The sequence below is a fragment of the Mesorhizobium sp. M1078 genome (assembly GCF_040318615.1).
Classification (GTDB): Bacteria; Pseudomonadota; Alphaproteobacteria; order Rhizobiales; family Rhizobiaceae; genus Mesorhizobium.
In genome coordinates this window covers 1-115343 of record NZ_JAMYMP010000010.1, presented here as the reverse complement: position 1 = coordinate 115343, position 115343 = coordinate 1, and the positions used below count along the sequence as shown (strand labels likewise).

The following is a 115343-nucleotide window of genomic DNA, read 5'->3' as shown; positions in this document are numbered from 1 at the left end:
AGCTTCGCCCTCGTGCTCTTCGTGCGACATTTCAAGGAAGCCATCCCCTTGCAGACGACGGCGATGGACGAGGTGGCGACGATCCTCGGCGGGGCGGATCATCTGGAACAGGCGATACTCAACCTCAAGGCCCGCACAAAGCCAACGCTGATCGGGGTTTGCACGACCGCGCTGGTGGAAACCCGGGGCGAAGACTGCGCAGGAATTATCGCCAATATCAGGCTGAAGCGCACCAAAGAACTCGCGGGTACGGAGGTGGTGCTAGCCAACACACCGGATTTCGACGGCGCGATCGAAGAGGGCTGGGCCAACGCTGTCACCGCTATGATCGAAAGGATTACGCGGCCCGGCGAGCAGGCGCGGCAGTCGAAGAAAATCGTGATCCTGCCTGGCTGGAACCTCACTGTGGCTGACATCGAGCATCTGCGTGAGATGGTTGAGAGCTTTGGACTGAAGCCGGTGATTTTACCGGACGTCGCCGGCTCGCTCGACGGTACGGTGCCCGACCGTTGGGTCACGACCACCTATGGCGGCACCAGCGTCGAGGATATCCGCGAGCTTGGCACGGCCGAGCGATGCATTGTCGTCGGTGAGCATATGCGCCGCCCGGCCGAGCTGCTGCAGAGGTTAACCGGCGTACCTTACGTGCTGTTTCGGTCGCTGACTGGATTGAAGGACGCAGACCGGTTCGTCTCGCACCTATCGGCGGTTTCGGGCGCGGCGGCGCCGGCTGGGGTACGCCGTCGCCGGGCGCAGTTGCAGGACGCGTTGCTCGACGGACATTTCCACTTTGGAGGTAAGAAAATTGCGATCGCTGCAGAACCAGACCAACTCTACCAACTCGCGAGCTTCTTCACCGGCATGGGCTCCGAAATCGCGGCGGCGGTCACCACGGCCGCTATGTCGAAAATTCTGGAGGAAGTACCGGCGCAGTCGGTTCAAATTGGCGATCTCGGCGATTTGGAAGCTCTCGGCGCCGACGCTGATCTTTTCGTTACTCATTCCCACGGCCGCCAGGCGGCGCAGCGCCTCGCCATTCCGCTCATGCGGGTCGGCTTCCCGATCTTCGACCGGCTCGGCAGCCAGCACAAGCTCACAATCCTCTACCAGGGGACCCGCGACCTGATCTTCGAGGTTGCCAACATTTTTGAAGCCAACCGGCACGCGCCAACGCCTGAAGCGCCTGACCCACTCCGTAAACGAGAAATCCCAGATGAGCTCCGTTCGTCGCCTCTCGCTCGTCACTGACGAGGTTCACGCACCGACGCCGGAACGCCAAGCCGGCGCATTGCGCGTGGCGATCGCCACGCAGGACATGAAGAACCTCAACGCCCATTTCGGGTCGGCCAGGCGCTTTGCTGTCTACGACGTGATGCGCGAGGAGTGGAATCTCGTGGAAGCCGTGGCCTTCGATGACGTTTCCGACGAGAGCGGGACGCACCGAACTGAGGGCGATGACCGCATCACCCCGAAGGTGGAGGCACTGAAGGGCTGTCATCTGCTGTTTTGTCTGGCGATCGGCGGACCTTCGGCAGCCAAACTTGTGTCGGCAAAAATTCATCCGATCAAAGTGCCGCAGCCCCAAACCGTCCAAGAGGTGCTGTTGCGCACGCAGATGATGCTCAGGACGTGTCCTCCCCCTTGGCTGCGCAAAGTGCTGGCGCAGGCAGGTGTCGCTGAACAGAAACCCTCCTTCGAGGACGAAAGCTGAAATGAGGAGTGGGCGAAATGTTTGAAGGCGCTGGTAGCCCTGCCGCCACCGAGGACGAGGCGGCCCTTGCCACCCCGTTCGTCAAATGCCTCGTGCGGCTGATCCGTGCCAATGATTCCCACGGGTCATGGGAAGGCAAATCGGACGCCGAGCTGCTGGGCGACTTCATCATCACCAGGGAACAGCGCCGTGCAATTCCAATCATCGGCGATCCCGATCCGGACGTGCTGTGGAGGCTCGATAAGTTCTACACCGCCGTCGGGCTTGCGATTGAGGAACGCTCCGGCCTGATGGCATCGCCGATGATTGAGATGAGCCATGAGGGCTTCGGGCGCGTGCTCTTCACGGCCGGGCGGTTGGTCGTTCTGTCAAAGACCCTGCGCGACGTCCATCGGTTCGGCTTCGAGACGTTCTGGAAACTCGCCGCCGCCGGTACCCAACTGGCCGGGGATGCCACCGCAGCCATTGAGGCTTATCCCGAATTGGCGCGGGCGTGATGGAACCGATTTTCGATCGAGGGGATCATGTCAGGCCTTGAGGACATGCCATGGCCAGCCCATTCAACCGAGGCGGTCGATGCCGATTTGGTTCTCGGGGTAGCGCTGATGAAGCCACTGGTCCTGATCTGTTCGCAAGATGCTGAGTTGTATCTGTTCCTCAGCCACATTCTGGGAGTGGACGGCTTTACGAGTGAGCCGGCAGGCGGGGTGAAGGAAGCACTTGCATTGGCCGATGAACGGGAGCTCCAGGCGGTAGTGCTGGACTGCGGGCCAGCAAGCGCGACAGGCTCTACAATCTGCGCCCGGCTCAAGGGGGAGCCCCGGACCGGCGGCCTGCCCGTTATTGCGTTGATCGCGCCCGGCGCCGAGAACCAGCACCTCGATCTCTTGAAGGCAGGTGTTGACGAGAGCTTTGTGCGGCCCTTCGCACCGGCCAAGCTGCTTGACTGTCTACGCACGAAGTTGGCGCTGCCACAGCCGGGTTCAAACGGGATAAAAAACGGCAGTTGGCTCTGCTGCGGCAGCCTTGAGATGAAGCTCGATGCTCACCGGGTTCGAGGTAATGGCCACGACATTCATCTTGGACCTCTCGAATTCAACCTGCTGCGGCAATTTCTTGAGGCTCCCGGCAAGGTCTTCAGCCGAGACGAGCTGATCGACGCGGCTTGGCCGAACAATATACATATCGGTGAACGCACTGTCGACGTCCATATTAGCCGGATCAGAAAGGCGCTGAAGGCGGCCTCGCCAGGTAGCGTCATTCGTACCGTCAGGTCTGCCGGCTACTCGCTCGAGAAGCCGGACGACTGAATACGTACGGATAGTGGTGCCACTCTCCATCTTCGTTGTGCTGAAGGCAATTCTTGCGGGTTCGAAAACGCGCTACGGCGCGACATACTCAGGGGGAAGCAGTCAGATGGCCTTGAAAAGCCTACTCAGTGTAGCGGGAGCTGACCACTCCGATCGGGACGTCAGAACAGCTGCAAGCTTGTGCGCCGAGGTCGGCGCACATTTATCCGTCCTGATTATATCGCATGCGCCGCTCGTTATGTCGCCTCGGCCGCTAGGCGATGGCATCCCCGAATGGCCCAGACAACGCGCACACGCCATTGCCGCACTGGATAAACGGTACAGGCAAATCGAGAGATTTTCACAGGACACGGCCAGTCTGGAAAACAGATCCAGGGAAATTCACAAACTGCTGAGAGCCACGTGGCGGTGCTATGATGTCGATATTGCCAACTGCGATCAGGCCAGCGTCGGTGACGCGGTGCGACAGCGGGCGCTTTGCAACGACCTGACAATCGTCGGGCCCGCACTTCTCGACGACATTAACCTGGGACCCTTAGTTATCAACGGCAGCCTGTTCGATACCGGAAAGCCGCTGCTTGTCGTGCCGGAGGGCGCTGAGGCGACTCTGTCTCCACGGCGCGTTCTGGTCGGCTGGGATTCGCGAGTCGAGGCGTCCCGTTCGGTTCGGGAAGCGCTGGACCTCCTATCCGGTGCTGAGGAAGTTCGCGTCGCACTCGTCGATCCGGAGGCGACCTGCACCGGAAACGGCGCCGAGCCGGGAGCCGACATCGCTGCCTATCTCACTCGGCACGGTGCTCGGGTGTCGGTCGACCGGCTGGCGAGCCGTGGCAAACCGGTGGCCACGGTGCTAGCGCAGCACGCAATCGACACGTCTGCCGACCTGATCGTCATGGGCGCTTATGGCAGCCGCCGGCTCCGCGAGCGGCTCTTCGGAAGCGTGACGAGATGGATAGTTGGCAAGCCGTCTTTGCCGCTGTTTTTGGCCCGCTGACCGGTTCTGAAGTAGCACCGATGCTGTTCCAAGCTCTACTCCGCTGATCACCTACCCTGATACCAAGTCGGAGCAAGGTCGCCGCAAACGAGCAGGTTTCGCGAAGCTCATGAGCAACTTGCAAGCGCCGTCGCGAAGAACATTCCCGGACGCCCCTAACGCGCTCGGTGCTGCTCGCCGAGACAACCCGTAACGCGCAGACAAACGGCCGGGCAGAAGCCCAGGCGTCCTCAATGCGCTCAACACCAATACTCGAGCCGGCGTCAGGTCGAGAAAAGAGTCGTTTCAGCGCGGCAGGCCGCGTTCGGACCGTAGCCTCAGCGTATTGGCGTTATCACGATTTCCTTCACCATTGGCCGGGAACGGAACACGGCAACGACCGTGCAGCGGCCAAGGCACCGACCTTCGAGTCCGACGGTCGGGCTCTTGCCGGCCCTCGGCGCGAACGGTGGCATCAATCACGTGTCATCGCCCTGGGATGGTAGCCGGGTCAGCGGCGGGGGCGGCCGCATCTTCGGCGTTTTCATACTGCCCGGCCCACCGCGTGGCGACCGAGCGGTCTTGAGGCCGGTCAATTCCGACAGCGCTCACATCGCACCATGTGGTCCCTGTAGGTCCTGCGAAGGGACACAGAACAACAAAAGTAGGACCCGTGAGAGTTCACCGGCCCGGCACAGGCCGGCATTCATCCTGGCCCTCTTCGCCACAATCACATCTGACGATGACGGTACTCGCGACCCGCAGCCGGACATAACCGGCTTCTTCGTGAAACTCTGGCGTTGCGAGCCAGGAATTCAAGCGCAAAGCGGAAGAGGTAGGGCAGAGGCGATGCTCGGAGGGAGCGGCCCCTGCAATCGCAATGGCGTTCCGCTGAGCGACCGGAACGGCAACAAGCTCAAGCAAGCCTTGAGGCGGACGGTGATGACGTGGCTGGCGCTAGCCAACGCAGTCATGATGTCCATCTGTTCGTCCCTATATGTCGAGACGTCCGTGGCCACGCTTCTGTGCCGACGCGAAGCGGGTGATGCGTGTCCAAGACCTGACAATGGCAGAAAACATGTCGCGACTAGTACAACCGGCCCTAGTCGCCCCGGGAGCTTTTTTAAGTACAATCAAGCGTTTACTGCACGCTGAGCGCGTTGGCACGGCCTTTGCGAATTGAGATTCAGCAACACTGGCTGAGGCTGACTGCACGCAGATGCGCAAGACGAGCGATGCTCTCCCTTCCTCGAACCCTCGTGCTCCGTCTCAAAAGGGGAACAAGCTCGCGCATAAGGTCACGCGACCTTTGGCAACAGCTTTGGAAAGCGACTTGGTGTTGCAGATGGGGTCACCGGCTCCTTCAATCAAAGTGGAGGACTGGCTGCGTGGCGAGCCCCTTGCGACCTTCCAGCGCGGCAAAGTCTATATCGTCGAATTTCGGGCAACTTGGTGCGAACTGTGTGCGGCGGAGATGCTCGAGCTGATGCAGCTACAGGAGAAATACAAGGACAGCGGACTCGAGATCGTCGGGATCGCGGCTGATGAAGACGTTCCAACGGCCGTCGAGGCCCGGACCAAGTTGGACGCGTGGTTGGCCGAAAAGTGCCCGGATCTGAATCATCGGATTGCGTTCGACTTCACAGGCGAAATGAAGAAGCTTTGGAGGGAACCCAGCTTTTGCGTCGGGGTTCCGACCTCGTTCGTAGTCGACCGAGACGGCTGCATCGCCTTTATCGGTCATCCGAGCCAACTAGGTGAGGTTTTGCCGAAAGTGCTCAACGGCAGCTGGCGTACCAGCAACAAAGCGAAAGCGGCCGATCAGCAGCGGATCGCAACAAGCGAACCCCTGGCGCGCGGACAAGCGTTGAAGAAGCCGATCGATGACAGGTTCTGGGCGGCGGTGACGTTGGAAGATTGGAAGACGGCGCTCTGGGCTATCGAAGAGGGCATTGCCTTGATGCCGGACGACCTCAATTTCCGCCTGGCTCATGCGCATCTGTTGCTTCACAAAATCCAAGACATGTGGACCGGCTTGCCCGTGATGCGGCAATTGGTTCGCGACGCGATCGACAAAAATACCGAGGATTGGATGGTTTCGGCGCTAGACCAACTTTTCCATCCGGCCAATGACCATTCGCGCCTTCCCCCTGCTGAGCGCTTCGCGATGGGCAAGGAGCTGTCCGAACACATCCTGGCGCTGAATCCCCCGCAAGGCGACAGTCCTAAGTTCCGGTCCTATCCCGCGGTCGCCCGGTACTATCACGAGAACGGCAACAATGATCGCGCGATCGAGTTGGTCGAACTGGCACTGACGTCGCTGGATGGTGCGGAGCCTATCCCAGCCGAATTGAAAGAGCAGCATCTGCCGGATTTGCTGGAGGCCCTCGCCAGGTACAGGGGTGCGAAGGCTTGTTGCGGCGCTCTCTTTGCGGCTCGGCAAAACAGTTTCCCGAGGGTGCCAGATCGCGGTCGGCCGAGGAAGAAAGATAAAAAAGGGTAATTGGTCGAAATGGCTTACTGGCCAATTCGTCCATTTCCCTGGCGTGACCGCAGGAAGGAGGTCCATGCAGCACTTGGTCCAACGTTTGCAGCAGGATCGAGGCTCGAATCTTCATGGCCTCCCGCATTGCGGCGGAAGCGATCTTCGACGCGAATCCGCGTGGAAGACTTCGCAGTCAAGGACGTGTTCAAGGTCGAGGGACATCAATTGCGTGGAATCAGCGGGGCCGAGCCAAGCGTCGGCTGCGCAAGCGTGCCCGAAGTAGGCGCCCCAGAAAAAAGACATCGTGCTTCGAGGAAGAGGACTGAAATGAGCAAAAGGCGAGATGTCTGATGCCCCGGTCAGCCCGGCTGTCAACGAGGACGAGGCGGCCCTTGCCACCCCGTTCGTCAAATGCCTGGTGCGGATGATCCGTGCTCTATGGGAAGGCAAATCTGACGCCACGCTGCTGGCCGACTTCATCATCACCAGAAAAGCGCCAAGCGATCCGTGGCATGGGCTACCCCGATCCGGACGTGCTGTCGAGGCTCGATTTGTTTTACATCGCCGTCGGGCTTGCCATTGCGGACCGTCTCCGCCCGGTGACATCGCCAATCGTGGAGATGAAACCGTAAGGACTTCGGGCCGTGCTTTTCATGGTCGGGCAACTCGTCTTTCTGTCCAGACGTCCATGGGTTCGGCTTCGAGACGTTCAGGAAGATCGCGGAGGCCGGTACGAAACTGGTCGACGATTCGACTTCAGCCATCGAAGCCTAGCCCGACGTGGCACGGGCGTGAAGAAACCGATTTCGAGGAAGGATTTATGTGAAAGCTAGACGAGATGGAAGAAAGTCCGAAGGCTTCAGCTGCGCGCTTTGCCAAGAGCAATTGCGACCTTGCAGAGGATCTCCCGGGAAAATGGACTGAGATAGAGGAAGTTGCTCAGGAAAGTCGGCGGTTTTTTCCGAGTTCGATGGTGCCAAGAGAGCGCTCGCTGCAATGAAGAAGTTACGATGACGAACACATTTATCACCCGCGACGGCTCCGGATGGGTGCCGGAATATCTCACCGCTATAGACGGCACGACCTGCATCGGCTGCGGCCGCTGTTTCAAAGTCTGCTCTCGCGAGGTCATGCATCTTTACGGCGTCGATGACGCGGGTGAAATCCTCGGCGCCTGCGACGGCGAAGACGACGATTTCGATGGCGAGCTCAATCGCATGATCATGGTCGTCGATCATGCCGGCCGCTGCATTGGCTGCGGGGCCTGCGCCCGCGTCTGCCCGAAGAACTGCCAGACCCATGTTGCGGCCGATCAGGTCGCAGCGTGATCTGAGGAGACAAAACCAGGAGAACGGCGTTGCCCTTTAGAATGTTTTGTCAAGTCCTAGGGGTGGTGCTGTGCAGCACCGCACTGACTGTCTACTTCGCATCTCATTCAATCGGCACAGTAGTCGTCACGACCCTGGCTTGTTCCCTGCTCCTTCAGCTGGCGTATTTCGCAAGCGTGCTCTTACTGATCTGGCGGTCTGGCTGCATTAGCCGAGCTGGCCAAAGGGCTGAGCATTTCGGCAGTTGCAAGGAAGTTGGATCCGAGCCGCCAGACCTTGATGAGGTGACGAATGAATCCGCAGATTTGCTCCAGCGCGATCAAATGCTGGCCATATCGCTGCTGCTGCCTTGAGATGCCATGACAAGGTTAGTGCTCAAGCTGGCACCACTTTGTACCAACCATAAGTATTGAGCAGTTCTCGAAGGAACACTTTGCTTAAGAAGTCGATTGGCAACCGCAATCCGGTCATTCGAGTATTCCAGTAGATGCAGTTGTTGAATGCCATACCATCGTAGCCCTCTCGCAGTACGCCGGCGTGCGGTTGCAACTCTCAATGACGAACGAGGCGCTGGAAATAGTAATGGGACTCTTCGGCGCCGGATAACGCAGATGACGCCAAACCAAAGACACCTCTAGAATGACTCATGCATGGCTTATTCAGCTCCATCGCGTGTTGCCGGAGAAAACATGCTGGAAAAGCTCGAACGCTATCCGCTCACCTTTGGGCCCACGCCCACTGAAAAGCTCGACCGCCTCTCCAAGCAGCTGGGGGGCGGGTTGGAAATCTACGCCGAGCGCGAGGACTGCAACTCCGGTCTCGCGTTTGGCGGAAACAAGCTCCGTCAGCTCGAATACATCATCCCCGACGCGATCGTGTCAAATGCCGACGCTTGTCTCCATCGGCGGCGTGCAGTCCAACCACACGCGGATGGTCGCCGCGGTCGCCGCCAAGATCGGCATGAAATGTCTACTGGTTCAAGAGAGCTGGGTACCCCCATGAGGATGCCGTCTACGACCGGGTCATTCTCCTGAGCGGCATCATGGGTGCAGAGGTGTGCCTGGTCGACCAGGGATGCGATACCGGCATCCGCCGCAGTTGGGAACAGGCGCTCTACGAGATAAAAGGCAAGGGGCGGCAGACCCTGTGGAGTGCTCCCCGTTTCACCGGCAGTCGGCTTAGGTTGAGATAGCCCTGATGAACTGCCGAGGGGAAGCCACCTTGAGCGCGGAGTGTGGATGGATTTCGTTATAATCGTCGATCCATCCGTCGATCTGCCGGAGTGCGGTTTCGGCATCCGGAAGGGGTGAGATGCGGACGTAGTCCCGCTTGAGGGTTTTGACGAAGGCTTCTGACATGCCGTTGACTGGGGCTGGCGACGGGTGTGAAGCACGGCACAAGGTTCAGGGCCTGGGCGAACAGTCTCGTGTCCCTTGCGGTGTAGGCCGAGCCGTTGTCGGAAAGGTGCTCGATGGCGTGTGGCGCCCGGGTTGCGCCGAAGCGTTTCTCGAGGCCTCCAGCATCATATCGCGGACATCGGAGCCGGATATTCCGGCGTTGGCGACAGCCGCCCAGGCGATGATCTCCCTGTCGAAGGCATCTATGATGAAGGCGAGCCGGATCAGCTCGCCTTCCAGCAGGCAAACTCCAAACCGTCGGAGCACCAGCACAGGTTCGAGCGCATGACCATGACCTTGCCATCATGGACACGGCCCTTGCGAACGGCGGTGTGTTTCTCCACGAGCATGGCGTAGTTGCCCATGATGCGGTGGATACGCTTGGCGTTGACGGGCGCCTGATCGGCGGCTCGCCTTTCCCGGTTGAGAAGGGCGGCGATCCGCCGATAGCCATAGGTCGGTCGTGCATCGACCAGCCTGCGAATGGCTGACAGCAATTCAGCATCCTCGGCCTTGCGATAGGGACCACGCGGCTTCGACTTGCCCTTCAGTCGTTCGGCCAAATTGGCGCGGGAAACACCCAGAGTGTCGGCCACCGTCTTCATCGGGAACCGTCCTTCGGCAACAAGATCGGCCGCGAGATCTGTTTTTTTGAGTGAGCTTTCGAGAGGGCCTCGCGCAGAATCTCGACTTCCAGCGTCTTGCGGCCAAGCATGCGTTCAAGTTCGCGCACGCGCTCTTCGAGCTTCTTTACCTCGGAATTGCCGACGACAGGCTTGTCTGAATCCACGGCGGCTGCACCTCCCTCGCTCAACAACCTGCGCCAACGATAAAGAAGGTTGGGCGCAACGCCATGACGCCGCGGTCGACGATACCGTCTCGCCGGCCTCAAAACTCTCCTCGATGATCTGCAGCTTTTGCTCGGTTGTCCATCGCCGGCGGCGGACGTCGCCTGTGATCACTTCGATGCGTCGATACTCGTTGGAGATAAGCCTATCCTCAAGCCTGTGCTTGAGCCTTTCTGCTTATGCCGACTGTCCGGTCGAAACGGGGGGCAGTTCACCCTGTGCGATACCAGTCGGGGCGTCTGTTCACCCGAACGGCGGCCTCGGTTATCTGGGGTTCGCGGTGAAAGTGCGCGCCCAGGAAAAACAGCTTGGGTTTGCCTTCGACTATATCGTCGTTTGCACGGTCACCGGGTCAACGCATGCCGGGATGCTCGTCGCATTTGCAAGGACGGTCGACAGCGCAACGTGATCGGAATCGATGCCTCTGCCACCCGGCGAGAACCAAGGCGCGGGTGCTAAAGATTGCCCAACCTACAGCGGAGCTCGTCAATCTCGGAACGGAACCCGTCGAGCATGACGTGGTGTTGCTCGAAGACTAGAGCACGTCCTGTTCAATCTGGGTCATACCCGGCTGCCTTGAAGTAGTTGGCGCATTCGTCAGGGGTGAAGCGTTCGAGGATCGCGCCGACCGTATCCCAGAGCGCGGCGATTGTCCTCTCGGCCTTGGCGCGCATCAGCGCCTTCAGCTTGGCGAAGGCGTTTTCGATCGGATTGAAGTCGGGACTGTAGGGCGGCAGGTAGAGCAGGCTCGCACCCGCCGCTTCTATTGCGTCGCGAGCGCCCGCCGCCTTGTGGACGGGCAAGTTGTCCATCACGACGACGTCGCCGCGTTCGAGGGTCGGAACCAGCACTTGGCTGACATAGGCGAGGAACACAGTGCCGTTCATGGCGCCGTCGTAGACGAAGGGGGCGGTCATGCCGGTCAGCCGCAGCGCTCCGGTGAAGGTGGTGGTCTTCCAATGCCCGTGCGGCACGCCAGCCCGGCAGCGTTCGCCGCGCGGCGCTCTTCCGCGCAGGCGCGCCATCTTCGTGGAGAGGCCCGTCTCGTCGATGAACACCAGCTGTCAATGACCACGGAATCGGGACCCTGGTTTTTCGCGCAAGAATGAGGACCCTGTTTGAGGGGTGATTTTCGTCCCTCATTCCATGAAAAATCACACACCAGCTTCGCCGGATCGAGATCGAGCTGGCCGTCGAACCAGTCCCGGCGTCGCTTCAGGATGTCGGGGCGGTCCTGCTCCAGTGCGTGCGCGGACTTTTTTTGAATGTCCAGCCGTGCCCGCCGAGCCAGGCGCTCAAGGCGCTGCGGCTGATCCGAACCGACTGCTCGACCTCCAGCCGCGCCACCATCTCGTTCAGCGTGATGTCCTTGCGCTCCTCGATCAGCCCGACGATGAAGGCGTCATGCGCATCGAGGCTGGACGCGCGGCGGCGACCCTGCGGCCGCGGCCCAGTCTCGCCGATCTTCGCCCGAGCAATCCAGCGGATCGCACTTGATATACCCACACCAAACCGCGCCGCGGCTTGGCGCGCCGACATACCTTCGTCCAAAGCCTTCAACACACGCCACCGCAGATCGCCACTCAGTGCTTTCCCATTATCCACCTCCGTCGAGATGAATGTTGAATCAGCACACAACGCGGACGTCACTTCACAATCGATTCATCGATGGCAGGACGTGCTCTAGGCATACCCGCACTATGGCATTCCGTCCGAGAAAAAAGGAGGCCATCCGCCTGTGCGCGCGGCTCGAGGGCATGATACTGATCCCGTCTACGAGGGCAAATCGAATGCAAGGGATGATCGACCTCGTCCAGAAGGGCTTCTTTCCGGAGCGATCGAGAGTCCTATCCGCGCATCTCGGCGGCACGCCGGCGATCAATGGTTACAGCCACACCTTCCGCAATGGCTGACGCTCGACAGATTGAGATTGCGCTATCCTGCCGTGCCGGCGACGCGCTCAAAGTTTTCGAAGGTCTTAGCAAATCGAGGAAGTCAGCTGTTGACTGCCCCCAAGGCGAAGAGGATCGAGTTCATCCGGAATGTCTTAATCGGTGGAGTGAAAAGCCAAAGGACACCAGAAGGAGCTAGTCAAGAGATTAGAAAGTCTTTCTTTCCATTGGGGTCTGCGAGAGCCCCGTTGCAAACTCTAGACTTTCCTGGAGACCGGAGAAGTTGGAGTGAGGGCCCTTCAAAGGCGGCTCGGATCTATGGCTTCAGCAATCCGCCGAAAGCTATACCGTGACCCGGGGCTCGAACTTAACACGATCAAGGCTGATCATACTCCTAAATTTTCGCACGTTGGGGTTGGTATAGAGCTTTGTCTTGACAAAGACGTCAAAGGCATCGACGTCCTCGACCGCTACGACCAGGACGAAATCGGCGTCGCCCGTCACCATGTAGCATTGAGTTACCTCCTTGGCCGCGCGCATCGCGCGCTTGAAGTCGTCGACAAGGTCCAGACGTTCACGGTCAAGTTCAACTGTCACAACAATGGTAAGCGATTTGCCAAGAGCCTTCGGATTCACGAGTGAGATATCCGCAACGATTACGCCCTCCGCACGCAACTTGTTCACTCGACGCATGCATGAGGCGGCTGAAGAACCGACGAGTTCCGCGAGGTCGGCAAAGGAGTGCCGATTGTTCCTCTGTAGCGCCGTCAGGATCCTTTTGTCTAGGTCGTCCACCGTCTGATGCCCGGCCATACTTGAGATTTAATATTTGCTTCTCAATCTTAACAATTTCATAGTTCTCCGCAACGTTTGTTTCAAACCACCCGCAAAAGTGAAACAAACAAGCATTCATGATCTGGCAGTTAATCAAATATGCGCTCCTTCCGGATTCAACCCAGATCTGTCGGAAGTGGGTCTCGTAAGCTGACGGCATTTCAAACCCGCGCTTTGTGTGATCCGCATGTCAGCAGTGGACGCGTTTTTGGCTAGACGGCCGCACTCTGCCGTTTCCAGCATGCGCCAGCACATTCCTCATGAAGTGAGGCGTGCCCGTTGAAGAAGTTCGCTTGGGCGAACCGCTTTGAGATGAGACGGGATCCGCCTTCGCATGAGGGTTTGGCGTGACCCTCAGACCGCTCGTCTTGCTACCGACGGCTCGATCCGGAGCAGCGGAATACCAGCCGAAGGAACTGGACCAAATATGCGGCTGCCAGCCGCTTGAGGTTCACGGCCGGAGGCGTGAGAGTAGGCCTGGATTTTCATATCGGGAAGGCCGCGCCTGGAGCACTGACTACCTCGCTCCTCGGAGAGCTTCGCCATTAACCTGGATTCGTAGCCCTGTCTCCGTAGCGTCTCGCCGCTCGCATGGATCCGGCGATTTGAACATGCGAAGAAGCCTCTCTTGGAGGGGCTCACGCAACGGGTTGCTGGCTGGCTTGAGGTCGCAGGTCCGACAGGCGGCGGGCAGCGTTCGATCGTGTCCCGCGGCGTGGTGTAGTTGGCGGCATTGGTCGCCGTGCTCTCCGGCATGGGCCGGGCTGATCAGCGTGCCACGGCTGGCAGGCTGATCATGGGATCATCACTCATTTGGCTGATGGTTTCCAGGGTCATGTATCTGGCCCGCGTCTCCCAGTCCCGGTCGCGGTACCCATTGCGCTGGGCGAGCCGCAGCGGCTTCTTCTCGCCATAGCCGGCGCCGGTGGGCGCGCCGACCTCCGTTTCCATCGGCCGCTCGGCGGCAAAGCCGATCATCTCCCGCAGAAGATCGGCATCCGGGGTCTTCTCCACGACCGTGCGCAGGTTCATCATGTCGTCGGTCATCGGTGGTCCTTCCGAAATGGGTTGGCGTCAACAACCAAACCCTACCGGAAAGCGCCGATGACCACCGAAACGCCGCTCACTCGCTACAGCGCTACTAACGGCGCGCTCGCGAGCGGCTTCGTAACCGCCGAGCTACACCACCTGATGGACACGACCCAGCGTTCGACGAGGCGCGGCTCTCGTGGAGAGTCTTCGGCCCTGCGCGCGGATGGCCGAGGTGGCACGCAGGCACGGGGCCCGCCGCTGCCAGGTCTATGACTGGCCCGAGCGGCCTGATCGGAAGGCACGGCTCGCGTTGCCTTAAGGCATGGCCTCGGCCACCGGCTTTGCGGCGCTTGCGATGGGAGAGCCGGCGCGGAACCACGCGGCGGAGGCTTGCATCGAGAGCGTCTTGGGCGACGCCGTGATCTGGGCGGGGCATGACGTCGATGCCGGGCATCTGTCGCGGATGATCCGCGATGTACGTGGGGGCCCAACGATCCCGCCGGACTGCCAGATACCAGCGTATGCAAAGCAGGATCACTGAATGCTCAAACCGGTGTCCCTTGAACGTCGCCAACTCGCTGAGACGTTCCATACGGCGCCGCCGGCAATCAGGGGTGCAACAGATACTACAAGTAATTTCATAGAATCTTTGCAACCGCAAATCACTGCCAATGGTACGTTCACCCCAAAGTCTGAGGCCAAACAGTTAGGCACCTAGGTACTTGAAAGTATCCAAATGAAAAACGACCCGCACTCCGATGATCCAAGTCTCATCTCCTGGCAGCAAATCGAATGACAGCGCACGTTTTTGGGGAAGTGATATGCCGATCCAGCATTACACCTATTCCATCGACCCTGCAGGAAGCAGGGGGAGCATCACGACTACAGAATTTCTAGAAGCCGCCGCCGATGCAGTTTGGATGCCATACATGTGCCACCAGACGTTCGGAGGCACGGCTGAGCTTATCGCCGAGGATGGACAACAGCCAGGAATTCATTATGGCGAGGCTCTTTGTTGCGGCACATTCGGCGAGCTGCTCCAAGGCCAGTTGCCGACCGGCTCCCTTCCCGGCGATCCTCACTTCTTGGTCACGATGCCCATCGCGGTCTTTGCGCGAGCTCACTTTATGCCGATTGAAGGCACACGATCCGTAACCGTTTATCCACCACATAAACTCAAGGCAAAACGACTAGCTGAGAATCTCGTGATTGCTCTCGGTGTCTCAGGAGGAAGCCTCCTTTTGCAATCCGAGCTCCCCGAAGGCAAAGGGCTGGCGAGTTCGTCTGCGGATCTTGTTGCGGCTGCACGGTCAATCGCCTGCTGCTTCAAGCGGAGAGTCCGGACATCATTGATTGAGAAGCTAATGGCGGAGATAGAGCCATCCGACGGGGTGATGTACCCAGGAGTGGTCGCATATCAGCAGCGAGCATGTAGCCTTCTCTCCTTCCTAGGTCAAATGCCGCCGCTTGCAATCGTTGGTATCGATGAAAGAGGGACCATCGAAACCGTCGACTATGATCAACGGCGAGGTGAAATCCCCACCAGTCGCAGAGCAGAATATCACCAATTACTCGACCGCGCACGGATAGCAATTCCGCGGGGGGACACGGCCACGATAGGCAGAATAGCTATGGCCAGCGCGCTCCTGCATCAGGAGCGGGCTCCAAAGGAGCATCTAAACCCGACGCTGAAAGCATCCGAGGCCGTTGACGCTCTCGGGGTCATAGTCGCGCACAGCGGCACAATGATTGGAATCCTGCTTGATCGAATGGCGTCTGACTTTCCACGAAAGCTTAGGTCCGTGCTGGCGCATGTATCGCCGCACGACAACTCGCCAAAAATATATCTGACCCTGTGACTGGCCGCCGGTGAGGTAAGCCATATGGACGCTGTTCGCAAACGTCTGCCATTCTCCAGCTATTCCGATGCCTATGTTCTCCCCAGCATTATTAGGTGTGAGACAAACCTCTATGTAGCGCAGTTCGCGTTCATGAAGCTTCTCCCTGCCAAGTACATCATTGAGCAGGCCCTGGCTCGAGGGACTTTGACGCACGGCATGAAAGTTCTCGAGACCTCGAGCGGAACCTTCGCACTGGGTTTGGCCGTAGTTTGCCGGGAACGTGGATTCCAGCTTGAAATCTTCACGGACCCCGTGATGGACAAAGGCCTCGAAAACAGGTTGATCTCCTTGGGGGCCAAAGCCTTCATAATAACTGAAAAGGCGAAGCAGGGTGGTTATCAAACAAGCCGCCTCGACGCATTACATGCCAGGATGAGACAGTTGGGCCGCTCCTGTTTCTGGCCCCGGCAATACGAAACACCCGACAACCCCGCAGCCTATAAGCTCTTCGCCGATCAGATATCGGAGATGTTGGACGCCGACGTAACGTTGGTCGGTTCTGTGGGATCAGGCGGCTCTACTTGCGGAACGATCGAGCGCCTCCGCCAAAAAGCCCCTGGCGCGCGCCTTATTGGAGTGGACACTTTCAATAGCGTCATTTTTGGCCAACAGGATGGCGAACGGAAACTGCGGGGGCTGGGGAACAGTCTTGTCCCCAAGAACGTGAGGCATGAACTATATGACGAGGTGCATCTCGTCTCGGCTCCGCTCGCATTTGCTGCAACGCGAACCCTCCACGAGCGGTACGCCGTTTTCGCCGGTCCGACCTCCGGAGCAAGCTACATCGTCGGGTGTTGGCGCGCTCGACAGTATCCAGGAGAGACCGTAGTCGTCATATGTCCTGATGAAGGCCACCGCTACGTCGAAGCCGTTTACGACCACGGGTGGCTTAAGCAGAACGGATGTCTGCATGCAGGTGTTCTGCTGGACGAGCCGGCAACCGAAAATCACCCTTCGACCGCTCTCCCGCCATGGAACCGATATCTCTGGAAGCGGAGAAGCCGGGAAGCTGTCCTAAACGTTCTGGAGGACGCGTCATGATGAACCGAGGTAGCTTCCTTTTCGTGGAAAGCAACACGACGGGCACTGGCGAACTGTTGATAAACCGGGCCCGACTCCTAGGCTTTGAGCCCTACCTCGTCACGCGCGATCCTGCGCGCTATCCATCTCTTAAGGACTCGGTCGCCCAAGTGATCGAAGCTGAGACCCGCAGCCCGGATGAACTCATCGGGGTCGCCGCCAAATTAGGCAGGCTGGCAGGTATATACTCGTCGTCGGATTATTTTGTGGAAGCAGCGTCACGTGTCGCGACGGCGATGGGGCTACCAGCAGCGAATTCGGAGGCCATCGCCACATGCCGCAACAAATGGAAGCAGGCGGCCGAATTGCGGCGACAATCAATCAGGGTCCCTGAAACTCGGCTGGCCACTTCCGCCAGCGACGTCGAGAATATACTTGCCCAAGCCACTCTGCCGGTGGTCGTCAAGCCAGTGTCCGGCAGTGGTAGTAGCGGCGTGAGGTTGTGCGACAGTGCCGCAGCCGCCATCAAGGCGTTCGAGAGTGCAAGGGGTGCACTGCTCGATCAAGTGGATCTGCCCAGTCCCGACATCCTCATCCAGCAATATGTCGAGGGTAAGGAATACTCTGCAGAGATAATTGCGTACGATGGGACGCTGCATTGTCTTGGAATTCTTGCCAAGCACAAAGGGCCGGCTCCCTGCTTCGTCGAGGTAGGGCACGACTTCCCGGCCCCGCTACCGGAGCCATCCCTCAAGGAATTGGCTTCTTTTGCCGCAGGCGCGGTGTCGGCCCTGGGCCTGAATTTCGGACCGGCTCATGTGGAGTTCGTGATAACGGAGTCGGGCCCCGTCATCATCGAGGTCAATCCCAGGCTGGCTGGAGGAATGATTCCAGTGATGCTCTCCCACGCCCTGGGAACGTCAATCCTTGACATGGTGATTAGACTTTACGCGGGAGAAGGGTTCACGCCTCCACGCGCGAGCGCAAGGGCGGGAGCCATCCGCTTCCGACTTGCTCACACGTCCGGCAAGCTCAAACGCCTCAGCTTTTCTCGAAATCCAGACCCGACCGTGCCCGAGGCGGGGCTACTGAAATCTGAGGGAGGCGACGTTCAAATAAAGGGCGACTTCAGAGACAGAGTAGCCTATGCGGTCGCCGTCGCTGATGAACTCGATGCCGCCGCCGCGGCAGCTGATCGGATGATCGATTCCATTGTGATCGATATCGAGACGGCCGCTGGCGGATCGGACAAGCAAGACCCTGGGTCGAGCGAGGGCAGGTGGACCCTGCATCCCGAAGCGATGAAGTTGCTCGCCCCGCCTATAGATATCTCGCGCGATGGCCGCCTTCTGCAGCACCAGGCGGCCGTAGACGAAGCACATCTGGTCATGCTGGCAGACCAGGGCTTGGTCAGCCAGGCAGCCGCTGCCGATCTCCTCAAGCACATCTTGAACCTTCAGGACGAGGGCTTTCAGTCTTTGGAGGGCCGCGAGGCTCCGCGTGGGCTCTATCTTGCTTATGAGGCCGAACTTGCCACCAGAGCTGGCCCGGAAAAGGCCGGCTGGCTGCACCTTGCGAGATCCCGCAACGACTTGAACGCGACCATTTCTCTTCTGTTCCTTCGGGAAGCCGCGTCTTCCATCTCTCAACAGATAGGAATTGCACAAGGTGCCCTGCTTCAGCGAGTGGAGGAAGCATCGAGCCTTGTGGCTCCGTTGTACAGTCAGTACCAGATCGCACTCCCCGGATCGCCAGGGCACTATCTGCTTGGCGTCTTTTTCGCTCTGGGGCGCGAGCGCCAGCGCCTCCATAGCCTTCTGGAAGACATCAGGAACTGCCCTATGGGAGCTGGTGCCGGCGGAGGCACCAGTATGCCGATTGATCCTTCGAAAACCGCAAGTCTTCTAGGATTTGAAGAGCCGTCGTTCAACTCTCTTGATGCGGTCGCGAGCCGCGACCATCAACTGCACGGGCTTTCAATCTTTGCTAGCATCTCAACCTTGCTCAGTCGTGTGGCCCAGGATCTGCAGGTCTGGACAACACGCGAGTTCGCTCTCATCGATGTTCCCCGAAATCTTGCCGGCGGCTCTTCCATGCTGCCGCAAAAGAAGAACCCGTTCCTGCTTGAACACATCAAGGGGTCGGCAAGCACCGTAATTGGCGCATACGTCTCTGCGGCAACGGCTACCTGCAAAGCGCCTTTCAGCAACTCGATTGAAGTAAGCAACTACGGCTGCTCTCCTCTCAGGCTTTCAGAGGAGGCCCTGCAGAGGGCCATCATCCTCACATCGCTTATCGTGAAGTACATGTCGTTCAACGTGAGGTCGATCCGCGATCATCTCGAAGACGGGTCATCAATGACGGCCATCGCCGCCGAACGGATGGCGTCGCGAGGCATCCCTTTCAGGGAGGCCCACACACAAATTGGCGAGATCGTCCAGCGCCTGTCTCAGGATAGCTGCGCCACACAGCGCCGAAGCAAGCTTGCCAGCCAACTCGCTGGCGTGTTCCCGGCGAGTCTTGAAGAGTGCAGGGATGCTCTGCAGTTCGGAGGAGGACCCGGAAGACGATCAACCGATGACCAGCTTTCCGTAGCAAAAACGCATTTTCGGGACATGGAGCTGAAATGCGCCGAGATATCGGAACGCTGGGCGCACGCCGAGGTGCACTGCAAAGGGAGGGTGAAAGAACTGATAGGCGCTAAACCACCTGGAAGATCGGATAGAGCTATGGCGGAAACTGGGTGATGACGGTTTGAGGAGAGCGGCGTATCGAGGCGGGTGATGAAGCCTGCCAGAACCTCTCAAGGAGAGCGATACGCCATGAATGAGACTACCAATGTCTTTCGTCTTCGTCAGCCTGACGAGTTTGATGATCCCCTGACGGATGTGCTTCGCACCGGGGCGCGCAAATTGCTGGCGCAGGCGATTGAGATCGAGGCCGAGACGTTTCTTGCCGAGATGCGGGATCTCAAGTTCAAGCTTGCCGATGGCCGTGACCGGATTGTCCGCCATGGTCACGGCCCGGAGCGGAGCATCCAGACGGGCATCGGTCCGGTGCCAGTCAGCCGGGTGAAGATCCGGGATCGCGGCGCGAATGGCGAGGTTGATCGGGTCCGGTTCGCCTCATCGATCCTGCCGAAATGGGCGCGTCGGACGCGAAGTCTGGATGCGTTGCTTCCCGTTCTCTACCTGCGCGCTGTTTCGACGGGCGATTTTCAGGAAGCGCAGAGTGCGCTTGTGGGCAAGGACGCGCCGAACCTTTCACCCTCGGTGATCACGCGGCTGACGGCGGAGTGGAACGCCGATTACGAGCGTTGGCAAAAGCGCGATCTTTCGGCGCGCCGCTATGTCTATGTGCGGGCGGACGGGGTCTACCTGCAGGCGCGGATGGAAGACCAAGCCGAATGCATGCTGGTCCTGATCGGCGCCACGCCCGAGGGCAAAAAGGAACTCGTCGGTTTCCAGACCGGCGTTCGCGAGAGTGCGCAAAGCTGGCGCGAGCTGCTGGTCGACGTGAAGCGGCGTGGCCTGAAGATCGCGCCCGATATTGCCGTCGGCGATGGCGCGCTTGGCTTCTGGAAGGCGCTCGACGAGGTCTTTCCCGGCACCAGGCACCAACGCTGCTGGGTGCACAAGACCGCCAACGTCCTGAACAAGGTGCCGCTCTCGGTGCAGGCCGACATGAAGACGGATTTGCGCGAGATTTACGGCGCGCCGACACGCTCAGCAGCCGAAATGGCGATCGATGTGTTCGCCGAGAAATACGGCGCGAAGTACAACAAGGCGGTCGACTGCCTGAAGAAGGATCGCGAGACGTTGCTGGCGTTCTACGATTTCCCCGCCGAACACTGGGATCATCTGCGAACGTCGAGAGCCTCTTTGCCACCGTTCGCCACCGAACGGTGCGCACAAAGGGATCCCTGTCGTCGAAGACCGCCAGGCTGATGGTCTTCAAGCTCGTCATGGCCGCCGCCAAATCCTGGCGTCGATTGAAGGGTCAAAATCAGTTGCCGAAACTGCTCGCAGGTGCCAGGTTCCAGGATGGGATCAGCAGTCATCGAAATGAAGCCGCAAAGCGCGGCTTGATCAACCCCCGTCACCCAAAATCCATCATAGCTCGATCGGATATAGGGACAAGGTGATCAACGAGGAGGCACAGTATTCAATTTGGTGTGCGAACCAGTAAGCGCCGTTCGGCTGGCGCTCTGTCGGGCTTCGTCGGGTCAAAAAACTTGCCTCGATCATTTGAAGAGATGGATCGACACGATGCTTTCGGGCCAGCTACTACTCCCGCTCTGATTATAACAGTCGCGTCACCTTCCACTTTCACCAAATCGCAACCAACCGACGTTGCCCGGCTCGGCCTTGTCGACCAGATGGTGAGGCGTATGAGGTTGGGCATGCAGTTGATGTTTCAAAACGCGCGACGCATCGCTGATGTCCGCGAAAACCGTCACGCTCAATCGCCTCGCCGTTTATCTCGGGATCAAGGTGTGCGAACAGAAGGGAATTGTGCAGGTTCATTGCGTGTGGCGCGATGATATCTCCATCGCCACAACGGTTTCGAACCCTCCGGCCGAGTGATTGACGATAAATGGCTCGATTCGCCTCGATTTAATCCAAGGTACGCTCCATTATTTATCGCCTGTCATGTTGGTAAGGGGGAGCGCTACAATAAGCGGAAAAAATATCAGTGTTAAAAGGATATTCTAGAATATTCATGAATTCTTCACACCCGCAAATAACTGACACTGGTACGATCACCCTCAGAGTCATGGCAAGGTTGGCTAAAGAAGCGCGACCGATGTAGGTTTAGGCCGCCACATTGATCTTACTGAGGAAAACGCCAATGGCAAGAAGACGAGCGCTCATCCTGATTGAAGGTCATAACACTAGTGGTCTGCCATATGTGCAGGCGGCTAACCGCCTCGGACTTCACGCAGTTAACTTGGTGTCAGATCCAGGCTGCTACGACTATCTTGCGGCGGAACAGGTTAATGCAATCCGTATCGACAGAAATGACCTCGATTCACTGATCCGCGAATGTTCGGGGCTACGTGCGACCTATGACATTGCCGGCATTACTGGATTTGCGGACTTCGACGAGTCCACGTCTGCCACAGTTGCAAAACTCTGCCGGCACTTCGATTTGCCGGGACCGGACCCCGTGTCTATTGAACGATCCTGCGATAAACTGACTCAACGTCAGCTCCTCGCCCACTCCGGTGTTCCAGTGCCAGCTTATCGCTTAGTAGCGGATGCGGCGGAGGCGGAAAGCTGTGCTGCGCAGATCGGGCTGCCGGTGATTGTCAAGCCGACCGTTGGCAGCGGCAGCAGTGGTGTCCGATTGTGCTGCGACGTCGATGAGCTAGTCGAACATGTTACACATCTGTTGGGCGGGAAGCACGTATGGCGATCTTCGCCGAAAATACTGGTTGAAGAGTTCGCACAAGGCCCCTTCTATAGCGTCGAGATCATGGGAAATCAGGTCGTTGGGATTGTCGCCGCTGACTTCGGCGCACCACCGCATTTCGTGTTCCGGCAGACGAACTTTCCGGCTCCGCTGAGTGCTGATGCATATAAACGTATTTCCGACGTTTCGTTGAGCTGTTTGCGAGCTCTGGGCCTTAACTGGGGGCCAACGAACATAGAACTTCGGTGGACGAAGCATGGCCCGATCGTCATCGAAGTCAATCCGCGCCTTGCTGGCGCGCTTGAGCCGCAATTGGTCCGTCTGGCTTACGGTATTGACCTCATCACGGAGCACCTCAAGCTCGTTATCGGGCAGGAATGCGATTTACGCAGAAGGCATTCGCGGTCTGCCGCTGCGCGATTCTTAATTCCTGATCACGAAGGCACCCTTGATTGGATCAAAGGCGACGATCGGGCTGCTGCTGTATCGGGTGTTATGGAGATCAAATTGTATGTTCAACCCATGATGCCGATCGTCAGAAGGGGCGATTACCGAGACTGCATTGGACATATCCTCGCGGTTTCACCCAGTCTTGCCCAGACGGAAACGATACTTCAGCGTGCCGCCGGTTTAATTCACTGGTCGATAACCCCCAAGCTTGTCGAACAGTAACAGTCATCCACCGTTAGCCGCAGCGCCTCGAGGCAAGCCGCGGCGAAACGATAAGTGGCGATCGTCGTTAAGGAATAATGAGACCTGTGCGCGGGTGGCTGGACCGGCGCATTGATCTGTGATTCCCTCGATCTGATCAAGGGATTGAGGGATGCGATGTCACGTCGGCGCATAGGTCAGGAAAAGTTCGGTTTCGCCGTTGATGGCGGCCGACATTCGTCTTTGGACGAGCTTGCCAGACAGATTGACTGGGCGTCGATCGAGCGCCACCTGGCCGTGATTCCTGCGCGGCCAAGGGCGAGCCCGCCTGGCCGCCAACGACCTTGTTCAAGGCGATGCTGCTGTCGATCTGATACGATCTGTCGTACATGAAGCTTGCCGAGGCGTTGGACGACAGAGGATCGTTCCGGCGGTTCTGCGGGTTCTCGGCTTGGGAGCCTACACCAGAGCGGACGGCTTTCGTGCGTTTTCGAAAAGCCCTTGCGGCCATGGTCTGGACAGGACTCTGTTCGACGAGATCACCCGCCAGCTCAAGGCCAAAGCGATCCGGGTTAAGACTGGCACGCTTGTCGATGCGACAATGCCTCGGGCAGTGAGAATGATGACGAAGGCCATTGGGTCAAGCATAAGGGCCGACCAGCAGTCCCTGGCTTCAAAGCCCATGTGGGTGCCGACGCCGATACTGCTTTGGTCGAGGAGATTGCGATCACGCCCGCCAACATTAACGACGGCAGATCCCGGCGAGGTGTTTGCCGACAGCGCCTATCGAGGCAATCATTTCGGCGACGCAGTGCGGGCAAAGGGCGGGACCCCTCGTGTGTCGCCACCGGCATGTGGGGTCGGGACGAAGCCGAAATACGGGCACGTCTTGAGGCTTGGAACCAACCGATCCACCGCATTCGTGGTCGCATCGAGAAAATCTTCGGCACATGGAAACGAAGCTATGGTCTTCGCCGGATGCGATGGCGAGGGCTTGCCAAGGCAGGCGTTCAAATTCGCCTCACTGCCATCGCCTACGATATGAAACGTAGTTTGAAGGTCATCGCTATGGCTGGATAGCGGGTAAAAACACCGCTGGCGCTCCCACAAGAACGCCGAAAGCCACAGCCAACGACATTGGCCTTGATATCTTCCCGCCCATGTCCTGATCTGCCGACAAAACCAAACAAATCAATGCAATGCGCGTCCCGCACACAGGTCTCACGACGGTCTTGGCTGCTGACTCTTTTGTGATTTTGGCAGATTTGCGCGCGGGAATTCTCTGTTGCCGAAGGAGATTCGGCGATTGGATCGGCGGTGAAAGTTGCGGACGGACCTTTTGTGAACGGTCGTCAGGAAGTGCGCATAAATGGTGCCAGCAGGGAGATACAGGGTTCCGCGGGATCGCATAGGGGACCTCGCCCCCGCAGCGCAGCGTAGCGCGGACCGCGCGTAGCGAAGCTGCGGGGGCGGGGTCCGGGAAAATTTTTCGCCGATGCTTTTTCGGTGAAGCGCGTGGGGCGCTGGCGGAGCCGCAGCGCGTGCTTTAATCTTTTCCCAGATCGTTAAAGCAGGCGCGGCGCCGACCCAACCTTGCAAGTTTACCCGGCGCCGCACCCTACACCGTGCGGAACACGAATGCCGGGCTATTATGGCGCAGATGACACCTCGCGTCCACGTCATGGACACCGCCACAGGGTGGCAGAAGAGGATACCGGACGCTTCTTCCTTTGCGAGTGTTGCCGGGCTCAAACACTGATCTAGATGTTGCGACCGTGGACAGATCTATTGTGCCGGTGGTTGCGCGTGTGTTGCGCGTGCCGAGCGGCGACGGGATGTTGCCAGGCGTGTCAATGACCACGGAATCGGGACCCTGTTGTTTCGCGCAAAAGGTGGACGAAAATCACCCCTCAAACAGGGTCCTCATTCCATGAAAAATCACAGCCGCTCAGAACGGTCACTCCTTGCACTCAGCCGTCATCCGACTGAACCGACTGCTCGAGCACTACGAAGCCAATGAGCTTCAGGCAGGGATCCTGGAGGTCCTGGCACTCGAAGGGCCAGCGCCCCATCCCAACGCTGTGCAGTTGATCCTTGAGCGCCGACGTGAACGGCGGCGCCAACCCCCGTTGCTGCATGTCGCGCTGCCTCAGCATGTGCAGGACAAGGACAGTCCCGTCAGGCCCGCCCGCCTAGGCTAGGCTAGACCTCTACGACCAACTCAAGGAAACCCCCGATGACCACTCCTGATCCGCAAGACGGGCGTGACCGCGCCGCGCGCCTGCATCTGCACGGGCTTGTGGCCCACTGGCAGGACGCCACTCAAGCCGGATGGGCGCTTACGCTCCTCGACTGGGAAGAGGACGAGCGCGCCAGGCGCAGTCAAGACCGGCGGTTGAAGGACGCCAAGATCGGTCGGTTCAAGCCGCTCTGCGACTTCGACTGGTCCTTTCCGACCCGATGCGACCGACAGGCCATCGAGGCTCTGATGAGGCTCGCCTTTATCCGCGACGCCGGCAACGCCGTCCTTATCGGACCCAACGGCGTCGGCAAGTCAACATTCGCCCGGAACAATCGCCTACCATGCTGTCCTGAATGGCCACAACGCCCTGTTTACACGCGCCGGACAGCTTCTCGGTGATCTGGCCGCCATCGACAGTGCCTCCGCCCTCCGCCGGCGTCTGGCACATTACGCCGCCCCCACGCTTCTCGTAATCGACGAGGTCGGATACCTGTCCTATACCAACCGCCACGCCGACCTGCTGTTCGAGCTCATCAGCCGACGCTATGAGACCAAGAGCACTCTCGTCACCACAAATCGAAACTTCGCCGACTGGCACGAGGTCTTTCCCAACGCAGCCTGCGTCGTGTCCATGGTCGATCGTCTCGTCCACAATGCCGAGGTGATCGCCATCGAAGGCCAATCCTACCGTCTCAAAGACGCGACCGAACGCTCCGAACAGCGCGCCGTCCAAAGAAGGCCGGCAAAGCCATGACAGCACCTGCAAAACCAGGCTTGCCGCTCTTCTTCCCGCTAGACATCCCAACAACATGGACACCCGACCAGGCGCTCGCCGTCTTCGAGCTCCTCACCGAGCTGCGCGACAAGATCTGGTCATGCTACGCCATCGACATCCAGCAGGAGATCCAGAGCCAACAGGTCCCAACTGACTAAACCCAAACAGCAGCCCCTACCTCTCTCACAGGAAACCCCAAACGCAAGCGCGAATTTCCCCGCACCTTTTGCTGTTGAGTGCTCTGATGCATGCAGGTGTCCACCAAAATAGGTGGACACCAGGTGATGGACGAAGATGAGCAGAAACTGCGGGTGAGGCTTGTCGGTAGGGACGGGCGACGCCGATACGACCCCGCATCGAAGGACCGTCTTGTCTTGGCCTGCCTTGAGCCTGGCGTGTCGGTATCGAGGCTTGCGCTCGAACATGGGGTCAATGCGAACCTTCTTCGGAAGTGGATAAAGAGGCGCGCGGAGACTTTTCCTCTCCAGCCAAGGTGAGCGCGTCGCTGCCGAACGGCGTGACGTTGACGCTGGAATGCGGTGATGTGGATGCGTTGGCAGCGGTAATCGGAGCGCTGGGTCATGTTCACACTGGGCGGACGGGCTTGCCGGCGAGCGAAGGGGCGACGGGAAAGAAGCGCGGCCGCAGGGCCTTGCCGGAAAACCTGCCGCGCGAGCGTGTTGAGTATGACCTTCCCGACGCCCAGAAGACTTGTCCTTGCTGCCGTCACCAGATGCATCGCATGGGCGAGGCCGTTACCGAGCAACTTCATATCGAGGTGAAGGCGAAGGTTCTGCAGAATGTGCGGTTCAAGTATGCTTGCCGTCATTGCGACCGTACCGGCATCAACACGCCGGTCGTGACCGCGCCGATGCCCGCGCAACCCTTGCCGGGCAGCATCGCCACGGCCTCGACGCTGGCCTTCGCGCTCGTTCACAAATACGTCGACGGCACACCGCTCTACCGCCTGGCGCAGGCCTTCGAGCGCGCAGGGCGTTCCTGTCAGCCGTGGCGCTCTGGGTCACTGGGTGATCGGCTCGAGCGAAAAGCATCTCGCCCGCATCTATGAGGTCTGAAGCTGCGGCTCAGATCGCAGCCCCTCATCCATGGCGACGAGACCACGGTCCAGGTGCTGAAGGAAATGGACAGAGAGGCCACCAGCACCTCGTACATGTGGGCATACCGGAGCGGCCACGACAGTGACGAGCCGATCGTGCTGCTCGATTATCAGCCGGGTCGCGGCCAGATACACCCGCAGACCTTCTTGGGCGACTACCGCGGCATCGTGATCAGCGACGGTATCCGCCTGGCGCACGCTGGAAGGAGCAACGCATCTTGGCTGCATGGCCCATTCGAGGCGGCGCTTCGTCGATGCCCTAAAGGCGAGGAAGAAAGGCGGCGGCCCGCCGGAACAGGCGCTCCGGTTCTTCGAACAGCTCTATCGGGTTGAAAGGCAGGCGCGGAACGAAATCCCCGATGACGGCGAAACGCGGGATGACTGCATTCGCCGCTTCCGCCAGCAACATAGTGTCCCGATCCTCCAGGCTCTCAAGGCATGGCTCGACGACATCGCCCTAAAAGTCTTGCCGGACAGCAAGCTCGGCGACGCCGTCTCCTACACCCTGAACCAATGGGGATATCTGACGCGTTACACCGAGGACCGATCGACAACAATCTTCTCGAGCGTGACATCAGAATCTTTGCCACTGGCCGGAAAAGTTGGCTGTTCAGCGATACCGTCGACGGAGCATCTACAGCCTGACGTTGACCTGCCGCGCCTGTGGCGTCGAGCCGTTAGCGTGGCTGCGCCACGTCCTCACCGAGTTGCCTCAACGCGCTGTCGATACTGATATCGACGACCTGCTGCCCTTCAACTTCGCCAAAGCAACAGCAGCCTGATCAGACCAGATACCGTTCCCGATTCGAAGGCCATCCGTCGAAAGCCCCCGCGTCAACGTGCAGCGAAAATAGCGCTTACCCCCAAACAGCACATGGCACCGCTTATGCGCACTTCTTGACGACCGCTAACACCTTTCGCCAGGGGAGCTTCGCTCATCTTGCCCGGAACTCAATGTGCCAGAGCAGCCGACTGTTGTCGATCGCGGCGGTCCTGGACGGTATGAGCCGGACCGATGCGGCGCGGATCGGCCGGACGGATCGCCAGACGCTACGCGACTGGGTGCATCGCTCAACGCGGCCGGCCCCGATAGTCTTGTCGACCGGTGGGCACAAGCTCGGCTTCTCCCACATGAGTGAGCGGGCGCGTCATCCGGCCCCCTACACCACGTCAGTGGGCACGATCGAACGCCCCCGACACTCTCTCAGGGAATTCCTTCCGCAGGAAATATCGCCGGGATCCTCGTGGATAATTAGACAGGTGACCAAACGTCTCGTATCCGAGAGACTGATAGAATGCTGGCGCCTGAAACTCGAAAGTGTCTAGCCACACGCCGACACATCCGCTGCGAAGAGCCCAACGCTCTGCAGACCTTACTAGCCGCGCGCCGATTTTCCGACCCCGCAATTCCTTGGGTACAAATATCAATTCGATGTACACCCAGTCATAGTAGCCCCTTGCCCAAAGTCCACCCGTGGTTTGGCCGCTTCCGGGATCCTTGATGAGGACAGCAAAGGCCTTGGGGTCGTAAACAGCGCCCATGCTTTCGTTATAGATATCTAATTGGTCCAAGATGGCTTGCCGGTCCGAATCGTCCGGCTGTTCTTTTATCTGGATCAATTTAGCCATTGTGATTGTTCCTTCGAAGACAGGGTGTTGCGTCTTGGCTGAGGCCCTGACGCGAGACTGCTAGTCTAGTAAATGGCAGGGCCCACCGAAAAAACCGGCTCTGATAAAATGATAAGTCCTCTTCTGCCGAACAACCTGACTGCTCGACGCACGACCGCCATGAATGACCACCCCTTAAACAAAGATTCCCTTCGGAACGAGCTTCGCCCTGGAATGGAAAAGCAGTTGTTGACGGGACCGACCCCCATTCACCTGCTGCCTGCGCAGACGCTATCGGCGCTCAACCTGACTCGACGCTTAGACGATTCCGCCAGGAGAACCGTCGCGAACGGCGAACGTCTTCGTTCCATCTTGACTGATCTCAACATCGTAGAACATGCGGTCGCGCACAGAATTGTCCCTGTCGAACGTGAGCACCCGCGGCTTGATCTCTGCGATCTGATGCTCGCTAATATATGCGGAGGAGCAAACGATTATCTCATCGCCGATCTGGCAGGTGCGAGCAGCGGCTCCGTTCAGCACACAGCAACCAGACCCCCTCTCACCGTAAATCACATACGTACTGATCCGCGCGCCAGTCGCTTTATTCCATATCTCAACGAACTCCAACGGAAGAATGCCTGCCTCGCTGCAATGATCCGGGTCCAGAGTTATTGAACCGTGGTAGTTCAAATCTGCTCCGGTTACGGTGATGCCGTGCAACTTGGCGGCGACGATTTTCCTCATTTGCAGGTCCTCCTTCAGCTATAGACCCACCACCCGACGGGCGACTGCAGCGTTTGGTCGAGGGCAGGAAGTGCCCGATATGTGAAGCCTCGGAACGATCGACGCAAACCTCGTGCCGATTTAGCTCATCAGCGTAGGACGGAATATTATGGTCCCATTCAGTCACTTAGTCTCGGCCAACTACAAGGTGGCCAACAAGCCTGTCGAGGTCCCGACAAAGCGGACACGAAGTGTCGGCACAATAGGTTGACATTGGAGGCCGGAAGCAAATACCGCCTGGGGAATGACTTCTCCGTAGGGGCGGCTCACGAAGGCATTGACGCGTCGGTTGCGCGACGGCTTGACAGGGCTATTCGGCTGTCAGGAAGTAATCGAGGGGGAAAGCACTAGTACACCTCGGCTGAAGTTACGACTCGTTGGGTTCCGGCAGCGCGCATTTGGTGATTGAACTAAACCGCTGCCGCGGTAGCTGATGCGCGGGTCTGGCCTGAGGAGGCCCCCGTCTGAGAAGCTTTGGTGTTGAGCCAACCTTCCAGACAGGAGAACCCCAGATGGCCCAGATAAGCCCTCTGCGTCAGCGGTTTAGTTCAATCAGATTTGCACGCCTGAGGGAATCCCACGCCGATTCAGCCTCAATTCATCCCGCTCTAGGCTAGCCTAACAATCAGTCATCGTGAGATATATTTTTGGCCAGTCGTTGAATGCCGATACATGAGCGAGCACAGACCGAAGCTTCCTCGGAAAGTCAGCCGCCATTCGATCAAGCAGGATTCCACTCATCGTGCCGCTGTGCGCGACTATGACCCCAAGAGCGTCAGTAGCCTCGGATGCATTCAGCATCGAGTCCAGATGCTTCTTTGGAGCTCGCTCCTGATGCAAGAGCGAACTGGCTGTGGCGATCCTGCCTATTGTGGCCGTATCACCCCGCGAAATCGCTTTCCGCGCGCGGTCTAGTAATTCGTGATATTTCGCCCGGTAGCTGGCCGAGGTTTCGCCTCGCCGTTGATCATAGTCGACGGTTTCCACCGTCCCTCCTTCATCGATACCTACAATCGCGAGCGGAGGCATTTGCCCAAGGAAGGAGAGAAGGCTACATTCTCGCTGCTGATAGGCGACTACCCCTGGGTACATCACTCCATCAGATGGCTCGATCTCCGCCATTAGTTTCTCGATCAATGACGTGCCGATTCTACGGTTGAAGCAGCGCGCGATTGACCGTGCAGCCGCAACAAGATCCGCGGACGAACTTGCCAATCCTTTACCTTCGGGGAGTTCCGATTGCAAAAGCAGAATTCCTCCTGAGGCTCCGATTGCACTCACGAGATTTTCAGCTAGCTGTTTTGCTTTGAGTTTATGGGACGGATAGACAGTCACGGACCGTGTGTCTGCAATCGGCGTGAAGTAAGCCCTCGCAAAGAGCGCGATGGGCATCGTGACCAGAAAGTGAGAATCCCGGGAAACGGAGCCCGCCGGCAATTGCCCTTGCAGCAACTCGCCGAATGTACCGCAGCAAAGAGCGCCGCAGGGGTGGCTCCTTGGCTCCTGCCCATAATCGGCTATTTTCTGACCTGAGTCGGCGCCGTCGAACGTCTGGTGGGACATGTACGGCCTCCAAACTTCATTAGCGGCCGCTTCGAGAAGTTCTCTAGTCGACATGCTGGGGCTCGCTTTGTAAACGTATGGAGTATGTCGAATTTTGGATCGCCATATTACGTTCTCTTCAGGTGCGTTGAGCGTGCTTCTAGATAACGCCGAGCCGATACTCGTCAGAACTTCCTCGTGTCTCGTTGCTGATATCCTTCTTAGTACTTGTCGTACTCGCTCCGTTCGATAAACATAGCATTGACAGCGAGTGCCGCTCATAAAACTTCTGTAAAATCACTTTCTAAGATCTGTTACGTATCTACTGCCGGCGGCGAGGCATGGAGCACCCGGCGAAACGCGTTAGGCCCGCGAGAGGACGCCGCTTGATCAATCAGTGATACTGCTTTGCCATTAATCAGATTGGCAAACGGTGCACCAAGCTCTCAACTTCTGTCGGCGCTGAAGATGGCTGCTGTTCTGCCTATCCAACATATAACGCGCGGGCCCGCCCCATCGTCGAAGGAGGCGGATTTCGGGGACGGCCGGTGGAAGGACTCCAGAAGCTGCCCGGATTACGCCAACCCGTGGTCTGTTGCGTCGGCAAGGTGAAGCGGTCACTTTGCTCATCAGAGGCGATTGGTGGTGGTTGGCGATGCGTGCCTTTTGCAAGAGCGATTACATCCGCGCAGTCGAGCGAAAGCTATAGCGTAGACCGTGGCTCGATTTTGGTATTGTCAAGGGCGATCATGCTCTTGAATTTTCGCACGTTCGAATCAGTATTTAGCTTCGTCTTAACAAACGACTTGAGCGCTTCGACGTCATCCACAGCCAGGATTAGCACGAAGTCGGCACTGCCGGTGGTCTGGTAGCACTGAGTTACCTCCGTGGCGGCTTGCATCAAGCGCTTGAATCTTTCGACGAGCTCGAGGCATATTCGATCAAGCTCCACTAGCACTATGACCGTGATCAATTTGCAATCGCTCCTTCAATTCGGGAAAAACTTGCCTTGGTTCGCTTTCTGACAATGCTGTCGAACTCCGGACATCCGCTGATCGGCTGCAGTGCATATTCGCCAGACGTTCTTGATCCCGCCGAAACTGACAGGCATCCGCGTGTTCGCCGCACTTCCTGCAGCAGAAGGATGACGGCCCAAGCCGAACCGCGACAAGGCTTGATGTGGGCACGAGAGCAGCGAGCCTGGCGTCGCCGATTCCAGACCCGCTACCAGTCCCCCGGCAGCAACGTCAACTCGTTCGTTCACACGCCAGGGAAACGCCGACCAAGGCCTCGAACGGGTCGGGCCGGGACCAGCACTGCAGATCAGGTAGCGGTGCCCATATCGCTCGGCCTCGGCTGAGCAATCAGCTTCAACGGGATCAGGTCCGTCCCCTGGGTGCTCTCGCGCTTTCGAAATCGGTGCCGAAGATTCCCATGGCGACCCGTTAGAAGTGGTATGTGAGGCCTGCACCAATCAGCCAAGGGTCAAGCTTAGCCTTGCCCTTGAGATCGGTGCCAGCCACTTTGACGGTAAAATCCGGTTTCAGGAAAAGCTTCTTGACGTCGAAGTTGACCCCCCAGTGCTGGTCCAGCATGTAGTCGATGCCGACCTGCAGCGCGGCGCCAAGGGTGTTCTTCACATGGAGAGCATCGGCGCTGCCGATACTCTGATTAGAAGACGGTGTAGTTCAGGCCGGCTCCGACATAAGGTCGGAAGGCTCCGAACTGGGTAATATGATACTGCAGCGTGAGGGTGGGTGGCAGCACCCATACCTTACCGACGTTCCCCAGCGCGCCGATCGCTCCGGTGCCGTCGACCCTGGCGGAGGTGGTGGCAAGTATGAGTTCGGCGGCGATGTTTTCTGTGAAGAAATAGGAGATGTCGAATTCCGGAGTTATGGTGTCTGAATACGAGAGATCGGAACCGGCGATCCCGCCGACGTAACCTGAATCGTTGGTTTTCACGCCCAGCGCGCGCACGCGGATCTGCCATGGACTCGCCGTCTCCACCGTCACTTGGTCTTGTGCGATGTAAGGTTGCGCAGAGTCTGCCGCCAAGGCCTGCTGGCTCACTCCTATGAGGATCATGAACGCTGTAGCGCCCCGCGCCGCAGCCATCCGCACCTTTGTCATCATGTTCTCTCCTCTGACAGCCCGTGGGCTCCGCCGTTTGCGCCCGCGATGACTGCTCATCACTCGCTCTCCGGACGCTGCCAATAGGGTTGCATTTGCCGTGCCAACGAGAAGAGCATTGGGAAACGGCACCTTTCGCTTCCGACGCACTCGTGTCGCGGAGCTAAACCTGTGTGTTTCGAGCTGATACTTGTCGTGTTTCTCACAAACGGACCAACGACCGCGGGCATCCTGCGCTATTCTGGTAGAGGATGATACCATCCGCATCGCGGGTTGTCCGGCGGCGAAATTCTCCCCGTCGACAGGCCGGCCGCCGCAGCGTAGAGCACGAAGACGCTTGGTCCCGAGGCTTGAGCGGCATCGAACTGTTCATTGCAAGCGTGACCCCCATTGGTGGGGCGCCATCGTGGAGGTCCCTGGACGTAGCTTGGCGGCGCTTCAACGGCCTTCTCAGCGTCCGCATCTGCTGGAGCACAGGCGTGAGCGATCACGTGCGGCAGGTACTGAGATGGCGCTGGCAAAGCGCGAACCGAGGCGAAAGAGAGCCTGCGCCATTTGACCACCAGGCAAACCAACGGCCGCGGCACTGGTGGCCGATAAGCTGCGGTCAAGAAGCTGAACTAGAGCACGTCCTGTTCAATCTGGGTCATACCCGGCTGCCTTGAAGTAGTTGGCGCATTCGTCAGGGGTTGAAGCGTTCGAGGATCGCGCCGACCGTATCCCAGAGCGCGGCGATTGTCCTCTCGGCCTTGGCGCGCATCAGCGCCTTCACTGCTCGACCTCCAGCCGCGCCACCATCTCGTTCAGCGTGATGTCCTTGCGCTCCTCGATCAGCCCGACGATGAAGGCGTCATGCGCATCGAGGCTGGACGCGCGGCGGCGACCCTGCGGCCGCGGCCCAGTCTCGCCGAATCTTCGCCCGAGCAATCCAGCGGATCGCACTTGATATACCCACACCAAACCGCGCCGCGGCTTGGCGCGCCGACATACCTTCGTCCAAAGCCTTCAACACACGCCACCGCAGATCGCCACTCAGTGCTTTTCCCATTATCCACCTCCGTCGAGATGAATGTTGAATCAGCACACAACGCGGACGTCACTTCACAATCGATTCATCGATGGCAGGACGTGCTCTAGATGTTTAGTCCCGGCATTTGCTGGAGCGGATTACGCTTGAAGCGTTCGGGCTGTTTGGCCCAAGCCTTGCAGATGAACTCATAAGGGGTGAGGCCTATGAGGGTCTTGAGCCTGCGCCCGGGGTCGTAGGCCGAGACCAAGTCGGCAAGGTGCTGGCGGAGTTGGTCGTGGCTCTCATAGTAGAAGCGCCTGACGGTGGCTTCCTTGATCGTGCGGTTCATCCTTTCGACCTAACCTAATCCGGGATCTGTGGTGCCTTTCGTCCTGCTGTTCTTGTTTTGGAACGGCCTTATGGTGAGCCCATCCGGGATTGTGGGGCGCCAGTAGCACGAAGGTGCAGGCAGGCCGTCAATAGAGCGTGGGCTGAGAGCCCGAGCTCGTTACATGGCCGCCCCTCGCGACTTTCCCGGATGCGCTGCGAGCGCGGATCAGTAGATGTCGTGTTGCCCGCCAGCTCCCGTCTTTGACCGAGCCAAGAAGGAGGAACGGGCATGCGCATCATCGGACTGGATATCCATCGCGCCTTCGCCGAGGCGGTAGCTTGGGAGGACGGCAGGCTCAGGCGGCTGGGCCGCGTCGACATGCGACGCGATCTGCTGGATGCCTTCGCCGCAAAGCTGTCGTTGGATGATGTCGTGGTGATCGAGGCCACTGGCAACGCGACCTCGGCCGCCGCGGTTGTCGCCGCATGTGAAGAAAGTGGTGATCGCAAACCCAAGCAGGTGCGCATCATCGGCTATGCCAAGATCAAGACGGACACGATCGATGCCAGCGTTCTGGCGCAGCTCTATGCCAGCGGCTTCCTGCCGGAAGTCTGGATTCCGGATGAGCCGACGCAGGCTCTGCGTCGACAGGTGACACGGCGCAATCAGATTGACCGGCAGAGATCTCGATTAAAGAACGTCATCCAGTCGATCCTTCATAGCCACCTGATCCCGTCCTGCCCGCATGCCGACCTGTGCGGCACCAAGCGCCGGTCATGGTTGAGGGAGCAGGTCGTACCGCAGGACGACCGTCTCGCGATCGACCGGCATTTGCGCGAGTTCGACCGATTGGGCGAAGACCTCCAGGTCATCGAGCGCGATCTAGCCCGCTCGGCTCTCGCGGATGAAGGCGTGAAGCGGCTGATGACCATTCCCGGGGTCGACATGACCGTCGCGCTGGCGATGAAGGCGGCGATCGGCGACGTGTCGCGCTTCGACGATCCGCAGAAGCTCGTGAACTATCTCGGGTTGAACCCAAGCGTCCGACCAGGTCCGGCCTACCATGGGCGGATCACCAAGCAGGGGCGTGGTCATGCGCGCGGCATGCTCGTCGAGGCGGCCTGGGCGGCCGCTCGTGCTCCCGGACCGTTGCGAGCCTTCTTCCTGCGCGTGCGAGCCCAGCGCGGACAGCATGTCGCGGCCGTGGCAACCGCACGCAAACTCTCTGTCGTGATCTGGCATCTGTTGATGAAGGGCGAGAGTTACGCGTGGGCTCGACCCTCCCTGCATGCCAAGAAGCTGCGCGATGTGGGACTCAAGGCCGGGAGCAAGGCTGTGCGCGGCCAAAAGGGGGCCGAATGCATGCTGGTCCTGATCGGCGCCACGCCCGAGGGCAGGAAAGAACTCGTCGGTTTCCAGACCGGCGTTCGCGAGAGCGCGCAGAGCTGGCGCGAGCTGCTGGTCGACGTGAAGCGGCGTGGCCTGAAGATCGCGCCCGATATTGCCGTCGGCGATGGCGCGCTCGGCTTCTGGAAGGCGCTCGACGAGGTCTTTCCCGGCACCAGGCACCAACGCTGCTGGGTGCACAAGACCGCCAACGTCCTGAACAAGGTGCCGCTCTCGGTGCAGGTCGACATGAAGACGGATTTGCGCGAGATTTACGGCGCGCCGACACGCTCAGCAGCCGAAATGGCGATCGATGTGTTCGCCGAGAATACGGTGTATCCATGCCGGCGCCTCACATTGATGCTAGGCCGGCATCGCAAACTGAGAACAATCAGCAATTTACTAGCAGGTCGCGTGACATATTGCTCAGCGACTTCGCACCATCATCGGTCACGCGAATGGTCTCACTGAAGATATAACCATCGGTCTTTTCAAAAATACCGATGATTAGGTGGAAGGTCATGTTGGCCTGAAGCACCGTCTCATCTCCCTCTTGGATGCTCGGGCCTCCGTCTGTCCAATCGATCCCTATTGAGTATCCAATTCTGGATTCCTTTCGCACGCCGCGAGGTGCAAATCGGCGTCGAAAAGCTCGCTCGACATCGGCGCTCTTCACTCCAGGTCGAATAGCGTCGAAGGCAGCAAGGAAACCATCAAGGCACGCTTGGTGCACGTGCCTCGATCTGGCATTTGGCTCACCCAAAAATACCGTCCGTGACAAGGCGCAGGCATAACGGCGACGGAAGGCGGCGATCTCGAAATTCGTCTGACAGCCCATCTTGTACTGTCCGTCAGTCCATGTGAGATGTACCGCGTTCGCAGGGGAGCCTACGTGCATGGAGAAAGGTCGGGTTATCGCGCCCGGAAATTCCGGAGTGCCAGAAATGAGTGCATGCGAAACGGTAGCGGCAACGTCGCATTCTCGAGCGCCCACCGAGATTGCGAGCCTACCGAGCTGCAAAGCCCTATCGACGATCTTTCCTGCCTGCTCAATGTAGCTCAGCTCAGCAGGTGATTTTATCGACTTCAGAGCGGAAACCACCCCATCGGCATCGATGAACTCCGATATGCCTAGCCTCTTGCTCAAAGCGGCATGGCCCTTGACTCCAAGCATCTTCCCTGACAGTTCAACCCCAATACGGCTCGACTTGCTGCGCTCGCGCACAACGTCGGCAATGGGCTGCCATGCGGTGAGCTGGCTCGAAGCGATGTATTTCTCCGGATAACTGAGGATGCGTGATTGCGGCAGATACGAGGTGGCCTCTGCACACACAACGTCCATTTCACGCACTATAAGCCACGGATCCTCCTCGTCCTGGCACACAAGAGCGAGTTGTGGAACGTAGTCTGAAAAGCCCTCGTAGCCACTCAGATAGTTCATATTTCCGTCATTTAAGACAAGCAGTACGTCGATGCCACGCTCGGCCATCTGCTGGCGCAGCCGGGCGGTGCGTGCACGATACTCTTCTTGACCGAATGCAGGCATGAGCAACTCTCTAGCATGGACTAAAAGCTTGTAGGACAGACAGTCGTATTATTTATGCGCCACAACTACGAGGCTCGAGCTATCGGATGTAAACGCTCCACCGTCCGGACCATAAGCCTCAATAGTCACGAACCCCGCGCTTCGCAACATGCGAACAAATTCAGAAAACCCATACTGTCTGAAAGAAAGGTGCGTTCGTCTAACGTATCCATCGCGGACGAAGATCCTTTCGATGTTCCGCCGGTCGCTAAGCACATCATTGCTCACTATATCGATTCTTAGATCGTCGTTATGCTGCCAGACGTAGAAAGGTGTCTCGTGCCGTAAGAACGCGAAGCGATTGGCATAGTCGATTAAAAGGCGCCCGCCCTTTCTAAGTGAAGAAGCGGCTTCACGAAGAACTCTCTCGTTGTCCGCATCATCGAAATAGCCAAACGTCGTGTACCACAGAAAAGCCGCCTCAAATTGATCTCGCCATGGGAGTGAGCGCATGTCGCCAAGAACATACTCAACATTTAGCCCCCGTTCAGCCGCGTCCGCTTCGGCTTTTTTTAGCAAGGCCGGCGAGATGTCAAGTCCGGCTACCCGCGCTCCTTTTTCTGCCAACCGGTTGCTAATCCGCCCATAACCGCATCCAAGTTCAAGAACCGAGCTGCCTCCTTTAAGAGAAAGAAGATCCCAAATTACTGTCGCCTGTTGATCGCTCAGAGTGGGTGTATTTACTACATTTCCAAAGTGAAAATAGTCTTCACTGAAATGCGCGATAATTTCTGGTAGAGAAACCGGGGTGCTCGTCTCGTCACGCATCCATCATACTCCCGACGTTCTGTACATTTTGACCGATTTTGCACAGCGCGAAGAATTTTTAAAGAAAACATTTGTTAATTGTTTATAACACCGTTAAACGTTTTGGTAATATTAATTGACCTTGCGGCATCCCATATTCTACCGGGCCCGATATGGCGCCTCTCGAATCCTTCACCATCGGGAACTTGGGTATCATCGCGGCCGGTGGCCTTCTCAACGTCGCGGCGCTGGTGGCCATCGTGCGGGAAGGTGAAGATACTCGACCGCTCGCAGCGGCTCGCTTCGAGGCATTACTTCTTGTGTAAGCTTTGAGAGTTGGCTTCGCTCGGCAGCGGCCCGCCAATGCCTTTCTCGACGCGTAATGCACCTTCGGATCCGTGTGAAGTCCGTCTCTTGCCGGGCTTGCGGCGTCTCTCTTCAGATCGTTCTGCGGTGCGGTCAGTTTTGCCTGAGCGTCTCCTTCGGGGTACGACAGGCTTCCCTTTGTTCGTAACTGTCATGCATGTCTGGCATGTCTGTCGGCAGCGCCACCTATGGTGAGGCACAAGGCCACAAGATCCTGAAATCGAGGACGCACAAAAGGGCTTCGATTGAAATGTGGCGACCTTTGCAACACTTGCGGGCTCGGAGTGTTCGAGGCTGATGACTAGCACTACTTTGGCAGATTTTTAGCGGAGAGGGTTCTGCGGCAGTGGGGACAACGGATTGGGGGCGGCTGCGCGAGCGCGGTGAGGATGGCTTGCCTGACGGCGCGTAGGCTCGGTTGGGGCGGCGGGCTAAGGATCCTTTTTTCCCCTTCCGCTTGTTTAGCGAGATTGCAGGAAGGCGCAGGCGATCAGAGCCTTCTCTGCTTTGGCTCAGTCGTCTCATGGCCTTGCGCGCTTGTAGGTTTGCCCAGACGTTCCATCCGGCCCTTTTTGCATGACCTTCGACCGAAGCATGACTCAGGCGGCCGAAGTCGTTCCGTCAAAAATCGTCTTTCGGTGAACGCGGCCTTCAAAAAGAGAAGCGTTTTGAAATGTGATGCACCCTTTGGCCGAATGAACGATCGACGCGCATCGGCAGTAAACAATGTGTTTAGTAATGCCGCTTCAAGCACGGCTGCCACGAAAGCCCTTCTAGCAGCCGCTGGATGAGCCTCACCGCGCAAGACCTGGAGCGTCGTCATGGGGTTGGAACAAAGAGCAGTGCGAAATAGCTTGGCCACCACAGCTCGGAGCGGATCGTCTTCGAGGTCAATGACGCGGCCGCGATTTTGCTGCGGGCCGCGATGGATGCCTGTCTCGGCGGTCGACGGCGCGATCAATGGGCGGCGGCTCCGGACCCGCAGAAACCGTCGAGTTTCGCCTCGAGGTCAGCTTTCGCGCCGACGCCCGCCTTTGTGCATCGGCGTCTGAATCGTCGAAGACGATGAAAGGCGCATTGCCGCCGAGCTCGAGGCTGACCTTCTTGATCTGGTGCGAGCACTGGCGCATGAGCAGCCGGCCAACCTCGGTCGAGCCGGTGAAGCTGATCTTGCGGACCTTGGCGTTTGTGCAGAGTTCGCGGCCGACGGCATCGCCCTCAGACGCGTAGATCAGGTTGACCACGCCTTCGGGAAAGCCAGCCTGGTGGGCGAGGGCAAACATTGCGCCGGCCACGAGCGGCGTCTGTTCAGCGGGTTTCAGCACGATCGTGCAGCCAGCCGCCAAGGCCGGCGAGATCTTGCGCGCCACCATGGAGGCCGGGAAATTCCATGGCGTGATCGTGCCGACGACGCCGATCGGCTGCTTGATCAGAGGCGACGATCCGTCGATGGCGCGGAGATCGTCTCGCCATAGATGCGGTTGGCCTCTTCGGCGTACCATTGCAGGTACGCCGCCGCATGCGCCACTTCCGATTTGGCCTCGGCAAGGGGCTTGCCCATTTCCGCGGTCAATATCGCGGCAAGGTCAACGGCGTGGTCGATGATCAGCTGATGCCAGCGCCCCACATCGGCGTTCGTCAATTGGTGGCTTGCTGGCGAGGCCGAGCCTGGCGGGCCCCCGTCATCAATATTCTCCTATACTTCAGATTGCTCTCGGCTTTTTTGCGCAAGCCTGCGCGCATGCAGCACTGGGTCGGTGTATCCGCCCGGCTGCTTGCGGCCTTTGAATACCAGATCCCTTGCCGCAAGGAAGGCAATCGAGTTGTCGAACTCCGGCGCCATCGGCTGGTAGAGCTTGTCACCGGCGTTCTGCTGGTCGACCATGCCCGCCAAGCGCTTCAGCGTCTCCATGACCTGATCGCGCGTGCAGACCCGATGATGTAGCCAGTTGGCGACATGCTGCGAGGATATACGGCAGGTGGCGCGGTCTTCCATCAGGCCGACATCGCTGATGTCCGGCACCTTCGAGCAGCCGACGCCCTGGTTGACCCAGCGCACCACATAGCCAAGAATCCCCTGGCAGTTGTTGTCAAGTTCCTTCTGGATGTCTTCCAGCGTCCAATTGGGGTGCGGCTCGACAGGGATCGACAATATGTCGTCGAGCTTGGCGCGCTCCCGCGCCTTCAGCTTTTCCTGCACCGCATGCACGTCGACCTTGTGGTAGTGCGTGGCGTGCAGCGTCGCCGCCGTCGGCGACGGCACCCAGGCGGTATTAGCGCCGGCCTTCGGGTGTCCGATCTTCTGCTCCAGCATCGCCGCCATCAGGTCCGGCATCGCCCACATGCCCTTGCCGATCTGCGCCCGGCCTTCCAGCCCGCAGGCCAGACCGATATCGACATTCCAGTTCTCGTATGCGCCGATCCATGCCGACTGCTTCATGTCGGACTTGCGGATCATCGGGCCTGCTTCCATCGAGGTGTGGATCTCGTCGCCAGTCCGGTCGAGGAAACCGGTGTTGATGAACACCACGCGCTCCTTCGCAGCGCGGATGCACTCCTTGAGGTTGACCGTAGTACGGCGCTCCTCGTCCATGATGCCCATCTTCATCGTGTTGGGCATCATGCCGAGCGCCTGCTCGACGCGGCCCAACAGTTCCACCGCGAAGGCGACCTCGACCGGCCCGTGCATCTTCGGCTTCACCACATACATGGAGCCTGCCGGCGAGTTGGCGCGGCGACCCTTGTCGCCGATGTCGTGCAGCGCGATGGCTGCCGTCATCATCGCGTCGATGATGCCTTCCGGCACCTCGTTGCCGTCGCGGTCGAGGATGGCCGGGTTGGTCATCAGGTGGCCTACATTGCGCACCAGCATCAGCGAGCGGGCGCGCAGCGAAAAAGGCTTTCCATCCGGGCCGGTGTACTCGATATCCGGCTCCAGCTTGCGGGTAAACGTCGTGCCGCCCTTGGTGACCTGCTCCTCCAGGTTGCCCTTCATCAGGCCGAGCCAGTTGCGGTAGACGGTGACTTTGTCCTCGGCGTCGACCGCCGCGACCGAATCCTCACAATCCATGATAGCAGTGATGGCGGACTCCAGACGCACGTCGGAGATGTCGGCGACATCGGCCTTACCGATCGGCGAGTTCGGATCGATGACAATCTCGATATGGATGCCATTGTTCCTCAGGAGAAAATGCGTCGGCTTCCCCGCTTCGCCCTTGTAGCCGGCGAACTGTTCCGGCGTCTTCAGCTTCACCGCCTTGCCGTCGGCCTTGGCGAGCGCCAACGCGCCGTCGGCGACGCTGATAACCTTGACTTTGCTCCAGCTGGCGCGAACGAGCGGAACGCTCTCATCGAGGAACTTCCGCGCCCAGGCGATCACCTTGTCGCCGCGCACGGGATTGTAGCTCTTGCCCTTCTCCGCGCCGTCATCCTCGGAGATCGCATCCGTGCCGTAGAGCGCTTCATAGAGCGAGCCCCAGCGCGCATTTGCGGCGTTCAGCGCATAGCGCGCGTTCATCACCGGCACGACGAGCTGCGGGCCGGCGATCGAAGCTATCTCGGGATCGACGTTCCTCGTCGAGATGCTGAAATTCGGCCCTTCCGGAACGATGTAGCCGATCTCGGTCAGAAGGGCTTTGTAGGCATCGAGATCATCGGGCGCCCCGTTCTGTCGATGCCAATTGTCGATCTTACTTTGAATGTCGTCCCGCAGCTTCAGCAGCTCGCGATTCCTCGGTGCAAGGTCGTGAATAATCGAAGAGAAGGCTGACCAGAATTCGGAGGCATCTATCCCGGTGCCGGGCAGTGCCTCGTTTGCCACGAAAGCGTGGAGCTCCTTCACAATTTTCAGATCACCTATTTCGACTCGGTTCTGCTTTGAATCGTCTCCATTCGAAATCTTCATGCGGCCAATCTCGCTTCGGCTGGGATCTCCTTGCCGATCACTTCAGCGAGTGCCGCTGAGGTTGCCGCTGACAAGGTCCAGCCCAAATGACCGTGCCCAGTGTTATAGAAGACACCTGGCGTTTTGCCTTTCCCGACCCTGGGCATCATGTTCGGCATCATTGGCCGGAGGCCCGCCCAAGGAATGACCCTATTGGTGGTGATCCCTGGGAAAAGGGTGCGGGTCCACTCGACGAGGGGCCTTACACGGTCATCTCTGATGTCGCGGTTGGCCCCATTGAATTCCGCAGTGCCAGCAACTCGAAAACGTGATTGTCCCAACCTGCTGGTGACGATTTTTGCTCGATCATCCAGAATGCTCACCCAAGGGGCTGACGCCTGAGAGCGTTCGTCGCTGAGGTCGACAGTGATCGAGTACCCTTTGACCGGATAGATGTTCAGGCGGTCCCCGAGCATTGCACCGATACCGCGACTATGGACGCCTGCGCACACCACAACCGCATCCCCGTCGAGATTTTCTGTCGCAGCACCGCTAGCCGAAGCATTTCGCGTGTAGCTGACGGTGAAGCGATTCCGCTTCGTTATGCGCACAACGTCGGCATCGTAAACAAAACTCGCACCTCGCCCCTCACAGACCCGAGCAAGCCCGCTCGTGTATTTGTGGATATCACCTGTGGAGTCGGAGGGTGTGTAGAACCCACCGTGGAAGGAACCGGTGAGTGCTGGTTCAATCGACGAGATTTCAGCAGGTCCTACCGCGTACCTGTCCAGGCCGCCCTCGACCAGCATCTCGTTGACTTTGGCGGCATGATCGAAGCCCGCCTTGTCATAATAGACGTGGAGGATACCCTTCCGAACGTGGTCGAAGTCGATCTTTTCGCGCTCGGCAATATCAAACATATGCTGCCGCGCCAATATCGCCAGCCGTGCAGTGGCGATGGTGTTCTCGCGATACCGCGATATGTTCGCCATAAACTCTGCGAGCCAGCTGTACTTGTGCCACGAGGGGGAGGGATTCATCAGAAGGGGGGCATCGCGGCGCGCCATCCATTTGATACCCTTGATGATCGTAGACCAGTGGTTCCACACTTCTGCGTTGCAGGCCGACAGTTGCCCTCCATTTGCAAACGATGTTTCCATCGCTGCATACCGTTGCTTTTCCAACACGACCACTTCGTAGCCGCTTTGAATGAGCGCGTAGGCGGTCGACACGCCGGTAATTCCGGCGCCGATAACAAGAATCTTCGGCATCTTCTGTCTCCAACAGATGAACGGTGGGGTGTAAGCTCCGGGCCAGTCCCCAAATCTGTCTTGATACCTGAGAGCTTATCCGGATCCGGCTTTCCCCTTCGGTGGACGCGTGCGCGTCTCTCTCCAGATCGTTCGGCGAGGCGGTCACTTATGCCTGAGAGTTTCCTTGGGGGGTTGCTCCGTCGGCGCTGGCGATGCCAGTCTCTCCCGCGTTACCTATGAACTTTCACATCATGCATCTGAAAGCTGTTAGATTTAAATCAATCTCTGTGCGCTCATGCAGATAAAACACCATCTTCCGCCCAGTTTCTGACCGGTTGAACCAGCTAGGCTCTGTGAAGCGGAAAATTCGGTCTATCAACCATCAGCGCGGTGGCATTTGATGAGAAATACGCGCAAGATAGTTTAGGGCGTCATCCCTAGCTCGGCTGCCACGTCGGCGAAAGCCTCGACGCACCGGTCGATGTCAGCGGTGGAATGGGCAGCCGACATCTGCGTTCTGATACGCGCTTGGGCTTTCGGAACGACCGGAAACGAGAAGCCTATCACGTAGATGCCACGTGCCAGCATCTTCTCCGCCATCGCCTGAGCAAGCGACGCGTCGCCCAACATAACCGGGATGATCGGATGATCGGCGCCGGCTAGGGTGAAGCCAGCCTTGGTCATCTTCGAACGGAAGCGATCGGCGTTGGCGTAGAGCTTTTCGCGCAAAGCGTCGCCTTGGTCGATCAGCTCGAACACCTTCAGCGACGCGCCTGCGATCGCCGGCATTAGCGTGTTTGAGAACAAGTAGGGCCGCGACCGCTGGCGCAACCAGTCGACCACCTCGCGCTTCGCCGACGTATAACCACCGGATGCGCCGCCCAGCGCCTTGCCAAGCGTGCCGGTAATGATGTCAACCCTTCCCTCGACCCCGCAATGGTCGGCCGAGCCGCGTCCGTGCCTGCCGACAAACCCGACTGCGTGGCTGTCGTCGACCATGACCATAGCCCCGTACTTCTCGGCGAGATCGCAGATACCGCCCAGGTTGGCGATGATGCCGTCCATGGAGAACACCCCGTCGGTCGCAATCAGTTTGAAGCGACTACCCTCCGCCTTCCTTAGTTCCTCCTCAAGGGCTGCCATGTCGTTGTTGGCGTAGCGGAAGCGCTTGGCCTTGGAGAGTCGCACGCCGTCAATGATCGAGGCGTGATTCAGCGCATCCGAGATGATCGCGTCCTCTTCGCCGAGCAGCGTTTCGAACAGACCGCCATTGGCATCGAAGCAGGAGGAATACAGGATCGTGTCCTCCAGTCCCAGAAACGAGGAGATGCGCGCCTCAAGCTGCTTGTGCTCCTCCTGCGTTCCACAGATGAAGCGTACCGAGGCCATTCCGTATCCGTAGCGGTCGAGGGCCACCTTCGCGGAGGCCCTCAGTTCCTCGTTGTCCGCCAAACCAAGATAATTGTTAGCGCAGAAATTCAAAACCTTTGCGCCGCTCGCCACCTCGATCTCTGCCGACTGCATCGAGGTAATCACCCTTTCGGGCTTGTAAAGCCCAGCCGACTTCAGACCGCGGATTTCTTTTTCGAGATGAGATATGAAAGTCGGGTTCAAGTTTATCCTATTTGTAACAGAGGGGAGTGGCGTCGGTCCTATTTGTATTGAATTGGTGTAGACCACATAGGGTCGCTGTGCTTTTTCCAGTACAGATCGGTAATTCGCTTGGTTATCGGTCCGACACTACCGTCTCCAACCAAACGGTCGTCAATCTTCGTCACCGGCATTATACCGCCAGCCGTCGAGGTGATGAAAACCTCGTCAGAACCCTTGAGTTCTTCCCGATCGATGTCGCCGGCGATAACATCGATACCCAACTCACCACAAAGATCGAACACGCTTTGTCGTGTGATACCCGCGAGAACTCCATGAGCAGGCGTCTTCAATTTCTGGCCTTTGACCGCGAAAACGTTGAAGCCTGGCCCTTCTGCGATGTTGCCGTTAGTATCAACGATAAGTGCAGTTTCTGCGCCGGAATCGTACGCATCAAACAGTCCTTTGACCAAATCCAGCCAATGATAATTCTTTATGCCCGGATCAACCGACGCTGGGGGAATACGAACAGTATCGCTGATCGCGACGTGAAGCCCGCGCTGCATCTGCGCCTTATTGGCGACCGAGCCATATGGAACAGCGAATGCAATGAACCTATTTTCCGCCTGACGCGGGTCTCGGCTGAACGTTGGCGAGCCCCCTCGTGTACAAATCATCTCGACATAAGCAGACTGATGTCCGGACAGCGCCACGCATGTAGAAAGGATGCTCTCGATCTCAGCATGAGTATATGGAATCTTCATTCGAAGTTTCGCCATTCCGCGATGGAATCGTTCCAAATGCTTATCGAGCCTGAAGAAGCGTCCATCCCACACGTGCACGGTATCGTAGGTCGCGTCGGAATGAAGGAACCCCCAATCCAGTACGGAGATTTTTGCTTCTGACATCGGAAGGTATTGGCCGTCCATGAAAGCGACGCCATGCGGATAGCGCCTTGGATCCTGATGGCGCTCGTCGATGGATGGAAACATCGTGACAGGTTGAGCTTCGGCAGATGTCATTTCCTGAGATCCTCAAATGGCCGCAGTATGGGCGCTCTGCTTTTGAGACCGCCGGGTACGGAGTCGAGACAGAACGCGATGGAAGTCGCTGACGTGGGCTGTTGGCCTGCCGACAGATGGCGGTGGTTCGCACAGCCGTGAAGCTATTTTGCAGATCCCAACGCGAGAATTTCGATCAAACCGGTCGGCTGATCGCAATGAACGCTTCAAAAAGGTTCGGATTTTGATCGGATAGCCTTTTGCATACGGCGGCTAAGTCAAGACGCGTGGCTCAAATTTGACCCGATCTAGTGCGATCATACTTTTGAACTTCCGCACGTTGGGATTGGTATAGAGTTTGGTTTTAACAAAGACATCGAAAGCCTCGACATCCTCGACGGCGACAATCAGAACAAAATCAGCATCACCGGTTACCATGTAGCACTGGGTTACTTCCTTCGCAGCGCGCATTGCCCGTTTGAAATCATCAACCAGGTCGAGTCGCTCTCGATCGAGCTCAACGTTGACAACAACCGTCAACGTCTTTCCCAGCGCTTTGGGGTCGACCAATGAGATATCCGCGGTGATAACGCCGTCAGCCCGCAGTTTGTTGACGCGGCGCATACACGAGGCTGCCGATGATCCGACTAGATCAGCGAGCTCCGAAAACGACAACCGATTGTTTTTCTGGAGGGTAGCGAGGATGCGCCGATCAAGATCGTCCAGCATATTTGGTGTCCAACGTTAGGCGAAGCACTCGATATCGCTCCCGGAATATGCGCTGCCGGCTCGAACGATGTAAGGGCATATCTCACCCCTCAGTGACGCAAGCATTTCACGTAGGCGATCACTTTGCTCACGACATTTCGAAACCGTTTCCTTTTTGAAGCGACAAAAGGTGAACGTTGCTGCATGCCTTTCGATATCGTGGCCTTAGGAGCCGACATGAGAAAAGCGGAAGATTTCTTGCATCTGGAAGCTGAAGTCACGGCTTGGCGTCGGCATATTCACAGCCATCCCGAACTGGATTTCGATGTTCAGGATACTGCTCGGTTCGTATGCGATAAACTGGAGTCGTTTGGCATAGACCACATCGAAACCGGCATTGGCGGAAGCGGCGTGATCGCCCTGATAGAGGGAGGCCTGGGTTAGGGCAGCACAATCGCCCTCCGGGCCGATATGGATGCATTGCCTATTCAGGAAACGACAAAGCTTCCATGGGCGTCACGTGCCGTCGGTAAGATGCATGCCTGCGGCCATGATGGGCATATGGCTATGCTGCTTGGCGCGGCGAAGTACCTTTCAGAGGCGCGAGACTTCAGAGGGCGTGTGGCACTGATCTTCCAGCCGGCGGAAGAGGTAGAATTCCCGTCCGGCGGCTTCAAAATGATCCAGGATGGGTTCCTGGATCGCTTGCAGATCTCGCAGGTATTTGGTCTCCACAATTGGCCAGGTCTGGATGTCGGAAAATATGCCATTTGCAGCGGGCCGCTAATGGCCTCGCAGGATGACTTTGACATCACGATTCAAGGCCGCGGTGGTCACGCTGCGAACCCGCACCTTGCCGTCGATCCCGTTGTAATAGCTGCTCACACCATAACGGGGCTGCAGTCTTTGGTTTCACGCTACACCGATCCCACGGATTCGCTTGTCATCTCGGTGACGAAGCTATCCGCTTCGAACGCGTACAACGTTATCGCTGACAAGGTAAAACTCGCGGGTACGGTCCGATCTCTTGCTCCCCACCTCCGCGTTTTTGCTGAGCAACAGATTGAGATTGTCGCGAGAAAGATAGCGCAGGCTTTCGGTGGCGACATTACCTATCGCTACCGCCCTTCAGTACCAGTCACAGTCAACGACGTGAAAGCGACCGATGTTGCAGCGCGGGCCGCGGAGGCAGCCAGCCAAACGGAAAGCGTCAACCGCCGTGTTAGGCCGGCCATGGGCGCCGAAGACTTCGCATATATGCTCGATGCGCGGCCAGGCGCTATGATTTTCCTTGGCAACGGAAAGACCGCTGCACTCCACAACCCAAATTACGACTTCAGCGACGCTGCTATCCCTTACGGCATCGCGTACTGGGTGAACGTTGTCGGAGCGACACTGGGCACGGCGAGTATGCGCTGAGGGTAGTCAGAAAATGCACGTACCTGGTTCTGATGTTTCATCCGACTATGATTTTTGACCGAAATGCTCTATTCGGCATGCAGTACCATCTCCGGGTTGGGTCAGCGGCTATTACGGGCTGCGGCTCGCTAGAAAAGAAAAGGGAACTCCGATGGTAACTAAGATAGGGGCCGCCTTACTGGTGGCAGGAATTGCCGGTCTGGCAGGTTCATTTGCAGCGCATGCGGGTCCGCTAGAGGACCGGGTTAAGGCAGGAGAGCCGATCAGAATCGGGTTCACCAACGGTCCGATCTACGCGTTTCTCGATGACAAAGGTCAGCCGAAGGGTTTCGTGAATACAATCGCGCTTGACGTCCTGAAAAGCATGGGGATCACAAAAATCGACCCTGTCCCCACCGAGTGGAGTGGCATGATCCCTGGTCTGCAGGCTGGCCGGTACGACATAATCACCGGCGGTATGTACATACTGGGCAGCCGTTGTAAGAACGTGACCTTCTCAGAACCGATCGCCAAAACTGGCGACGCGTTTCTGGTGCCGAAGGGGAATCCAAAGGGTATCCACAACTACAAAGATATCTTGAACAAGAATGCCACTTTTGTAACCTACTCGGGTGCCAGCCTGATCGAGGCTGCAAAGAAGGAAGGCGTTGCGGACGAACAGATCACACAGGTTCCAAGCGGAACGGAAGTCGTTGCGGCAGTCAAATCAGGACGCGCGGACGCTGGGGGCATGACCTACTTCGAGGTTAAGGGCGTTGCGGATGAATCGAAGGGAGAGCTAGAGGCGACCAATCCAAATGACCTCCCCGAGTGGACGCAGAACTGGATCGGCCTTGGCTTCCGATCGGAAGACGCCGATTTCCTGGCGCGGTTCAACGAGGCTTTGAAGAAATACATCGGGACGCCTGAAATGATCGAGGCGGTTAAGCCATACGGACTGACCGAGGTGAACCTGCCAGGCCCCACAACAACTGAGTGGGCATGTTCCAACCGCTGACATGAAGGCTATGCGGGCCCAGAGAGGCCCGCATAGCCGCTAGAGGTGGGAATATGAGTCTCCTGGATTTTTTCATCCAATATTCACCCCAGCTGTTCTCGGGTGCCTATATCACCGTTTTGGTGTTTGCCTGTTCTAGCATGCTGAGCATCGCGTTGGCGATTTCTGCTGGGCTTTCCAAAATGGCCCAGATCGCGCCTTTGCGCTGGGTTGCCAATATCTACGTGGAGCTCTTCAGAGGGACCTCACTCTTAGTACAGCTCTACTGGATTTTTTTCGTCCTACCTTTATTCGGTCTGACAATAGAGAAATTCACGGCTGGCTGTCTGGCAATTGGTTTGAACATCGGAGCGTATGGCGCCGAGTTAGTCAGAGGTGCGATTCTAGCTGTTCCGAAAGGTCAGACGGAGGCAGCGATCGCCCTGAACATGACGACCTCAACGCGAATTCGTCGCATCATCCTTCCTCAGGCCTTTCTGATCGCGCTACCCGCATGGGGAAACCTTCAGATCGAGCTTCTGAAGGCGACGGCGCTCGTTGCGTTGATATCCGTCGGCGATCTCATGTTTGAAGTCAGGCAGATTAACGGCGTCACTTATCTTTCCGCCCAAGCCTTCGGTGCAGCGCTGATCATATATTATGTCTTGGCAAGGTTTCTCCTTACACCCGCGATGCGCGTTCTAGAGATGGGAATGCGTCGAAAGCTGGGGGGCGCCTGATCATGTTCAACTGGGATTGGGAATTTACCTGGCAAATCCTACCTAGGCTTCTTTCGGCAACTGGAAACACTGTGATTGCTGCGCTGTTGGGCTATCTGATAGCGATGGCACTTGGGCTCGTATTCACCTTTATGCTGCGGACGAGGTCTCAAGTAATCACAGTTGTTGCGAGGGAGATAATCGACTTCATTCGCTCCACACCACTTCTAGTCCAAGTTTTTTTCGTTTTCTACGTCGGACCCCAGTTCGGAATCCGTTTGAGTCCGTGGGCGGCCGGTATGTTTGCTATTGGTGTGCACTACGCTTGCTATCTGTCTGAAGTTTATCGCGGCGGGATCGACGCGGTTGCACGTGGACAATTTGAAGCCGCAACCGCGCTGAATATGTCAGCGAAGCAAACTTATTTTCGGATAATACTGCCCCAAGCATTTCCACTCTGCATTCCAGGAATGGGAAACTATCTGATCGGAATATTCAAAGACACCCCTATGCTGTCAGTCATAGGTGTTGCTGAGCTGACGCACGCTGCCAATTCCATTGGCGGTGAGAGTTACCGGTTTCTTGAGCCGTTCACTCTGGTTGGCCTGATATTCCTCGTGATCTCTCTTCCATCAGCAGGATTGGTAAAGCTAGTCGATAGCTATGTCCGGCGCAGACAAGGAATTTAAAGATGCAGGACATGTCACAACTGCCGTTGAAACTTTCCGGCGATCAGAAGCCAATCGTCCGTTTCCGCAACGTCACCAAATCTTATGGTTCGCTCGTTGTGTTGGACAATCTGAATCTTGACATCGCAAGGGGCGAGACGGTGACCATTATCGGGCCTTCGGGTTCGGGCAAGACCACGGTTTTGCGGGTACTTATGACGCTCGATCCCATCAACAGTGGATGCATCTATGTCGACGGCGAACCTCTGACGCACATGGAAAGAAATGGGAGGCTTGTGCCGGCAGATCAAAAGCACGTTCGAGCTAGACGATCCGACATTGGGATGTGTTTTCAGCACTTCAATTTGTTCCCTCACATGACGGCTCTGGAAAACTGCATAGAGGGCCCAGTCCAAGTCTTGAAGTTGCCGAAAGCCGAAGCTCGGGATCGCTGCGTCGAACTGCTTGAAATGGTCGGCATGCTTGAGAAAAAGGACCAGCATCCTTCGCGGCTTTCAGGTGGTCAGCAGCAACGCGTTGCCATTGCTCGCGCCCTGGCGATGAGGCCGAAAGTCATGCTGTTTGATGAGGTCACCTCTGCTCTCGATCCCGAAGTGATCGGTGAGGTTACACATGTGATCCGCAAGCTCGTCGCGGAGCACAACCTGACAATGCTGCTAGTGACGCATCAGATGGGCTTCGCACGCGACATATCGGATCGAGTTTGTTTCTTCTACCGTGGCAAGATCGAGGAGCAGGGAAAACCCTCAGAACTGTTCCTCAACCCCATTAAAGAGCGGACGCAGCAGTTTTTGCGGGCAGTCAAAGAAGCCTACTGATCGAATATTCATGCAAGGTCCGACTTCAAGGAATGCTCTGCTGCGCCTGGCATTCGCTTTGAAGGTCAGCAGACGGCAATTTCCTTTATCAATAGGCGCCAGATAGGACTTGCTATGGGTAATTCTTCATCCTATGAAAATGACATTCCAGAACTATGTCAGTTCGACGCAGGAATGCTTGCGCAGTTGTACGGTATCGGCGACGTTTCTCCAGTTGAGGTCACACACGCTTGCCTTGAGCGCGCCAGCGACGTTCAGAAGAGGCTGAACGGCTTTACGTTCCTAGATGCCGACAGAGCTCTCAGTGCCGCGAAAGCATCTGAAGTGCGTTGGCGGGCTGGTGAGCCACAGTCACCTATCGATGGCGTTCCAACGACACTCAAAGACATTGTCCATGTAGAAAACTGGTCAGTCCGTTATGGCAGCACCACCACAGAGACGGCACCTTTCAGTCAGGACGCCCCGGCCGTAGCCGGACTTCGAAAAGCAGGTGCGGTTTTCATCGCCCAAACCACGATGCCTGAATTCGGATGGAAAGCGGTAACTGATAGCCCGGCTTTCGGCGTCACAAAAAACCCGTGGAACACCAACCTCACACCGGGCGGCTCGTCCGGGGGTGCGGCTGTCGCGGCTGCTACAGGAGTCGGAGCGCTGCACTTGGGCACCGACGGTGGCGGCTCGATCCGGGTTCCTGCATCCTTTACAGGGATCGTTGGGCACAAGCCGAGTTTCGGTCGAGTTGCTGCCTATCCACCCAGCGCATTTGGAACTGTCGCGCACATAGGACCGATGACGCGATCGGTCCGGGATTGCATCAACATGCTCGATGCCATGACGGGTCGCGATTTGCGTGACTGGACGCAGCCTTGCTTCGAATTTTCGCAATTGAGGTCTGAACCAATACCATGGGCGGGACGGCGCGTCGGATACTGGAAGGCGCCAGTGACCGGAAAACTAAGCGCCGAGGTAGCCGGCACGGTCGACGGTGTGGTTCAAAACCTGATAGCGGCCGGCGCAGAGGTACAGGAAGTGACCTTGCCTTTTGCCGATGACCTTCTGGAGGTATTCTACCGGCATTGGTACGTCGGTGCGGCGAACCGTCTGTCCGGATTTCCTGAATCGGTGCTGGAATCCGTGGACCCCGGACTTGTGAAGGCTGCGGATGTTGGACGGCGATACAGCGCTGTAGATCGAATATGGGCGGAGGTGCGACGCGCTCAGTTTGGAGCTGAAATGGACAGCTTGCTTTCGACGTTTGACGTAGTTCTATCGCCCACAGTGGCAGTCCTGCCCTTCGAAGCAGGTCGCGAGGTGCCCGCCGACAGCGATTTTGAAAGCTGGATCGAATGGGCATCATTCAGCTTTCCAATCAACCTCAGCCAACAGCCGGCCTGCTCGATCCCTGTTGGGTTTTCGAGGGAACATCTTCCCATCGGTATCCAGGTGATCGGCGCACGCGGCGACGACGCCGTAGTGCTGCGGGCAGGACTCGCGATCGAAGAAATGTGTCAGAGCACTTTTCTTAAGCCTGGCTCACGGTGGCCCGGTTGACAAGTTTTGGCCCACCATCACCACACAGGCGCGAAGATGCACCAGCGATGCTCCGACGGATAAGATGACCACTGACCGATATTATAAGGGCTTCAATAGAAGCGAGTACGAATCGCGGCTTATACGTGCCCAAGCATTGATGGGAGAGTACAAACTAGACGGCATTCTCCTCTCTTCAATGGATAACATACGATATACAGCCGGGATCGACTCTACTTTCTGGGAAAGTTACACGCGGCCCTGGTTTGTGCTCGTTCCAGCTGAGGGCGATCCGATCGCGATCATTCCGGAGATTGGTCGCGCGATTATGGAAACGACATGGGTCAAAAACATCAGATCCTGGCCGTCGCCTCGCCCTGAAGACGAGGGCACTTCGCTTCTCGTGGAAGCAATCTCCGCGCTTCCTCGCCGGCACGGAAGGATTGGTGCCGAACTTGGCATGGAGTTGCGTATCGGAATGCCGGTGGCGCAGTTCCTGGATATACGAAGCAAATTGCAGGGTGTCGAGATCGTAGACGGATCTCACCTCATTTGGCTTTTGCGTATGATTAAGAGTTCGGGCGAGGTTGCCAGGATCCAAAAAGCAATCGACATCGCTGCAGTCACTTTTGACGATGTCCCTAACTTTATCCGCATAGGTGATAGCGAACGGACCGTTCAGCGAGAATTTCGTGGTCGTCTGAATTCTGGGGGTGCGGGAGCGATCCCTGCGGTCATCGTCCGGTCCGACTTGGGAGGTCCGTTTGAGATAACTGGCGGGCCGCGCGATCGTCCGATCGCGAACGGAGATCTCCTTTTCATCGATACCGGAACGACGTTCGATGGGTACTTTTGCGACTACGATCGCAACTACCGTGTTGGAGATGTGAGCGACGCGCTAAAGCGCGCGCACGAGCAGGTCTGGAGGGCAAATGAAGCTGGCCTTGCCGCAGCAAGACCAGGTGTCCCAGCAGAATCTGTTTTTGCGGCTATGGCAACCGTCCTGTCGTCTCGCACTAACGATCTGAACAGCAATGGAAGGATGGGGCACGGTCTAGGACTTCGGGTGACCGAACCGCCATCCATCCGGCTCGGCGACCGAACTTTGCTGGCGCCGGGGATGGTTCTCTGCATCGAACCGGGTCTCGAATATGAACCAGGGAAGATCGTGCTTCACGAAGAAACTGTTCTGATAACACAAGACGGTGCAGAACTCCTCACTCCCAGAGCGCCACGCGAGCTTCCCACGATCGGCTGAGTGCCGCGCAGGTGGCGAAAGGACCAAATGTCACGCGGAGAACCCGATCGTGTTTCGGGCATGGAGATCGGCGTTCCGGCTGAAACTCCGAAGCGGGTGACCATCGCTCATCAGATAGGCTGAATGCGTACTCTTCACGTTCGATCAGAGACTCTGAGGAAGCGATCTTCTTCCTAACGCCCCGTTCATCGACCGCCAGCGCTTTCACAACATCTGGCATGCAAGCCATTAGCATCAAGCATGCAGCGACTGGATCTTCTCTAACCAACGCCACCCTCATCAGGCGCCGGATCTGAAAACCCCTCGGATGCGTTCGCAATGGTGGCCCAACCTAACCTTTGCAGATTCCGCTAGAGCATCGGGCGGGAAGTTTGAATCGAGGTTTCTTTTTTTTGATCGAACAGTGATTCACCGTTGGCTGGAGGTGGCGCCATGGGAAGAGCTGTTTCATCGGATTTGCGGTTGCGGATTGTGAAGGGGATTTCAGGAGGCAAGTCTCGGCGCGCCGTCGCGGCCCAGTTCGAGGTTGCCGCCTCGACGGCGGTACGCATTCATATAGCGCGGCATATGTGGAACGGCAACGCGGGCAAGCGCTTTTTCAGACATTTCACCCAGCCTCTCTCGCCTCGGGATTTCGTCCCGTGGGTCATCGTCTAATTGTGCACCTCGCCTCTGTCCGGCGTCGCGCCGGCCAGTCCGTCCTGGTCGTCGTTCGGCTCAGGCGCGTGCTGCGCCGCTTGCCGCACCAGTATTTCGATATGTCCCGCCCTTGGTGAGCAACGCCCAGATAATCCTCGCCATCTTGTTGGCGAGCGCGACCGCGACGACCTTGAAAGGCCGCCGTGCCAAAAGGGTGACTAGCCATCGCAGCGCTTTGTCGTTTCCCTTAACACGCTGCAAGACAGACGTCGCGCCACAAACGAGCAGCGAGCGGAGCGTCGGGTTGCCCATTTTCGATATGCCGCCGAGCCGCTCCTTGCCGCCGCTCGAATGAGGCTTTGGCGTCAGTCCCAGCCAGGCGGCGAAGTGACGGCCGGATTTGAACCCGCCGGGATCCAGGACCAGCGCTTTGACGGAAGCCGCCGTGATCGCTCCGACGCCCGGAATTGTGGTCAGCCGTCGCATGTCCTCATCGCGCTTCGCTTCGCCGACGATCCCTCGTTTGAGCTTGTCGATTTGACGCGTCAGCGCCTCGATCTGATAGGCGATCTCAGCCAAAGCCAGTCGAGCGGCTTTTGGCAGGCAAACGTCCTCCTCGTCCCGGACGATCTCGATCAACGCAGCCACTTTAGCCGTGCCGAGGGCGGCAATAACGCCCAACTCCGACAATGTGTCGAAGACGGTCGAAACCCGCTGATAAACGACGACAAGAGCTGAAGCGCTGGAAGAGCAAAGGCGGCCGACCGCGCGCTCTTCAACTAGCGCTGTAGCGGGCGGCCGCCTTTGCGGCGCGGTGCTGATCATGGGAGGTTGAAGGCGATAGACGCGGGGCACGTCTCCAGCCGCCCTGAGGCGGCTTTCGACGTACCCCGCCATGCGCCTGCCTGTGGTAGATCTGCGGGTAATCAGCGCCGCAGAAACAATCCGGCGTAACACCGATCTCAACTGGCAAGTCCGGGCTCGGTGTCACGCTCCACTGACGGTGCGCGACTGCATTATCGCATTGTCAGCGCATTCCGTCGACCTTTTCCCCGAACTCCCTGCGGCGCTCCGAAAGGATCGTCGCGGATGCTCACGGGCCGCGTCTTTCTGTGCGGCCGCTGCCGTTCGCAGGTAACGATCTGCCGCAGCTGCGACCGGGGACAGCGCTACTGCGGCCAGGACTGCGCCCGTGCTGCCCGCCGCGAGAGTGTGCGCGAGGCGGGGCGACGTTATCAGCCCAGCCGCCGTGGACGCCTGGCTCATGCGGTCCGGGCCCGACGATATCGGGCTCGGCACAATAAAGTGACGCATCATTCTCCACCTGCATCTCCTGCCGGTTCACTACTGGTCCAGTCCCTCGAACGATGTCGTCGCTGCTTTTGCTGACGTCGCCGGGCGGGCGACGACATCGGTCATGCCCACGCCGTGCTGTCGGCGCTGCGACTGTCGACTGTCGCCGTTCGTTCGCACCGGCTTCGTGCGTCGCCGGGGGCCTCGTTATGCCCGTGAAGCTGACTACGCAGACGGAGAGCCCGCATCATGACCATCAGCCCCGAACTGGAAGCGCAGATCCTGCGCCTGTATTACGCCGAGAAGTGGCGCTGCGGCACCATCGCCAGGCAATTGCATGTCCATCACACGACGGTGCATCGCGTTCTGGCCCAGGCGGGATTGCCCCGGCACAAGCCGCTGCAGAGAGCCTCAATCATTGACTCGTATCTTCCATTCATTGAGCAGACGCTGGAAAAGTTCCCCTCGCTGACCGCCAGCCGCCTTTATGCGATGGTGCGCGAGCGCGGCTACCGGGGCTTGCCGACGCACTTTCGGCACCTGGTCGCCCTGCACCGTCCACGCAAGCCGGCCGAGGCGTTCCTGCGGCTGCGCACATTGCCGGGCGAGCAGGGACAGGTCGACTGGGCCCACTTCGGGCACATCGAGATCGGCAACGCCCGCCGGCCGCTGATGGCGTTCGTGATGGTGCTTTCCTACTCACGCGACATCTACCTGCGCTTCTTCCTCGACGCCGCGCATGGAAAACTTCCTGCGCGGTCACGTCGGCGCGTTCAACACATGGTGCGGGCTGCCCAGGGTCCTGCTCTACGACAATCTCAAGAGTGCGGTGCTCGAGCGCCAGGGCGATGCGATCCGCTTCCATCCGACGCTGCTTGCCTTCGCCGGCTTCTATCGGTTCGAGCCACGTCCTGTCGCGGTTGCCCGGGGCAACGAAAAAGGCCGCGTCGAGCGCGCCATACGGCATATAAGGGAAGCATTCTTCATCGCCCGCAAGTTCACCGATCTCGACGATCTGAACGCCCAGGCCGAACAGTGGTGCCGCAACCAGGCAGCCGACCGGCCATGCCCCGAGGACCGGACGATGACGGTCCGCCAGGCGTTTGCGCAAGAGCAGCCACTGCTTCTGCCGCTGCCCGCCAACCCATACCCCGTCGAGGAGCAGGTCGCCGCCAAGGTTGGCAAAACGCCCTATGTGCGCTTCGACCTCAACGATTACTCGGTACCGCATGCTCATGTCAGGCGCACGCTCAGCGTGCGCGCCGATCTCGGCCTCGTCCGTGTCTTCGACGGCGCAAAGATGATCGCCAGTCACCGTCGCAGCTATGATCGCGACCAGCAGATCGAGGACCCTCAGCACCTCAAGGCACTCGTCGCAATCAAGCGCGAGGCGCGCCAGCATCGCGGCCTCAACAGCCTGACGCGCGCCGTGCCGGCCTGCCAGACCCTGATGATCCGGGCCGCCGAGCGTGGCTCCAATATCGGTGCGATCACAAACGCGATGCTGAAACTGCTTGACCTGTACCGCGCAGGAACTGCAGGCCGCCGTCGAGGAAGCTTTGCATGCCGGCGCCTCCCATTCGAGGTCGGTTCGCGACGTACTGGAACGCCGCCGGGTCGCCCGTGGTGCTCCGCCGCCGGTCGAAACGAGCCTGCCCGAACACGTGCGGCGCAAGGATACGACGGTACGGCCGCATCGCCTCGACAGCTACGACCAACTGACCCTTGGAGGCAAAGATGATGAATAATCCCGACATCCTGCTCAACCGGGCCAAGGCATTGCGCCTCAATGGCCTGATCACCCATTGGGACGAAATCGCTGGCGCGGACTGGCTGGCCGCCGTCCTTCAATGGGAAGAAGAGGAGCGCTCCGACAGTTCGATGCGGCGACGCACGCGTGCCGCCAGGCTCGGCCACTTCAAGCAACTGTCCGATTATGACTGGCACTGGCCTCGCCGCATCGACCGCGCCGCCGTCGAGGATCTGATGACCCTGTCCTTCATGAACGATGCCGCCAACATCGTCTTTATCGGCCCCAACGGCGTCGGGAAATCGACACTTGCTCGCAATGTCGCTCACCAGGCGCTCATCTGCGGTCACACCGTCCTCTTCCGAACCCCCAGCGAGATGCTCGGCGAACTCGCCGCCCTCGACAGCGACGCAGCCTTGCGCCGACGCCTTCACCACTACGCCGCCGCCGACGTTCTTGCGATCGACCAGGTCGGGTATCTGTCCTACTCGAACCGTCATGCGGACCTGCTGTTCGAGCTCATCAGCCGGCGCTACGAAAAACGCTCAACCATCATCACCACCAACAGACCCTTCGCTGATTGGTCGGAGGTCTTTCCCAATGCCGCCTGTGTCGTCAGCCTCGTCGACCGCCTCATGCACCGATCCGAGGTGATCTCCATCGAAGGCGATTCCTACCGCTTCAAGGAAGCGGCCGAGCGATCAAAGGCACAGCGCGAAAAACGCACCAGCCGCTCCTCCGGCGAAAAGGTGCCCGCGGCATGAAACCAGATCCTCAACCGTCCGGCCTCAGTCGTGGTATCCACTTCCTCATCAATCCCGAATGGACACCCCAACAGGCGCTCGCTGTCTTCGAGCTCCTCAACGATCTCGCCGATAGCATCTGGTCTCACTACGGCGTCCAACTCCAGGAACTTATCCAGGAGCAGCAACGAACACCGACCGATCACAGCGATATCGAAAAAGCCCCGTCCTCGTTCTAAAGCACACATCCTCGACACTCGGCGGCCTGCAAAGGCCGCCTTTTTGTTCCGTCCACAAGCACCAAACGCTTGTCGTCGTTTAAACGCGCTTTTGAAAAGCCATCAACACAAATGCCCGCGAAGCGCGTTGATCGCCTGAGTTTGCTGGCGGATCAAAAGGGCGCGCGTCCTCAGCACCATGGCCGCTGCTTGTTGATCAGCCGATTTGATCGGAACGAAACGCATGGTCTTGCGGGTGACGGCTTCGCTGATCGCTTCGGCGTCGGCGGCGTCCGTCTTGCCCCGTTTTACGAAGGGCTTCACATAAATCGGCGGGATCAAACGCACGTCGTGACCGAGCGCCGCGATCTCACGCGCCCAATAATGCGAACCGCCGCACGCCTCCAACCAACTAGACACGGCGGAAGCTTTTCGAAAAAGCCCAGCAGCTCGGCTCGACGCAGTTTGCGATTGAAAATCGGTGCGCCTTCGGCATCGGCGCCATGAGTTTGAAAAACGTTCTTGGCCAAATCCAGGCCGATGGTGCTAACCTGCTTCACGGAACGGCTCCCTTCCTTGTGGCGTTGCTCGCAACGACCACGTTTTGGCACTTAGATACTGTCGGTAGCGGGGCCGTGTTCCACACCATCAATCTGGGGTTCTTCCGCATATTTGGTGCAGGGACTACTTTTTCGGATGTCCCTTTGTCCGGTTGGGTCAAGCGGCTGCCAGCAGTCGGCTCCGGAGGAGTGGATAGGCGGCGCGCCCGTACATCTGTCGCTTGATCGTCTTGAGGCGGTTGATCTGGCCTTCGACCGGGTTGTGCTCCAGGGCTGGGTGATTGCCGCCCGGACAGCCTCAATGTCACGGCCGATGCCTGCTGCAAGGGAGGCCAGCTCACTACCCGTGGCATCGGCGATCCATTGCTCGAGACCGGCATCATCGTCGCCGCGTATCACTGCAGCAAAACGGCGGGCGAGTTCGCCCGCGATCGAAAGCTCCGGCGCATTTTCATGGAGATGGTGGAGGAACCGCTCGGTCTGCTCATCGAGAGATGTCGGGTGTTCGCTCAGCAGCCATGCACAGTTCCGACGCGATGGCGGCCGCCATCGCGAATTTGGTGGAGCGGTCGGTGGCCGCTCCTTGCGGGCGGCGGTCCACCTGTAGACGGTCGCCCTGCTGCCTGCAAAGCCGCGGTGCTTGATTTCGGTCCACAGCTGCAGCCCGTTGTGCTGGCCTTCCTCCCAGCGCTTCTCGAGGTAGTCTCGAAAAGGATCCATGAGGACGGAGCGCGCCGGCGGCCGCCGGTGCTCAGGCTCACCGCCCGCTGCAAGCCAGCGTTCGACAGTTCTGACGTTCATGCCAATCCGGGGGGCAATCTCGCGCGGCGACAGGCCGGAGTCCCGCAGGTCAAGGATCTCGGCATAGAGCTCACGGCGCTGGTTGCGCCGCGACCGACGCAAGCAATCAAGTTTCGGGGAAGTTTCTGCCTGTGGTTCCGGCTCGGCTTCGGCGTTTCCCGCCATCTCGGGCACCATGGCCTTTCCGGCGGAGCTGACCGCCTTGCGATGGCGACCGACGGCCAGTCGCAACGCTTCGCCCAGGTTCTGGAGGAGATGCCAGCGGTCGGCGACCTGCGTTGCATCGGGCGCACCGCGACGGGCGCCCTCAGCATAAACGCCCGCACGATCGCGAGCGATGATCTCGATGCCAGGATAGCGTTCCAGCCACGACGCGACCGTATCGGCATTTCGATCCGGCAATAGATCCAACACGCGGTTGCGCTCCAGATCGCAGATGATCGTTCCGTAGCGCTGCCCCTTGCGCCAGGCCCAGTCATCGATGCCGACCACACGCGGCGCTTGCGGCGGCTCGAACCCGGCCGCGCGGATCATCCGCAACAGTGTGTCGCCGCTTACCGGCATGGCGAGTCTGTCCGACAGGCGTGAGCCCGGCTCACCACCCGCCGCGAACCCGATCGCCAGCTGGCTTTCGCCGAGCCGAACCGTGCGCCAAGCTTTCGGTTGAACCGTCTCAGGAAGCCTCTCGGTGAAGATCCGTCGCATGCATTGTGAATTCGCGCATCGAAACCGTCGTACGTGGAGCCGGATTTCGACAACCCGCCCCTGCCACGGCAGATCGCTCAACCGGCGCATGTAGTGACTGTGGACGCGGCGGGTTCGGCAGCCGCAACATGGACAGCACGAGTCCATCGCCTTCGGCCGGGCAACAAGTACAACCCTGTCAGCCTACGGCAGAATTTGGACAATCGAAAGCTCGGGCGAAATCAGCGAGCGGAAGGCATGGAGCACGGGCAAATCACGGCGTCGATTGCGATTCCGGCTCTAGAACTTATTCGCACCGTCCGTGAATCCCGCAACCTGCACCAAATATGCGGAAGAACCCTTTCTGCTGCGGTTGATCGCGGCCGGGCCCTACAAGATCCACACCGTGCTTACCGACAACGGCTCGTGCTACAAGTCGAAAGCCTTCGCCAGGACCTGCCGCGAGCTTGGCCTCAAACATATCCGCACAAAGCCTTATACGCCCAAGACCAACGGTAAGGCAGAGCGCTTCATTCAGACTGCACTCAGGGAATGGGCCTACGCCATTGCCTACCCGACCTCCGATCATCGTGCCGGAGAACTTCCCGTCTGGCTGCACCGATACAATTGGCATCGACCTCACGGCAGCCTAAAGTCGAAAACACCAATCAGCCGCCTCGGCCTAACCGAGGACAACCTGTTGAGGCTCCACATCTAGGTCGATTCGCGTCTCCATATCCATATGGCGGCACTGCGACCGGCCCCGGTCTCGTCTATCCCTGTCATCACACACCCTCCGCCGTTGTCGTGCAGAGGGTGAAACTTGTCCTTAAATCAAGTCCGGTGCCTGGCTTTGTCACAGCCTGCTAAGCGTCGACCACGGTCAGTTCGCGGTCGTGTGCGGTAAGGATCTCGTAGCCCGACTCAGTTACGACCCATGTCTCACTGAAGCCCACTCCTGGAGTGCCGGGCTTGTCGATTGCAAGAACAGTATGAAACGTCATGCCCGGCTTTAATTCCAAATCGATTCCCTCGCGGATAAAGTATAGCTCTTCGCCCCAAGTGGGAGGGAATCCCAACCCAATCGAATATCCGTACATTCGTGTAGCGCTTGGTGCAGGACTGACGTCATTCATTCCGACACCGATTTCGCGCGCTATATCGTGTCCGTTGCGGCCTGGCTTGACCGCTTGAAATAGTAAATCCAATGTCTCATTGATTGCTTTGGACCGCGCCTCGACTAGTGGAGATGGCTTGCCGACGGCCACTGTGTGACAGATAGCACTGGTATATCGTTGATAGGCCGCTCCGAACTCCAGCTCAACTGTATCTCCAACTTGAATTGGAGTTCGCTTGAATGTGGTGTGCAAAAACCAATTGCGCTGCCCGGCTGACACAATAGGTTGGGTGCTAAAGTATTCACTTCCCTCGTTTATCAGGGAATGATAAATTACCGCAGCGATTTGGTTATCAGTCACTCCAGCTCGGATCATTGGCAAAGCAGCGTCGAGCGCTTTCATCGTGATGTTGGCAGAGCTACGCAAGTAATCTATCTCTGCTTCAGACTTAATCATCCGTGGCTGCCCAACCATATCTGAAGCATCAAGGAGCGATGCATTAGGTAAAGCGCGCTTCAGACCCTCGTAAAGATCGACACCAAGTCCTGGTTTCTTGATCTCCACGCCGATACGCTTGTTCTCGAGCTTTCGTTCTTTCAAGATATCCGCCAGGCCATTTGCTGCGCCTCTTTCATCGGACCAAGGGACGCCGCGGACGTCTCCCACCCAGCTCGTAAGAACAGCCGGACCAATCTCCAACTGGTGCATGTGCAGTACAGGCTCACCTTCCCGAGGAAGCACCATACATTTATACCAACCCGAACCGAAACTTTGGTATCCGCTTAGGTAGCTCAAGTTTGGAGTAAATGTTATAAGAAGGACATCAAGTCCCCTCGCATCCATAATATGTCTAACTTTCTCCACTCTGAGCCGATACTCCGACTCGGAGAAAGAAAGTTCCTTTGTCATGGGAAGCTTGGACAGTTCCTCGACATACTGATCATAGAGCATTCTGAGCCTTCTTTCTTCCGGGTCTGCTCCGGGCTGGTTGGAGCAGCCATACTGAGTGCGTCTCTTTTTAAGCACCTCCCGCAGGTCAGTTCAGCGAACCTGTGGGGATGTCTCTGGAGTCCTGAGGTGATGGCTTCGTCAGCAAAAACACCTCTTCCTCCCTCTCATCACTTGGAGCCGACGGCATCATAAGGAGCATCCTTTCGCGCATTTCGATCAATTTACCCAGATTGATGCAATATCTGGTGCAGAATAAGGAGGATTTGAAATAGTGCCGACAGGCCTGCGCATCCCTCGGGCGATCCGGCCCCCGATTCAGGGCGTTCGTGTTTGGCCTTCGCGCGCGAGCATATGCACCCTGGCCGCCAAGTTGGGCTCCGTGACGCTGGTTGTTAGCGAGGCGGCCGCCGCATGTGGCCGCATATGGACGGCCGCAACAATAACCGCTGATATGTTCTGGAGAACATATCAGCGGCTACAATCAGCTCTACAAGGGCGGCGCCATTCGAGAAGCTGCCTGCCTGGCCCATCTGCGTCGCAAGATATTCGACGTTCACGACAGCCAGCCGACCGAGCTCAGCACGACGGCGATGGCCGGTATCCAGGCGATCTACCGGATCGAGGAAGAGATACGGGGGCTGCCGCCCGCCGACCGATTGGCCGCACGACGAAGTCGGACCCGACCACTGGTCCGTGCGCTGCGACGACAGCTCATGCGCCAGGGCAAGGGTTTGTCGCGCCATGCCGATATCGCCAAGGCCTTCGCCTATGGCACCAAGCGATGGCGCGCGTTCAACCGCTTCCTCTACGATGGCCAGCTCGAGCCCGACAACCTGATCGCGGAGCGTGCCATTCGTGGATTTACGGTCGGAAGGCGCAACTGGCTTTTCTCGGGCAACTTCGCCGCGGCGGAGCGGTCAGCGGTCGTGCTCAGCATCATAGAAACCTGCAAGCTCTGCGGCGTCGATGCCGAAGCCTACATGGTCCGCCCTGAACAACGGTTAAGCCATTGACACGGCATGGTCGCGGAGACGGGGGGAAGTATCCGGTTTCGCGGCTGAAGCAGCAAGCGCCAGCAGGATGAGCGCACGCCAAAGCGCCAGCGTGGCGAGGATGAGGCGCAGATTGTGGCCTGCGGCCACGAGCAGCGCATTGATGGCGTCGCCAACATGGCCGAGAAGGAAGTTCCGGTCCAGCCTCCCATCGGTTTTCATTTGGCCGATGGTGGCCTCGATGGCCGATCGTCGCTTCAGTTCCCGCTTCATGGTGGCCGTCAGGCCGCGCCGATGGCCGGCGATCATCATCGAGCCCGAGCCTTTGTAGTCGTGGCCGCGATAGCCCTTGTCGACATAGATGCGGTCCGGGTCGACGCCGCCGATCTCCACCGCCTGATCGACGGTCGCGGCGAGCGTATGGCCGTCATACGGATTACCCTCGAAGGATTTGGCGGCCAGCACGAGGCCTTCCCGGTTCGTCGTTGCGATCCCGACCTTGCAGCCAAACTCGTAGGGCGTACGGGCTTTGCCTTTCGAGATACAGACGACCTCGGGCGCATGCAGTGAATAGAGCTTGTTCTTGTCTCTCGGCTTCTGGACCAGCAGCCGCTCGACCAGCCCGAGCAATCGAGCAAACCTGACCTCGAGTTTGGCATTGCCGGCGATCTTGCGGCTGATGTCGCGGAACACGCGTCCGAGATAGGTGCGCAGGCGCTTCAGTTCGTGTCGCATCCGGCGGAACTGCCGGGCGTGGGCATAGCGGCCGGCGCGAACCGCCGCGGCCTTGGCGAGTCGGGTGTGGCTCTGCCTGAGCACGACGCCATGCCGCTTCGCCTGGCGAACCAGTATCTGGATGGCCTTCAGGTAAAGCCGGCTGTCGGTCGGATGGGCGATCGCCTTCGGCTGCACCGTGGTGTCGATGGTGATCCGCTCCAGCGAGTTCGGCTTGGCCGTCCCGGTGTCGAGTGCAACCTCGACGCTCGCCTTCAGCATTTCCTCAAGCCCCTCCGGCCCGATCCGCTTGCGCCAGCGCGTCATCGTGCTGGCGTCGATCGGCGCCTCGTGCTGGAAGAACTCGAAGCCGCAGAAATACTGCCAGTAGGCATTCTCCACCCAGCGATCCACCACCTCCTCGTCCGACAGGTCATGGACGTGCTTGAGGTAATGCAGCCCGACCATCAACCGCGTCGGCTTGGCCGGCCTGCCGACCGGACGGCAGAAGCGGCCGAACGTCTCATCGAACCGTGCCCATGGCATCAGACCTGAAAGCCGGACCAGCGGGTGCCTCATGTTGATGATCGCGTCCAGACGTTCGCGGAAGAGGTCATTCCTGTTGCGTGACGGACGGGATGGCAGCATCGCGAAAACACCGGAAAGGGACAGGATCGGATTCGATTTCCGGCATTTTCCAATACTTCAAACCCCTTGGGAATCCCTGCAACGCTATAGTCTTCCATGGTTCGTCCTCCTGGCATGCTGGCGTGAGGATAGGCTCGACGAGCAACCCTCGCTTCAACACTGCCAGTGTAGGGCGAACCACCTCACAGCCGGCAACCAGAAAGGACATAAGGTCTTACGCTGCGCCCGCTTCAAGCCTGATCGGGGATCGCGGATAAGACAGCGCCTGGTTCCGCCAAGAACTCCAAGCCAAAGGCATCGTGCCCTGCATCCCGTCGAGCCGCAGCCGCAAAGTCCCTTACGCCTACGACAAGACACTCTATCGCCAGCGGCACAGGGTCGAGAACCTATTCGCCAAGCTCAAGGACTGGCGACGCATCGCAACGCGCAACGACCGATGTGCCCACACCTACTTCTCCGCCATCTGCATCGCTGCAGCCGTCATCTTCTGGCTTCGCCAAAGCAGGTGTGAAATCCTGCGCCGGCTTTTTCCATGCACCTGATTTTGGGCTGACGGCGGGAATTCAAACCGGGTGGGCCGGAGTGCGGATTGCAGGCAAATCTCAGCCACGGGTGCCCACGAGCCTTTCCTTCTCTATCCGCGCCGCCTCGTAACCAAGGGTCCTGACGATCGCTAAGGCGGCGGTCGCTTCAAGCTGGGACCGCAGTCCGGATAAATGACGTCATCGAAAGCAGCCTGGCTTCACTCTTGCAACATCCTTCCGAGCGCCAGAAATTGCGGTACGCTGATCGGATCGTTACCCACGCTCGACCCGACTGGATGCGACGCGAACCTCGCGACCACCATTTCGGCCTCAGGGGCGATGTAGAGTCGCTGCCCGTGCATGCCCTTGCCTTCGAAAGCACCAAGCTCGTTGTGCGAAACGTACCACATCGCGCGATAAGAGTAGCCCCGCAATAGATCGGAACCAGTCTTTGCAAACTTGGCCGGATCGTCACCGCGACGGATCTCATCGATAATAGATGCGGGGATCAACTGGCTTCCATGCCAATCACCCTCACGTCGAATGAGCTCGCCGAAACGAGCCATGTCACGCAGCGTTGCCGACAAGCCGCCTCCGGCCATTGGCGTACCGACTGAATCAATGAGCATATAGCCATCTTCTTCACAACCTAACCGCGACCACAATTGTTGATGAAGATAATCGGCGAGATTAAACCCGGTCACCTTCGCCATTGCCCAGGCTATAACGTCGCTGTTAACAGTTTTGTACGCAAAGGCGTCGCCGTGCATACCTTCCTTGCGCAGCGCACGCAAGTAGTCGTAGAAGTTAGTTGGTACGTCAGAATGCGCGGGGCGCGGACGCATTCCGCAGGCAAGCATGTAAGTGCGAACGCCCGATGTCGGGTCTGCATAATCTTCTGTATATCCAACGCCAACTTGCATATCCATTACTTGGCGGATCGTAGCATCTTCCCACGCAGTACCCCGTAGCTCGGGAACATAGTGCGGGACTAACTTCGATTCATTTAGGATCCCTCGGTAAATCAAATCGGAAGCCAATGTGCCAACATAGACCTTCGTCACTGAATACAGAGCGTGCGCCAGCGATGGCTCCGACGCGCCAAAGTAGCGCTCATAAATTATGCGCCCTCGATGCAAAACGACAATGCCGTCGGTGTAGGTGTCGTACAACGCATCTTCGAACCGTGTTGTCCTGCCATTCAGATCGTCGAATTTCAATTCGTTGATTTCGTGGGCTCTGTCATACCGCTCGAAATGAGATGCCGCCTTGTTTCCCCGACGCACGTTTACAGTCGCGCCGAGTTCCCGCAAATGCGAAAGCGTCCACCGGATCTGAGGAAAGTCAAGAAATTGATCCCTTTCAAACGTGATCCGCTTGTCCGGCGAAGGCGGAAATCCTTGCATCCACCCGAGTAACCGAGGATCTGAATCCATTCCGCCAAGATATCTATCGTCACCGGCGCCAGAAAGACCATACGCCTGATTTTTATCAGCGTGCACGTCTTTGCTCATCTAGATCTCCACATTTGTACATTCCACGTGATCATGTAAGTAAGTTAAACTGCGAAAAAGTGACCACAGCGTCCCTGCATGAAGCCTAAACATCTCGACCCGGCCTTCCCAATAACCTGCCAAATCCAAAATCAATTGGCAGGGCAGCTGAAACATAAGCCTCGCAGCCGACCATAATGGCCTGCCTGCCTACGTGTCCTCCGAAGGAGCGTCGGCACAAACTGCATTCGCCAACCCGCTCGAAAGATTGAACGGCGGAATCAGGCGCCGCACCGAAAAGCGATCTTTCCGCCTCGTGGGTGTCTTGCTCCTCGACCAGGATAATTGGGGCCTCAGGCGCGCCCGATACGAGGGACTCAAAACGATCGCGCCCTCGGGCTGATCACGCCTCGTCAGCCTGCCAGCCGAGGCTCCTGAGCTAGCAGGCCCGCAACCAAGACATGGGCGACGGTCAGTGCCAGCTACACCACTCCAGGGGGCAGCAGCTGATTTTGCCGTCCGGTTTCAGTCGAACACGCCGCTTGCACCTTGCGCCGGTGCTCATGGAGCCCTTTCCTCCAACCTTTTTGCTCTTAACTCCAATGCGTGCCAAAGCGAAGAAGCAAACGATCGTGCGCCGAGCACAGCAACACGGGTTTCACTGCGGCGGATGACGAAACATATGGTATGCTCTAGGGCTGTGCGTGTCGCTTTCCCCGGACCGAAGTCGGCAAGATCGATGTTGATCAGTTTCTCCAGAAATGCGTCGATGGGCCACGTGCCGGCACGGGACTTAATTTCGACCGTTACCCACCCACCTGTCTGCTCGGTCACAGAGCAACCGGGGGCCGCCACCTTCAAAGTCATGGCAAAGTCTTCGTCCGCGCGGCCTTCGGTCTCGATCATCCACTGATCCGGCCCGGTCCAGAAAGCTGACACATCGTGACCTGCTACCCAGCATCCCGGCCCAGGCAATTTCAAACCGAACGGCTTGGGCTCAAGGGCTCCCCTGCGAAGCGTTAAGGAGGTAAGCGCCAAGTTCTTGCTCTCACAAAGTTCTAATACTGGAAGCATTGCACTACGAGGCTTTTCGGCGCCGAGCGCCATGAGCGGCTTCAGATTAACCACGCAAACGCACTCCTTGAGCATCCACGAAAGGCGCCGATACGACGCGGAGGCGTACATTTTCTCCTTCGACCGGATTCGACGCCACGATCACCTCGTCCAGCCGTTCAATACCGTTCTTGACAAAAGCGAGTCCGATCATCGTCCCTACATGGGGTGAATAGCAGGCCGATGTGATCCAGCCCTGGTCGTTATCGTGATTGAATGCTTCCCCTTCGGTGAAGAGATGTGCTCCGACAACGATCTTGTCCCTCGGCTCGACAGGTTGGAGACCCACCAGGCGCCGCGTATCCCCCGCAAGCCCTTCGCGACGAGACATGATCGCGCCAATGCAATCCTTCTTTTGGGAAACCATTTTGCCGAGCCCGAGCATTTCGGCGGTGGTTTGGCCGTTAAGCTGGGCTCCACCTACGTGACCCTTTTCCGTTCCTAGGACGGACAGCGCCTCGACCCCGAAAGGCGTTACTCTCAGATCAGCACCAATTTCCATCAATCGTTCCATCAGCGCGTAGCCGTAGCGGGTAGGCACCGCGATCTCGTAGCCAAGTTCGCCGACAAAGGAGACGCGGAAGAGCCGCGCCCGCAGACCGTCGCAGACCTGTAGCTCCGCGCAGGCCATAAAAGGAAACGCCTCATTCGAAAGGTCGAACCCGTCAACGATACGGGTCAGCAGCGTTCGCGAACTCGGTCCCGCAACAGCGATCTGCGCCCATGCCTCGGTCGTGGAAATCAGCTGTACGTCAAGCTCCGGCCATAAGCATTGCCTGGCGAAATCCATGTTGCGATAAACCAGCCCAGCATTGGCCGTGGTTGTGGTGACCACAAAATGATCCTCGGCCAGCCGCGCGCACGTGCCGTCGTCATAGGCGAAGCCATCCTCGCGTAGCATCAGACCATAGCGAACGCGGCCGACCTTCAACGTCGATATCATGTTGCTGTACAGGTGGTCGAGGAACTTCCCCGCATCGATGCCCTGAACGTCGATTTTTCCGAGTGTCGACACGTCGCATAGGCCCACCGAGCTACGCACCGCCTTGGCCTCGCGATCTACGCTCTCGCGCCAATGCCTTTCCCCCTCACGGCGAAAATACTCGGGTCGCCGCCATGGGCTAGATTCATCAAAAACCGCACCCTGGGCTTCGGCCCAGCTGTGGGTCGGCGTAAGGCGGGGTGGGCGGAAGTGCGATCCAATATCGCCGCCGCCGAGGACAGCCAGCGCCACGGGAGTATAGGGCGGACGAAAGACCGTGGTTCCGGTTTCCGAGATTGTCTTTCCAGTGAGCTCCGCCATCACGGCGAGCCCAGTCACATTGGCGGTCTTGCCCTGATCCGTCGCCATGCCCATGGTCGTATAGCGTTTCAGATGCTCTACCGACCGCATGTTCTCAACATACGCGAGCTTGATGTCCTTTACTGTCACGTCGTTCTGGAAATCGACCCATGAGCGTTTTGTGCCCGGCACGTGAAACACCGGCGCAATGGCATATGCGTCGTCGCCCGGACACGGCAAACTAGGCAATTTTGCAGTTATCCCAATGTCCTCCAACGCACCTCTCGCCGTTTCCGCGCCGGACTGCAGCGCTGCCGCGGTCGAAAAGCACCCCACAGCAGCGCCCGCCACAAGCAAGCCTGGCGTTTCGTTCTGCTTGGGCAGGAACGCCAGCAATTGATCATTCCAGGTAGGCTTACCGCGATGATGCGAAGCCAGATGCACGTTCGGGTTCCAGCCACCCGCGACGCCAAGCCCGCCGCATTTGATCTCTTCGGTCCTGCCGTTTGCCAAAACCTCAATTGACTTCAAGCCAAGTCGGCCGCGCGATCCAGTCACCATGGCCCCCGCGATCAGCCGGTAGTCACCACGAGCCTTCGCCTCAGGGCGCACGTCGATTACCGCAGCGATCTGGACGCCCTTGGCCGCGAGATCCAGGGCGGTACGGTGACCGTCCTCGTTGTTCGTGAAGACAGCGACCTTGTCGGAGGGGCACGCCGCCCAGCGATTTGCGTATGCGCGCATCGCGCCGGCCAGCATGATGCCAGGACGATCATTGTTCGCAAAGGCGATGGGCCGCTCTATCGCGCCTGCCGCCAACACTGCGCGTTTCGCGGTGATGCGCCAAAATGTCTGGCGGACTCGGCCACCGGGTTCAGCGAGATGATCCGAAACACGTTCCACTGCACCGTAGATGCCGTGATCATAGACGCCGAAAACCGTGGTACGGGTCATCACCCGAAGACGCGGCAGGCTTTCGAATTCTGATTCTAACCCTGAGATCCAATCGGCGACCGGCACCTCGCCCAGTGTTTCCGTCTCGCACAGGAGCCGTCCGCCCAAGCGGAAATCCTCTTCCACCAGGATCACACGGGCGCCCGAACGAGCTGCCGTCAGCGCCGCAGCAAGCCCAGCCGGCCCCCCGCCGATCACGAGGAGGTCGCAATGCAGGAAGCCCCTGTCATAGGCATCGGGATCGGGCTGCATTGAGATCTTTCCGAGCCCCGCAGCTCTACGGATGGCGGGCTCGTAAACCTTCTCCCAGAAGCTCTTCGGCCACATGAAGGTCTTGTAGTAGAACCCCGCTGTGAAAAGCGACGACAACAGGTCGTTGATAGCCATTGCGTCGAAGTCAAGCGAGGGCCACCGATTCTGGCTTCGCGCAACCAGCCCCTCGAACAACTCAACCGTTGTCGCGCGGGTGTTGGGCTCTTGCCGGGCACCGGTACGCAGTTCGACTAGAGCATTGGGCTCCTCCGAGCCTGCAGTCAGCACCCCTCGGGGACGATGATATTTGAAGCTGCGCCCCACCAAGCGAACGCCGTTGGCTACGAGGGCCGAGGCGAGCGTGTCGCCAGGATGGCCTTGATAGCTTCTACCGTCGAACTTGAAGTTAAGCGTTTGTGACCGGTCGATTAATCCGCCCGTAAGCCGAGTCATGGTTCGCTCCTCGCTCGCGCAAGAGCAATGTCCCGCGCCAACTCCGCTCCGAGAATCTCATGTGTGACCGTGTTGCGCGTAACCACTAGACAGGAACGGTCGCCCTGCTCGTGAAACCACAGCTCGCGGTGAGTGCCTGCCGGATTCTCACGCAAATATATATAGTCATAAAAGGCGGACTCAGCAGCCGGTGCAGACGGGTCTGGGCGCTCGATAAGCCGGGCGTCACCGAGATAGATAAATTCTCTTGCATCGCGCAAGCCCAGAAGTGGATGGGGGATCAGCATTTGGCCTCACTGCAATTGCGGCTGCGCACCCGCGCCCAGTTCATCGATTAATAGTCCTCTCGCGAATCGATCGAGTCGGTAGGCGCGCGCGGTCTCATGAGGAGTATCGGTAGCGAGCAGATGGGCAAAAGCGTAGCCACTGGCGGGCGTAGCCTTGAAGCCCCCTACGCACCAGCCTCCGTTGAAATAAAGGCCTTCAACGCCCGTTCGGTCGATAATCGGCGAACCATCCATCGACATATCCATAATGCCGCCCCATTGCCGCAGAAGTCGCACGCGTCCAATCATTGGCATAATGGCCATGGCCCCTTCGCATACCTCCTCAAGCAAGGGCAGATTGCCGCGCTGTGCGTAGGAGTTATAGCCGTCGATATGCCCACAAAATACCAAGCCTCCTTTGTCGGATTGGCTTACGTAGAAGTTCCCAGCGCCGAACATGATCACACCCGGAATGGTGGGCTTTAGGCCCTCCGTCACGAACGCCTGCAAGACATGGCTCTCGATCGGAAGTCGCATGCCCGCCATCGCCATCACGCGGCTAGAGGAACCTGCCACCGCCACTCCGACCTTAGAAGCACCTATGTAGCCGCGCGACGTGTCCACGCCGCGGATCTTGCCGTCGACGATCCGAAAACCCGTGACCTCGCAATTCTGTATGATATCCACACCCCCCAGATCGGCGCCACGAGCGTACCCCCATGCAACAGCGTCATGTCGTGCCGTTCCGGCGCGCGGCTGCATAAAGCCGCCATGGATCGGAAAGCGTGTGCTGTTGTAGTTTAGGAAGGGCACCATCCTTTGTAGTTCCTGCCGGCTCAACAACCGGGCGTCCGCGCCGGACAGCATCATCGAATTGGCGCGGCGCCGATAGTTGTCGAGCTCCCAATCCGAGTGAAAGAGGTAGATAACGCCGCGCTGCGAGACCATCGAATTGAAATTCAATTCCTGCTCCAGTCCCTCCCAGAGCCTCAGCGAAAACTCGTAGAAAGGCCCATTCCCCGGCAAAAGGTAATTGGAACGAATGATTGTCGTGTTTCGGCCAACGTTTCCGGAACCAAGCCAACCCTTCTCCAATACAGCGATGCGGGATTGGCGGAATGATTTGGCTAAATAATAAGCTGTCGCAAGGCCATGCCCGCCTCCGCCCACTATGATATAGTCGTAAAACGGCTGCGGATCGGGATTGCGCCACAAAGGCTTCCACCCAGAATGACCTTTAATCGCCTCAGCAAAGACGCGAAATCCCGAAAATCTCGTCAATGGAGTCCCCGATAATACAAGAAGAACTACTATCTTAATACAAGGAAGAACTACTATCTCGTCATTGAAACGAGACGCGTCCTGCCGGATCTGATGGCGAAGAATAATGCTTGGGAGCAAACTGAAGACGCACAAAAGATGTCGAAAATGCGCCACCTGCATCAAAAATCCGCGGCGTATGATGTAGTTGTTTCACGTAGGAGACACTTTGGCTCTGATGGCGTTTTTGCAAGACGACGGCTCGACACATGAGGGAGCAGCGTAGTGCCGAGGAGCTCGCAGAGTCGCTTTGCGCGCTCGCGCGAGGGGCAGTCCTCTCACTTTGCGCGCTCGCGCGAGGGGCAGTCCTCTCAACAGTGATCCGCGCTTCCCGGATTGGGAAGATCCGCGCTCAATGACGCGGGCGTATAGCGCGCCGTGCCGATCTTATCACCTCTGGGAGCCTACCGACCAGCTCTGGCAGGACCGGACTGTCGCCGCCGCGGCCGGATGTGCATTCGACGGGGACGAAGTGGATGTTGCAGTGTAATCTAACGCAAGACGGACGTTGCTACGTTATCTCCATCCCGCCCGGATCAAAAGCGAACCGCGCATCGGCAGCGATCACAGGCAGTATTTCTTTAACAGCGAGGGCCAATCGGGCTATCCTCACTTCTAACTTAACGGGACGCTGGTCACGTTCAAGGGGCGTCGAGGCGCCTGCATCCGGAGGAAAACTTCTCGGCACGACGACGGCGGGCGGACTGTATCCACGTAGCGCGCCAATGCTTCCGCAACGGAGGGCACCAGCGGATAGATCTGGGCTTCTCGTCGCTTTAGGCGAGACCGGTAACTTCTCCGGGGTCGGCCACGATTTGTTAGCACCGCTGGTCCATCACCATCGCTTTTGTTGCGGAGAAAGTGACGCGATGGAGTGGACGATCTCGATCGAGGGGAAAAGCGCGCTTGGCGATGTCTGTCGGCAAGAAGTTCGGATTGAGAAAAGCGACGAACGCTTGCTCGACGGTGATATCGGCCTGTCGATTCGACGACGGCAAGAAAATCATGACGGCCCTGCAAAGCGCGGTCGTGAACCACGAGGCGGATACCTATGCCCTTTCTCGCCGGGTCTGCCCCGATTGCCACACGTTTCGGCCGGTCAAAGACTATACGATGCGCCGAATTCGAACGGTCTTTGGTACTGTGGAGGTTCGCAATCCACGATGGATGCTATGCCAGAACTGTCACCCAGGAATGGTAGCCGCGTTCGCGCCGTTGAAGGAAATCTGTCCGGATCGGGCAACGTCCGACCTGATGGAACTGACGGCGCGACTGGGAAGCATGATGCCGTACCGGCAGGCCGCCAGCGTGCTCGCCGAATTCCTGCCCATCGAACCGACCGAGACTCATGCGACCGTGCGAAAGCGGACCATCAAAGTCGGCGAGCGGCTCGACGACCAGATCACTGAGGAAACCTGGCGCGCGAGAATGCAGATGGAGGAACGACATCAGCTCGAAATGCAGCTTCCTGGCGATCGACGCAAAGAGTTCGTCATCAGCATCGATACGGCGCACGTTCGCAGCGCCGATCCCAATTCGGCGCGAAACTTCGAGCTCGTCGTCGCCAGATGAGGTCGCGGAGGTCGGGGAGACGTCGGCGGTCGCTACTTTGTCACCGCCAATACTGACCAACCTGCGATACGCGATCGAGCGCTTCACGCTCTTCGGGAAGAGGGGTATTGCGGCTTTGGGGACGTCACCGTGATCTCGGACGGAGCCGAAATCCTGAAGCGGCTTCCGCGCGCCATGCCGAAACCGACGACCCACATCATCGACTGGTTCCACATCGCCATGAAGATCCAGCCCATGCAGCAGATCGCGGATCACGTGATCCGATCCCAGTCTGGTCTCGCTGAAACACTTCCGACCATCGGCAGGGACATCAGAGCCGTGAAGTGGCGTCTGTGGCACGGTCGCGGGGATCGCGCTATCCACGACCTGGAGCAGCTCTTGGCAAGCTTGCATGTCTCGCAAGGAGAAGGCGAGCTCTCAATGGTGCGCCTCCACAGCCTCGGGTCTCAGCTCCTCACCTACATCCGTTCGAACCGCAGTTGCGATCGTCAACTATGGAAAGCGCTACCAAGCAGGACTTCGCGTGGCCACGACCCTTGCCGAGTCGGCAGTCAATTCCGTGATCGCCAAACGCATGGTCAAGAAGCAGCAGATGCGCTGGTCTCTACATGGTGCTCACATGCTAATGCAGGTTCGGACAGCCGAGATGAATAGGGAGCTTCGCGACCGACTGCGGACACGATTTCGAGCACCAGAGCCGAGCGTGCCTTCACTATTCAAGCCCAAACCTCCCTACTGTCCGCCGCGTAACCCAGGAGAAGTTACCGGTCTCGTTTGCCTCATAGCGGGCAACAACACCCCCGGTGCAACGAGGAGGTGGTGCAAGCCCAGAGATGGGATGCGAACAAAAAAGCGGCTGTCGTTGAAACATGTCCAAAGACAGCCGTGTGACCCTGCGTGGCTGGGGTTAATGCCATTCGCAGGTCAGGAGGTGCTTGGCGCCGCCATGCCGATTGTCGGGACATCGAGTTCGTCCGCGATGCGTCGAGCCGGTGGCTCCGGGATCTGTTCCAGAACGACCGAAAACGCGCCGGCTTGCGCGATGGCCAGAGCGTCCTTGACGATCTGTTCGCCGGCCTCGCCTCTGCCTTGGACCAGATAGCCTCCCAAGATTTTGACCGCCTGCGGCGTCAAGCCGACATGTCCCGTTACAGGGGATGCCACGCGCGGTGAGGAAGGCGATCGTTTCGGCCATTTGAACTCCACCCCCGATCTTGACTGCCGCCCAACCCGTTTCCGTCATCAAGCGTGCTGCGTTTCGAGAGGTTGTTCAGGGACGCTTCGATCTGATGCTCATCACCGCCCGACCGACTTGTGCATCATCTCACCCAGTTTCGCCAGATAAGTTTCGTTCTGAGCGATCCATGGGAACGAGAAGTTAAGCGCAACGAAGTTTCGGAAGGAGGCCTCGATCGAGAAAATAGGACCTGGGAGAAAACTGAAGTCGGATTCTATCGCGTGAAGTAAAGCGCTAGTAGCGTCGAAGCCGACTGGCCCTCGTACCCAGCACATGTACCCGCCGACGGGAGGCGATACAACACATTCACTGGGAAAATGTTTTGCCATTAAATCGAGGCCCCGTTGCATTCTCGCGGCAAGTGTGCCGCGCAACTGCCTCAAATGTCGATCCTGACTACGGGTAGCCAGGAACGTGGCGATCGCGCGCTGGACAATACCATCACCGCTGTTCAGTCCATGTGCATACTGGTGAGTCATCAAACGTCGTGTGTGGGTGCCGGCAATGATCCAACCCAATCCATACGCTGGCGGGAGCGAGGCCATGAAACTCCCGAATTGCACCACGATATCGGACGGATCGTGTTGTTTGAACGAAGGCTGTCTGCTGCCATCGTAGTTCAGGTCGCTGAACATGTCATTTTCGAGAATAAGGACCTGGTGTTGGCGAGCAATTTCCACAACACGGCGCATTGTTTGCTCGGAATAGGTCACGCCTGTGGGATAGTGATTGGAGCCCATAAGCAATGCCACGCGAACCGAATTAGAGCGGACAAGATGCAGGAATTGTTCGGGATCGATGCCGGAGCGCGGGTGGGAATAAATTTCCACCACGGAGAGGCTCTTGCGGTTCAATCCGGCCAGCATTGGAAAATAAGAAGGACTTTCGACAAGAATGACGTCTCCTGGCTTGGTAAATGCGTTGAGGCACATGTCGAAGCACGACATGCCAGTGTTGCCGACAACGATTTCCCCGTGCGCTACGACGCTTCCCCGCCTTGATGCGCGGCGAGAAATTTCATGTCGCAACTGCACGTCGCCTTGTGGTGAATCGCACCCAACAAGCCTGGTCTCGCCTTGGCGCAAAAGCTGGCGCAAAAGCCGGTCTATGTCGTTGCGGTCGAATAGGTCCGGACTTGGGTAGAAGCTGCCGAATGCGCCAAGCTCATTTGAATACCAAATATGTAGCAAAGCCTCAGGCAGATTTTTTACAGTCTCTCCATGGACATCGTGGCCATTCTTCCCTGGTTCTGTCACTGGCGCTGGAACACCGACGACATAGAAGCCCGACCGGGGCCGTGCCTCGCATACCCCCTCAGCCTCCAAGAGCTCGTATGCATGATGCACTGTCATCGGGCTATAGCCGGTATCTTCGCTTAACTGCCGGACAGACGGCAGGCGATCACCGACTCTCAGAGTCCCTGTGCGAATGCCGCGCTTGATGAGGTCAACGACAAATTCGTAGCGGCGCATAGCCACTGTCTTGGAAATATGGGGCATAGGATTGGAGTTCATACCGTAAATGGCACCTGCGATGTCTGCACAAGAAAGCTGTTTTACCTCTAAACGAACAATGTGGCAGTCCGATCTGTTGCGGTGCTAGAGCCTTCTGCACTGCCGTAGTCGGCGATCCAACAATATGGATCCTTCTGGACCGGCAAAATGCACAAAAGCCACCTATTCCGCGGAGCACAGTTTCTGGCAAGGAGGCGTTTCGAGGTTTTGCTTTGGAAGCTTGGCCGTCTGTGCTGAATGAATTCGCTGGAATTTGACACTGGTGCATCTCCAGATTTTTGTTTCTTTTGTCATATTGGCAACGTTCAAATTTGCCAGGCGCTGAGGAAGGTTTATGGAAACGGTCGTTATCATCGGAGGAGGGCTAGCAGGACATCGTGCCGCCACAACGCTCGCCGAGCTGTGTCCTGAGCAGCGCACGGTGCTGATTCATGGCGAGAGCGGGACACCCTATGACAGGCCGCCGCTGTCCAAGGACTTTCTCTTGGAGGGCAAGAGGCCGACCCTGAAAGGGTCTGAGCTGTATGCAAAGGGCGTGGTTTTGCGGGATGGAACGAAGGCCACTCTCATCGACCCTCTTCGACGCATCGTCCATACTGACAACGGTGATCCGGAACACTACGACAAGCTTTTGATCGCAACGGGATCTCGGGTCCGGCAGCTGGAGAACTTCAATGTGGACCCAGCACAAGTTCATTATTTGCGCACCGAATCAGACGCTTTGCGATTACGCGCGGCTCTTGCGCGCGGCCGACGGCTGGCAGTTGTCGGCGGCGGTTTTATAGGACTGGAGGTCTCGGCGATCGCTCGCCGCTTGGGCTGTCAAACAACGGTCTTTGAGCTGGCGCCGCGACTGCTGCCGCGCAGCGCCTCGCTCTCCTTATCAGAATGGGTCGCGACGCGCCACGCGAGCGAAGGTGGTGAGCTCCGTTTGAACTGTGCAAATCTGCACATGTCGAATAATTCAAGGGGTGAGGTCCTTCTGACTTGGGATGGAGGGTCGGCCATTGCTGACATGGTCCTTATTGCCATCGGGATCGGGCCAAATGCGGAAATCGCGGCTGACGCCGGCATCGACACCGCCGACGGGATCGTTGTGAATGCACGCTGCGAAACGTCCGTCCCGGGAATATATGCCGCAGGAGAAGTGACGAACTATCCTGTGCCCGCGCTTGGCCGGCGGCTACGCAGTGAGAGCTGGACTGTGGCCGGCGATCAGGCAGTTGTGGCCGCACAAGTCATGTGCGGTCTGGATACACAGTATCAGGACCTACCTTGGTTCTGGTCCGATCAGTGCGGCGTAACCCTCCAGTCATTCGGGCTGCCAGCCCTCGCAACGCGCCTGTATCGCATCGGGGACGTCGTGAGCGAACGGTGGCTGGAGATTGGCACCGATGACCATGGACGTTTTGTCAGTGCCGTGGGGGTCAACCCCGGTCGTGACATGACGCAGCTCCGGCGAGACGCAAAGGCTGCCAAGCCCATATCTCCGGATATTATGAGCCGGGCCGAGGAAGTCGATCCGTCCGACCTATACCTGGCAGCTGGCTAATTACGGCAATCGGAGTGAACTGTGACAACAGCAGAAAAGAACATAGATACCGCGCTGCAAAATTCTGAATGGATAATACTTTGCGCCCTTTCCGATCTTGAAGAGGATACGGTAACGCCGGTCGAAATCGACGATAAACGGATTGCTATTTACCTGATCGACAACAAAGTATATGCCACCACCAACGTGTGTTCACACGCGTTCGCTCTTCTTTCCGATGGCTGGCTGGAGGGGACTCTTATTGAGTGCCCTTTGCATGGTGCTCAATTTGAAATCACCTCGGGTGAAGTGGTTCAAGGCCCGGCTGACTGCCCGATCACCGTGTTCGAGACGAAGGTGGAAGGCGGCCAGGTCCTGGTGCGTCTTCCCGTAGCGTAAAGTCGCGCCAGAGCAGGCCGAAACTCGCGGTACATTGGTGCGCGAGCAGGTATTCGAGTGCCTATGGCAGCGCCTTGGACAGACGGCGTCGTCTTTCGCACCAGGTGCCATCGGAGATCTGTGACATCGGTTCGGTCGTGTAAGCCTTGGGTTGCATCGACCAGCTCAAGTTGGGGAGGAACGGGGTGGATTACGTCAACGTTGGAAGGACCGGCCTCAAGGTCTCTCGGATCTGTCTTGGCTGCTTAAGCTTCGGCTTAACTGAGCGGCGCTGGGGTTTGAGCGAGGATCAGAGCCGACCAATCATCAAGCGGGCGATCGAAGGTGGAATCAATTTCTTCGATACCGCCAACACGTATGGCCACGGAGCGAGTGAGCAGGTTCTGGGCCGAGCTGTCCATGATTATGCCCGGCGCGACGAGGTAGTGATCGCGACGAAGGTCTACTACCCGATGCGGGCCGATCCAAACGGACGCGGCCTTTCACGCAAGGCGATCATGGCGGAGGTGGAGGGGAGCCTGCGCCGCCTTAACACCGATTATATCGATCTTTACCAAATCCATCGCTGGGACGACGAAACTCCGATCGAAGAGACGCTCGACTCACTACACGACGTCGTCAAATCCGGGAAGGTTCGGTATATCGGTGCATCCTCAATGGCTGCATGGCAATTCTGCAAAGCGCTCCAACTCGCTGGCAATCATGGTTGGACCCGCTTTGTCTCCATGCAACCGCACTACAATCTCCTCTATCGCGAGGAAGAACGCGAGATGCTCCCTCTGTGCGAGAGCGAAGGTGTTGGCGTCTTACCGTGGAGTCCGCTTGCGGGGGGGCGTCTCGCGCGCCCTTGGCAGGAAGAGCCAGACACCCTTCGCGGGCGGACCGACGAATTGAGCGCGGGCAATTACGCCCGAACACAAGAAGCGGACAAGATCGTCGTCGACCGTCTTACGTCGCTATCGCAAACACGGGGCCTCCCTCATGCGCAGCTTGCCTTGGCGTGGCTGCTTTCGAAGCCGGTGGTGACTGCACCCATCGTCGGAGTGACGAAGCCGCAACATCTCGAGGACGCGTTCGCGGCCGTCGGCATGAAGCTATCGGAAGATGAGGTCAAATTACTCGAGGCGCCGTACGTGCCACATCCAGTTTCAGGACTTTAGCTATAGGCGACGGGGACGGCAGCGAGAGCGCGCGACGCGATACGTTCAAATCAATCTCAATCGCGGACGGTCTTTGATTTCCCAAAAGAGTCGATCAAACTTAGGAGCGGTTGATGGTTCAGCGCATGAAATTCTACATCGATGGCATATGGACAGAGCCCACGTCGCCGAACCGAATGGCCGTAGTCAATCCTGCAAACGAAGAGACAATGTATGAGATAGCTCTCGGGTCGAAGGCTGATGTAGATGCGGCGGTCGATGCAGCCAAACGGTCATTCAACGACTTTTCCAACACATCACGCGACGAGCGCCTCGCACTCCTGGGAAGAGTTATCGATGTTTACCGTTCAAGGTTTGCAGACATGGCGGCATCCATTTCCGACGAAATGGGCGCACCTTTGGGGCTTGCAGACAGAGAACACGCTGCAGCGGGCTTGGCCCATTTTGAAACGATCCGCAGTGTCCTTGAGAAGTACAGCTTCGAGGAGACAATCGGCTCGTCGCTGATCGTGCGAGAACCGATTGGTGTAGTGGGGATGATTACGCCGTGGAACTGGCCCATGAACCAGATAGGGGCCAAAGTCGCGCCAGCGCTCGCGGCTGGCTGCAGCATGGTCCTGAAGCCTTCTGAGTTTACGCCAAGTTGCGCATTGATCTTCACAGAGATTTTGCATGAGGCTGGCGTGCCCCGCGGTGTATTCAACCTCGTCAATGGCTTGGGGCCTGAGGTTGGTGTTGCAATGAGCGAGCATCCTGACATCGACATGATGTCCTTCACTGGTTCGACGCGCGCGGGCGTAGACGTGGCCATCCGATCTGCCGCAACCGTCAAGCGTGTCAGCCAAGAACTAGGCGGAAAGTCGCCCAATATCATTTTGGATGATGCAGATCTTGAGCAGGCTGTCGCCAGCGGCGTCGCCTACATGATGCTCAATACTGGCCAGTCATGCGACGCACCCAGTCGAATGATTGTCCCCGCAGCCAAGATGCGGGAGGCCGCGCGCATAGCGAAAATGGCTGTGGACCAGATGAAGGTCGGGGATCCGCGAGCGGTAGCCACCACCCACGGTCCCGTCGTCAATCGGACTCAGTGGGAGAGAATTCAAGCGTGGATTGAAAGGGGTCTTGCAGACGGCGCGACGTTGGTCGCAGGCGGCACAGGCCTGCCAGGGGGCCTTAATAAAGGCTATTATGTTCGACCAACCATTTTCGCGGATGTAACGTCCGATATGGCAATCGCGCAGGAAGAGATTTTCGGCCCTGTTTTGGTGCTGATGAAGGCCGAGGATGAGGCGCACGCGATACGCATCGCCAATGATACTCCGTATGGTCTTGCCGGCTACGTTACGTCTGGATCGGTCGAGCGTGCTCGCAACGTTGCTCGGCAGATTCGAGCGGGCAGTGTCAACATTCAAGGGGTTTTTGCTGATTATGCCGCGCCATTCGGTGGATACAAGAGGTCGGGAAACGGCCGTGAATGGGGAAGATTCGGGATGGAAGACTTCTTAGAGACAAAAGCGATCGCGGGCTACTAAATCGGATGATCAACAGCGTCCCTTCGCGACCGATTAGCGGCGCACATTCTATCCAGCCGGCCGCGATGTCGGTGAGCACGAGGACGCATGAAACTGCGGCGAGCTATGGGCGACGAGGTCCGCCCCACGAAGCCTGACGCAGGATGGGATCTTCCCGTTCCGCCGACGTCCGAGTGGACTATCGGAGGTTCCGTGTCAGGGGGGTAGTGGGAAGAATGGAGAATAATTCCCAATGACCCGACGCTGAGAACCGAGGATCCCTGATGCGATTGTCGACAAGCTCCTGGCCGGCGCGCCTATGCGAAGACGATCTTCGACCCAACGGCTTGATGCTTGATGGACGAACTGAAGAAGGCGGCGGCGGATTATCAACGCCGAGATGGATCACCATCTCCATGGCCGGCAACAGCCGTAACGGCTACCGCAAGAAGAGGATGAAGGCGACAATGGCGCTTTCGGCATCCACCCGCCGACATCTGCACAGCTGCGGTCTCACCCAATTCCGCCGCCGACGGCTTCTCCATGGCCAGGTACTTCTTTGGCGATAGCGTCCACTTAATCGTTTGCGGATACTATCGCCTCAAAATAGGAGGCGGCCCCCGTACGGATACGAAAATACATCGTGCGTCGATTGTTTCGGATAGACGTCATGGCGCCGCAGCGGATGCGCTCTATTCGCTCGTGGTCACACGACGGTTCTACGGCGCTCAAGACAGACTCTTACGTCCGCCTCGGGTGCTTTGTCACCAGGCACCGCCTGTGCCTTGCGCATAAGGGAGCAGTTCGGCCAGCGCTTCCCTGTATCCCGTTGCGATGCTGTGCGCGTGAGCGAATATTGAGAGCTCGGCTTTATAGCGCCTTCCCACGCAAATCACTGGGCGTGACGTCCAATGGTATTGGGCAGAGGTATGGGCGCCCCCCCGTTTGTTGCTTCAACTCCGCCTTTGCACGAGCGATGATCTCTGGATTGCGTATGCAATCTGCCGCCGTAGAAGCCATGACCTTGGCAGCCAATATCATCCCCTTGTGGGCCGCCGGCAGATCGCCTTGAGTGACCAGCTGCCAACTGTGGAAGGACGTGCCAATGGCGAAACAGGCTGTTTGACACTGTACAGTGGGCACGATCCAGCTGACGTCGCCCACATCTGTCGAGCCGAAATCGAATTGGTCTGTCCCTAACGGTAGAAGGCTATCGTGGAGAAGGTTGTCCTTAAGCGAAACATCGCGACCCACGACGCTGGCCAGCGCATCTTCATCCGTAAGCGCCATCTTGCGAAGCTGCTTGGCGAACTCATAGTCAGCCCCATCAAAGGGGGGCGGGCCGACACGGCGCATGTTCTCGTACATAACATCATACAGCGCTTTGTTAGGCAAAATGTTCGAGTAGCCGCCAGTGATTTGCACTTTGACAGATGTCTCGGTCATAAGCGCAGCGCCTTCTGCAATCTTTTGCACGCGCGCGAACACCCGCTCAGCATCTTCCCAGTTCGGAGAACGAATAGAATAAGATGACTCGGCATACGCCTGCACGACGTTGGGGAACTCACCGCCAGCGTTGATAATGGCATAGTGAACGCGAGCGTTTGAGGGCATGTGCTCGCGCATGTAGTTGACGCCAACATTCATTAGCTCGACTGCGTCGAGCGCGCTGCGCCCCAGATGTGGATCCGCCGCCGCGTGCGCTGCGCGACCGGTAAAGGAGAAACGAGCCCACTTTGCGGCGTTGCAGGACTTTGTTAGCACTTCGTTAACCACCGCCGGATGCCAGCAGAAGGCGACATCGAGATCGTTAAAGGCGCCGGCTCTGGCCATAAAGGCCTTACCCCCTCCAGCTTCCTCTGCCGGGCAGCCGTAAAAGCGCACGGTACCTTCAATACGTTCGGCTGCGAGCGCGTCCTTTAATGCAACAGCTGCAAGCGCCGAGCCAGCGCCGAGAAGATTGTGCCCGCAGCCATGACCTGGTCCACCCTCGGTCGAGCTGGGCTCCGTTGCACTCGAGACTTGAGCAAGATCGGGAAGCGCATCGTATTCTCCGAGAATGCCGATTATGGGGCTGCCCTTGCCGAGTTCAGCGATGAAGGCGGTTTTCATGCCGCCGACATTCCTGGTGATACGAAAACCTTCGCGGTCGAGCATAGCGATGTGCTCTGCAACCGAGCGATGCTCCTCAAATGCTATTTCTGGCATTGCCCAGATGCGGTCGCTTAAGGCGCTGTAGTCGGCAGCTTTCGCATTCACGTGACGGACGATTTCATCAAGGCTAAGAGGGTCATTTTCCATAGTTACTGAATTCCCTGAGTCACTGCTGTCGTTCAAGCGGGTAGGTCCTGATTGTTAGAATTAGTCCGCTCTCTGAAGAGCCATGCCCGGTTAATGTACATTCGGTTCTCTCGATGAACTCGGTTCCGCCAAGCGAATTAAGCATTGAGCTCCAACACATCGGTAGATGCAGATCGCAGAAAATCGCATCAGTACAAAGCCACCCTCAGGTGCCTTAGTGACCGTGGCAGCCTGACGCCCAGAGATAAGGAGCGCGTCTGCGTTAACCCGGTTCTTTGCTTTTGTGAGGCGAGCCGGCGGAGTCCAATAAGCTCACAGGCACGCTAACGCAGAATCTGCTTTGATCGCGATCCTACTTGAGAGTGCCAAATCAGTACACCTGCAAAACTTAGATCACGCATCGTTATAATGCCGTAGCCGAATTCATCCGAAGGGGCATCGACGCCGGAACGCCAGTAGTGCGGTTCGAGCAACGCCGTAAGAATGCTCGTCACTATCTTGCAGCCTCCCGTTGCGTAGTCACCCACGATGTCTTCACGCGCGACCGGCTTGCCATTGCGTCATTGCGTTCTCTCGGAACCGAACGAGTGAAAAGACCCGGCTCGAAGGCCGGACAAGGTTGCGCGGATGGAGGGAGGCACCGGCGCAGGGGAACTTCATTGAACTGGTGTGGTATCGCGAAGAGTCACATCGCTAATTCCCCGCACTCGCCATCTTCCGCCCGGCGGTCGCCTTCTCCAGCCAGCCGAGCTCCATCTCCGGCACGGACGACAGCAGGAGATCGGTATAGTCGTCGAACGGCGGCTTCAGCACCTGGCTCTTCGCCCCATAGCGCACGACCTCGCCGCGATACATGACGGCGATGGAATCGGCGATCGACTTCACAGTCGCGAGATCGTGGGTTATGAAGAGGTACGCCACCTGCTCGATCTGCTGGAGATTGAGCAACAGCTTCAGGATACCGTTCGCCACCAGCGGGTCCAGGGCCGAAGTTACCTCATCGCAGATGATGAGCTTGGGCTTGGCCGCCAGCGCACGGGCAATGCACACGCGCTGCTTCTGGCCTCCCGACAGTTCGGCAGGATAACGGTCGATGAAGCCCTTGCCCATCTCGATTTCCTCAAGTAGCTCCTTGACACGTCGGTTGCGCTCGGCACCCTTGAGGCCGAAATAGAAGGTTAGCGGCCGGCCGATGATGGTGCCGACGGTATGGCGCGGGTTCATCGCCACATCGGCCATCTGGTAGATCATCTGAAGCTGGCGGAGGTCTTCCTTGGTACGGCCGCCGAGTCGGTTGGAAAGCTTACGGCCCTCGAAGCTGATCTCACCCTGCTGCGGCGGCAGCAGGCCGGTGATCGCCCGCGCCAGCGTCGATTTTCCAGAGCCGGATTCGCCGACTACAGCCAGCGTCTGGCCGGGATGGATATCGACCGAGACGTTCTTCAACACCTTTAAAATGCCATTGCCGTAGGCGGCCGTGACGTTCTTCACCGATAGGATCGGTTTCGGCGTCGGCTGCTTCTCTTCGTGATCGAGACGGTGCACGGAGACCAACGCCTGGGTATAGTCCTGCTTCGGCTCCTTGATGATCTGACGGGCGGTGCCCGTCTCGACCATCTTGCCATGGCGCAGCACCATGATGTCGTCGGCCACCTGCGCGACAACGGCAAGGTCATGGGTGATATAGAGCGCGGCGACACCTGTGGCGTGGATTGCTTGCTTGATCGCGGCAAGCACGTCGATCTGCGTCGTCACGTCGAGCGCCGTGGTCGGTTCGTCGAAAATGATCAGAACCGGCTCGGGGCAGAGCGCCATGGCCGTCATCACGCGTTGCAATTGTCCGCCGGAGACCTGGTGCGGATAGCGCTCGCCAATATTTTCCGGGTCGGGAAGGCTGAGCTTGCGGAACAGCGCCACCGCCCGGCGCTCGGCCTCGACGCGGTTGGCTAAGCCGTGCTTGAGCGAGCTTTCCACCACCTGGTCCATCAGCCGCTGGGAGGGATTGAAGGCCGCCGCCGCGGATTGCGCGACATAGCATACTTCATGGCCGCGCAGTTTGCGAATGCCGTTCGTACCCTGCTTAAGGATATCGCGGCCGTTGAGGATGACCTCGCCGCCGGTGATGCGCACGCCGCCGCGGCCATACCCCATCGGCGAGAGGCCGATGGTGGATTTGCCCGCGCCGGATTCACCGATCAGGCCCAGCACCTTGCCCTTCTCGAGCGTCAGCGACACGTCATCGACGATGGTGATCGTCATCGGCTCTTCGCCGGGCGGATAGGTGGTGGCCTCAATGCGAAGATTGCGGATGTCGAGCAGCACATCAGCCATTGCCGCGCCCTCCCTTGAGATCGGTGGTGCGGTTCAGGATCCAGTCGGCGACCAGGTTGACGGAGATGGCGAGCCCGGCAATCGCCGCAGCCGGGATCAGCGCCGCCGGGATGCCGAAGACGATGCCATCCTTGTTCTCCTTGACCATGCCGCCCCAGTCCGCTGCCGGCGGCTGCACGCCGAGGCCGAGGAAGGAGAGAGCGGAGAGGACGAGCACCGCATAGATGAAGCGCAGCCCGAGTTCCGAAACCAGCGGCGAGAGCGCATTCGGTAGGATTTCGGCGAAGATCACCCACCACTTGCCTTCGCCGCGCAGTTTGGCGGCCTCGACGAAATCCATGACGTTCAAGTCCGATGCGACCGCGCGTGACAGGCGGTAAACGCGGGTCGCATCGAGAGTGCCCATGACGAGGATCAACGTGACCAGCGTCGAAGGCAGGACCGAGAGCACCACCAGACTGATGATCAGCGTCGGGATTGCCATCAGCAGGTCGACGAAACGGGACATCAACATATCGAACCAGCCGCCGACCACCGCAGCGGTGAAGCCGAGGATTGCGCCCATCGAGAAGGAAAGCAGTGTCGCCAGAACCGCGATAAGGATCGTCGTCTGGGCGCCATAGATCATGCGCGAGAGCAGGTCGCGGCCAAGATTGTCGGTGCCGAAGAGAAATTTCGCCGATATCGGCTCCCAGACTCCGCCGGCGATGTCGCCGAGGCCGTAGGGGGCGATCCACTTCGCAAAGATAGCCACGAGGAAGAAGAGGGTGGTGACAACAAGGCCGATCAGCGCGCCGGTGGGAATACGTCTTGGCATGGTGCTCCTTACCTCGGATGCCTGAGGCGCGGATTGGCGAGAATGGACGCCACGTCGGCCACGACATTGAGGAAGATATAGACGGCGGCGAAGATCAGGCCGACGGCTTGGACCACGGGCACGTCGCGCATGGCGACATGGTCGACCAGATACTGCCCCATGCCCGGATAGACGAAGATCACCTCGACGACGACGACGCCGACCACGAGATAGGCGAGATTGAGGATCACGACATTGATGATCGGGGCAAGAGCATTGGGGAGAGCATGCCTGCGGATGACCTCGAACGCCGTCAGGCCCTTCAGTTCGGCAGTCTCGATATAAGCCGACTGCATTACGTTGAGGATCGCGGCCCGCGTCATTCGCATCATATGTGCGAGGATGCCCAGGGTCAGCGCGGCGCAGGGCAGCGCGATCGCCTTCATCCTGTCGAGGAAGGGCATGCCGTCATAAACGGTAGAAATGCCTGGGAAGATCTGGAACTTCACGGCAAAGAAATAGACCAGCAAGTAGCCAATGAAGAATTCCGGCACCGAGGTGGAGGCAAGCGCCAAGCCCGAGATCAGCTTGTCAACCGGGCGGTTATGATGATGCACGGCGACGAGCCCCAGGATGACGGCAAGCGGGACCGCCGCGATGGCCGCCCAGAAGGCGAGGAACAGCGTGTTCCACAGCCGCTCCCTGATGGACGTGGCTATATCAAGCTTGGTCGTCAGCGCAGTGCCCAGGTCACCCTGCAGAATTCCGAACAGCCAGTGGAAATACCTGACATACGCAGGGTCGTTGAGGCCCATTTCCCTTCTGAGATTCTCGAGCGCAAGCGGCGTTGCCGTTTTGCCGAGAATGGCCTGCGCAACGTCGCCCGGCAGGAGATTGGTACCGGCGAAGATCAGAACCGAAACGGCGACTAGCAAAAGGATGCCCAGCGCAACGCGCTGGGCAATAAGCTTGGGAACCATGGTCGTGCGGCCTCAGGCCTGCAGCCAGCATTTGGACAGTGCGTAGCCGCCCATAAGTTCCTGGTTGCCATCCGTGGCCCAGCCGCCAACCTGCGGCCCTGTGGCATCGATGAAGTCGTTGAACATTGGAAGGATATTACCGCCTTCGTCGCGGACGATCTGGCCCATGTCGGAATAGAGCTTCTTGCGCTTGTCGGCATCGAGTTCACCGCGGGCCTGTACCAGCATCTGGTCGAACTTCTCGTTGGAAAAGTGTGACTCGTTCCATGGCGCTTTGGACTGGTACTCGAGGGAATACGTCATGTCCTGGGTCGGACGGCCGCCAAAATAGCTAGCCTTGAAGGGCATTTTATCGAATTCTGACCAGTAGCCGTCGCCCGGGTCGCGCTTGACCTCGATGGTGATCCCCGCCTTGGCCGCACTCGCCTGGAATAGCTGAGCAGCTTCCACCGCGCCGGGGAAGCCGACGTCGGACGTGTGAAGCAGCACCGATCCCGAGTGCCCTGACTTCTTGTAATGGAAGGCTGCCTTGTCCGGATCATACTTGCGCTGCTCCATTTCGGTAAACAGCGGATAGGTCTTGCTTATCGGCGTGTCATTGCCGAGGGAGCCATAGCCCCCCAGGATCTTCTGGACCATCTCCTCGCGGTCGATGGCATGTTTCAGCGCGAGCCGCAGGTCGTTGTTGTCGACGGGCGCCGTGTCGCACTGGCAAACAAACATATAGTGGCCACGGCTGCTAGCGTTGCGGATGGTGATGGCAGGGAAGCGCTTGAGGAGTTCAACCACTTTCGGATCGACACGGTTGATCATATGGACCTGCCCGCTTTGCAAGGCGGAGTTGCGCGCGGTCCCGTCGTTGATGACGACGATCTCGATCTGATCGGCAAAGCCGCGATCGGCGCGCCAGTAACCTCCGAATTTTTCGCCGCCAGATCGAACACCCGCATCGTGCACGGTGATCTTGTACGGACCGGTTCCGATGCCGGCGGTCGGGTTGTCGTTGCCGCCATTCGGCTGGACCACCACCTGGTGTGCGGTCATTATGAACGGAAATTCGGCATTGGCTTCTTTGAGCGTGAAGACCACGTTCTGGCCGTCGACGGCCATCTTGTCGATGCCCTGCAAAAGCGGGAACGCGCCGGATTTCGAGTTGGGCCCCGCATGGCGCTCGATGGTGGCCAGCACGTCGGCGGGGGTCAACTCCTTGCCATCGTGGAACTGCACGCCCTTACGGATCTTGAAAGTCCAGACCTTGGCATCCTTCGAGGGGCCCCATTCCTCGGCAAGTCCCGGCTGCACCTTTCTGTCTGCGTCCAGCTCAACAACCGTTTCGCCCCACTGACGGCTGAAGATAAATTGAAATGCATCCGTCAGAAGCACTGGATCGAGACTGTCCGTGGCCGCTCCACCCTGCAGCCCGGCTTTGAGCAAGCCCCCCTTCACGCGCCCTTCTGCCATTGCGGCCGTGGCAAGCAGGTTGTTGGCAAACGCTGCACTGACCCCGAGCACTGCGGCCCGACCTAGAAACTCACGTCGGGACAGCTTACCTTTCGCGACGCGCTCGCTGAGAAAACCCATTTCGTCAATCATCTTAGTTCCCCTTTCTCCGTGCATTCGTTGGTTTATTCTCTGCTACCCGCACGAGGGTTGCCTAGCTAGTTAATCGCCGCAGGTCGTGCGATCTTCCAACCTGCGGCTCGTCTCCGAAGAAGGCCTCATATTCCGATCGATAACGGCATGCGAGATTTCCACCAGCGCGCCGATGCCAGCATCGAAAGTGGCACACTTAGCTTATCGAGCTTGGCTGACATCCCATGTTTCAAACCGCTGCAATCAGCCTAGAAGGTCAACTTAGAGGTGTATGTAGAGAGTAGGTCGACGGCTACCGTTGGTTTCCTCGACCGACACACGGTAGGTGTCGACCGATGGATCCTCCTCCGTGCTCCCCACGTCGACGTCGGCGCAGTTTGAGGTCTTAAGCTCCACACTCACGGGATAGCCGCGCACGTAAATCTTGTGCGGATTGAACACGGACTGGCCCGTTTTGATCGCAAACTCCCAGCCGTGCCACGGACATCGAATTATTTCGCCTTCTTGCTCGTACTCGAACTGCCCTGGCGTTCCGCCCTTGACCATTCCGTCGATAATTCCTCTACACAGAGGCGCGGCTTTATGTGGGCAGCTGTTGCGAACGGCATAGTATTCGTTGTTGACGTTGAAGATCCCGACACTCCGGCCTGCTATATCGACAATGCGTCGTCCGCCAACCGGGATCTCGTCTGCGTAACAAACTTCATATTTCTTGGGCACCGGTACCTCTCCCTACGCGGCCTGAGAGATTGCTGGTAGCGACAGTTTGTATGTCTCGATGGCATTTTCTGCGAAGATGCGTCGGCGCAGATCCTCTGGCTGGTCGGACAACGTCATCATCGGGTCATCCGAATCCCAATGCGGGAAGTCGCTCGCAAACATCAGTGTTCGTGAACCACCAATCCAGTTGATAATCTGCTTTAGCGCTTCCGGATCGGCGGGCTCATCCAATGGTTGGGTGCCAAAACGAAAATGGTCCATCAGGTACTCACTTGGCAGCTTTTTTACCCATGGAGTCCACCGGCGAAGTCCCTTCCAATCGAGATCCATCTTCCACATCAGGGGCGCCACCCAGGCAAATCCGCTTTCGACCATCGCCACTTTCAAGGTCGGGAACTTTTCGAACACACCTTCGAAGATGAAGCTCGCTAGGTGCACAGCATAAGATGGCGGACGCAGCAGACGCATTTCGATATAGTAACTTGGCCATCCGGCCGCCGAGGGCGGCGGATTGATGCCCGTCCCTTCTGAGCCGAAGTGCATCGTCACCGCTAATCCGTGTCGGGCGCATGCTTCGTATATCGGATGATAAAAGCGCTGGCCAAAGGGGCGAGGTGCACCACAACTGAGCATGACTCCGCAAACGGAAGGATGTGAGCCAAGCCTTTCGATTTCAGCCGCTGCCCCAAGGGGGTCCTGCGAGTTGATGGCGAGATTAAGTCTAAACCTCGCATCCTTGGCGATCCAATGCTCCATTGAGTAGTCGTTAAAAGCGCGGCACAGAGCACTCCCATAGTCGACGTCGGCGAGCGCGCTCGCCGTTTGCGCAGGGCCGCCCGTAAGAACCCCCAAATCGATACCATGTGCGTCTAGCAACAGCTTACCGCAACTCTGCGCGTCGCCATTACTACCTAATATTTCGCCATTCTCTTGCGTTTCAAAATCCACCCGAGTTCCGTGATATCCTCCGCTAGAGGCGTGGGGGTCCATTTCAATGCCACCGAAGCCCCACTCCGCAAAACGCTCAGCATTGAACTTGCTGAGATAAGGAAATAGTTCCGATTTTGTCCGGTAGCAGTGGTGGACATCGGTGTCCACAATTGTGAGTTTTTTCCGACTGCTCTTGACTAACCCGGAATTCATCTTTTTCTCCATTGGTGTTCTCAATCGGGAGCATGAAGCGCACGCAGGTGATGTGCTTGTCAGGACGATGGCAGCTTTGTCAGCTCATTGAAATATACAGTTCGCCCCAAAGTTGGCCATCACACCAATGCAATGCTCGGCGTTGATACAGGGCCCGCTCAGCCCCCCGCGGGGGCAACCATAAGGAAATTGAGGCAGCAGCGCGCCTTATGACCTTGAGTGCACCCACCTACAAGAAGATCGGATCGAGATCGTAGCACGTGCTGTCTGGCTCTACTTCCGCTTCAATCTGAGCCTGCGCGATGTCTAGGAAATGCTGCGCTCGCGGGATCGTCGTTTCCTACGGAACCATGTGATGGTGCTGGAAGCACGGCTCTGATTATGCGCGCCGCATACGCGGCAAGGCGCCGATGAAAGACGATGTCTGGCGCCTCGATGAAGTCGTGGTGCGCATCACCGGTCAGAAATGCTGGTTGTGGAGAGCGGTTGATCAGGAGGGATATGTGCTCGACGAGATCGTCCAGACGCGCCGCAACACCAAGGCGGCCAGGCGCCTGCTGTGAAGCAGGGCCTGCCGCCGACACCGCGCTTTTCAGGCACCTGGTGTCGATGGGTTCGAATCTGTGCTGTGGAGCGGTTGGTCTGCGATGGGACCTAACGCGGCCACATTTCAAACAACGTGACAACGCCACGATCCGAGACCGACGCTCCGCGCTACAGTATTGGGCGATGCGCCCCTCCGCCAGCGTGGCCCCGTATTAACAGCGAACATCGCATTGGTGTGATAGGCAACTTCTGGACAAACTGTATATGTTATTAAGCGAAGAAATTTGCCAGCGTCCCCGCGTGAACAAATCACTTGGGTGCGCAAAGGTTCGAGAAATGGCAAAACATACGTTGGCTGAAACGATCAGGTCAGGAAAAGCCCAAATCGGCGGCTGGATGCACATTCCGCATGTGATCGTCGCAGAGACGCTGGCGCAGACAAACCTAGATTTTCTTCTGGTGGATGGCGAGCATGCACCCATTCCACCCGACGCACTTTTAGATATTCTTCCAGCGACCGAACGATACGGCATGCCTGTACTTTATAGGGTCGCCTGGAACAGGATTGAACTCATTAAAGCCGCGTTAGATCATGGTGCGAACGGCATCATGGTGCCGATGGTAAACTCCGGTGCCGAAGCCATCGAAGCTGTGTCGTCCGCAAAATATCCGCCTGCGGGCAAGCGCGGATCTGGAGCGTGGAGAGCATCTAACTATTACCAAAATGATGCGGAGTATCGCAAGGATGCGAACTCTAGCTTGGCCGTCATACTCCAGATTGAAACACGAGAGGCCCTCAACAATCTGGACGACATAGCCTCAACGCCTGGTGTCGACGCGCTTTTCATCGGCCCGGCAGATCTTGCCCTTTCCTTGGGTATGGAACCGGGAAAGCTGACGCCGGAGTTGCTGGATGCCTGTCAGGCAGTCGCGAATGCCGCTAAGAAGTACGGTATAGCATCGGGTAGTGATGTCGCATCCATAGACTATATGATGCGACTTCAAAAGCTTGGCCTCAGCTTGTTCACCTACGGTACCGACTCCAGTTTTGTTTTGGACGGCGGTCGCGCTGTAGCGAAAGATTTCCACGACGCGTTCCTCGGCACGTAGACTGCTGTCACCGAATTGCCTCAACGCAACGAGGACGCTGATATCTACGATCTGCTGCCCTTCAACTTCGCCAAAGCAACAGCAGCCTGATCAGACCAGATACCGTTCCCAATTCGAAGGCCATCCGTCGAAAGCGCCGGCGTCAACGTGCGGGGAAAATAGCGCTTACGGATTTCCGGCAAATCGGCCGGCGCAAGAGAATAGTGGCGGATCAGACTGTCTTCGTCGATCGGAATGTCGAGCAGCGTCTTTCGTTCGTGTTCTTTGAGAAGCGCACCTCTGGCCACTTTCCACTCCACGCTAGAACGGTAGTGGCCAAACCTCGGTCCAAAGCAGCCTAGCGGTACAGGAGGCAAATGGCGTATCCACAGCGAACATCCGGGCGTTCACTTTCCGTTCGGCCTTAGCGCAAGATTCTGAACAGCTCTTGTTCCGGCCCCGGCTTGGCGCACCGCAAGCATGTCTGCCGAGTTCAGCAGGGGACAACACGATCATTGCTCTGTTTTGCAGGACAGCTACGAACTCGGCGAATTTAGACGCATCGTACAACACCATGCGGTGGTCGCTGGCTGTCTCGAATGCGGGAAGGGTCTCGGCGACATAGCTTCCGCCACCCAGACGCCCGGCAGGAGACTGAGCTCACTGCCGGGCCGGCACGCCTTGGGAGGAGGCGGCGTAAAACGAAGTTCATTCGCCCTGGATTGCCTTTCGATCAGCTATTCGTACTGGCCCCTTTGGCGCCACGACTGGCACTGCGAACACCGATCAAGATCACCTCGTCGACGTAGAACCTGCTTTTTCGCTCCGCGACGGCGGAGCGCAGTCTAATCAGAGCTTTTCCTGGGCTCCCGGCTCCAGGCCGGCTTTGATCCAGTCGGGAATTACCAGTTGTTCCATGGCTGCCGCAGTTTCGCAGGAGAGTGGGAAATGGCATTTGAAGCGATGCTCCGTGTCGTCCGTGGCTGCAGGTTCGGGGAAAACCCGGCTGCAGATGTCCTGCGCGTAGCGGCATCGTGTGTGGAACTCGCAGCCGGAGGGCCGTGTCAGCATGCTCGGGACCTCGCCTTTGATCTCGATGCGGTTGAGAACAGCGTCTGGATCGGGCACTGGGTTGGCCGACAGCAAAGCTTGCGTATATGGGTGACGCGGATAATCGAAAATACTTTCGGTGGAGCCAATCTCGACAAGGCGGCCGAGATACATGATCGCCATACGATCGGCCATGTGGCGGACTACGTTGAGGTTGTGGGTAATGATGAGGATCGCGATCCCGAGTTCATCCTGCAGGCGAGCAAGAAGATTAAGCACCTCGCCCTGGACCGACACGTCGAGCCCAGCTGTGGGCTCGTCGGCGATGATCAAGTCTGGGTTGAGTGCAAGGGCACGAGCGACGCCGACGCGCCGGGCCTGACCGCCAGAGAGCTGATGGGGATAGCGGCGCCCAAAGTCGGCCGTCAAGCCGACCGTGCGCAACAGCCGCTCCGCTTCGGCATCGGGATCGCGATTGCTCACGCCGTGTATGCGGAATGGCTCGGTGAGGAGCGACTGCACGGTCAGCCGCGGCGAGAGGGAGCCGACGGGGTCCTGGAACATCATCGTCATGCGGCGCAGGTAGGACTTTCGTTCGGCCGCTTTGAGGCCGATAAGTTCCTGCCCGTCGAAACGAATGCTGCCGCTAACAGCCGGCTGAAGGCCGATAATCGTGCGCGCGATGGTGGATTTGCCAGATCCGCTTTCGCCGACGAGGGCAAGCGTCTCGCCCTTGTGGATTTCAAAGGAGACGCCGCACACAGCGTCAATGAAAGGGTCTGCCGTGCCCGTGGTGAGCGCCTTCAGTGACCCCATGGTGCGGAAGCGGACGCGCAGGTCCTGGACACTCAGCAGCGCACTCATGCCGCCACCACCCCGGCTCGATCGAGCAGATGGCATCGCGCGACCTGGTCAGCAGCGACACGGTATTCGCCAGGCGTCTCATGCACGCAGCGATCGAAGGCGTGAGGACACCGAGGGTGGAAGATACATCCCTTTTTGCTTCCGAGCAGGCTTGGAACGTCTCCGGGGATGGTCGGAAAATTGCGCGTCCGTTGCTTGAGCCGTCCAGGGTCGCACTCAAGCAGCGCCCGAGTGTAGGGATGGCCGGGATTATGGAAGATGTCGCGTACGGCGCCTTGCTCCACCACCTCGCCCGCATACATGACGGCAACCCGGTCGCACAATTCAGCGACGACGCCGAGATGATGCGAGACAAACAGGATGGAGCAACCGATCTCCCTTTGCAGATCCTTGAGCAGATGGATGATCTGGACTTCCAACGTTGCATCAAGCGCTGTGGTCGGCTCGTCGGCGATGAGCAGCGCCGGTCTCACCAGAAGTGCCATGGCAATGCAGATGCGCTGGCGCATGCCACCAGAGAACTGATGCGGATAATTCCCGATGCGGCTTTGCGGATCGGGAATTCCGACGCGCTTGAGCATGTCGATCGCACGAGCGCGCTTTTCACTACGTCCTCGTTGTTCGTGGTGTTGGATATCGATCATCTGGCTCTCGATGGTCCGCACCGGATTGAGCGCGGTCATCGGATCCTGGAAGATCATGGAGAGGCGATCACCCATCAGACTGCGGCGCGCCTGGGCAGTCAGCGTAAGCAGGTCGCGTCTTTCGAATATGATGCTGCCGGCAGTAACCTGAGCGTTTTTCGGAAGTAGACCCATCACAGTATAGGCAAGCGTGGATTTGCCGGATCCACTCTCCCCGACGATGCCGATTATCTGTCCGGTCGGCACGTCCAGCCTTACGTTGCGCAGTGCGTGAACACGCCCGCGTGGCGAGCCGAAGTCGAGGTTGAGGTTCCAAACCGCGAGAAGCGGAGCGGCGGGAGATGTCAGATCGTCGTGTCTCATAGGTCTTTCCGCAGCTTGGGATCGAATATGTCACGCAATGCTTCGCCAAGGAATGTGAAGCCCAGCGTGGCGACGACGATTGGAATACCCCCCGCAATGACGAGCCAAGGCGTCTGATTGATATAGCTGTAGCCATCGTTCAGGATTGCTCCCCAGTCTGGCGTCGGAGGGCGCACACCCATGCCGAGAAAGCCCAGACCTGCTTGAAAGGCAATCACCCCCGGCACGTCCATGCTCACAAGGATGAGAAGCGGCCCAACCACGTTAGGCAGCATGTGGACGGCAAGGATGCGCATCGTGCCGGCGCCCATGCTTCGCTCCGCGTCAATGTAATCGGAGTTGCGCAGGGCTTGCGTTTGGGTGCGCACGACACGCGCATAGATCGGCATACATGTTATTGCGATGACTAGGATCACGCTGGACATGCTGGGCCCCAGTAGGGCGATGATGGCCAAAGCAAATATGATCCCGGGAAACGAGCGGATCGTGTCGAAGAATAGTAGCAGAAGATTGTCGAGCCAGCGCGGCCCGAACCCTGCTATCAGGCCAAGGAAGAGCCCAACGACAAGCGAACTGCCGAGCGATGCAAAGGCAACGAGAAGCGGGATGCGACCGCCCATGATCGTACGCGAAAAAGTGTCACGGCCGAGTTGATCCGTGCCAAGAAGAAAATCTGCTGAAGGTCCTGCCAAACGAGGCCCGATCATAATGCGGATGGGGTCATGTGTGGCGATGAGCGGACCAAAGATCGCGCTCGCCACCACACCCAGGACAAGCACCGCGCCAAGTATGCCCAGACGGTTTTTAAGCAGTTGCCGCAGGAAGCCTCCGATGGCACCTGGATTGTTCCTTGGGGGAGCTGCTGTATCAAACGTGTCTATGCTCGTCATAATCAGAGCTTCTCCCGGGCCCGGGGGTCAAGGCTTGCATTGACCAGATCGGAGGCCGTTGTTGAAATGACGATAAGGAAGGTGGTGACGATAACAACGCCCATCACAATTGGATAATTGCGCGTATTCACGGCCTGCACGATCAGTGCGCCGATCCCCGGTCTTGCGAACACCACCTCGACAAACACCGCTGCCGACAGCAGCCATGCGATCCCTACGCCCAAGATGGTTACCGTTGGCAAGATCGCAAGCGGCAGAGCGTAGCGGTAAACAATGCGCCATTCCGAAATCCCGAAAGAGCGAGCCATTCGGATATGGTTCTCACCCAGCGTTTCGAGCATGGATGCGCGCACCAGTCGAGAGATGTAGCCCACCCAACCGATTCCCATTGCAAAGCTTGGCAGGACCAGGTGGACGAGCCCATCGACAAAGCCCTCGCCAGGCCCGATCGCCGGCAGCCAGCGGAGGGCGACGGCGAAGATCAGCAGTGCATAGACTGCCATGACAAACGAAGGAATGGCTATGGTGGCGACGGCAACGACCCCAACCGCTTGGTCGAGCAAGGAATTGCGCCGCATGGCTGAGTAGCAGCCTAGCGGCACGGCGATAGCTACGGCCCAAAAGATCGAGACGAGGATCAGCTCGATCGTGTAGGGCAATTGCGCAAACACGATGCCGGCGACCGGCCTCTGGCTGAACACGTCATACCCGAGATCGCCGCGCAGCAGTCCGCCGAAGAAGGTGGCGATCTGTAGGACGAACGGCCTGTCGAGGCCCATCTGCTGATGCAGCAGCGCCTTCATTTCGGGCGTGGCGCGCGGGCCAAGCAGAGTAGAAGCTGGATCACCGGGTAGCGAATGGATCATCATGAAGAGAAGTGTCACCGCGATCACGATGATCGTGACAGCGAGGACCAACCTCTTTAAAAAATAAAATAACATTGCGCAGCCTCCACTACTCAGGCCGGCTTGAAGTCGACATATACAGGGTAGCCCTGTGGGAGGTTCGCAGCTTGTGTCTTAGTCGTGCGGTACACGACGGGACGACCACCGTTCGTCAGGAAACGGTAGGCGCCCGACTCCTCCAAGAGGTCCTGCATTTCGTAATAAAGCTTTGCGCGTTCGTTAGGATCCTCGATAGTCACTGCCTTGGCATCGAGCTCGTCATAGCGATCGCTGCGGAAGCGCTCCCAATTCCAAATGCCCACTTGAGCGGTCACGAAGCTGCTCGTAGAGTAAAATGGATCAGGCAGACCGGAGTAGTCTTGAATATATAACTGCAGGTTCTTCCAACGATCGCCTGCTGTTTCCTGACCGATCGTCCAGAAGGAACTTTGGTCCTGGGCATTGACCTGGACCGCAATTCCGATCTGCGACAACTGCGCCTGGATCGTCTGCGCAATTGTCGTGTAAGGGCCAGTATTGGCACAATCGAGGGTTAGCTGCAGGTCGGTGATACCGGCCTTCTCCAGGAACTCCTTAGCTTTGACCAAGTCGCCTTCCGGTGGCACAAGTGCCTTTTCGCGATGTCCGACAATACCTGGCGCAACGATCCCGGTTGCGACCTTGGCCTGTCCCGCATAGGCGATGTCCAGGATCTGCGGCACATTGATGCCCCATTGAATCGCCTTGCGAACATTGATGTCCTTCAGCGTCGGGTTATCCATGTTCATGCCAAGCCAGGCGTAGCTCAGCGAGGGATGCTCCTCGACCTTTGTATCGGGCGGCGGATTGGTCTTGAACGTCGCAAGTGAATCGAGACCGATCTCCGTGTAATCGACATCGCCGGCTTGATAGGCACGTTCCGCCGCCTTAGTGTCAGTAATCGGTACGATGCGGATTTCATCAAATCCTGGCTTTGGCCCCGACCAGTCGGGACTACGGGTCAGCAGCGTGTATTGATTTTGCTTCCACTCCGCGAGCACATACGGCCCAGAGAATGCCGGTGGGTTCATGCCGAAATTGCCACCATCCTTGGTCGCCTTCATCACCGCTTGCTCGGAAACGATATGACCGATAGCCCAGGGGAATGTGATGACCCAAGCAGGCACAAACGGCGTTTTGTACACGATAACGCCCGTATGATCGTCCTCGATATCGACATGATCCACCGGACCTAGCAGCGACGTGGTCCAATACTTGTGTTGGATGATGCGTTCCAACGAGAATTTAACGTCTCTGGCGGTCATCTCTCCATAATCGCCAGTGAATTTAATGCCCTTTTTCAGGCGAAAGCGAATATGCGTCGGATCGATCTGCTCCAACTTTTCCGCCGCTTCCAAATTCCAGCCCCATTCAGATCCTGGCTTGAAACGCGTGAGCTTCGCGTAGAGGCACTCCATTACTGGAACTTCGTAATCTGAGGTGTAGAAGCCGGGATCCAAAGACCCAAGCTCCGCTCCGAGGGCGACCTTGAGCACTTTACCTTCCGCCGCCCAGATCACCTGCGAGAGCGGCATGCTGCTAGCGATGAGACCACCGCCCATCGCAGCTCCACCCTTTAGAAGGGTGCGGCGGTCGATGTTCTTAATAATTCTTTCCATAGCTTCCTCCCAATTTTGCCTAAAGCTGCTGTGGTTCGCCGTGTCTTCGTACCTTTCGTGCCTCCAACCTCCTCTAGCCAAGCCCGCCCTCGTCATCTTCCAGACCACGGGATAGGCTCGCCAACGGGGCGCGGTCGATTCATGCTTTCCCGGCCCTGGATCGCGGAATGCGATCATGCCACCTGCGATGATGAACCTCCTCTCCGTCCAGAGTGGCCGTCAGTACGTACTCTGTAACGAAATTGTCGTCCTCCACGCGCATAGTCCCGGTGGCGCTGATCTCGACATCCCATCCAGGTCGTTGAAAGCGACGGTAATACTCTGAAACGCCGTGAGCGCTTGCTGGATCGTCGGAGCGAATTGAGGAGGTTTGCCGGCTCCGTCTCTCGATTCGCAACGGGCCGTCGGGATAGCTGCTTCGGTTGTAGCTTGGATCGAGAGTGGTAAGTCGCCACTCTTTCGTTTCCGGGTTGTATTGCACTTGGCGATCCGCACTCCGCTTGGCCGGGCTGGTGTCGAGGGCGCCGGGCGCAGCGTCGGCAGGGACGGGCGGCTCGAAATGCTCGGGCAGCTCGAATTGGACAGGTTCAGACGGCGCGTCGGCACGGCGCACCGGCAGCACGAGCGCGCTGCCAGCCGGGTCGAGTGCGGCCTTTGCCGGCACCGGATGCGGCCACATCAAAGGCCAATAGGCGGTGGAGACAGCCAGCCGAATGCGATGGCCAGCCGGAACCACGTAGCCGGTCGTCATCATCGGCACGGTCACCTCCACCACGGATCCGGGCGGCAGATCGACGGTTCGGTCCATTCCCTCGCGGCGCTGTAGGTTCAAATAGCCGCGGGTGACGAGCGTCGACGCGCCGTCCGGAGCGACGTCGCACAGCCGCACGATCAGGTTTGCCGCGGCCCCGTCGGCATGCACACGCAGCTTCCCGGCGGGCATGCCAAGCACGGTGATTGCTTGAGCTAAAGGCTCGGTGTCGAAGCACACCGATCTCCCGTCCTCCTCCCGCTGATCCGGCGGCAAGTCCGCCAAGCTGTGGCCGGGCATGTAGGCGCCCCCGTCGATGCCGCAGTGCTCGGGCGTATCAATCGGTACCACATCGACACCAACAGCATCGCGGCAGAACATGTCGTCGAGCCGCATGGTGCGCGTGGTGACATTCGGTGACGGCCACGAGGGCTCGGTCACCCATCGACCTTCACGCATGGGGTAGCTCGTCGCTGGGGGAGCGGCGTCCTGGAGATAGACACGCAGCGCCGGGTCGTCCTCAACGCCCGTTGGCATGTCCTTGAGATAGCGGTCCCACCAGCGCAGTGTCTCCTGGAGGAACCCGATCGCCGGTCCAACTTTATCCGCCTCGTCCGGCCACTCGTGCTCCCAAGGTCCGACGATTCCCTTGACCGGCCCGGACAGATGTTCCACCAGCCGGAACACAGTGTCGCGGAAGCGGTCGTTGAAACCGCCTACCGCCAGGACTGCCGCCTTGATCGCGCCATAGTTGTCACGGACGCCACGTCCGTCCTGCCAGTAGTCATCGCGCGTCTGATGGCTCAGCCAGGTCGACAAGAACGGCCTAAGCCCGTGAAGACGCTGTAGCCACTGCTCTTTCCAACCCGGGCCGACGCGATCTGAGTCGGGTGGCGTGGCCCAATGTGCCAGCTGCCATGTGCCCCAGTCGATGGCTTCCCCGCACACTGCGCCGCCGAAGTAGTGCGAATCGGTGCCATAATTGTCATCGGAGGAGTGGATCGTGACGATCGCCTTCAGCGACTCCGGCGCAAGCGCCGCTATCTGCAATGAATTGAAGCCAGCATACGAGAGGCCGATCATGCCGACCCGGCCGTTGCACCATGGCTGCGCGGCCAGCCAGTTGATCACCTCAACCGCGTCGGAACGCTCCTGCAGAGAATATTCGTCACTCGTCAGACCATCGGAGTCGCCAGTACCGCGGATGTCGACCAGAACCGACCCATAGCCATGGGCGGCATACCAAGCATGATGCGTCATGCGCATGGTCCCGTCCGCGTTGCGGTAGGGCGAATCGCCTTTTCGATAGGGCTCATACTCCAGCAGGGCCGGCAGCGGCTGATCGACCTTTGGCAACCAAATGCGGGCCGAGAGCTGGACCCCATCCGACATCTTGATCAAAACATGGTCGCGCACCTCGACCTCAGCGGTCGCCGTCACCGTGTTACTCCAGACAATATCGTCATAGTTCCATCCCATTTGCAGTCAACAAAGGTGCGGCGAGTTCCGCGATCATGTGGGTCAAGAAATGGTAAATAACCCCGCCATCTCCGCTCGTCGAGTACGATCAGGCCCACCAGTAAAACCCCAAAGGAGAAATCGTGCGCTTTTGGCAATGCTTGCCGTGACTCTGCGCACAGCATGAGAGTAGAAATAGCCCGACTTTACCCGGCAGAATTATGGATGAACAGCGGTGCCAAATGTGATCTTGTTCCCACGACCCATGTCTAGCCCGGGGGTTGTTCGCATTCTCAATCGTGACCGTGAAGCGCCCTAAGCTTGGGAGGACGATTGCAACTTTGTCAGCTCATTGGAATATACAGTTAGTCACAAAATGGGCCATCACACCGATGCCGTTGCACGGCCGCCCTGGTCTGCGACTTGAGGAAGGCGCTGTCGGAGCGGATACTGAACGCCGAACTCGGCGAGCACCTCGATGACGGCGGACCGAGGGCGGCGCCAATCGCCGCAAAGGCCATTCGACAGTTTTGACGGGCACGTCGAAGATGACGCTGTCGATCCCACGCGACTGTGCGGGAACTTTCGATCCGAAGCTGATTGCCAGGTACCAGAGCCGCTTTCCCGACTTCGACGCCAAGATCGTGTCGACGTTACGCGCGCGGCATGAGCGTGTGCGAGATCTGCGGCCATCTGGAGAAACTCTACGGCATCGACGGCTCGCAGGACCTGATCTCGGCTTGACCGACGCCGTCCTGGAGCAAGTGGCCGAGTGGCAGAACCGGCCGCTGGAGATTGCTATTTGCTCGTCTTCTTCGAGATCCGGGTCAAGATCAGGGACGAAGGATTCGTTCGCAACAAGGCGATCTGAAGCGGCCGGACGTGCACATCATCAACGCTTCCCGGGCGATGTCGCGATCGAGGTCAGCCAGATCCTCGACCAGGCGGTCGATCTCGCGGATGTGGCGGGCGATAGCGGCCCGCTCATCAGCTTCGGCCTGATGGCCAAGCTGGACCGTCTCGAGCCCAATGATGGAGCCGGCGCAAGCCTCCATCGCCACGACACATGCCGGCTGGCCCTCCATAAACCTGCAAAACTGCAGGCGCGACAGCTTCTTGCGAAATACGACAGTTCCGTCAGCCCCCGCTCCATGCAGCTGGTCGGGTAGCAGCGGCGCATTGCTGCGCCGCCGCCCCCTAAGAACCGGACATGCGGATCACCCCGCATCCGGCTCAAGCCATTCTTCAGCACCATGGCGTGGCACCGAACAACTGGACGGAGGGTTTCGCAACTCGACGGCGGGCGAAGTAAGTGAACCATGCCGGATCAAATGGATTAGCCAGTCCCCGGATCTTGACGTGCCTCGTAATCGGGATCGTCATTGCGCGGAAGAGCCGGCACCCGCTGGTACTGGCATCTGCCGGACCCTTCGTAGCGAAGTCCCAGGACCGGTGTCCATCGACCCGGAAGTACCTGTTCCTCACCCACCGTGCTCCTTTCGTGGGATGGCGTCGACTTGCCCATTTCCAGAGCATTTGCCAGATGTGCGAATCTATCGATGAGAAGCTCGCTTTCGCCACGACGTGACGGTGATGCATGGCCCATCCTCGGATAACTGGGTTCAGTTTCTGTATCAACGCCTCCTGCGTGACGCTCGCATTGCCCGTGATGATTTCCCTGACCTTGTCGAGGAGTGCTTTAACACTCCTCCTTGCCGGCTTGATCAATAGTTTGCCGTCGTACTTGCGTACGTTCTGGCCAAGGAAATCGAAACCCTCCGCGATGTTCGTGATCCGGGTCTTCTCCTCTGAGAGTTCCAGACCTCGGGTGGCCAGGAACTGCCTGACCGCCGGAAGGACATTCGAGCACATCTTTCGATGCGCCGGTCACCACAAACTCATCGGCATAGCGGATGACGTTGAGCTGGGCCTTGCTGCGCGAGAGTTTCGACGATCCCACGCTTGCGTAGACTGCCGCCTCCAGCCCATCCAACGCCGTGTTCGCGATCACCGGCGACATAATTCCCCCTTGCGGGGTTCCCGCCGACGTCTCAAACAAAGTTCCCTCATCAATATATCCGGCTTGAAGCCACTTTTGCAGGACCTCCTTCTCCATCGTGACATGCTTCAGAAGCCAGGGGTGACATCCTCTGATGTCACCTTCCAGAATCCACTCTGGCGAAGCGCGCTTGGCCAGAGTGATGAAGCACTGCTCGATGGCGTCGGCAGTCGAGCGTTCGGGCCGGAACCCATAGGAATTCGGGTCCGCCAGTGTCTCTGCCACCGGGCCCAGAGCGAGCTTCCATAACGCCTGCATCGCCCGGGCACCGCATACAGGGAATTCCCAGCGGACGCTTCTTGCCGTTACTCTTGGGAATGTAAACACGTCGCAACGGCATCGCGCGATAATCGCGATGTCGAAGTGACATCATCCCGTTACATCTGGCCGCCGGGGATGACCATATCTTACCGTCCACCCCCGGCGTTCTCTTTCCGCGATTCTCATGCGAGCGGGTCAGCAGACGTTGCAACGCTTTCACCTTGCACCATCGGCCTTCCTGGGTTGTCTTGGCGATACGCACCTGAAGCCGTTTCACCTCTGCCTGAATGTGCAACCAGTTCGCCTGATCCCATATCTTCGCAGTGCGCGAGGATGCACCGGCTCCAGTCGCTCTCGCGCCGATCGCCGTCATCTGCTTTTCCTCGTACAACGATTGGTCAAAGTTTCGACGTTTATCGGAAGTTCACATACGTTGGTCGTACCCGCTCATCCCTTGCGCATCGCTGGGCGAAGCTCCGGGGCGGCGGGCCCATTCTACGTCGGCGGTCTGAGGACCATGTGTAGCTTTGGGTTGCCGCCACCTCGGATCATCATCGGCAGACCCTCTGCGGGCCAGCCAATTGGGTGTGCGTTGCTCTCCCTTCCCACGTGTCCCCATCACGCCGCACGCAAGCCGACGCCCTGTGGCGCCTGGCCCGTGGTGATGAGGCGCCACAGCGCAATCAGAAGCTTGCGCGCCAGCGCCACGATCATCGTCTTGCGCATTGCCTTGCGGCCGTCGGGCGTGCGCGCCTGGAACCATCGGCATGCGGCCTTCTGGTGCAGCCGGAGCCGCGGCGAGCCTACGCAGGCGGTCGCCCTCGATCGTGCGGATTTGCGCACGCAGGAGGTCGAGCCGCTCAAGCAAGCGGTGCGTGATCGCCGCGCGGTGGCGCGCTATGCCGGGTTCGCCCGACGAGAGCGGCAAACGCCGGCGCGAGAAGGGGCTGCCACGCGCCGGCAGTGCCCGCGTGCGGCATGGCATGATCCAGCTGGCCTGGCGCTTTCTCCTCTTCTAGAAGGACAGTGCGCTGGCCGCAATCCGCGCGACAGGATCTCGTGGACCAGCATGTCCGCCGTCTCGACACCGACGCCGATGACTCGTGCGATGAGGCGCACCATCGCAGCAACTCGGCGCGGGTGTTGTCCGGCAGCGGCGTTCCCTCCGCTATGCGGATGGCGATGAGCCTGTCCGCCGCATTACGCAGACTCAAGCGGAAGCTGCGAATGCCGAAGCGGGCGAGAATCGCTTTGCGGTTGATTGCCGCGTCTGCTCACCGACCAAGGTCTGCCGCTCGCGGTTCGGCCGCCGCGCGTCCTCTTCCTCGAGCGTCGGAATCGCCGCCATACTGCAATGGCGCTTCTCACCACTCAGCCAGCCGAGGAAGGCGCGCATCAAAAGCTCCGTGTCGAGCCTATCTGTCTTGGCACGCCGGTTCTCACGCGACACCGGAACGCTGGCAGGGTGAATGGCATAGGCCTCGATGTCGCGCGCCCGCCGCCAGCGCGCCAGCCAAAAGCCGTCGCCGGCCGCCTCATAGGCGACGGCGATCCGCTCGATCGTATGCCCGGCCTGGCCGGCTTCGTCGCGCTAGCGCTGCAGCAGCTTCAACAATGATGGCGCGTCGGCATCAATCTTCTTTAGCGGCTGGCGCTTGAAGCCCGGAAAGCGCGGCAATCAGCCACTCCGCCTTGCCCATTTCGATGACGGCGACGATCATGTTATCCTGTTCGAGAGCGGTAAGCGACCGGCTTGCGTCGAAAGACTGCGGCATGGAGCGCCTCCTTCTGAAGAGTTGGTTCTAACAGCGCCGAAAGATGCCGCACCCTCGCCGCTCGCCCCATAGCATCTACTCAGCGGGGCACGACCAAGAGCAACTTATCATTAACGCTAATTTTTTAATTTTAAACAAACCTGACGTCCATTTTCCGATATCGTCCCAAGTGGCTCTGAGCGTGCTGCAACGCAATGGTCTGGACTTGGGGGCTTGGCGGTTAACGCGCTGCGTAAGCGAGCTTGTGAGGCTAAGGAGATGGAAACTATTGGAGAGCAGAGGGCATTGCCGCAGGTACGTGCTGCCACTGCTGTGTTCGAAATCGATCTTGGCGCAATTCAAGCGAACTTTGAGGCTATTTCGGCGCTCGTTGGGCCACACGTGAGGGTGGCTGCTGTCGTCAAGAGCGATGCCTACGGACTTGGTCTCGTAGAGATCGCAAAGGCGCTCGTTGCTGCCGGCTGCAATCTGCTGTTTGTCGCCAATCTAGACGAAGCGTTGCTTCTAAGGTCATGCCACATAGACGGAGGAATTGCGATCTTTTGCGATGACTTTTCGAGATTTGGCCGATGCTACCGATCCAACGGCCTCATACCTGTCGTGAATAATTTTTCTGACTTGAAGGCCGTTAGTGCAGCAGGGACGCAAAGATACTTTCTCAACGTGGAAACAGGATTCTCCCGGCTAGGACTGGCTGTTGCGGATGTGCGTCGGGCGTATCTTCTTGGTGCTTTCGATAGGCACCCCCCTTCCTTCGTTCTCAGCCACCTCGCGTGCAGCGAACACCCTGCGGACCCGACCAATGTGTTGCAAAGGAACCGCTTTCAGGCGATCTACGATCTGCTCAAGCCCACCCCCGGTAGTCTCGCGGCCTCCGCTGGTGTCTGGCTAGGTAAATCCTATCATTTCGACATGGTACGGGTGGGCTCAGCACTCTACGGGCTCAATGACGCTGGCATTGAACCAAATCCACTGCAGCCCGTTGTACGGCTCCAAGCTAAAATACTCGACGTGCGCAATGTGGCTATGCACGAGGCTGTCGGCTATGGCGCTACATTTCGTACGGCCCGACCTAGCCGCGTAGCTATCGCCGGGGTCGGTTTCAAGCACGGCCTTCCATGGGCCTGCGCGAATAAGGTATCCGTTCGATTTGCCGGATTTTCGGCCCCTCTAATCGGAGCAATCTCTATGGAATACACAATGATAGATATAACAGACGTTCCTGAGGCGCTTTGTGGTCCGGGCGGGTTTGTGGAATTGTTAGGGAAAGATTTCACAGTTGATGACCTTGCGGCGGCCACTGGCATTAACCAACACGAGGTGTTGACGCGTCTGGGCGCTGGTTGCACAAGGCGGTATTTGGATTCTTCCTTGCGATACGCAAGTTCCGCGGGCGACTCCTGGCATCAGAACTAAAGAGCACGTCCGATTTAATCCGGGTCATATCCAGCGGCCTTGGAGGGGAGCCGAGAGGCGATAAGCGCCTCATCCTCGATGAGTTCGTCGGTAAGCGCCTCGCCGATCGCCTATGGATTTGGGCTTGACGTTTTCCGGAATCGCCAGGGCATGAGTTCCTCGATCTGGCTCTGTGGATGGCCGTTGATGATGGCGTCGAGAGTTTCGGCGAGGTAGGCAACGGGATTGACGTCGTTGAGCCTGCAGGTGGCCACGACGGATGAGAGCAGCGCCCAGTTTTCGGCCCCGACCTCATGGCCAGCAAACAGAGCATTTTTTCTGGTCAAGCATACTGGCCGGATGGCGTTTTCGACTGGGTTAGTGTCGAGCTCGAGCCGCCCGTCGCCGAGGAAGCGAGTGAGCCCTTCCCAATGGGCAAGACCATAGCGGATGTCTTCGGCCAGCTTTGAGCCCGAGGAGATCATCGACAATTGCTTTTCAAACCACGGCTTCAAGCCGGCGATGATCGGGGTGGAGTACTGCTGTCGCGCGGCGAGCCGAGCTTGTGGCGTCATGCCGCGCACCGTCGCCTCGACGGCGTAGAGCGTGGCGATCTGGCGCACGGCGGCTTCGGCGATCGGGGACATGGCCGCCTGGAACGGCCGCAAGGACCGTGGATGCTCGTCCATTGCTGGGCAATTGGGCTGGCCGGGCCTGCTTCCATCTCAAGCCCATCGCCAGTCACAGCGGCCATGGTGGCCAAGGCCCGCCCATCGTGATGTTCCACTATGCGCCGGGGCGCGGCGATGCCCAGTGTGGCGCGATCCAGTTGGATGGGGTCATCGTCGCCAAGTTTGGCGATCACTTGCCGTTCTACCGGCAGGCCGAGACGGCGTGCGCCCATATGATTTCTCCCGCCGCCATGGCTTCCTTGATCAGCGGGGAAGAAGCCCTTCTTGACCTTCCCGCGTCCGGGATCGAGCACCGGCGCGTTGCGCGCCAGCTTCACAAAACGTCGGCGCAGATGGCCGAACGAAGCGTTCGGCATGCGATCTACGCTCGCCAGGGCACATGCGACCGTCAAACGCTTCTACTACGAGAGCCATGACCAACTGCGCCAGCATCTCGCCGATTTCGTCTTAGCCTATAATTTCGGCCGTCGACTGAAGACCCTCAAGGGCCTCACGCCCTTTGAATACATCTGCAAAATCTGGACAAAAGAGCCCGAACGATTCAGGCTCGATCCAACCATCAAACCTTGGGACTAAACATCTAGCCGGCGGCGCGCCTCTTCGGCCTCAGCCAAGGCAGCCTGGTGCTCGGCCAAGGCCGCTTGCGTCTGGGCCAGGAGCGTCTTCAAACGCTCGTTCTCTCCTGGAGAACCGTCAGATTCATGCGTTAAATCAAGCACATGAAACACCGATGCCGCCATCAGAGACAACGCCTGAGTCACTGTGCCACACTCATCCGGCAAGCTGCGGACGCCGTGCCCGCTCGGGGCGAACCAGTCTCCAATCCAGCCCTTCGAACAAGGCCGCGAACATCGCCGGCGACATCCGCATCACACCGTCGCGAACCTGCGGCCAAACGAACTTCGAACCCTCGAGCCGCTTATGCACCAGCACCAGTCCGGTGCGATCCCAGACTAAAATCTTGATCCTGTCAGCCCTTTTGGCCCGGAAGACGAAGGCCGCCCCGCAGAATGGGTCGAGGCCGAGTATCTCCTGCACCGCAGCTGCCAGCCCGTCGAGGCCGCGACGAAAGTCGACCGGACGGGTCGCCATGTAGATCTTCAGATCGGCACCCGGTGCAATCATCGCGAGGCCCGCACCGCACGGATCACCTGCGCCAGATGCTCGAGGTCAACCGCCGTTCGGATCACCATGTCGTCGATCACGATTTCCACCTGCGCTGGCGCCGATTTCGGTGGCCTCATCGTCCGCTGAGGCGCCGATGGTTCTTCCACCATCAGCGGCGCGAACATCGGCGCCATGCTTTCTGGCAGTGGAGTTGTCCCCGACGCCCCGTCGGACCTTCCAGAACCTCCAGCCGGCCTGCGTAGCCAGCTGTTGGGACGTCCAAATGGACGTCCATTTTGCCGTCTGCTCCCATGTAGGCCCTCCGTCTCTCGCGATCGGGGATTTTTGGCACATTCACCTCATGCGCCGCACGAGGGGAGCGGCGTGGCGCTTACGTTCGTCGCGGTGACCGGTTATCATCGCGAGCATGCGATCCGAGTGCTTGGTCATCGCGCGTCGAAGACGCCTGGCAACGAGAGGCACGGCCTTCGCTATGGCGGTGATGTTCGCGAAGCGCTCGTGGTGTTGTGAAAGGCATCGGAGCGGCTATGTTCCAAACGGCTGCGGCCGTTGATACCAGTCTCGCTGCCAGCGCTTGAACGGCATGGCCGGCTAGAGCTCGATGCCGCGCTCCGCGGCAAGCTGCTGACAATGAGCCCGGCGACGATGGATCGGCTTTTGGCGGAGGCACGTGTTGTGGCTCGCGGGGGCCTGCGCCGCCGAGCAGAAATGAGTTCGGCGGTTCGCCGATCCGCGCCGGTGCGCACCTTCGGGGACTGGGATGATCCGCCGCCCGGTTACGTCGAGGTCGATTTCGTGGCGCATTCCGGCACATCTTCGTCCGGCAGCTTTGTGCAGACGATGGTCTTGACCGATATTGCCACGGGTTGGACCGAATGCGTTCCGGTCCGCACGCGCGACAGCGGCAATGTGATCGTGGCGATCAAGCAGGCCCGCTCGTCTTCCCCCTGCTGGGCGTAGATTTCGACAACGACAGCGCCTCCATGAACGAGTTCGTCGTCTCCTGGTGCGGAAGTGAGAAACTGGAAGTGACGCGCTCTCGCGCCTATCGAAAGAATGACCAAGCGCATGTGGAGCAGAAGAATGGCGCCCTCGTGCGTCGTCTGGTGGGGTATGGTTGGTTTGTCGGCGCGGAGGCGACCGCCGCCCTTGACGCGGATCGGCGCACGCGTGATCAAGCGCTAACATCCGCCAGTTCCGCCTGCGGCCCGTGTCATTACACATCCGGGTGTGGCCGAGGCCAACAAGCAGCAGTTACAGGCAATGATGGAAACCGCCGATCCCGTGCTGCTGTTTTGGTATCCGTGCCTCGCAGGAGGAGCTTAGAAGGCGGGTCGATCGTCGCGCCTGAATGCGAAGATTGAGGAGCCAGCCGTTATCGATCTCAAGCGCTCGGCGCGAATCTGAAGACGGCCTGGAAGAGTGGCGAGACACGACCAACGCATCGGCGGCCGTATCGGCGGACCGAACCCTATCCGAAGAGACCCAGCATGTACGAGCCGTTCGAGGCGCATGGAAATGGCTGGGCTGATTATCCTCGAGCTGGCCCCTCTCTCCCTCAGCTACGACGGAGCGCGATAGGGGGCAAATCCTCACTTCGCTTGACACAAGCTGGGCTTGCGCGCCAGTGAGGGTGCCGCACTCAGTCTTGATGATATTGTTTGGCAGTGGGGCAGTCCTCGTTCATGGCAAAGGGACGGCGCAAGCGTCCGCGATGCCCATACTGCCGCAACAAATGATGACGCAGTAGTGTCAGGGGATGCCGAATCCGAAACACCGAATGTGGGCGATATCGAGGATATGATTGATCAAGCTTGAGTAGGTGTATCCGGCGGTTCTTGCGGCCACGACTAAGTCCGAGTAGTGCATATTGAGCCCCGCTGGGGAGTTCATCTCCAGGACAAACGGCTGGCCAGAGCGATCGAGCCGGAAATCGAGGCGCGCATAATCCCGGCAATGGCAGGCGCGAAAGGTTGCAACCGAAATATCCCGCAATGTCGTCTCAAGCCGGCTCTCGATTTGCGCTGGGCAAATCGTTGGCACCGCTGCGGCCGGAACGAATTTCGCGTCCCAATCCATAAGACGCGTTTCGCGGTCGCCGAAGTTCATTTCCACCACAGGCAACACTTCGAGCTCTTCGTTCCCGAGCAGCCCAACGCAGATTTCCCGCCCCTCAATGTATTCTTCCACGAGCGCATCCTGCCCATATTGTGTGGCGATCACTTCCACGGCCTCCTTCAACTTAGAATGTTCATATACGAGTTGCAATCCGAGGCTGGCGCCTTCGTGGCGCGGCTTGACTACCACTGGGAATTGCAGGCCGGCGGCACTCTCGGTGCCGCGACGCATGATGCGAAAGTTCGGGGTCGGCACGCCCTTGTCGCGGATAAGCATTTTCGTAACGACCTTGTCGCACGTCAGCCCGATCCCGAGCGGGCCAGATCCAGTGTAGGGAACACCGGCCATTTCAAGCATGGCAGCAACGTGGGTTTCGCGTTTTTCGCCCTGAATCCCCTCCGCCAAGTTGAAGGCCATACCCAAGGGGCCGCCTTGTGGGCCAGTTGGCATGAATCGCTCGATCGCGGCGAGCAGTCCTTTGTCGCCTTCACACAATAGAGTCTCGTGGCCGCCCTGTTGAAGTGCTGCCACTACGTCTTCTGGGATGCTGCGCTCCGGCGGATGCGGACAAGGCTGACCGAACCGACTAATTACTCCGTTAAAATCACTGTTGGTAACAATGGCTACTCGCATGAGCTACTCCTTTCATGTTCGCCTGCGGTCACGACGGGAAACACGGCTCGCGCTGGTACGGCCGGCCAATCGGGCAGAGTTTACCCCTATCCCAGGGGAGATAGCGCTCTCTTCATAGATAGCCGCCGGGCTCCACCAACACGGTTCCGGGAAACGCAGGAGGAGGTCCAACGTACTAAGAAAATTAACGTCACAAGGATCGAAGCTACCAACACCGTAGCGAAGGCGTTTCGCTTCCATCTCGGTCGAGACGCCGCCGAGGTCGTCTGCGCGTTCCGTTCATGATCCCTTACGCTCCGGTCCTCGCGATGAACCGCCTGCAGATTCTGCCTCGATTGCGTCCCAAGCGGTTTGTAAATGCAGTCATCCTGGGGATGGGCGGCTCCCGTCCCTTCGGCTCTGACGCGAGAACGTGGTTCATCCAGAGCCGCTGCCCGTAATTCGACCGTTATTTGACGTAGCGCCTCTTGCAAGGAGCTGGCGAATTGCTCGACTGCTCTTCGGCTAAAGAGCGACGCCGCGTAAATTAGCTTCCGACCAGTCGCCTCACCGACCTCGGCAAGCTCAAATGCAAGATCATGTCGGTCGACACGTTCACCGACGCTGACGTACTCAATTTTCAGCTCCAGCACCCCCGCTAACGCCCCAGCGTTTTTGCCAGGCAGGCATAAACTGCGAGACCGGGGTACGACCCAGGGTGCCGGGCGGGTTGATGAATTCTGCCACCTAAGTGGCAGGTCTTGGTAAGGTCTACACTAAAAACGGCGGCATTCACACGCTCCAAAGTCCCCAGTATCGAATCCCCCGACAAAGCAATCCGCAGCAAGAGGGTGTTGACGAACAGACAGATTAGCCCCTCGAATTCGTAGAGAGTCCGGTTGGCGCTCACCGTGCCGATCACTAACTCGCCTTGGCCTGACAACGGCGCCGGCACCACACCCGCTTGCACCATCGTGAAAAGCGTCGTCCCATGGCGGCAGCTCAGCAGCTTGGGTTGCGCGGTTCGCGGCTGGCGCAACAAGAACTCGACGCAACTGCCGCTGTAGTCCTGCCGAGCCGCACGCGACCGATCCAGTTTCAGCACCGGCAACGGCGTCAGCCGATCCGCGCAGCCCTCCCGGGCTACGGCGTAGAGCTCGCTGAGTTCGCACGTCATCATATGCGTGGCCAGCCGTCGGAGGCCAAGTGGTGAATGTCATCAGCAGCAACTGGTCGTCCACCGGCGGTCGTGCCATTCGCGCGCGGATCCGCGGTAGGCCGTCGGACGCCGGCCCGACCTGCTGGAACTGCTCGCCGTCGTCCACCTGAGGATGTGGTGCGCAGCAGCTCATGACTCGCCACCAACCCTTCCAATGCCCGCCGCAGCGCCGCTTTGTCAGGCTCACCGCGAAGCCGAAGCCCCATCTGAGAGGCCTCGCTGCCGCCCAACAGGTGGGAACGGAACCAAAGCCGCTGCTGGCTAAATGATAGCAGCACTCGCGCCGAACGCTGAAAAAATTGCGTTGGCGGGACAGCATTCAACATTGCACTATCTATCCCATTGAGTCGCATCGTTTGAGCAGTCATTCGGGCCTCCTGGCCGGGAGACCACCCGATCGCAACTCATCCCGGATCCCTACCGGATCCCATGCAATCGGCGGGCCAAATTGTGAGTAAGGGGCAAACCACTGTTTCGGGCCGGAGACGCGTAATACTTGCACGTCACTGTGTCAGGATCCGAACACAAAATGTCGGGCGAAAAATTGCCCCCCGCATGCCTCAAGCAAAATTAACCGATAGTGTCGCTGTTCCGAATGGGATGGTCAGGTCGCTTCACCCGCCCAGCAGCGCACGACCCAAGCCGGAAAAGAACTAAAACTGGACTTGAAGTACGCCGCCTGGCTGTCCCCGCCCGACGACAGATATCCGCGACGGGGATTCCGTCCGACCCCTGCTTCAGAATGAACGCCTTCTGCGCGTCCGAGAAGTTCGATGCTTTCATCGTCTTCCGCTCCTCCCAGCCAGGGATGTTACCGCGGAGAACTCCACTTTCGAACGATCCAGTTTTCAGGTCAGAGCAATCAGAGCATTCTGTTACGCCGTATGGCCCGGATTGAGCAACCGGTCAGACGCGAAGCCTGCAATGAGCGCAGCGTCGGAGCCGGTTGCGTTGAGGATCTGGCCGAAAGCCGCCGGGTTCTGGTAGCCCAGCGAGGAGTGAGGCCTCGCGATGTTGTAGTCGTCCACCCAATCGGTGATGGCGCAGCGGGCATGATCGACGCCGAAGAACAGCATCTCGTTCAGATGGCGTAGTCGGGGCTTCGGTTCCGGAGGCGCCGGTGCTTTCATGACCGGCATGTTCAACTGCCGAGAAGGAGGCAAGCATGACTGATCTTTGCGTAGGTCTTGATGTGTCGCTTGAGCTGACGAACGTGCGCGTAGTGGATGGAGATGGGCGCCTGGTGCACGAGTCCCGGGTCGGATCTGATCCGGAGACGTTCGCGGCCGAGTTGGAGCGGATCGGTGGAGGCTACGTCCGCGTCGGCCTGGAGGCCGGACCGCTGTCGCAGTGGATGTTCTTCGGACTGAAGGAGGCCGGCCTTCCAGCCGTGTGCATTGAGGCCAGACGGACCTCTCTGGAGCGCCAATATCGGTCACGAATTTCAGCCAGGAAAACAGATATTTGTAAGCTTTAGCGAGCAGCTGATAACCGTCGACGTGAACGGTTGTGGCAATCCTGGTCGGGATCGGCCCTATGCTTCGATTGAGAGTTACCATGAGCTTTGAGAGGGTGAATCCGGAATTGCCGTAAGACGCGCTGCCCGCTGTACTCGAAGAGGTCGTGCACAGGACAGTTGCTACGAACGCAGTATTGGTGCGGCGTGGGGCGCGTACTGCGCTCATCACAACAGCGGATTCCGCGATGTGCTAGAATTGCACCGCATTCGCACACCGCACATGTATTATCCGTTCTAAGATAAGCCCACTCCCTTGGTGGAGCGACAGTTTCGGTTTGAACTGAACGAGCGCATCCGAAGGGACGATTCGGTAGTCCGGCCCTTTGATGATGAAGAAGCAAGGTCGCTCGCGAGCCGGTTGCGAGAAGCCCGCGTGGAGGCGGTGGCGGTTTGCCTACTTCATTCCTACCGGTTCCCCGAGTATGAGAAGCGACTAGGGGGACTGTCAGGAATTCCGTGTGCGGGTGGGCATAATGGGTAAAAGGATTCCCACTATGACCCGACGCAAAGAACCTGCGATACCAAATGATTTACTCGACCA

The 115343-nt window shown here is 58.5% G+C and carries 88 protein-coding genes, 33 pseudogenes and 1 riboswitch (1 of these 122 running past the window's edge); of the genes and pseudogenes, 57 read left to right on the top strand and 64 right to left on the bottom strand.

Annotation, left to right across the window (positions count from 1 at the left end; translation table 11 throughout):
* The 10 genes and pseudogenes from nifN to NKH38_RS15795 form a co-directional block, all read left to right on the top strand.
* Positions 1 to 1248, top strand: partial view of a nitrogenase iron-molybdenum cofactor biosynthesis protein NifN gene (nifN, locus tag NKH38_RS15840; protein ID WP_352762806.1) — the 3' portion only. It extends 135 nt beyond the left edge of the window; the window shows 1248 of its 1383 coding nt (coding positions 136–1383); its start codon lies beyond the left edge, outside the window; the stop codon is at positions 1246 to 1248.
* Positions 1214 to 1711: a nitrogen fixation protein NifX gene (gene nifX / locus NKH38_RS15835; protein WP_352762809.1), complete on the top strand. Its 498-nt coding sequence runs from the start codon at positions 1214 to 1216 to the stop codon at positions 1709 to 1711. The genes nifN and nifX overlap by 35 nt, the downstream gene beginning before the upstream one ends.
* Before the next feature lie 17 nt (positions 1712 to 1728).
* On the top strand, positions 1729 to 2208 hold the full coding sequence (locus NKH38_RS15830) for a NifX-associated nitrogen fixation protein (protein ID WP_031241596.1): 480 nt from the start codon (positions 1729 to 1731) through the stop codon (positions 2206 to 2208).
* Between the two features lie 27 nt (positions 2209 to 2235).
* Positions 2236 to 3021, top strand: a complete 786-nt coding sequence (locus NKH38_RS15825) for a response regulator transcription factor (protein WP_352762811.1) — start codon at positions 2236 to 2238, stop codon at positions 3019 to 3021.
* A 106-nt stretch (positions 3022 to 3127) separates the two neighbouring features.
* Positions 3128 to 4015: a universal stress protein gene (locus NKH38_RS15820; RefSeq protein ID WP_352762813.1), complete on the top strand. Its 888-nt coding sequence runs from the start codon at positions 3128 to 3130 to the stop codon at positions 4013 to 4015.
* A 1312-nt stretch (positions 4016 to 5327) separates the two neighbouring features.
* The gene (locus NKH38_RS15815; protein ID WP_352762816.1) at positions 5328 to 6497 is read left to right on the top strand and encodes a TlpA disulfide reductase family protein; all 1170 of its coding nucleotides are present in this window, start codon (positions 5328 to 5330) and stop codon (positions 6495 to 6497) included.
* Between the two features lie 494 nt (positions 6498 to 6991).
* A complete protein-coding gene (locus NKH38_RS33415; protein WP_502896627.1) occupies positions 6992 to 7111 on the top strand; it encodes a hypothetical protein in 120 nt (39 codons plus the stop codon).
* A gap of 378 nt (positions 7112 to 7489) precedes the next feature.
* Positions 7490 to 7807: a ferredoxin III, nif-specific gene (gene fdxB, locus NKH38_RS15805; RefSeq protein ID WP_023672812.1), complete on the top strand. Its 318-nt coding sequence runs from the start codon at positions 7490 to 7492 to the stop codon at positions 7805 to 7807.
* Positions 7808 to 7848: 41 nt separating this feature from the next.
* Positions 7849 to 8160, top strand: a complete 312-nt coding sequence (locus NKH38_RS15800; RefSeq protein WP_352762907.1) for an exopolysaccharide production repressor protein — start codon at positions 7849 to 7851, stop codon at positions 8158 to 8160.
* Between the two features lie 336 nt (positions 8161 to 8496).
* A pseudogene (locus NKH38_RS15795) lies at positions 8497 to 8942 on the top strand (pyridoxal-phosphate dependent enzyme); the annotation flags it as partial.
* Between the two features lie 43 nt (positions 8943 to 8985).
* Here the strand turns inward: NKH38_RS15795 and NKH38_RS15790 are convergent.
* Positions 8986 to 10193 (bottom strand): annotated as a pseudogene (locus NKH38_RS15790) (IS3 family transposase).
* Between the two features lie 70 nt (positions 10194 to 10263).
* On the opposite strand from NKH38_RS15790, the pseudogene NKH38_RS15785 reads away from it, so the two are divergent.
* A pseudogene (locus NKH38_RS15785) lies at positions 10264 to 10588 on the top strand (1-aminocyclopropane-1-carboxylate deaminase); the annotation flags it as partial.
* A gap of 15 nt (positions 10589 to 10603) precedes the next feature.
* Here NKH38_RS15785 and NKH38_RS15780 read toward each other — a convergent pair.
* The 3 pseudogenes from NKH38_RS15780 to NKH38_RS33405 all read right to left on the bottom strand — a co-directional run.
* A pseudogene (locus NKH38_RS15780) lies at positions 10604 to 11113 on the bottom strand (IS630 family transposase); the annotation flags it as partial.
* 104 nt (positions 11114 to 11217) lie between these two features.
* Positions 11218 to 11316: pseudogene (locus tag NKH38_RS33410) on the bottom strand (IS630 family transposase); the annotation flags it as partial.
* A gap of 116 nt (positions 11317 to 11432) precedes the next feature.
* Positions 11433 to 11591, bottom strand: a pseudogene (locus NKH38_RS33405) (IS630 family transposase); the annotation flags it as partial.
* A 148-nt stretch (positions 11592 to 11739) separates the two neighbouring features.
* On the opposite strand from NKH38_RS33405, the pseudogene NKH38_RS15770 reads away from it, so the two are divergent.
* Positions 11740 to 11965, top strand: a pseudogene (locus NKH38_RS15770) (1-aminocyclopropane-1-carboxylate deaminase); the annotation flags it as partial.
* 321 nt (positions 11966 to 12286) lie between these two features.
* Here the strand turns inward: NKH38_RS15770 and NKH38_RS15765 are convergent.
* A complete protein-coding gene (locus NKH38_RS15765) occupies positions 12287 to 12739 on the bottom strand; it encodes an Lrp/AsnC family transcriptional regulator (protein ID WP_352765383.1) in 453 nt (150 codons plus the stop codon).
* A gap of 864 nt (positions 12740 to 13603) precedes the next feature.
* A pseudogene (locus NKH38_RS15760) lies at positions 13604 to 13825 on the bottom strand (transposase); the annotation flags it as partial.
* Between the two features lie 743 nt (positions 13826 to 14568).
* On the opposite strand from NKH38_RS15760, the gene NKH38_RS15755 reads away from it, so the two are divergent.
* The 16 genes and pseudogenes from NKH38_RS15755 to NKH38_RS33385 all read left to right on the top strand — a co-directional run.
* Positions 14569 to 15669 (top strand): GHMP family kinase ATP-binding protein, encoded by a 1101-nt coding sequence (locus NKH38_RS15755; protein ID WP_352765381.1) that lies wholly within the window; start codon positions 14569 to 14571, stop codon positions 15667 to 15669.
* 24 nt (positions 15670 to 15693) lie between these two features.
* On the top strand, positions 15694 to 16752 hold the full coding sequence (locus NKH38_RS15750) for a cysteine synthase family protein (RefSeq protein WP_352581777.1): 1059 nt from the start codon (positions 15694 to 15696) through the stop codon (positions 16750 to 16752).
* Positions 16749 to 19478 carry a lyase family protein gene (locus NKH38_RS15745; protein WP_352765378.1) on the top strand — a complete coding sequence of 910 codons (2730 nt, stop codon included), beginning with the start codon at positions 16749 to 16751 and terminating at the stop codon, positions 19476 to 19478. Before NKH38_RS15750 ends, NKH38_RS15745 begins: the two co-directional genes overlap by 4 nt.
* A 75-nt stretch (positions 19479 to 19553) precedes the next feature.
* Positions 19554 to 20875 (top strand): annotated as a pseudogene (locus NKH38_RS15740) (IS256 family transposase).
* Between the two features lie 295 nt (positions 20876 to 21170).
* A complete protein-coding gene (locus tag NKH38_RS15735; protein WP_352581775.1) occupies positions 21171 to 21317 on the top strand; it encodes a hypothetical protein in 147 nt (48 codons plus the stop codon).
* A 265-nt stretch (positions 21318 to 21582) separates the two neighbouring features.
* On the top strand, positions 21583 to 22818 hold the full coding sequence (locus NKH38_RS15730; RefSeq protein WP_352765376.1) for an ATP-grasp domain-containing protein: 1236 nt from the start codon (positions 21583 to 21585) through the stop codon (positions 22816 to 22818).
* 368 nt (positions 22819 to 23186) lie between these two features.
* Positions 23187 to 23414 carry a transposase gene (locus NKH38_RS15725; RefSeq protein ID WP_352581773.1) on the top strand — a complete coding sequence of 76 codons (228 nt, stop codon included), beginning with the start codon at positions 23187 to 23189 and terminating at the stop codon, positions 23412 to 23414.
* Between the two features lie 67 nt (positions 23415 to 23481).
* Complete coding sequence (locus tag NKH38_RS15720; protein WP_352765374.1) at positions 23482 to 23877, top strand: transposase; 396 nt, start codon at positions 23482 to 23484, stop codon at positions 23875 to 23877.
* Positions 23878 to 25033: 1156 nt separating this feature from the next.
* Positions 25034 to 25438 carry an ATP-binding protein gene (locus tag NKH38_RS15715; protein WP_352765372.1) on the top strand — a complete coding sequence of 135 codons (405 nt, stop codon included), beginning with the start codon at positions 25034 to 25036 and terminating at the stop codon, positions 25436 to 25438.
* Complete coding sequence (locus NKH38_RS15710) at positions 25371 to 25793, top strand: ATP-binding protein (RefSeq protein ID WP_352765387.1); 423 nt, start codon at positions 25371 to 25373, stop codon at positions 25791 to 25793. Before NKH38_RS15715 ends, NKH38_RS15710 begins: the two co-directional genes overlap by 68 nt.
* Entirely contained in the window at positions 25790 to 25972 is a 183-nt protein-coding gene (locus NKH38_RS15705) for a hypothetical protein (protein ID WP_352765370.1), read from the top strand. Before NKH38_RS15710 ends, NKH38_RS15705 begins: the two co-directional genes overlap by 4 nt.
* A 126-nt stretch (positions 25973 to 26098) precedes the next feature.
* Positions 26099 to 26412, top strand: a pseudogene (locus NKH38_RS15700) (transposase); the annotation flags it as partial.
* Between the two features lie 135 nt (positions 26413 to 26547).
* Positions 26548 to 27264: pseudogene (locus NKH38_RS33400) on the top strand (IS66 family transposase).
* A pseudogene (locus NKH38_RS33395) lies at positions 27158 to 27576 on the top strand (IS66 family transposase). Before NKH38_RS33400 ends, NKH38_RS33395 begins: the two co-directional pseudogenes overlap by 107 nt.
* Positions 27534 to 27713 carry a transposase domain-containing protein gene (locus NKH38_RS33390; RefSeq protein ID WP_502896687.1) on the top strand — a complete coding sequence of 60 codons (180 nt, stop codon included), beginning with the start codon at positions 27534 to 27536 and terminating at the stop codon, positions 27711 to 27713. Before NKH38_RS33395 ends, NKH38_RS33390 begins: the two are co-directional and overlap by 43 nt.
* A gap of 187 nt (positions 27714 to 27900) precedes the next feature.
* Positions 27901 to 28043: pseudogene (locus NKH38_RS33385) on the top strand (helix-turn-helix domain-containing protein); the annotation flags it as partial.
* A gap of 58 nt (positions 28044 to 28101) precedes the next feature.
* Here NKH38_RS33385 and NKH38_RS15690 read toward each other — a convergent pair.
* The 8 genes and pseudogenes from NKH38_RS15690 to NKH38_RS15655 form a co-directional block, all read right to left on the bottom strand.
* Complete coding sequence (locus tag NKH38_RS15690) at positions 28102 to 28560, bottom strand: GNAT family N-acetyltransferase (RefSeq protein ID WP_352765368.1); 459 nt, start codon at positions 28558 to 28560, stop codon at positions 28102 to 28104.
* A 297-nt stretch (positions 28561 to 28857) separates the two neighbouring features.
* The gene (gene panD, locus NKH38_RS15685) at positions 28858 to 29286 is read right to left on the bottom strand and encodes an aspartate 1-decarboxylase (protein ID WP_352581768.1); all 429 of its coding nucleotides are present in this window, start codon (positions 29284 to 29286) and stop codon (positions 28858 to 28860) included.
* 657 nt (positions 29287 to 29943) lie between these two features.
* Positions 29944 to 30888 (bottom strand): GHMP family kinase ATP-binding protein, encoded by a 945-nt coding sequence (locus NKH38_RS15680; protein ID WP_352765366.1) that lies wholly within the window; start codon positions 30886 to 30888, stop codon positions 29944 to 29946.
* Positions 30889 to 31570: 682 nt separating this feature from the next.
* The gene (locus NKH38_RS15675) at positions 31571 to 31825 is read right to left on the bottom strand and encodes an Lrp/AsnC ligand binding domain-containing protein (RefSeq protein WP_502896688.1); all 255 of its coding nucleotides are present in this window, start codon (positions 31823 to 31825) and stop codon (positions 31571 to 31573) included.
* Between the two features lie 487 nt (positions 31826 to 32312).
* Positions 32313 to 32985, bottom strand: a pseudogene (locus NKH38_RS15670) (OmpW/AlkL family protein).
* Between the two features lie 651 nt (positions 32986 to 33636).
* A pseudogene (locus NKH38_RS15665) lies at positions 33637 to 33772 on the bottom strand (IS630 family transposase); the annotation flags it as partial.
* Positions 33772 to 34048 (bottom strand): annotated as a pseudogene (locus NKH38_RS15660) (helix-turn-helix domain-containing protein); the annotation flags it as partial. The pseudogenes NKH38_RS15665 and NKH38_RS15660, both read right to left, overlap by 1 nt.
* An 85-nt stretch (positions 34049 to 34133) precedes the next feature.
* Positions 34134 to 34367: pseudogene (locus NKH38_RS15655) on the bottom strand (IS481 family transposase); the annotation flags it as partial.
* A gap of 261 nt (positions 34368 to 34628) precedes the next feature.
* Between NKH38_RS15655 and NKH38_RS15650 the strand changes: the two are divergent.
* Both NKH38_RS15650 and NKH38_RS15645 read left to right on the top strand, forming a co-directional pair.
* Positions 34629 to 35588, top strand: a pseudogene (locus NKH38_RS15650) (IS110 family RNA-guided transposase); the annotation flags it as partial.
* 9 nt (positions 35589 to 35597) lie between these two features.
* Positions 35598 to 36110: pseudogene (locus NKH38_RS15645) on the top strand (transposase); the annotation flags it as partial.
* Positions 36111 to 36117: 7 nt separating this feature from the next.
* Here the strand turns inward: NKH38_RS15645 and NKH38_RS15640 are convergent.
* From NKH38_RS15640 to NKH38_RS15605, 8 genes and pseudogenes are all read right to left on the bottom strand, one after another.
* Positions 36118 to 37272 (bottom strand): M24 family metallopeptidase, encoded by a 1155-nt coding sequence (locus NKH38_RS15640; RefSeq protein ID WP_352584812.1) that lies wholly within the window; start codon positions 37270 to 37272, stop codon positions 36118 to 36120.
* Between the two features lie 48 nt (positions 37273 to 37320).
* Positions 37321 to 38079, bottom strand: coding sequence for a class I SAM-dependent methyltransferase (locus tag NKH38_RS15635; RefSeq protein ID WP_352762818.1), 759 nt, complete (start codon positions 38077 to 38079; stop codon positions 37321 to 37323).
* Positions 38080 to 39461: 1382 nt separating this feature from the next.
* A pseudogene (locus NKH38_RS15630) lies at positions 39462 to 40045 on the bottom strand (aldehyde dehydrogenase family protein); the annotation flags it as partial.
* 75 nt (positions 40046 to 40120) lie between these two features.
* The gene (locus NKH38_RS15625; RefSeq protein ID WP_352762820.1) at positions 40121 to 42328 is read right to left on the bottom strand and encodes a malate synthase G; all 2208 of its coding nucleotides are present in this window, start codon (positions 42326 to 42328) and stop codon (positions 40121 to 40123) included.
* Positions 42325 to 43578 carry a D-amino acid dehydrogenase gene (locus tag NKH38_RS15620; RefSeq protein WP_352762821.1) on the bottom strand — a complete coding sequence of 418 codons (1254 nt, stop codon included), beginning with the start codon at positions 43576 to 43578 and terminating at the stop codon, positions 42325 to 42327. Before NKH38_RS15620 ends, NKH38_RS15625 begins: the two co-directional genes overlap by 4 nt.
* Positions 43579 to 43709: 131 nt before the next feature.
* A riboswitch (glycine riboswitch) is annotated at positions 43710 to 43798 on the bottom strand.
* Positions 43799 to 43983: 185 nt separating this feature from the next.
* Positions 43984 to 45174, bottom strand: coding sequence for a glycine C-acetyltransferase (locus tag NKH38_RS15615; RefSeq protein WP_352584826.1), 1191 nt, complete (start codon positions 45172 to 45174; stop codon positions 43984 to 43986).
* A 38-nt stretch (positions 45175 to 45212) separates the two neighbouring features.
* Positions 45213 to 46172, bottom strand: coding sequence for an aminotransferase class IV (locus tag NKH38_RS15610; RefSeq protein ID WP_352762823.1), 960 nt, complete (start codon positions 46170 to 46172; stop codon positions 45213 to 45215).
* Positions 46173 to 46424: 252 nt separating this feature from the next.
* Entirely contained in the window at positions 46425 to 46880 is a 456-nt protein-coding gene (locus tag NKH38_RS15605) for an Lrp/AsnC family transcriptional regulator (protein WP_352584798.1), read from the bottom strand.
* A 216-nt stretch (positions 46881 to 47096) separates the two neighbouring features.
* On the opposite strand from NKH38_RS15605, the pseudogene NKH38_RS15600 reads away from it, so the two are divergent.
* The 7 genes and pseudogenes from NKH38_RS15600 to NKH38_RS15570 all read left to right on the top strand — a co-directional run bounded on the left by NKH38_RS15600 (position 47097) and on the right by NKH38_RS15570 (position 54268).
* Positions 47097 to 48278, top strand: a pseudogene (locus tag NKH38_RS15600) (amidohydrolase).
* A gap of 151 nt (positions 48279 to 48429) precedes the next feature.
* Entirely contained in the window at positions 48430 to 49275 is an 846-nt protein-coding gene (gene ehuB / locus NKH38_RS15595) for an ectoine/hydroxyectoine ABC transporter substrate-binding protein EhuB (protein WP_352584794.1), read from the top strand.
* Between the two features lie 53 nt (positions 49276 to 49328).
* Complete coding sequence (ehuC, locus tag NKH38_RS15590) at positions 49329 to 49994, top strand: ectoine/hydroxyectoine ABC transporter permease subunit EhuC (protein ID WP_352584792.1); 666 nt, start codon at positions 49329 to 49331, stop codon at positions 49992 to 49994.
* A gap of 2 nt (positions 49995 to 49996) precedes the next feature.
* Positions 49997 to 50662, top strand: a complete 666-nt coding sequence (gene ehuD, locus NKH38_RS15585) for an ectoine/hydroxyectoine ABC transporter permease subunit EhuD (RefSeq protein ID WP_352762824.1) — start codon at positions 49997 to 49999, stop codon at positions 50660 to 50662.
* Between the two features lie 2 nt (positions 50663 to 50664).
* Complete coding sequence (gene ehuA / locus NKH38_RS15580; RefSeq protein WP_352762826.1) at positions 50665 to 51480, top strand: ectoine/hydroxyectoine ABC transporter ATP-binding protein EhuA; 816 nt, start codon at positions 50665 to 50667, stop codon at positions 51478 to 51480.
* Positions 51481 to 51594: 114 nt separating this feature from the next.
* Positions 51595 to 53031: an amidase gene (locus NKH38_RS15575; protein ID WP_352762829.1), complete on the top strand. Its 1437-nt coding sequence runs from the start codon at positions 51595 to 51597 to the stop codon at positions 53029 to 53031.
* A gap of 64 nt (positions 53032 to 53095) precedes the next feature.
* Positions 53096 to 54268 carry a M24 family metallopeptidase gene (locus NKH38_RS15570; protein ID WP_352762831.1) on the top strand — a complete coding sequence of 391 codons (1173 nt, stop codon included), beginning with the start codon at positions 53096 to 53098 and terminating at the stop codon, positions 54266 to 54268.
* Between the two features lie 350 nt (positions 54269 to 54618).
* Here NKH38_RS15570 and NKH38_RS15565 read toward each other — a convergent pair whose 3' ends face one another.
* Together NKH38_RS15565 and NKH38_RS15560 are read right to left on the bottom strand one after the other, a co-directional pair.
* Positions 54619 to 54819, bottom strand: coding sequence for a hypothetical protein (locus NKH38_RS15565; RefSeq protein WP_352584782.1), 201 nt, complete (start codon positions 54817 to 54819; stop codon positions 54619 to 54621).
* Between the two features lie 166 nt (positions 54820 to 54985).
* Complete coding sequence (locus tag NKH38_RS15560) at positions 54986 to 55732, bottom strand: IS110 family RNA-guided transposase (RefSeq protein WP_352762833.1); 747 nt, start codon at positions 55730 to 55732, stop codon at positions 54986 to 54988.
* A 1207-nt stretch (positions 55733 to 56939) separates the two neighbouring features.
* Here NKH38_RS15560 and NKH38_RS15555 point away from each other — a divergent pair.
* Genes NKH38_RS15555 through NKH38_RS15545 form a run of 3 tightly spaced genes read left to right on the top strand, consistent with a single transcriptional unit; the run spans position 56940 to position 58932 of the window.
* Complete coding sequence (locus NKH38_RS15555) at positions 56940 to 57941, top strand: Mu transposase domain-containing protein (RefSeq protein ID WP_352762836.1); 1002 nt, start codon at positions 56940 to 56942, stop codon at positions 57939 to 57941.
* Complete coding sequence (gene istB, locus NKH38_RS15550) at positions 57938 to 58714, top strand: IS21-like element helper ATPase IstB (RefSeq protein ID WP_352762837.1); 777 nt, start codon at positions 57938 to 57940, stop codon at positions 58712 to 58714. Before NKH38_RS15555 ends, istB begins: the two co-directional genes overlap by 4 nt.
* Positions 58711 to 58932, top strand: a complete 222-nt coding sequence (locus NKH38_RS15545; RefSeq protein WP_352762839.1) for a hypothetical protein — start codon at positions 58711 to 58713, stop codon at positions 58930 to 58932. The genes istB and NKH38_RS15545 overlap by 4 nt, the downstream gene beginning before the upstream one ends.
* Before the next feature lie 108 nt (positions 58933 to 59040).
* Here the strand turns inward: NKH38_RS15545 and NKH38_RS15540 are convergent.
* Both NKH38_RS15540 and NKH38_RS15535 read right to left on the bottom strand, forming a co-directional pair.
* Positions 59041 to 59471 (bottom strand): annotated as a pseudogene (locus NKH38_RS15540) (IS110 family RNA-guided transposase); the annotation flags it as partial.
* 157 nt (positions 59472 to 59628) lie between these two features.
* Positions 59629 to 61124: pseudogene (locus NKH38_RS15535) on the bottom strand (ISL3 family transposase).
* Between the two features lie 238 nt (positions 61125 to 61362).
* On the opposite strand from NKH38_RS15535, the pseudogene NKH38_RS15530 reads away from it, so the two are divergent.
* Positions 61363 to 61674 (top strand): annotated as a pseudogene (locus tag NKH38_RS15530) (integrase core domain-containing protein); the annotation flags it as partial.
* Between the two features lie 148 nt (positions 61675 to 61822).
* Here NKH38_RS15530 and NKH38_RS15525 read toward each other — a convergent pair.
* On the bottom strand, positions 61823 to 63025 hold the full coding sequence (locus NKH38_RS15525; RefSeq protein ID WP_352762841.1) for a M24 family metallopeptidase: 1203 nt from the start codon (positions 63023 to 63025) through the stop codon (positions 61823 to 61825).
* Positions 63026 to 63471: 446 nt separating this feature from the next.
* On the opposite strand from NKH38_RS15525, the gene NKH38_RS15520 reads away from it, so the two are divergent.
* Positions 63472 to 64038: an IS66 family transposase gene (locus NKH38_RS15520; protein ID WP_352584822.1), complete on the top strand. Its 567-nt coding sequence runs from the start codon at positions 63472 to 63474 to the stop codon at positions 64036 to 64038.
* On the opposite strand, the gene NKH38_RS15515 is transcribed toward NKH38_RS15520, so the two are convergent.
* On the bottom strand, positions 64027 to 65379 hold the full coding sequence (locus tag NKH38_RS15515; protein WP_352762844.1) for an IS5 family transposase: 1353 nt from the start codon (positions 65377 to 65379) through the stop codon (positions 64027 to 64029). The two genes, NKH38_RS15520 and NKH38_RS15515, sit on opposite strands and share 12 nt — an antisense overlap.
* 227 nt (positions 65380 to 65606) lie before the next feature.
* On the opposite strand from NKH38_RS15515, the pseudogene NKH38_RS15510 reads away from it, so the two are divergent.
* Positions 65607 to 65921: pseudogene (locus NKH38_RS15510) on the top strand (transposase); the annotation flags it as partial.
* Between the two features lie 200 nt (positions 65922 to 66121).
* Here the strand turns inward: NKH38_RS15510 and NKH38_RS15505 are convergent.
* The 5 genes from NKH38_RS15505 to NKH38_RS15480 form a co-directional block, all read right to left on the bottom strand.
* A complete protein-coding gene (locus NKH38_RS15505; protein ID WP_352762846.1) occupies positions 66122 to 67417 on the bottom strand; it encodes a serine hydrolase domain-containing protein in 1296 nt (431 codons plus the stop codon).
* A gap of 540 nt (positions 67418 to 67957) precedes the next feature.
* The gene (locus NKH38_RS15495; RefSeq protein ID WP_352584768.1) at positions 67958 to 68524 is read right to left on the bottom strand and encodes a sarcosine oxidase subunit gamma; all 567 of its coding nucleotides are present in this window, start codon (positions 68522 to 68524) and stop codon (positions 67958 to 67960) included.
* A complete protein-coding gene (locus tag NKH38_RS15490) occupies positions 68517 to 71450 on the bottom strand; it encodes a sarcosine oxidase subunit alpha family protein (RefSeq protein ID WP_352584766.1) in 2934 nt (977 codons plus the stop codon). Before NKH38_RS15490 ends, NKH38_RS15495 begins: the two co-directional genes overlap by 8 nt.
* Entirely contained in the window at positions 71447 to 71737 is a 291-nt protein-coding gene (locus NKH38_RS15485) for a sarcosine oxidase subunit delta (protein ID WP_352762848.1), read from the bottom strand. Before NKH38_RS15485 ends, NKH38_RS15490 begins: the two co-directional genes overlap by 4 nt.
* 6 nt (positions 71738 to 71743) lie before the next feature.
* Positions 71744 to 72997 carry a sarcosine oxidase subunit beta family protein gene (locus NKH38_RS15480; RefSeq protein WP_352762850.1) on the bottom strand — a complete coding sequence of 418 codons (1254 nt, stop codon included), beginning with the start codon at positions 72995 to 72997 and terminating at the stop codon, positions 71744 to 71746.
* Positions 72998 to 73905: 908 nt separating this feature from the next.
* On the opposite strand from NKH38_RS15480, the pseudogene NKH38_RS33380 reads away from it, so the two are divergent.
* Positions 73906 to 75281, top strand: a pseudogene (locus tag NKH38_RS33380) (ISKra4 family transposase); the annotation flags it as partial.
* 266 nt (positions 75282 to 75547) lie between these two features.
* Here NKH38_RS33380 and NKH38_RS15465 read toward each other — a convergent pair.
* Together NKH38_RS15465 and NKH38_RS15460 are read right to left on the bottom strand one after the other, a co-directional pair.
* Positions 75548 to 75869: pseudogene (locus NKH38_RS15465) on the bottom strand (3-methyl-2-oxobutanoate hydroxymethyltransferase); the annotation flags it as partial.
* 35 nt (positions 75870 to 75904) lie between these two features.
* Positions 75905 to 77359, bottom strand: coding sequence for an aminotransferase-like domain-containing protein (locus NKH38_RS15460; protein ID WP_352584758.1), 1455 nt, complete (start codon positions 77357 to 77359; stop codon positions 75905 to 75907).
* Positions 77360 to 77693: 334 nt separating this feature from the next.
* Between NKH38_RS15460 and NKH38_RS15455 the strand changes: the two genes are divergently transcribed.
* The 4 genes from NKH38_RS15455 to NKH38_RS15440 all read left to right on the top strand — a co-directional run bounded on the left by NKH38_RS15455 (position 77694) and on the right by NKH38_RS15440 (position 81984).
* Positions 77694 to 78911, top strand: a complete 1218-nt coding sequence (locus tag NKH38_RS15455) for an NAD(P)/FAD-dependent oxidoreductase (RefSeq protein ID WP_352584756.1) — start codon at positions 77694 to 77696, stop codon at positions 78909 to 78911.
* A gap of 21 nt (positions 78912 to 78932) precedes the next feature.
* Positions 78933 to 79289 (top strand): Rieske (2Fe-2S) protein, encoded by a 357-nt coding sequence (locus NKH38_RS15450; protein ID WP_352762857.1) that lies wholly within the window; start codon positions 78933 to 78935, stop codon positions 79287 to 79289.
* A gap of 185 nt (positions 79290 to 79474) precedes the next feature.
* The gene (locus tag NKH38_RS15445) at positions 79475 to 80449 is read left to right on the top strand and encodes an aldo/keto reductase (protein WP_352584752.1); all 975 of its coding nucleotides are present in this window, start codon (positions 79475 to 79477) and stop codon (positions 80447 to 80449) included.
* 113 nt (positions 80450 to 80562) lie between these two features.
* Positions 80563 to 81984: an aldehyde dehydrogenase family protein gene (locus NKH38_RS15440; protein ID WP_352762859.1), complete on the top strand. Its 1422-nt coding sequence runs from the start codon at positions 80563 to 80565 to the stop codon at positions 81982 to 81984.
* A gap of 849 nt (positions 81985 to 82833) precedes the next feature.
* On the opposite strand, the gene NKH38_RS15435 is transcribed toward NKH38_RS15440, so the two are convergent.
* The 7 genes from NKH38_RS15435 to NKH38_RS15405 form a co-directional block, all read right to left on the bottom strand.
* On the bottom strand, positions 82834 to 84264 hold the full coding sequence (locus NKH38_RS15435) for a M20 family metallopeptidase (protein ID WP_352584820.1): 1431 nt from the start codon (positions 84262 to 84264) through the stop codon (positions 82834 to 82836).
* Between the two features lie 693 nt (positions 84265 to 84957).
* Positions 84958 to 86595 carry an ABC transporter ATP-binding protein gene (locus NKH38_RS15430; protein WP_352584748.1) on the bottom strand — a complete coding sequence of 546 codons (1638 nt, stop codon included), beginning with the start codon at positions 86593 to 86595 and terminating at the stop codon, positions 84958 to 84960.
* On the bottom strand, positions 86588 to 87412 hold the full coding sequence (locus NKH38_RS15425; RefSeq protein WP_352762861.1) for an ABC transporter permease: 825 nt from the start codon (positions 87410 to 87412) through the stop codon (positions 86588 to 86590). Before NKH38_RS15425 ends, NKH38_RS15430 begins: the two co-directional genes overlap by 8 nt.
* Positions 87413 to 87420: 8 nt before the next feature.
* Entirely contained in the window at positions 87421 to 88371 is a 951-nt protein-coding gene (locus NKH38_RS15420) for an ABC transporter permease (RefSeq protein ID WP_352584745.1), read from the bottom strand.
* A gap of 12 nt (positions 88372 to 88383) precedes the next feature.
* Positions 88384 to 89964: an ABC transporter substrate-binding protein gene (locus NKH38_RS15415; RefSeq protein WP_352762864.1), complete on the bottom strand. Its 1581-nt coding sequence runs from the start codon at positions 89962 to 89964 to the stop codon at positions 88384 to 88386.
* Between the two features lie 261 nt (positions 89965 to 90225).
* Positions 90226 to 90684 (bottom strand): Rieske (2Fe-2S) protein, encoded by a 459-nt coding sequence (locus tag NKH38_RS15410; protein ID WP_352584742.1) that lies wholly within the window; start codon positions 90682 to 90684, stop codon positions 90226 to 90228.
* Positions 90685 to 90696: 12 nt separating this feature from the next.
* Positions 90697 to 91839, bottom strand: coding sequence for an amidohydrolase family protein (locus tag NKH38_RS15405; protein WP_352762866.1), 1143 nt, complete (start codon positions 91837 to 91839; stop codon positions 90697 to 90699).
* Positions 91840 to 92071: 232 nt separating this feature from the next.
* On the opposite strand from NKH38_RS15405, the pseudogene NKH38_RS15400 reads away from it, so the two are divergent.
* Together NKH38_RS15400 and NKH38_RS15395 are read left to right on the top strand one after the other, a co-directional pair.
* Positions 92072 to 92387 (top strand): annotated as a pseudogene (locus NKH38_RS15400) (DDE-type integrase/transposase/recombinase); the annotation flags it as partial.
* Between the two features lie 250 nt (positions 92388 to 92637).
* A complete protein-coding gene (locus NKH38_RS15395; protein ID WP_352584738.1) occupies positions 92638 to 93483 on the top strand; it encodes an HpcH/HpaI aldolase family protein in 846 nt (281 codons plus the stop codon).
* Between the two features lie 44 nt (positions 93484 to 93527).
* Here the strand turns inward: NKH38_RS15395 and NKH38_RS15390 are convergent, their stop codons facing one another.
* From NKH38_RS15390 to NKH38_RS15360, 7 genes are all read right to left on the bottom strand, one after another.
* Positions 93528 to 93770, bottom strand: coding sequence for a DUF4158 domain-containing protein (locus NKH38_RS15390; RefSeq protein ID WP_352584737.1), 243 nt, complete (start codon positions 93768 to 93770; stop codon positions 93528 to 93530).
* A 541-nt stretch (positions 93771 to 94311) separates the two neighbouring features.
* A complete protein-coding gene (locus NKH38_RS15385) occupies positions 94312 to 95376 on the bottom strand; it encodes an ABC transporter ATP-binding protein (protein ID WP_352762868.1) in 1065 nt (354 codons plus the stop codon).
* A complete protein-coding gene (locus NKH38_RS15380) occupies positions 95373 to 96383 on the bottom strand; it encodes an ABC transporter ATP-binding protein (protein WP_352762870.1) in 1011 nt (336 codons plus the stop codon). The genes NKH38_RS15385 and NKH38_RS15380 overlap by 4 nt, the downstream gene beginning before the upstream one ends.
* Positions 96380 to 97273 (bottom strand): ABC transporter permease, encoded by an 894-nt coding sequence (locus tag NKH38_RS15375; protein WP_352584731.1) that lies wholly within the window; start codon positions 97271 to 97273, stop codon positions 96380 to 96382. Before NKH38_RS15375 ends, NKH38_RS15380 begins: the two co-directional genes overlap by 4 nt.
* 2 nt (positions 97274 to 97275) lie before the next feature.
* Positions 97276 to 98214: an ABC transporter permease gene (locus NKH38_RS15370; protein ID WP_352584729.1), complete on the bottom strand. Its 939-nt coding sequence runs from the start codon at positions 98212 to 98214 to the stop codon at positions 97276 to 97278.
* 17 nt (positions 98215 to 98231) lie between these two features.
* Positions 98232 to 99815 (bottom strand): ABC transporter substrate-binding protein, encoded by a 1584-nt coding sequence (locus NKH38_RS15365; protein ID WP_352762874.1) that lies wholly within the window; start codon positions 99813 to 99815, stop codon positions 98232 to 98234.
* Between the two features lie 139 nt (positions 99816 to 99954).
* A complete protein-coding gene (locus NKH38_RS15360; protein WP_352904360.1) occupies positions 99955 to 102006 on the bottom strand; it encodes a CocE/NonD family hydrolase in 2052 nt (683 codons plus the stop codon).
* Between the two features lie 548 nt (positions 102007 to 102554).
* On the opposite strand from NKH38_RS15360, the pseudogene NKH38_RS33375 reads away from it, so the two are divergent.
* Positions 102555 to 102758, top strand: a pseudogene (locus tag NKH38_RS33375) (transposase); the annotation flags it as partial.
* Between the two features lie 283 nt (positions 102759 to 103041).
* On the opposite strand, the pseudogene NKH38_RS33370 reads toward NKH38_RS33375, so the two are convergent.
* From NKH38_RS33370 to NKH38_RS15325, 7 genes and pseudogenes are all read right to left on the bottom strand, one after another.
* Positions 103042 to 103196, bottom strand: a pseudogene (locus NKH38_RS33370) (IS110 family transposase); the annotation flags it as partial.
* 73 nt (positions 103197 to 103269) lie between these two features.
* Complete coding sequence (locus tag NKH38_RS15350) at positions 103270 to 103752, bottom strand: group II intron maturase-specific domain-containing protein (protein WP_352762881.1); 483 nt, start codon at positions 103750 to 103752, stop codon at positions 103270 to 103272.
* A complete protein-coding gene (locus NKH38_RS15345) occupies positions 103724 to 104341 on the bottom strand; it encodes a reverse transcriptase domain-containing protein (protein ID WP_352762883.1) in 618 nt (205 codons plus the stop codon). Before NKH38_RS15345 ends, NKH38_RS15350 begins: the two co-directional genes overlap by 29 nt.
* A gap of 166 nt (positions 104342 to 104507) precedes the next feature.
* A pseudogene (locus tag NKH38_RS15340) lies at positions 104508 to 104717 on the bottom strand (reverse transcriptase N-terminal domain-containing protein); the annotation flags it as partial.
* A gap of 245 nt (positions 104718 to 104962) precedes the next feature.
* Positions 104963 to 105208, bottom strand: coding sequence for a hypothetical protein (locus tag NKH38_RS15335; protein WP_352762885.1), 246 nt, complete (start codon positions 105206 to 105208; stop codon positions 104963 to 104965).
* 346 nt (positions 105209 to 105554) lie between these two features.
* On the bottom strand, positions 105555 to 105740 hold the full coding sequence (locus tag NKH38_RS15330) for a hypothetical protein (RefSeq protein ID WP_352584717.1): 186 nt from the start codon (positions 105738 to 105740) through the stop codon (positions 105555 to 105557).
* Between the two features lie 235 nt (positions 105741 to 105975).
* The gene (locus NKH38_RS15325; RefSeq protein WP_352584713.1) at positions 105976 to 106119 is read right to left on the bottom strand and encodes a hypothetical protein; all 144 of its coding nucleotides are present in this window, start codon (positions 106117 to 106119) and stop codon (positions 105976 to 105978) included.
* A 258-nt stretch (positions 106120 to 106377) separates the two neighbouring features.
* On the opposite strand from NKH38_RS15325, the gene alr reads away from it, so the two are divergent.
* Positions 106378 to 107535, top strand: a complete 1158-nt coding sequence (gene alr, locus NKH38_RS15320; protein WP_352762887.1) for an alanine racemase — start codon at positions 106378 to 106380, stop codon at positions 107533 to 107535.
* Positions 107536 to 107645: 110 nt separating this feature from the next.
* On the opposite strand, the gene NKH38_RS15315 is transcribed toward alr, so the two are convergent.
* The gene (locus NKH38_RS15315; RefSeq protein ID WP_502905775.1) at positions 107646 to 108161 is read right to left on the bottom strand and encodes an IS66 family transposase; all 516 of its coding nucleotides are present in this window, start codon (positions 108159 to 108161) and stop codon (positions 107646 to 107648) included.
* A 360-nt stretch (positions 108162 to 108521) separates the two neighbouring features.
* On the opposite strand from NKH38_RS15315, the pseudogene NKH38_RS15310 reads away from it, so the two are divergent.
* Positions 108522 to 108790 (top strand): annotated as a pseudogene (locus NKH38_RS15310) (IS3 family transposase); the annotation flags it as partial.
* Here the strand turns inward: NKH38_RS15310 and NKH38_RS15305 are convergent.
* Genes NKH38_RS15305 through NKH38_RS15295 form a run of 3 tightly spaced genes read right to left on the bottom strand, consistent with a single transcriptional unit; the run spans position 108779 to position 109498 of the window.
* Positions 108779 to 108967 carry a hypothetical protein gene (locus NKH38_RS15305; protein WP_352762912.1) on the bottom strand — a complete coding sequence of 63 codons (189 nt, stop codon included), beginning with the start codon at positions 108965 to 108967 and terminating at the stop codon, positions 108779 to 108781. The pseudogene NKH38_RS15310 and the gene NKH38_RS15305 overlap by 12 nt on opposite strands.
* 10 nt (positions 108968 to 108977) lie before the next feature.
* The gene (tnpB, locus tag NKH38_RS15300) at positions 108978 to 109331 is read right to left on the bottom strand and encodes an IS66 family insertion sequence element accessory protein TnpB (protein ID WP_352762890.1); all 354 of its coding nucleotides are present in this window, start codon (positions 109329 to 109331) and stop codon (positions 108978 to 108980) included.
* Positions 109328 to 109498: a hypothetical protein gene (locus tag NKH38_RS15295; RefSeq protein ID WP_352584705.1), complete on the bottom strand. Its 171-nt coding sequence runs from the start codon at positions 109496 to 109498 to the stop codon at positions 109328 to 109330. Before NKH38_RS15295 ends, tnpB begins: the two co-directional genes overlap by 4 nt.
* A gap of 199 nt (positions 109499 to 109697) precedes the next feature.
* Between NKH38_RS15295 and NKH38_RS15290 the strand changes: the two genes are divergently transcribed.
* Both NKH38_RS15290 and NKH38_RS15285 read left to right on the top strand, forming a co-directional pair.
* Positions 109698 to 109844: a hypothetical protein gene (locus NKH38_RS15290; protein ID WP_352762892.1), complete on the top strand. Its 147-nt coding sequence runs from the start codon at positions 109698 to 109700 to the stop codon at positions 109842 to 109844.
* Between the two features lie 198 nt (positions 109845 to 110042).
* A complete protein-coding gene (locus tag NKH38_RS15285; RefSeq protein ID WP_352762894.1) occupies positions 110043 to 110294 on the top strand; it encodes a hypothetical protein in 252 nt (83 codons plus the stop codon).
* 792 nt (positions 110295 to 111086) lie between these two features.
* Here NKH38_RS15285 and NKH38_RS15280 read toward each other — a convergent pair.
* The 4 genes and pseudogenes from NKH38_RS15280 to NKH38_RS33360 form a co-directional block, all read right to left on the bottom strand.
* Complete coding sequence (locus NKH38_RS15280) at positions 111087 to 112085, bottom strand: D-alanine--D-alanine ligase family protein (protein ID WP_352762897.1); 999 nt, start codon at positions 112083 to 112085, stop codon at positions 111087 to 111089.
* A gap of 637 nt (positions 112086 to 112722) precedes the next feature.
* On the bottom strand, positions 112723 to 113244 hold the full coding sequence (locus NKH38_RS15275; protein WP_352762899.1) for a condensation domain-containing protein: 522 nt from the start codon (positions 113242 to 113244) through the stop codon (positions 112723 to 112725).
* A 706-nt stretch (positions 113245 to 113950) separates the two neighbouring features.
* A pseudogene (locus tag NKH38_RS33365) lies at positions 113951 to 114066 on the bottom strand (transposase); the annotation flags it as partial.
* Positions 114067 to 114158: 92 nt separating this feature from the next.
* Positions 114159 to 114422, bottom strand: a complete 264-nt coding sequence (locus NKH38_RS33360; protein WP_502896626.1) for an integrase core domain-containing protein — start codon at positions 114420 to 114422, stop codon at positions 114159 to 114161.
* Between the two features lie 26 nt (positions 114423 to 114448).
* On the opposite strand from NKH38_RS33360, the gene NKH38_RS15265 reads away from it, so the two are divergent.
* Positions 114449 to 114760 (top strand): hypothetical protein, encoded by a 312-nt coding sequence (locus NKH38_RS15265; protein ID WP_352762901.1) that lies wholly within the window; start codon positions 114449 to 114451, stop codon positions 114758 to 114760.
* A gap of 298 nt (positions 114761 to 115058) precedes the next feature.
* Positions 115059 to 115283, top strand: coding sequence for a hydantoinase/oxoprolinase N-terminal domain-containing protein (locus NKH38_RS15260; protein ID WP_352762910.1), 225 nt, complete (start codon positions 115059 to 115061; stop codon positions 115281 to 115283).
* Positions 115284 to 115343: the final 60 nt, after the last annotated feature.

What these genes read in the sequence shown, in the direction of transcription:
- nifX (WP_352762809.1), top strand. Translation starts at nt 1,214, where the DNA reads ATGAGCTCCGTTCGTCGCCTCTCGCTCGTCACTGACGAGGTTCACGCA.
- NKH38_RS15830 (WP_031241596.1), top strand. Translation starts at nt 1,729, where the DNA reads ATGTTTGAAGGCGCTGGTAGCCCTGCCGCCACCGAGGACGAGGCGGCC.
- NKH38_RS15825 (WP_352762811.1), top strand. Translation starts at nt 2,236, where the DNA reads ATGTCAGGCCTTGAGGACATGCCATGGCCAGCCCATTCAACCGAGGCG.
- NKH38_RS15820 (WP_352762813.1), top strand. Translation starts at nt 3,128, where the DNA reads ATGGCCTTGAAAAGCCTACTCAGTGTAGCGGGAGCTGACCACTCCGAT.
- NKH38_RS33415 (WP_502896627.1), top strand. Translation starts at nt 6,992, where the DNA reads ATGGGCTACCCCGATCCGGACGTGCTGTCGAGGCTCGATTTGTTTTAC.
- fdxB (WP_023672812.1), top strand. Translation starts at nt 7,490, where the DNA reads ATGACGAACACATTTATCACCCGCGACGGCTCCGGATGGGTGCCGGAA.
- NKH38_RS15800 (WP_352762907.1), top strand. Translation starts at nt 7,849, where the DNA reads ATGTTTTGTCAAGTCCTAGGGGTGGTGCTGTGCAGCACCGCACTGACT.
- NKH38_RS15755 (WP_352765381.1), top strand. Translation starts at nt 14,569, where the DNA reads ATGATCCAAGTCTCATCTCCTGGCAGCAAATCGAATGACAGCGCACGT.
- NKH38_RS15750 (WP_352581777.1), top strand. Translation starts at nt 15,694, where the DNA reads ATGGACGCTGTTCGCAAACGTCTGCCATTCTCCAGCTATTCCGATGCC.
- NKH38_RS15745 (WP_352765378.1), top strand. Translation starts at nt 16,749, where the DNA reads ATGATGAACCGAGGTAGCTTCCTTTTCGTGGAAAGCAACACGACGGGC.
- NKH38_RS15735 (WP_352581775.1), top strand. Translation starts at nt 21,171, where the DNA reads ATGTCCGCGAAAACCGTCACGCTCAATCGCCTCGCCGTTTATCTCGGG.
- NKH38_RS15730 (WP_352765376.1), top strand. Translation starts at nt 21,583, where the DNA reads ATGGCAAGAAGACGAGCGCTCATCCTGATTGAAGGTCATAACACTAGT.
- NKH38_RS15725 (WP_352581773.1), top strand. Translation starts at nt 23,187, where the DNA reads ATGAAGCTTGCCGAGGCGTTGGACGACAGAGGATCGTTCCGGCGGTTC.
- NKH38_RS15715 (WP_352765372.1), top strand. Translation starts at nt 25,034, where the DNA reads ATGACCACTCCTGATCCGCAAGACGGGCGTGACCGCGCCGCGCGCCTG.
- NKH38_RS15705 (WP_352765370.1), top strand. Translation starts at nt 25,790, where the DNA reads ATGACAGCACCTGCAAAACCAGGCTTGCCGCTCTTCTTCCCGCTAGAC.
- NKH38_RS15690 (WP_352765368.1), bottom strand. Translation starts at nt 28,560, where the DNA reads ATGGCTAAATTGATCCAGATAAAAGAACAGCCGGACGATTCGGACCGG.
- panD (WP_352581768.1), bottom strand. Translation starts at nt 29,286, where the DNA reads ATGAGGAAAATCGTCGCCGCCAAGTTGCACGGCATCACCGTAACCGGA.
- NKH38_RS15680 (WP_352765366.1), bottom strand. Translation starts at nt 30,888, where the DNA reads ATGTCCCACCAGACGTTCGACGGCGCCGACTCAGGTCAGAAAATAGCC.
- NKH38_RS15640 (WP_352584812.1), bottom strand. Translation starts at nt 37,272, where the DNA reads ATGCCTGCATTCGGTCAAGAAGAGTATCGTGCACGCACCGCCCGGCTG.
- NKH38_RS15635 (WP_352762818.1), bottom strand. Translation starts at nt 38,079, where the DNA reads ATGCGTGACGAGACGAGCACCCCGGTTTCTCTACCAGAAATTATCGCG.
- NKH38_RS15625 (WP_352762820.1), bottom strand. Translation starts at nt 42,328, where the DNA reads ATGAAGATTTCGAATGGAGACGATTCAAAGCAGAACCGAGTCGAAATA.
- NKH38_RS15620 (WP_352762821.1), bottom strand. Translation starts at nt 43,578, where the DNA reads ATGCCGAAGATTCTTGTTATCGGCGCCGGAATTACCGGCGTGTCGACC.
- NKH38_RS15610 (WP_352762823.1), bottom strand. Translation starts at nt 46,172, where the DNA reads ATGACATCTGCCGAAGCTCAACCTGTCACGATGTTTCCATCCATCGAC.
- NKH38_RS15605 (WP_352584798.1), bottom strand. Translation starts at nt 46,880, where the DNA reads ATGCTGGACGATCTTGATCGGCGCATCCTCGCTACCCTCCAGAAAAAC.
- ehuB (WP_352584794.1), top strand. Translation starts at nt 48,430, where the DNA reads ATGGTAACTAAGATAGGGGCCGCCTTACTGGTGGCAGGAATTGCCGGT.
- ehuC (WP_352584792.1), top strand. Translation starts at nt 49,329, where the DNA reads ATGAGTCTCCTGGATTTTTTCATCCAATATTCACCCCAGCTGTTCTCG.
- ehuD (WP_352762824.1), top strand. Translation starts at nt 49,997, where the DNA reads ATGTTCAACTGGGATTGGGAATTTACCTGGCAAATCCTACCTAGGCTT.
- ehuA (WP_352762826.1), top strand. Translation starts at nt 50,665, where the DNA reads ATGCAGGACATGTCACAACTGCCGTTGAAACTTTCCGGCGATCAGAAG.
- NKH38_RS15575 (WP_352762829.1), top strand. Translation starts at nt 51,595, where the DNA reads ATGGGTAATTCTTCATCCTATGAAAATGACATTCCAGAACTATGTCAG.
- NKH38_RS15570 (WP_352762831.1), top strand. Translation starts at nt 53,096, where the DNA reads ATGACCACTGACCGATATTATAAGGGCTTCAATAGAAGCGAGTACGAA.
- NKH38_RS15565 (WP_352584782.1), bottom strand. Translation starts at nt 54,819, where the DNA reads ATGCGTACCGCCGTCGAGGCGGCAACCTCGAACTGGGCCGCGACGGCG.
- NKH38_RS15560 (WP_352762833.1), bottom strand. Translation starts at nt 55,732, where the DNA reads ATGATCAGCACCGCGCCGCAAAGGCGGCCGCCCGCTACAGCGCTAGTT.
- NKH38_RS15555 (WP_352762836.1), top strand. Translation starts at nt 56,940, where the DNA reads ATGGAAAACTTCCTGCGCGGTCACGTCGGCGCGTTCAACACATGGTGC.
- istB (WP_352762837.1), top strand. Translation starts at nt 57,938, where the DNA reads ATGATGAATAATCCCGACATCCTGCTCAACCGGGCCAAGGCATTGCGC.
- NKH38_RS15545 (WP_352762839.1), top strand. Translation starts at nt 58,711, where the DNA reads ATGAAACCAGATCCTCAACCGTCCGGCCTCAGTCGTGGTATCCACTTC.
- NKH38_RS15525 (WP_352762841.1), bottom strand. Translation starts at nt 63,025, where the DNA reads ATGCTCTATGATCAGTATGTCGAGGAACTGTCCAAGCTTCCCATGACA.
- NKH38_RS15515 (WP_352762844.1), bottom strand. Translation starts at nt 65,379, where the DNA reads ATGCTGCCATCCCGTCCGTCACGCAACAGGAATGACCTCTTCCGCGAA.
- NKH38_RS15505 (WP_352762846.1), bottom strand. Translation starts at nt 67,417, where the DNA reads ATGAGCAAAGACGTGCACGCTGATAAAAATCAGGCGTATGGTCTTTCT.
- NKH38_RS15490 (WP_352584766.1), bottom strand. Translation starts at nt 71,450, where the DNA reads ATGACTCGGCTTACGGGCGGATTAATCGACCGGTCACAAACGCTTAAC.
- NKH38_RS15485 (WP_352762848.1), bottom strand. Translation starts at nt 71,737, where the DNA reads ATGCTGATCCCCCATCCACTTCTGGGCTTGCGCGATGCAAGAGAATTT.
- NKH38_RS15460 (WP_352584758.1), bottom strand. Translation starts at nt 77,359, where the DNA reads ATGAACTCCAATCCTATGCCCCATATTTCCAAGACAGTGGCTATGCGC.
- NKH38_RS15455 (WP_352584756.1), top strand. Translation starts at nt 77,694, where the DNA reads ATGGAAACGGTCGTTATCATCGGAGGAGGGCTAGCAGGACATCGTGCC.
- NKH38_RS15440 (WP_352762859.1), top strand. Translation starts at nt 80,563, where the DNA reads ATGGTTCAGCGCATGAAATTCTACATCGATGGCATATGGACAGAGCCC.
- NKH38_RS15435 (WP_352584820.1), bottom strand. Translation starts at nt 84,264, where the DNA reads ATGGAAAATGACCCTCTTAGCCTTGATGAAATCGTCCGTCACGTGAAT.
- NKH38_RS15430 (WP_352584748.1), bottom strand. Translation starts at nt 86,595, where the DNA reads ATGGCTGATGTGCTGCTCGACATCCGCAATCTTCGCATTGAGGCCACC.
- NKH38_RS15425 (WP_352762861.1), bottom strand. Translation starts at nt 87,412, where the DNA reads ATGCCAAGACGTATTCCCACCGGCGCGCTGATCGGCCTTGTTGTCACC.
- NKH38_RS15420 (WP_352584745.1), bottom strand. Translation starts at nt 88,371, where the DNA reads ATGGTTCCCAAGCTTATTGCCCAGCGCGTTGCGCTGGGCATCCTTTTG.
- NKH38_RS15415 (WP_352762864.1), bottom strand. Translation starts at nt 89,964, where the DNA reads ATGATTGACGAAATGGGTTTTCTCAGCGAGCGCGTCGCGAAAGGTAAG.
- NKH38_RS15405 (WP_352762866.1), bottom strand. Translation starts at nt 91,839, where the DNA reads ATGGAGAAAAAGATGAATTCCGGGTTAGTCAAGAGCAGTCGGAAAAAA.
- NKH38_RS15395 (WP_352584738.1), top strand. Translation starts at nt 92,638, where the DNA reads ATGTTATTAAGCGAAGAAATTTGCCAGCGTCCCCGCGTGAACAAATCA.
- NKH38_RS15385 (WP_352762868.1), bottom strand. Translation starts at nt 95,376, where the DNA reads ATGAGTGCGCTGCTGAGTGTCCAGGACCTGCGCGTCCGCTTCCGCACC.
- NKH38_RS15380 (WP_352762870.1), bottom strand. Translation starts at nt 96,383, where the DNA reads ATGAGACACGACGATCTGACATCTCCCGCCGCTCCGCTTCTCGCGGTT.
- NKH38_RS15375 (WP_352584731.1), bottom strand. Translation starts at nt 97,273, where the DNA reads ATGACGAGCATAGACACGTTTGATACAGCAGCTCCCCCAAGGAACAAT.
- NKH38_RS15370 (WP_352584729.1), bottom strand. Translation starts at nt 98,214, where the DNA reads ATGTTATTTTATTTTTTAAAGAGGTTGGTCCTCGCTGTCACGATCATC.
- NKH38_RS15365 (WP_352762874.1), bottom strand. Translation starts at nt 99,815, where the DNA reads ATGGAAAGAATTATTAAGAACATCGACCGCCGCACCCTTCTAAAGGGT.
- NKH38_RS15345 (WP_352762883.1), bottom strand. Translation starts at nt 104,341, where the DNA reads ATGCAGGCGTTATGGAAGCTCGCTCTGGGCCCGGTGGCAGAGACACTG.
- NKH38_RS15330 (WP_352584717.1), bottom strand. Translation starts at nt 105,740, where the DNA reads ATGCGCGCCTTCCTCGGCTGGCTGAGTGGTGAGAAGCGCCATTGCAGT.
- NKH38_RS15325 (WP_352584713.1), bottom strand. Translation starts at nt 106,119, where the DNA reads ATGCCGCAGTCTTTCGACGCAAGCCGGTCGCTTACCGCTCTCGAACAG.
- alr (WP_352762887.1), top strand. Translation starts at nt 106,378, where the DNA reads ATGGAAACTATTGGAGAGCAGAGGGCATTGCCGCAGGTACGTGCTGCC.
- NKH38_RS15315 (WP_502905775.1), bottom strand. Translation starts at nt 108,161, where the DNA reads ATGTCCCCGATCGCCGAAGCCGCCGTGCGCCAGATCGCCACGCTCTAC.
- tnpB (WP_352762890.1), bottom strand. Translation starts at nt 109,331, where the DNA reads ATGATTGCACCGGGTGCCGATCTGAAGATCTACATGGCGACCCGTCCG.
- NKH38_RS15295 (WP_352584705.1), bottom strand. Translation starts at nt 109,498, where the DNA reads ATGTTCGCGCCGCTGATGGTGGAAGAACCATCGGCGCCTCAGCGGACG.
- NKH38_RS15285 (WP_352762894.1), top strand. Translation starts at nt 110,043, where the DNA reads ATGAGTTCGGCGGTTCGCCGATCCGCGCCGGTGCGCACCTTCGGGGAC.
- NKH38_RS15280 (WP_352762897.1), bottom strand. Translation starts at nt 112,085, where the DNA reads ATGCGAGTAGCCATTGTTACCAACAGTGATTTTAACGGAGTAATTAGT.
- NKH38_RS15275 (WP_352762899.1), bottom strand. Translation starts at nt 113,244, where the DNA reads ATGATGACGTGCGAACTCAGCGAGCTCTACGCCGTAGCCCGGGAGGGC.
- NKH38_RS33360 (WP_502896626.1), bottom strand. Translation starts at nt 114,422, where the DNA reads ATGCCGGTCATGAAAGCACCGGCGCCTCCGGAACCGAAGCCCCGACTA.
- NKH38_RS15265 (WP_352762901.1), top strand. Translation starts at nt 114,449, where the DNA reads ATGACTGATCTTTGCGTAGGTCTTGATGTGTCGCTTGAGCTGACGAAC.